The 98,096-nt window shown below is 71.7% G+C and carries 82 protein-coding genes and 1 riboswitch (1 of these 83 running past the window's edge); of the genes, 56 read left to right on the top strand and 26 right to left on the bottom strand.

The genetic code is table 11. The features are described 5' to 3' along the window. Positions 1-96: 96 nt before the first annotated feature. On the bottom strand, positions 97-510 hold the full coding sequence (locus ACWEOZ_RS22620) for a response regulator (RefSeq protein WP_451912652.1): 414 nt from the start codon (positions 508-510) through the stop codon (positions 97-99). Continuing rightward, positions 507-3,254, bottom strand: a complete 2,748-nt coding sequence (locus ACWEOZ_RS22615) for a response regulator (protein ID WP_451912651.1) — start codon at positions 3,252-3,254, stop codon at positions 507-509. The genes ACWEOZ_RS22620 and ACWEOZ_RS22615 overlap by 4 nt, the downstream gene beginning before the upstream one ends. An 80-nt stretch (positions 3,255-3,334) precedes the next feature. Between ACWEOZ_RS22615 and ACWEOZ_RS22610 the strand changes: the two genes are divergently transcribed. The 6 genes from ACWEOZ_RS22610 to dapB all read left to right on the top strand — a co-directional run bounded on the left by ACWEOZ_RS22610 (position 3,335) and on the right by dapB (position 10,316). Next, complete coding sequence (locus ACWEOZ_RS22610) at positions 3,335-4,279, top strand: bifunctional riboflavin kinase/FAD synthetase (protein WP_451912650.1); 945 nt, start codon at positions 3,335-3,337, stop codon at positions 4,277-4,279. Between the two features lie 134 nt (positions 4,280-4,413). Further along, on the top strand, positions 4,414-4,683 hold the full coding sequence (gene rpsO, locus ACWEOZ_RS22605) for a 30S ribosomal protein S15 (protein WP_023561775.1): 270 nt from the start codon (positions 4,414-4,416) through the stop codon (positions 4,681-4,683). A 194-nt stretch (positions 4,684-4,877) separates the two neighbouring features. Next, on the top strand, positions 4,878-7,214 hold the full coding sequence (locus ACWEOZ_RS22600) for a polyribonucleotide nucleotidyltransferase (RefSeq protein ID WP_451912649.1): 2,337 nt from the start codon (positions 4,878-4,880) through the stop codon (positions 7,212-7,214). A gap of 7 nt (positions 7,215-7,221) precedes the next feature. Then, positions 7,222-8,559 (top strand): M16 family metallopeptidase, encoded by a 1,338-nt coding sequence (locus tag ACWEOZ_RS22595; RefSeq protein WP_451912648.1) that lies wholly within the window; start codon positions 7,222-7,224, stop codon positions 8,557-8,559. A gap of 83 nt (positions 8,560-8,642) precedes the next feature. After that, entirely contained in the window at positions 8,643-9,527 is an 885-nt protein-coding gene (locus tag ACWEOZ_RS22590) for a phosphatase PAP2 family protein (RefSeq protein ID WP_451912662.1), read from the top strand. 30 nt (positions 9,528-9,557) lie between these two features. Next, the gene (gene dapB, locus ACWEOZ_RS22585) at positions 9,558-10,316 is read left to right on the top strand and encodes a 4-hydroxy-tetrahydrodipicolinate reductase (RefSeq protein WP_451912647.1); all 759 of its coding nucleotides are present in this window, start codon (positions 9,558-9,560) and stop codon (positions 10,314-10,316) included. Positions 10,317-10,401: 85 nt separating this feature from the next. Here dapB and ACWEOZ_RS22580 read toward each other — a convergent pair whose 3' ends face one another. After that, complete coding sequence (locus tag ACWEOZ_RS22580) at positions 10,402-12,393, bottom strand: amylo-alpha-1,6-glucosidase (RefSeq protein WP_451912646.1); 1,992 nt, start codon at positions 12,391-12,393, stop codon at positions 10,402-10,404. Positions 12,394-12,402: 9 nt separating this feature from the next. After that, a complete protein-coding gene (locus tag ACWEOZ_RS22575; RefSeq protein WP_451912645.1) occupies positions 12,403-12,981 on the bottom strand; it encodes an N-acetyltransferase family protein in 579 nt (192 codons plus the stop codon). A gap of 53 nt (positions 12,982-13,034) precedes the next feature. On the opposite strand from ACWEOZ_RS22575, the gene ACWEOZ_RS22570 reads away from it, so the two are divergent. The 6 genes from ACWEOZ_RS22570 to ACWEOZ_RS22545 all read left to right on the top strand — a co-directional run bounded on the left by ACWEOZ_RS22570 (position 13,035) and on the right by ACWEOZ_RS22545 (position 19,381). Beyond that, positions 13,035-14,267 (top strand): winged helix-turn-helix domain-containing protein, encoded by a 1,233-nt coding sequence (locus tag ACWEOZ_RS22570; RefSeq protein WP_451912644.1) that lies wholly within the window; start codon positions 13,035-13,037, stop codon positions 14,265-14,267. A 5-nt stretch (positions 14,268-14,272) separates the two neighbouring features. After that, a complete protein-coding gene (locus tag ACWEOZ_RS22565; protein ID WP_451912643.1) occupies positions 14,273-14,830 on the top strand; it encodes a DUF2752 domain-containing protein in 558 nt (185 codons plus the stop codon). A gap of 61 nt (positions 14,831-14,891) precedes the next feature. After that, positions 14,892-15,797, top strand: a complete 906-nt coding sequence (dapA, locus tag ACWEOZ_RS22560) for a 4-hydroxy-tetrahydrodipicolinate synthase (RefSeq protein ID WP_451912642.1) — start codon at positions 14,892-14,894, stop codon at positions 15,795-15,797. Positions 15,798-15,810: 13 nt separating this feature from the next. Beyond that, positions 15,811-17,499 (top strand): ribonuclease J, encoded by a 1,689-nt coding sequence (locus ACWEOZ_RS22555; protein ID WP_451912641.1) that lies wholly within the window; start codon positions 15,811-15,813, stop codon positions 17,497-17,499. A 113-nt stretch (positions 17,500-17,612) separates the two neighbouring features. Beyond that, positions 17,613-18,929, top strand: coding sequence for a S1 family peptidase (locus tag ACWEOZ_RS22550; protein WP_451912640.1), 1,317 nt, complete (start codon positions 17,613-17,615; stop codon positions 18,927-18,929). A gap of 86 nt (positions 18,930-19,015) precedes the next feature. Further along, positions 19,016-19,381 carry a DUF2784 domain-containing protein gene (locus ACWEOZ_RS22545; RefSeq protein ID WP_451912639.1) on the top strand — a complete coding sequence of 122 codons (366 nt, stop codon included), beginning with the start codon at positions 19,016-19,018 and terminating at the stop codon, positions 19,379-19,381. Here the strand turns inward: ACWEOZ_RS22545 and ACWEOZ_RS22540 are convergent. Beyond that, on the bottom strand, positions 19,355-19,765 hold the full coding sequence (locus ACWEOZ_RS22540; RefSeq protein WP_451912638.1) for a YbjN domain-containing protein: 411 nt from the start codon (positions 19,763-19,765) through the stop codon (positions 19,355-19,357). The two genes, ACWEOZ_RS22545 and ACWEOZ_RS22540, sit on opposite strands and share 27 nt — an antisense overlap. A gap of 87 nt (positions 19,766-19,852) precedes the next feature. Between ACWEOZ_RS22540 and ACWEOZ_RS22535 the strand changes: the two genes are divergently transcribed. The 7 genes from ACWEOZ_RS22535 (at position 19,853) to pspM (ending at position 27,743) form a co-directional block, all read left to right on the top strand. Next, the gene (locus tag ACWEOZ_RS22535) at positions 19,853-22,393 is read left to right on the top strand and encodes a DNA translocase FtsK 4TM domain-containing protein (protein ID WP_451912637.1); all 2,541 of its coding nucleotides are present in this window, start codon (positions 19,853-19,855) and stop codon (positions 22,391-22,393) included. A gap of 206 nt (positions 22,394-22,599) precedes the next feature. Beyond that, the gene (rimO, locus tag ACWEOZ_RS22530) at positions 22,600-24,057 is read left to right on the top strand and encodes a 30S ribosomal protein S12 methylthiotransferase RimO (protein ID WP_451912636.1); all 1,458 of its coding nucleotides are present in this window, start codon (positions 22,600-22,602) and stop codon (positions 24,055-24,057) included. Next, positions 24,054-24,647 (top strand): CDP-diacylglycerol--glycerol-3-phosphate 3-phosphatidyltransferase, encoded by a 594-nt coding sequence (gene pgsA, locus ACWEOZ_RS22525; protein ID WP_451912635.1) that lies wholly within the window; start codon positions 24,054-24,056, stop codon positions 24,645-24,647. Before rimO ends, pgsA begins: the two co-directional genes overlap by 4 nt. 35 nt (positions 24,648-24,682) lie before the next feature. Next, entirely contained in the window at positions 24,683-25,198 is a 516-nt protein-coding gene (locus ACWEOZ_RS22520; RefSeq protein WP_451912634.1) for a CinA family protein, read from the top strand. A gap of 191 nt (positions 25,199-25,389) precedes the next feature. Then, complete coding sequence (locus ACWEOZ_RS22515) at positions 25,390-25,869, top strand: helix-turn-helix domain-containing protein (RefSeq protein ID WP_451912633.1); 480 nt, start codon at positions 25,390-25,392, stop codon at positions 25,867-25,869. 219 nt (positions 25,870-26,088) lie between these two features. Next, on the top strand, positions 26,089-26,955 hold the full coding sequence (locus ACWEOZ_RS22510; protein ID WP_451912632.1) for a PspA/IM30 family protein: 867 nt from the start codon (positions 26,089-26,091) through the stop codon (positions 26,953-26,955). A gap of 26 nt (positions 26,956-26,981) precedes the next feature. Beyond that, complete coding sequence (gene pspM / locus ACWEOZ_RS22505) at positions 26,982-27,743, top strand: phage shock envelope stress response protein PspM (protein ID WP_451912631.1); 762 nt, start codon at positions 26,982-26,984, stop codon at positions 27,741-27,743. On the opposite strand, the gene ACWEOZ_RS22500 is transcribed toward pspM, so the two are convergent. Both ACWEOZ_RS22500 and ACWEOZ_RS22495 read right to left on the bottom strand, forming a co-directional pair. Next, positions 27,740-28,531, bottom strand: a complete 792-nt coding sequence (locus ACWEOZ_RS22500) for a DNA-formamidopyrimidine glycosylase family protein (protein ID WP_451912630.1) — start codon at positions 28,529-28,531, stop codon at positions 27,740-27,742. The two genes, pspM and ACWEOZ_RS22500, sit on opposite strands and share 4 nt — an antisense overlap. Continuing rightward, the gene (locus tag ACWEOZ_RS22495) at positions 28,518-31,316 is read right to left on the bottom strand and encodes a BTAD domain-containing putative transcriptional regulator (protein WP_451912629.1); all 2,799 of its coding nucleotides are present in this window, start codon (positions 31,314-31,316) and stop codon (positions 28,518-28,520) included. The genes ACWEOZ_RS22500 and ACWEOZ_RS22495 overlap by 14 nt, the downstream gene beginning before the upstream one ends. A 102-nt stretch (positions 31,317-31,418) precedes the next feature. Between ACWEOZ_RS22495 and ACWEOZ_RS22490 the strand changes: the two genes are divergently transcribed. Beyond that, positions 31,419-32,081 (top strand): hemerythrin domain-containing protein, encoded by a 663-nt coding sequence (locus tag ACWEOZ_RS22490; RefSeq protein ID WP_451912628.1) that lies wholly within the window; start codon positions 31,419-31,421, stop codon positions 32,079-32,081. 12 nt (positions 32,082-32,093) lie between these two features. Further along, positions 32,094-32,831 carry an N-acetyltransferase gene (locus ACWEOZ_RS22485; RefSeq protein WP_451912627.1) on the top strand — a complete coding sequence of 246 codons (738 nt, stop codon included), beginning with the start codon at positions 32,094-32,096 and terminating at the stop codon, positions 32,829-32,831. 29 nt (positions 32,832-32,860) lie between these two features. On the opposite strand, the gene ACWEOZ_RS22480 is transcribed toward ACWEOZ_RS22485, so the two are convergent. After that, complete coding sequence (locus ACWEOZ_RS22480) at positions 32,861-33,646, bottom strand: SAM hydrolase/SAM-dependent halogenase family protein (RefSeq protein ID WP_451912626.1); 786 nt, start codon at positions 33,644-33,646, stop codon at positions 32,861-32,863. An 82-nt stretch (positions 33,647-33,728) separates the two neighbouring features. Here ACWEOZ_RS22480 and ACWEOZ_RS22475 point away from each other — a divergent pair, with 82 nt between their 5' ends. Both ACWEOZ_RS22475 and ACWEOZ_RS22470 read left to right on the top strand, forming a co-directional pair. Next, positions 33,729-34,658 (top strand): LLM class F420-dependent oxidoreductase, encoded by a 930-nt coding sequence (locus ACWEOZ_RS22475; protein ID WP_451912625.1) that lies wholly within the window; start codon positions 33,729-33,731, stop codon positions 34,656-34,658. Between the two features lie 128 nt (positions 34,659-34,786). Next, entirely contained in the window at positions 34,787-35,320 is a 534-nt protein-coding gene (locus tag ACWEOZ_RS22470) for a GNAT family N-acetyltransferase (RefSeq protein WP_451912624.1), read from the top strand. A gap of 88 nt (positions 35,321-35,408) precedes the next feature. On the opposite strand, the gene ACWEOZ_RS22465 is transcribed toward ACWEOZ_RS22470, so the two are convergent. Then, entirely contained in the window at positions 35,409-39,941 is a 4,533-nt protein-coding gene (locus tag ACWEOZ_RS22465) for an ATP-dependent helicase (RefSeq protein ID WP_451912623.1), read from the bottom strand. Between the two features lie 270 nt (positions 39,942-40,211). Here ACWEOZ_RS22465 and ACWEOZ_RS22460 point away from each other — a divergent pair, with 270 nt between their 5' ends. From ACWEOZ_RS22460 to ACWEOZ_RS22430, 7 genes are all read left to right on the top strand, one after another. Further along, the gene (locus tag ACWEOZ_RS22460) at positions 40,212-41,066 is read left to right on the top strand and encodes a DUF4397 domain-containing protein (RefSeq protein WP_451912622.1); all 855 of its coding nucleotides are present in this window, start codon (positions 40,212-40,214) and stop codon (positions 41,064-41,066) included. Positions 41,067-41,077: 11 nt separating this feature from the next. After that, on the top strand, positions 41,078-41,806 hold the full coding sequence (locus ACWEOZ_RS22455) for a class F sortase (RefSeq protein ID WP_451912621.1): 729 nt from the start codon (positions 41,078-41,080) through the stop codon (positions 41,804-41,806). A gap of 63 nt (positions 41,807-41,869) precedes the next feature. Next, complete coding sequence (locus ACWEOZ_RS22450) at positions 41,870-43,681, top strand: serine/threonine-protein kinase (RefSeq protein ID WP_451912620.1); 1,812 nt, start codon at positions 41,870-41,872, stop codon at positions 43,679-43,681. Positions 43,682-43,809: 128 nt separating this feature from the next. Then, positions 43,810-45,321 carry a M28 family peptidase gene (locus tag ACWEOZ_RS22445; protein WP_451912661.1) on the top strand — a complete coding sequence of 504 codons (1,512 nt, stop codon included), beginning with the start codon at positions 43,810-43,812 and terminating at the stop codon, positions 45,319-45,321. 147 nt (positions 45,322-45,468) lie between these two features. Continuing rightward, the gene (locus ACWEOZ_RS22440; RefSeq protein WP_451912619.1) at positions 45,469-46,830 is read left to right on the top strand and encodes a hemolysin family protein; all 1,362 of its coding nucleotides are present in this window, start codon (positions 45,469-45,471) and stop codon (positions 46,828-46,830) included. Beyond that, the gene (locus ACWEOZ_RS22435; protein ID WP_451912618.1) at positions 46,827-47,885 is read left to right on the top strand and encodes a hemolysin family protein; all 1,059 of its coding nucleotides are present in this window, start codon (positions 46,827-46,829) and stop codon (positions 47,883-47,885) included. Before ACWEOZ_RS22440 ends, ACWEOZ_RS22435 begins: the two co-directional genes overlap by 4 nt. Before the next feature lie 12 nt (positions 47,886-47,897). Continuing rightward, positions 47,898-48,674 (top strand): sporulation protein, encoded by a 777-nt coding sequence (locus ACWEOZ_RS22430; RefSeq protein ID WP_451912617.1) that lies wholly within the window; start codon positions 47,898-47,900, stop codon positions 48,672-48,674. 21 nt (positions 48,675-48,695) lie between these two features. Here the strand turns inward: ACWEOZ_RS22430 and leuE are convergent, their stop codons facing one another. The 3 genes from leuE to ACWEOZ_RS22415 all read right to left on the bottom strand — a co-directional run bounded on the left by leuE (position 48,696) and on the right by ACWEOZ_RS22415 (position 51,142). Next, a complete protein-coding gene (leuE, locus tag ACWEOZ_RS22425; protein WP_451912616.1) occupies positions 48,696-49,418 on the bottom strand; it encodes a leucine efflux protein LeuE in 723 nt (240 codons plus the stop codon). A gap of 71 nt (positions 49,419-49,489) precedes the next feature. After that, positions 49,490-49,873, bottom strand: coding sequence for a VOC family protein (locus ACWEOZ_RS22420; protein ID WP_451912615.1), 384 nt, complete (start codon positions 49,871-49,873; stop codon positions 49,490-49,492). 9 nt (positions 49,874-49,882) lie between these two features. Beyond that, complete coding sequence (locus ACWEOZ_RS22415; protein WP_451912614.1) at positions 49,883-51,142, bottom strand: bifunctional pyridoxamine 5'-phosphate oxidase family protein/GNAT family N-acetyltransferase; 1,260 nt, start codon at positions 51,140-51,142, stop codon at positions 49,883-49,885. Between the two features lie 47 nt (positions 51,143-51,189). Here ACWEOZ_RS22415 and ACWEOZ_RS22410 point away from each other — a divergent pair, with 47 nt between their 5' ends. Further along, positions 51,190-52,533: an aminotransferase class I/II-fold pyridoxal phosphate-dependent enzyme gene (locus ACWEOZ_RS22410; protein WP_451912613.1), complete on the top strand. Its 1,344-nt coding sequence runs from the start codon at positions 51,190-51,192 to the stop codon at positions 52,531-52,533. A gap of 83 nt (positions 52,534-52,616) precedes the next feature. Here the strand turns inward: ACWEOZ_RS22410 and ACWEOZ_RS22405 are convergent, their stop codons facing one another. Then, a complete protein-coding gene (locus tag ACWEOZ_RS22405) occupies positions 52,617-53,612 on the bottom strand; it encodes a ribonucleotide-diphosphate reductase subunit beta (RefSeq protein WP_451912612.1) in 996 nt (331 codons plus the stop codon). After that, a complete protein-coding gene (locus ACWEOZ_RS22400) occupies positions 53,613-55,997 on the bottom strand; it encodes a ribonucleoside-diphosphate reductase subunit alpha (protein ID WP_451912611.1) in 2,385 nt (794 codons plus the stop codon). It lies immediately after the preceding gene. 132 nt (positions 55,998-56,129) lie between these two features. After that, positions 56,130-56,341, bottom strand: a riboswitch (cobalamin riboswitch). Between the two features lie 113 nt (positions 56,342-56,454). On the opposite strand from ACWEOZ_RS22400, the gene ACWEOZ_RS22395 reads away from it, so the two are divergent. From ACWEOZ_RS22395 to rny, 7 genes are all read left to right on the top strand, one after another. Further along, on the top strand, positions 56,455-57,117 hold the full coding sequence (locus ACWEOZ_RS22395) for a UdgX family uracil-DNA binding protein (protein WP_360549717.1): 663 nt from the start codon (positions 56,455-56,457) through the stop codon (positions 57,115-57,117). A 145-nt stretch (positions 57,118-57,262) separates the two neighbouring features. Beyond that, entirely contained in the window at positions 57,263-57,463 is a 201-nt protein-coding gene (locus ACWEOZ_RS22390; protein WP_451912610.1) for a DUF3046 domain-containing protein, read from the top strand. Between the two features lie 198 nt (positions 57,464-57,661). Next, the gene (recA, locus tag ACWEOZ_RS22385) at positions 57,662-58,708 is read left to right on the top strand and encodes a recombinase RecA (protein ID WP_360549711.1); all 1,047 of its coding nucleotides are present in this window, start codon (positions 57,662-57,664) and stop codon (positions 58,706-58,708) included. A 734-nt stretch (positions 58,709-59,442) separates the two neighbouring features. Beyond that, complete coding sequence (locus tag ACWEOZ_RS22380; protein WP_451912609.1) at positions 59,443-60,273, top strand: regulatory protein RecX; 831 nt, start codon at positions 59,443-59,445, stop codon at positions 60,271-60,273. Positions 60,274-60,831: 558 nt separating this feature from the next. Further along, positions 60,832-61,524 (top strand): hypothetical protein, encoded by a 693-nt coding sequence (locus ACWEOZ_RS22375; RefSeq protein ID WP_451912608.1) that lies wholly within the window; start codon positions 60,832-60,834, stop codon positions 61,522-61,524. A gap of 1,291 nt (positions 61,525-62,815) precedes the next feature. Beyond that, positions 62,816-63,412, top strand: a complete 597-nt coding sequence (locus ACWEOZ_RS22370) for a hypothetical protein (protein ID WP_451912607.1) — start codon at positions 62,816-62,818, stop codon at positions 63,410-63,412. Between the two features lie 375 nt (positions 63,413-63,787). Beyond that, complete coding sequence (gene rny / locus ACWEOZ_RS22365; RefSeq protein WP_451912606.1) at positions 63,788-65,512, top strand: ribonuclease Y; 1,725 nt, start codon at positions 63,788-63,790, stop codon at positions 65,510-65,512. A gap of 94 nt (positions 65,513-65,606) precedes the next feature. On the opposite strand, the gene ACWEOZ_RS22360 is transcribed toward rny, so the two are convergent. Beyond that, complete coding sequence (locus ACWEOZ_RS22360; RefSeq protein ID WP_451912605.1) at positions 65,607-66,467, bottom strand: helix-turn-helix transcriptional regulator; 861 nt, start codon at positions 66,465-66,467, stop codon at positions 65,607-65,609. A 130-nt stretch (positions 66,468-66,597) separates the two neighbouring features. Between ACWEOZ_RS22360 and ACWEOZ_RS22355 the strand changes: the two genes are divergently transcribed. Beyond that, positions 66,598-66,807, top strand: a complete 210-nt coding sequence (locus ACWEOZ_RS22355) for a tautomerase family protein (protein ID WP_451912604.1) — start codon at positions 66,598-66,600, stop codon at positions 66,805-66,807. 44 nt (positions 66,808-66,851) lie between these two features. On the opposite strand, the gene ACWEOZ_RS22350 is transcribed toward ACWEOZ_RS22355, so the two are convergent. From ACWEOZ_RS22350 to ACWEOZ_RS22335, 4 genes are all read right to left on the bottom strand, one after another. Next, positions 66,852-67,733 carry an amino acid ABC transporter permease gene (locus ACWEOZ_RS22350; RefSeq protein ID WP_451912603.1) on the bottom strand — a complete coding sequence of 294 codons (882 nt, stop codon included), beginning with the start codon at positions 67,731-67,733 and terminating at the stop codon, positions 66,852-66,854. Continuing rightward, positions 67,730-68,404: an amino acid ABC transporter permease gene (locus tag ACWEOZ_RS22345; protein ID WP_451912602.1), complete on the bottom strand. Its 675-nt coding sequence runs from the start codon at positions 68,402-68,404 to the stop codon at positions 67,730-67,732. The genes ACWEOZ_RS22350 and ACWEOZ_RS22345 overlap by 4 nt, the downstream gene beginning before the upstream one ends. Before the next feature lie 78 nt (positions 68,405-68,482). Next, positions 68,483-69,340 carry a glutamate ABC transporter substrate-binding protein gene (locus ACWEOZ_RS22340; protein ID WP_451912601.1) on the bottom strand — a complete coding sequence of 286 codons (858 nt, stop codon included), beginning with the start codon at positions 69,338-69,340 and terminating at the stop codon, positions 68,483-68,485. A gap of 98 nt (positions 69,341-69,438) precedes the next feature. After that, positions 69,439-70,185: an amino acid ABC transporter ATP-binding protein gene (locus ACWEOZ_RS22335; protein ID WP_451912600.1), complete on the bottom strand. Its 747-nt coding sequence runs from the start codon at positions 70,183-70,185 to the stop codon at positions 69,439-69,441. 140 nt (positions 70,186-70,325) lie between these two features. Here ACWEOZ_RS22335 and ACWEOZ_RS22330 point away from each other — a divergent pair, with 140 nt between their 5' ends. The 3 genes from ACWEOZ_RS22330 to ACWEOZ_RS22320 are packed head-to-tail and all read left to right on the top strand — an operon-like array spanning position 70,326 to position 73,811. Then, the gene (locus ACWEOZ_RS22330) at positions 70,326-70,811 is read left to right on the top strand and encodes a hypothetical protein (protein ID WP_451912599.1); all 486 of its coding nucleotides are present in this window, start codon (positions 70,326-70,328) and stop codon (positions 70,809-70,811) included. Positions 70,812-70,832: 21 nt separating this feature from the next. Further along, a complete protein-coding gene (miaB, locus tag ACWEOZ_RS22325; protein WP_451912598.1) occupies positions 70,833-72,326 on the top strand; it encodes a tRNA (N6-isopentenyl adenosine(37)-C2)-methylthiotransferase MiaB in 1,494 nt (497 codons plus the stop codon). Positions 72,327-72,365: 39 nt separating this feature from the next. After that, positions 72,366-73,811, top strand: coding sequence for a diguanylate cyclase domain-containing protein (locus ACWEOZ_RS22320; protein ID WP_451912597.1), 1,446 nt, complete (start codon positions 72,366-72,368; stop codon positions 73,809-73,811). On the opposite strand, the gene ACWEOZ_RS22315 is transcribed toward ACWEOZ_RS22320, so the two are convergent. Then, positions 73,812-74,546 (bottom strand): SDR family oxidoreductase, encoded by a 735-nt coding sequence (locus ACWEOZ_RS22315; RefSeq protein WP_451912596.1) that lies wholly within the window; start codon positions 74,544-74,546, stop codon positions 73,812-73,814. 79 nt (positions 74,547-74,625) lie between these two features. Between ACWEOZ_RS22315 and ACWEOZ_RS22310 the strand changes: the two genes are divergently transcribed. Further along, on the top strand, positions 74,626-75,519 hold the full coding sequence (locus ACWEOZ_RS22310; protein WP_451912660.1) for a LysR family transcriptional regulator: 894 nt from the start codon (positions 74,626-74,628) through the stop codon (positions 75,517-75,519). Here ACWEOZ_RS22310 and ACWEOZ_RS22305 read toward each other — a convergent pair. After that, a complete protein-coding gene (locus tag ACWEOZ_RS22305; protein ID WP_451912595.1) occupies positions 75,462-75,797 on the bottom strand; it encodes a winged helix-turn-helix transcriptional regulator in 336 nt (111 codons plus the stop codon). The two genes, ACWEOZ_RS22310 and ACWEOZ_RS22305, sit on opposite strands and share 58 nt — an antisense overlap. Before the next feature lie 55 nt (positions 75,798-75,852). Here ACWEOZ_RS22305 and ACWEOZ_RS22300 point away from each other — a divergent pair, with 55 nt between their 5' ends. Together ACWEOZ_RS22300 and ACWEOZ_RS22295 are read left to right on the top strand one after the other, a co-directional pair. Further along, a complete protein-coding gene (locus ACWEOZ_RS22300) occupies positions 75,853-76,317 on the top strand; it encodes a group II truncated hemoglobin (RefSeq protein ID WP_451912594.1) in 465 nt (154 codons plus the stop codon). A 17-nt stretch (positions 76,318-76,334) separates the two neighbouring features. Further along, positions 76,335-77,279 carry a threonine ammonia-lyase gene (locus tag ACWEOZ_RS22295; protein ID WP_451912593.1) on the top strand — a complete coding sequence of 315 codons (945 nt, stop codon included), beginning with the start codon at positions 76,335-76,337 and terminating at the stop codon, positions 77,277-77,279. Positions 77,280-77,372: 93 nt separating this feature from the next. On the opposite strand, the gene ACWEOZ_RS22290 is transcribed toward ACWEOZ_RS22295, so the two are convergent. Continuing rightward, a complete protein-coding gene (locus tag ACWEOZ_RS22290; RefSeq protein WP_451912592.1) occupies positions 77,373-78,581 on the bottom strand; it encodes a DUF349 domain-containing protein in 1,209 nt (402 codons plus the stop codon). A gap of 178 nt (positions 78,582-78,759) precedes the next feature. Between ACWEOZ_RS22290 and miaA the strand changes: the two genes are divergently transcribed. Genes miaA through ACWEOZ_RS22275 form a run of 3 tightly spaced genes read left to right on the top strand, consistent with a single transcriptional unit; the run spans position 78,760 to position 81,292 of the window. Next, on the top strand, positions 78,760-79,671 hold the full coding sequence (gene miaA / locus ACWEOZ_RS22285; protein ID WP_451912659.1) for a tRNA (adenosine(37)-N6)-dimethylallyltransferase MiaA: 912 nt from the start codon (positions 78,760-78,762) through the stop codon (positions 79,669-79,671). An 8-nt stretch (positions 79,672-79,679) separates the two neighbouring features. Next, positions 79,680-80,522, top strand: coding sequence for a diaminopimelate epimerase (dapF, locus tag ACWEOZ_RS22280; RefSeq protein ID WP_451912591.1), 843 nt, complete (start codon positions 79,680-79,682; stop codon positions 80,520-80,522). Next, complete coding sequence (locus tag ACWEOZ_RS22275; protein ID WP_451912590.1) at positions 80,522-81,292, top strand: glycerophosphodiester phosphodiesterase; 771 nt, start codon at positions 80,522-80,524, stop codon at positions 81,290-81,292. Before dapF ends, ACWEOZ_RS22275 begins: the two co-directional genes overlap by 1 nt. Positions 81,293-81,340: 48 nt before the next feature. On the opposite strand, the gene ACWEOZ_RS22270 is transcribed toward ACWEOZ_RS22275, so the two are convergent. Further along, positions 81,341-82,801: a malic enzyme-like NAD(P)-binding protein gene (locus ACWEOZ_RS22270; protein WP_451912589.1), complete on the bottom strand. Its 1,461-nt coding sequence runs from the start codon at positions 82,799-82,801 to the stop codon at positions 81,341-81,343. A gap of 172 nt (positions 82,802-82,973) precedes the next feature. Between ACWEOZ_RS22270 and hflX the strand changes: the two genes are divergently transcribed. Both hflX and ACWEOZ_RS22260 read left to right on the top strand, forming a co-directional pair. Next, the gene (hflX, locus tag ACWEOZ_RS22265) at positions 82,974-84,371 is read left to right on the top strand and encodes a GTPase HflX (RefSeq protein ID WP_451912588.1); all 1,398 of its coding nucleotides are present in this window, start codon (positions 82,974-82,976) and stop codon (positions 84,369-84,371) included. Positions 84,372-84,454: 83 nt separating this feature from the next. Beyond that, a complete protein-coding gene (locus ACWEOZ_RS22260; protein ID WP_451912587.1) occupies positions 84,455-86,491 on the top strand; it encodes a hypothetical protein in 2,037 nt (678 codons plus the stop codon). Between the two features lie 832 nt (positions 86,492-87,323). Here ACWEOZ_RS22260 and lexA read toward each other — a convergent pair. Then, positions 87,324-88,151, bottom strand: a complete 828-nt coding sequence (gene lexA / locus ACWEOZ_RS22255; protein WP_451912586.1) for a transcriptional repressor LexA — start codon at positions 88,149-88,151, stop codon at positions 87,324-87,326. Between the two features lie 240 nt (positions 88,152-88,391). Between lexA and ACWEOZ_RS22250 the strand changes: the two genes are divergently transcribed. The 3 genes from ACWEOZ_RS22250 to ACWEOZ_RS22240 all read left to right on the top strand — a co-directional run bounded on the left by ACWEOZ_RS22250 (position 88,392) and on the right by ACWEOZ_RS22240 (position 92,560). Then, entirely contained in the window at positions 88,392-88,727 is a 336-nt protein-coding gene (locus ACWEOZ_RS22250) for a LysM peptidoglycan-binding domain-containing protein (RefSeq protein WP_451912585.1), read from the top strand. Between the two features lie 324 nt (positions 88,728-89,051). Further along, positions 89,052-89,570, top strand: coding sequence for a transcriptional regulator NrdR (gene nrdR / locus ACWEOZ_RS22245; RefSeq protein WP_451912584.1), 519 nt, complete (start codon positions 89,052-89,054; stop codon positions 89,568-89,570). Positions 89,571-89,662: 92 nt separating this feature from the next. Continuing rightward, complete coding sequence (locus tag ACWEOZ_RS22240) at positions 89,663-92,560, top strand: vitamin B12-dependent ribonucleotide reductase (RefSeq protein WP_451912583.1); 2,898 nt, start codon at positions 89,663-89,665, stop codon at positions 92,558-92,560. Between the two features lie 542 nt (positions 92,561-93,102). Here the strand turns inward: ACWEOZ_RS22240 and ACWEOZ_RS22235 are convergent. After that, complete coding sequence (locus ACWEOZ_RS22235; RefSeq protein WP_451912582.1) at positions 93,103-93,654, bottom strand: TIGR03086 family metal-binding protein; 552 nt, start codon at positions 93,652-93,654, stop codon at positions 93,103-93,105. A gap of 64 nt (positions 93,655-93,718) precedes the next feature. Here ACWEOZ_RS22235 and ACWEOZ_RS22230 point away from each other — a divergent pair, with 64 nt between their 5' ends. From ACWEOZ_RS22230 to ACWEOZ_RS22220, 3 genes are read left to right on the top strand one after another with little or no spacing between them, the layout of a single operon-like run. After that, positions 93,719-94,537 carry a DUF6597 domain-containing transcriptional factor gene (locus tag ACWEOZ_RS22230; RefSeq protein WP_451912581.1) on the top strand — a complete coding sequence of 273 codons (819 nt, stop codon included), beginning with the start codon at positions 93,719-93,721 and terminating at the stop codon, positions 94,535-94,537. A gap of 31 nt (positions 94,538-94,568) precedes the next feature. Further along, positions 94,569-96,104: a peptide-N4-asparagine amidase gene (locus ACWEOZ_RS22225; RefSeq protein WP_451912580.1), complete on the top strand. Its 1,536-nt coding sequence runs from the start codon at positions 94,569-94,571 to the stop codon at positions 96,102-96,104. 17 nt (positions 96,105-96,121) lie between these two features. Further along, entirely contained in the window at positions 96,122-97,336 is a 1,215-nt protein-coding gene (locus ACWEOZ_RS22220; RefSeq protein WP_451912579.1) for an MFS transporter, read from the top strand. Positions 97,337-97,347: 11 nt separating this feature from the next. On the opposite strand, the gene ACWEOZ_RS22215 is transcribed toward ACWEOZ_RS22220, so the two are convergent. Continuing rightward, positions 97,348-98,096 carry the 3' portion of an alpha/beta fold hydrolase gene (locus ACWEOZ_RS22215; RefSeq protein WP_451912578.1) on the bottom strand. The gene runs 166 nt beyond the window's last position, so only the last 749 of its 915 coding nucleotides appear in the window; the start codon falls outside the window, past its right edge; the stop codon is at positions 97,348-97,350.

Below are 98,096 nucleotides of genomic sequence, written 5' to 3'. Positions count from 1 at the left end.
CGTCTGGCTACACACCTACAACCACCACCGCGCCCACACCGCACTCGGAGGCCAACCACCCATCACCCGCGTCAACAACGGTCTTGGTCCCTACACCTAGCCGCTGCGCCGGGAGAGGTGCTCGGCCACCGTCGCGACCAGGTCCGCTGCCGCGTACGGCTTGTCCAGGAAGCCGTCGCAGCCCGCCTTCAGCGCCGCCTCCCGGTCCTGCGGGAGCACGCTCGCGGTCACCGCGACGACGGTCGGCCGGGGGCGGCCCGCGGCGACCGTGCCCGCCGCCAGCTCGCTCGCCAGGGTGAGGCCGCTGCCGTCCGGCAGGTTCATGTCGAGCAGGATCAGGTCGATGTCCTCGGCGCCGAGTCGGGTCCGCGCGGTCGCCAGCGTCGACGCGTCCAGCACCTCGGCGTCGCGGACGGCGGCGATCTGGGCCCGGGCCAGCACCGCCTTGACCAGGGTGCGGTTCAGCTCTTCGTCCTCGACCAGCAGGATCCGGGGTTTCTCGGCCGTCACGGAGTCTCCTTCGTATCCTGCGCGGTGGTTCCGGATCCGTCCTCGGCGGCGGTTCTGGATCCGTCCTCGGCGGCGGTTGCGGACCCGTCCTTCGCGGTGGTCGCGGGCTCGTCCTTCGTGGCGGTGCCGGAGCCGCCGAGCAGCGGGGCCAGGGCTTCCCAGCCGTCGCCACCGGCCATCGCGGTCGCCACCACGCCGCCGGCCATGGCCGTGGCCACCAGCGGGGCGGCGTCGCCGGGCGTCCGTGACAGGCCCGCCGCGGCGGTGAGCCCCAACACCGGGGTGTGCCGGGTGGCCGGGTCCTGCTCGATGGCGGCCAGCATGCTGAACCCGTCCACCTCCGGCGACTGCATGTCGCAGACGATCAGGTCGAAGTGGCTCTCCCGGCTCAGCGCCAGGCCGTCGCGCCCGTCGGCGCAGGCCACCACGTCGGCGCCGCCCGCGCGCAGGCCGTCCTCGATCGCCTGGCGCACGTCGTCGTCGTGGTCCACGACCAGCACCCGCGGCACCGGCCGGTGCGCGATCTTGCGGGCCAGCGCGCCGAGCAGGGCCGCCTGGTCGACCGGCTTGACGAAGTAGTCGTCGGCGCCCAGCGCCAGCCCGGCCTGCCGTTCGTCGATGATGGTGACGAAGAAGACCGGGATCCCGGCGAGCCGCGGGTCGGCCTTGAGCCGGCGGATGACCTCGAAGCCGTCGATGCCGGGCAGGGCGACATCGAGCACGATCGCGTCGGGCGGGTGGGCGCCGGCCGCGGTCAGGCCCGCTTCGCCGGTGCCGGCCACCTCGACGTGGTAGCCCGCGCCGACGAGCTGGGTGCTGAGCAGTTCCGCGGACTGCGGGTCGTCCTCGATCAGGAGCACCCGGGCGCCGGCCTCCGGGCCGTGGTCGAGCTGCAGGACCGGCGCGGCCGGCAGCCGTACGGTGAACGCACTGCCCTGTCCCGGCGTGGAGATCACGCTGATCTCGCCGTCGTGCGCCTCGACCAGCCGCTTGGTCAGCGCGAGTCCCAGACCGGTGCCCGCCCGTTGCCGGTCCGGATCGCCGACCTGCTGGAACTCCTCGAAGACCCGTTCCAGGTCCTCCTCGGCGATGCCCACTCCGGTGTCCGCGACCGTCACCTCGACGACATCGCCGGACTGGGCCACCGTGACGGAGATCGCACCGTCGTCCTGGGTGAACTTGATCGCGTTGGACAGCAGGTTCTCCACGATCTGCCGGAACCGGACCCGGTCCGCCAGGGCGGTGGCCTCCGCCGGCGTGGTGGTCACGGTGAGGTTCTTGGCCGACAGCAGCGGGGCCAGGCTGGTCAGCAGCTCACTGACCGCGGTGTCGACCCGCAGCGGGGCCAGTCGCAGATCCAGCCGGCCCGCCTCCACCTTGGCCAGGTCCAGGATGTCGTTGATCAGGCCGAGCAGGTGCCGTCCGCTGGTGTGGATGTGGTCCACCCAGTCGGCGGGCACCAGGCGCCGGTCGCCGTCGGGCTCCTCGAGCCGCATCAGGTCGCTGAAGCCGATGATCGCGTTCAGCGGGGTCCGCAGCTCGTGGCTCATGTTGGCCAGGAACGAGCTCTTCGCCTGGCTGGCCCGGGTCAGCGCCTCGACCGAGGTGCTGAGCTCGGCGGCCAGCCGCCGGTGGGCCGCGGTGACCGCCTGGCGTTCGGCCAGCACGCCCGCCTGGCCGCCGAGCGCCGCGAGCAGCCGCAGGTCGTCGTCGCTGAACAGGCTGCGGTGGCGGTTGAACAGCAGCACCGCCCCCTCGGCGTCCGGGGGCACCGGCATGCTCAGCACGGTCACGAAGTCGTCGCCGAGGTCGTCACCGAAGTGGGCGACCAGGGCCGCGTCGCTGTCCCGCAGCCGGGCCGGCTGGCCGGCCCGGATCAGCGCGGTGACGTCGGCGAAGCCCAGGCCTTCCGGCGCGGCCGTCGGAGGCCCGGCGTACGCGGCCGGGGCCAGCATGCCGTCGGCTCGCGGCATGAGGACAGCCACCGCGTCGGCGCCGGTCTGCGCCCGCATGATGTCGGCGTAGGTCTGCCAGACCTGCTCGGCGGACTCAGCGGGCGCCCGCAGCAGCCGCTCGGTGACCGACTGGGCGGCCGTGGCGGAGAAGGCCCGGCGCAGCCAGTGCGGCGGCACGAAGGCGACCAGGTAGCCGAACCCGCAGACCAGGGCCAGGACCCGGTTGGCGGTGTCGAACACCGGGCTGGTGCCGGGCACCGCGGCGATGCCGATCAGCACGATCATCAGCCCGAAGGCGGCGGTCGCGCCGGCCGCGATCATCAGCCGGGCCCGGTTCGCGCCGGTCCGGGTCCGGGCCTTGCCGAACAGCAGGGCTGCCGCGATGAGCTCGGCCACCAGGAACGACGTGACCGCGGCGAACAGCTCGGCCGGGCGCAACGGGCGCGGCGCGAACGCCAGCCAGGCGGCGACCACGGCCTGCACGATCAGAATGGTTCGCTGGAGCCAGACCGGCACCGACCGCAGCCGGGCGGCGAGCCGCACGGTGAGGTACGGCTGGGCCAGCAGCGCGGTCAGCGAGACGGCGTTGACCCACAGCGGCAGGGCCTCGCCGTTGATCCGGCGGGCGATGTCGACGCAGAACAGCACCGTGCAGGGCGCGAAGACCAGCGTGACGTCGCGCTGCAACGGGTCGCGTCCGTGCAGGTAGCCGACCAGGGCGCGCAGGAAGAGCACAGCGAAGGTGAACTCCGCAGCGAGCAGGACGAGGGGACTCCAGTCAACGCGCATATCGGGACTAACTGTAGCGTTTCAGGCAGTCGCGGAGACCGATACGCTTACCCCCGGACACTCCAGGAAGGTAAGTGGGCATGCAGCGGTGGCGCGGGTACGAGGCCGTACCGGGCGGGTTCGGCCGATCGGTGGTGACCATCGGCGTCTTCGACGGGGTGCACCGCGGCCATCAGGCGATCATCGGGCACACCGTGAAGCGCGCCCGCGACCTCGGTCTGCAATCGGTCGTCGTGACGTTCGACCCGCACCCCGCCGAGGTGGTCCGTCCCGGCTCGCACCCGGCCGTGCTCACCGAGCCGGTGCGCAAGGCCGAGCTGATCGAGCAGCTCGGCGTCGACGCCCTCTGCGTGGTGCCCTTCACCCCGGGGTTCTCCCAGCTCAGCGCCGAGGCGTTCGTGCACGACGTGCTGGTCGACGCGCTGCACGCCGCGGTCGTCGTGGAGGGGGACAACTTCCGCTTCGGCCACAAGGCCGCCGGCGATCTGGCCATGCTGACCCGGCTCGGGCGCACCTTCGGCTTCACGGTCGAGGAGGCGCCGCTGGTCGCGGAGCAGGATCTGGTCTTCTCGTCGACGTACATCCGCAGTTGTGTCGACGCCGGGGACGTCTCGGCCGCCGCCGCCGCGCTCGGCCGCCCGCACCGCCTGGCCGGCGTGGTCGTCCGCGGCGACCAGCGCGGCCGGGAGCTGGGCTTCCCGACCGCCAACCTCATGTGTCACCGCTATGCGGCCATCCCGGCCGACGGGGTCTACGCCGCCTGGCTCATCCGCGGCGGCAAGCACGGCGGCCCGCAGCCGGCTTCGGTCTCGGTCGGCACCAACCCCACCTTCTCCGGCCGCGAGCGCCGGGTCGAGGCCTACGTGCTGGACTTCGCCGGCGACCTGTACGGCGAGCGGGTCAGCCTCGACTTCGTCGCCCACCTGCGCGAACAGCGGGTCTACACCGGCATCGAGCCGCTGGTCGCGCAGATCCGCGAGGACGTCGAGGAGACCCGGCGGCTGCTCGCCCGGCCGCAGATCTGAGCGGCTGATAAGCTTTCCGTGACGTCGGCTATTCCGACGACCGGACTCGCCTGCCTGCCCGACGCCGCGGGCCGCGAGCCCGCCCCGCAGGGGCGGGACACCGTATGAATCGGCAACACAGAATCACGGAGAACATGGCGCTCGACCAAGAGACCAAGACCAAGATCATGACCGAGTACGCGACCCTCGAGGGCGACACCGGGTCGCCCGAGGTGCAGGTCGCGATGCTCACCAAGCGGATCGCCGACCTGACCGAGCACCTCAAGGTGCACAAGCACGACCACCACAGCCGTCGTGGTCTGCTGCTGCTGGTCGGCCGTCGCCGCCGCCTGCTGAACTACGTCCAGAAGAAGGACATCGCGCGCTACCGGACGCTGATCGAGCGTCTCGGCCTGCGCCGCTGATTCGACGGGGGGAGTGGCCGCCTGGCTGCTTCCCCCGAGCTCTACCCACGGACCCGCGCGGCACCAGGCCACCGGCCCCGGTCCTCGGTAGTGGTTCCCGAGCACGTCAATCTCGGGCACTTCGATCGAAGACCGGCCAGCCTCTTCCGCGCTGTGTGAACCGCCGGGTCCTCGACGAAGGAGTACCGCACCACATGACAGAGCAAAAGGCTCTCGGCACCGAGACTCGCACCGCCGTCATCGACAACGGGTCGTTCGGCACCCGCGAGATCACTTTCTCCACCGGCCGGCTGGCCCGCCAGGCCGCCGGTTCGGTCATCGTCCAGCTGGGCGAGACCACCGTGCTCTCCGCGACCACGGCCGGCAAGCAGCCGAAGGAGCACTTCGACTTCTTCCCGCTGACGGTCGACGTCGAGGAGCGCATGTACGCCGTGGGCCGCATCCCCGGCTCGTTCTTCCGGCGCGAGGGCCGTCCCAGCGAGGACGCCATCCTCACCTGCCGCCTGATCGACCGGCCGCTGCGCCCGTCGTTCACCAAGGGCCTGCGCAACGAGGTCCAGGTCGTCGAGACCGTCCTCGCGCTCGACCCGCAGCACCCGTACGACGTCGTCGCCATGAACGGCGCCTCGATGTCGACCAAGCTCTCCGGCCTGCCCTTCAGCGGCCCGGTCGGCTCGACCCGGGTCGCGCACATCGACGGCCAGTGGGTCAACTTCCCCACGCTGGAGGAGCTGGCCCGGGCCACCTTCGACATGATCGTCGCCGGCCGGACGCTGCCGGACGGTGAGGTCGCGATCATGATGGTCGAGGCCGAGGCCACCCCGCAGGCGCTGAGCCTGATCGCCGCCGGCGCGCCGAAGCCGACCGAGGAGGTCGTGGCCAGCGGTCTCGAGGCCGCCAAGCCGGCCATCCGCGAGCTGTGCCGCGCGCAGAGCGAGCTGGCCGAGGTCGCCGCCAAGCCCGTGCTGGAATACCCGGTCTTCCTGGACTACCAGGACGACGTGTACGCCGCCGTCTCGGACGCCGCCAAGGGTGAGCTCGCCGAGGCGCTGAAGATCGCCGGCAAGGCCGACCGCGAGGAAGCCCTCGACCGGGTCAAGGCCAAGACGGTCGAGCTCGTCGGCCCGCAGTTCGAGGGTCGCGAGAAGGAGATCAGCGCGGCGTTCCGCTCGGTCACCAAGTCCGAGGTGCGCAACCGCGTGCTCCGCGAGCAGGTCCGCATGGACGGCCGCGGCCCGCGTGACATCCGCCCGCTGTCCGCCGAGGTCGGCGTGCTGCCGCGCGTGCACGGCTCGGCGCTGTTCGAGCGGGGCGAGACCCAGATCCTGGGCGTCACCACGCTGAACATGCTGCGGCTGGAGCAGTCCCTGGACACGCTGTCCCCGGACAAGTCCAAGCGCTACATGCACAACTACAACTTCCCGCCGTACTCGACCGGTGAGACCGGCCGGGTCGGCTCGCCGAAGCGGCGCGAGATCGGCCACGGTGCGCTCGCCGAGCGGGCCCTGGTGCCGGTGCTGCCGACGCGCGAGGAGTTCCCGTACGCGATCCGCCAGGTCTCCGAGGCCCTGGGCTCGAACGGCTCCACCTCGATGGGTTCGGTCTGCGCCTCGACGCTGGCCCTGCTCAGCGCCGGTGTGCCGCTGAAGGCGCCGGTCGCCGGCATCGCCATGGGCCTCATCTCCGACGAGGTCGACGGCAAGACGGAATACGTCACGCTGACCGACATCCTGGGCGCCGAGGACGCGTTCGGCGACATGGACTTCAAGGTCGCCGGCACCCCGGACTTCGTCACCGCGCTGCAGCTCGACACCAAGCTCGACGGCATCCCGTCGGACGTGCTGGCCGCCGCCCTGCAGCAGGCCCACGACGCCCGCACCACGATTCTCGGCGTCATGGACCAGGCCATCAACAGCCCGGCCGAGATGAGCGAGTACGCCCCGCGGGTCACCAGCGTCAAGATCCCGGTCGACAAGATCGGCATGGTCATCGGCCCGAAGGGCCAGACCATCAACGCGATCCAGGACGAGACCGGCGCGGACATCTCGATCGAGGACGACGGCACGATCTACGTCGGCGCGACCAACGGCCCGGCGGCCGAGGCCGCGGTGGAGCGGATCAACGCCATCGCCAACCCGACGATGCCGAAGGCGGGGGACAAGTTCCTCGGCACGGTGGTGAAGACGGCCGCGTTCGGCGCGTTCATCTCGTTGCTGCCCGGCCGCGACGGCCTGCTGCACATCTCCAAGGTGGGCGACGGCAAGCGGGTCGACAAGGTCGAGGACTTCCTCAACGTCGGCGACAAGGTCGAGGTCTCGATCGCGGACATCGACAACCGCGGCAAGATCTACCTGGACAAGGTCCGCCCCGAGGGTGCCGAGGCGCCTGCGGACGCGCCCGCCGCCGCCGGTGGCGAGGGCTCCGAGGGTGGCGGCCGCCCGCCGCGCGAGCGCGAGGACCGCGGTCCCCGTGGTGAGGGTGGCGGCGAGCCCCGTCGCCGTCGTCAGCGTCCCAGCGGCGACCGTAACTGATCCACGCATGACAGACAGCAACCGCGGGCCGGCCGAAAGGCCGGCCCGCGTTGTCACCCGGACCCTGCAGGACGGCGTGAAGCGCACCGTCCTGCCCTCTGGTCTGCGCATCATCACCGAGGCGATCCCCACCACCCGCAGCGCCGCTCTCGGCGTCTGGGTCGGGGTCGGCTCCCGGGACGAGACCCCGGCGATGTCCGGTGCCTCGCACTTCCTCGAGCACCTGCTGTTCAAGGGCACCGAGAAGCGCACCGCGCTGGAGATCTCGGCGGAGATCGAGGCCGTCGGCGGCGAGACCAACGCCTTCACCACGAAGGAGTACACCTGCTACTACGCGCGGGTGCTGGACGCCGATCTGCCGCTGGCCGTGGACGTGCTCTGTGACGCGGTCGCGGGCTCGATCCTCGACCCGGCGGATGTCGAGACCGAGCGCGGCGTGATCCTCGAAGAGATCGCCATGCACGACGACGAGCCCGGCGACGAGGTGCACGACGTCTTCACCGAGGCGATCTTCGGCGCCGACACGCCGCTGGGCCGGCTGATCTCGGGCTCCGAGCAGACCATCTCGCCGATGACCCGCACCCAGATCAACCGCTTCTACCGGGCCCGCTACAAGGCGCCGCAGATCGTGATCACGGCGGCGGGCAACCTCGACCACGCCAAGGTGGTCAAGCTGGTCCGGGCCGCTTTGGCCGGCAGCCCGCTGGACGGCGACCTCGCCGAGCCCGCGCCCAAGCGTGGCTCGTCCGGTGCCGTCCGCGCGCGCAAGCCGGTCACCCTGGTCCGGCACCGCGACACCGAGCAGGCGCACATCGTGCTCGGCTGCGCCGGCATCAACCGGGCCGACGAGCGCCGGTTCGCGCTCGGCGTGCTCAACAACGTGCTCGGCGGCGGCATGTCCAGCCGGCTCTTCCAGGAGATCCGGGAGAAGCGCGGGCTGGCCTACTCGGTCTACTCGTACGGCAGCCAGTACGCCGACGCCGGCCTGTTCGCGGTCTACGCCGGCTGCGCCCCGGGCAAGGCCGAGGAGGTGCTCGCGCTGATCCGCGCCGAGCTCGCCACGGTCGCGGCCGACGGCATCAGCGCCGGTGAGCTGGCCCGCGGCAAGGGCATGGTCAAGGGCTCGTACGTGCTCGGCCTGGAGGACACCGGCTCGCGGATGAGCCGGCTGGCCAAGTCGGAGCTGCTGCACGGCGACCTGATGGCCGTCGACGAGCTGCTGGCCCGGGTCGACGAGGTCACCCTCGACGAGGTCAACGAGCTGGCCGCCGAGCTGCTGTCGAAGCCGATGTCGCTGGCCGTCGTCGGGCCCTTCGACGAGAACGCGTTTTCGAACGCCCGCTAACCTGGGACGCCGTGACCATCCTCAGCCCTCCGCCCGTACACGAAGAAGCGACGCCGGACCGGCGCCGGCGCCGGATCATCGGCATGCTGATCTGGGCGGTCCTGTTCGCGGTCGGCACGTACTTCATCGGCGTGCCGACCAGCGACCCGCTGATCGCCTTCGGCTGGCTGTGGCTGGCCACCATCGCGTGGCGCAGCGACCTGCCGTGGCGGCAGCACCTGCTGTTCCTGCGGGACTGGCTGCCCATCGCGCTGCTGCTGGTCGTCTACAACATCTCCCGCGGGTACGCCGACGACCTGTTCCGCCCGCACGTCACCGAGCTGATCCATGCGGACGAGGCGATGTTCGGCTGGCTCACCGGCGGCCAGGTCCCCACCACCTGGCTGCAGCAGCACCTCTACCAGCCCGGAGTGGTGCAGTGGTGGGAGGTCGTGGTCACCCTGATCTACGTCTCGCATTTCCTGACCGTGCCGACGGTCGCGGTGATCCTCTGGGTGCGGTCCCGCGCGCAGTGGGCCCGCTTCGTCCGGCGCTGGTTCACCCTCTGCGTCTTCGGGCTGATCACCTACTTCGTCTATCCGGCGGCGCCGCCCTGGTGGGCCTACCAGGAGGGCTACCTGAGCGAGCACGTCGAGCGGATCTCCACGAACGGGTGGGATGCGATCGGCCTGCACGGCGCCGGCAACACCCTGAACGCGCTGCAGGTGGAGGCGTCCAACCCGGTGGCCGCGATGCCGTCGCTGCACACCGCCTGGGCCATGATGGCGGTTGCCTTCTTCCTGCCGGTGGTGCGCCGGCGCTGGTGGCCGCTGCTGCTCGCGTACCCGCTGGCGATGACGTTCACCCTGGTCTACACCGGGGAGCATTACGTGATCGACGTGCTGGTCGGCTGGGCCTACGTCGCCGGCGTGTTCCTGGTCGTGGGGCTGGCCGAGCGCTGGTGGCGCAACCGGCACCCGGCTGGATGACAAGCCGGCGACCGGTGTTGAATTGACCGGGTGACAGACGAGCAGCAACCGATCCGCGTCGGCGTTCTCGGTGCCCGGGGCCGCATGGGCCTCGAAGTGTGCAAGGCGGTCGACGCCGCCGACGACCTCGAGCTGGTGGCGATGGTCGACCAGGGCGACTGGCTGTTCAACGCCGCGGACGCCGGCGCCCAGGTGCTCGTCGACTTCACCACCCCTGACGTGGTCATGGACAACCTGCACTGGGCCGTGGACCAGGGCATCAGCATGGTCGTCGGCACGACCGGCTTCAGCGAGCAGCGCCTGGAGCGGGTGCGTTCCTGGCTGGCGCACAAGCCCGAGGTCGGCGTGCTGATCGCGCCCAACTTCGGCATCGGCGCGGTGTTGATGATGCAGTTCGCGGCCCGCGCGGCCCGCTACTTCGAGTCCGCCGAGATCATCGAGCAGCACCACCCGCGCAAGCTGGACGCCCCGAGCGGCACGGCCACCCACACGGCCAAGCTGATCGCGGCGGCCCGGGCCGAGGCCGGCCTGGGCGCGATGCCGGACGCGACCAAGGAGGAGCTGTCCGGCGCCCGCGGGGCGGACATCGACGGCGTGCGGGTGCACGCGGTGCGGGCGGCGGGCCTGGTCGCCCACCAGGAGGTCCTCTTCGGTACGCACGGCGAGACGCTGACGATCCGGCACGACAGCCTGGACCGCGCCTCCTTCATGCCGGGTGTGCTGCTGGGCATCCGCTCGATCGTGAACCGCCCCGGCCTGACGATCGGCCTCGACGCGCTCCTCGACTGACTGCCGTCTCGCCGGGGCCGACCTCGCGCCGGCCCGGGTCAGTCGAGCGTGAGCCCGGCGGCGGGCCGCCTCGCGCCGGCCCGGGTCAGTCGAGCGTCAGGCCGGCGGGCAGGCCGGTGACGGTTGCCGAGCCGGTGGCGTCGACCCGGACGTCGACCGGCGTGCCGGCGATGCTGAGGCCGCGCACCTCGACCGGGCCGAAGGGTGCGCCGGCCAGCGGCCGGAGGCGGACCCGGCCGCCGGGCACGTCCGGCTCCAGCCCGATCACGGCCTGCGTCATCAGCACCGCGGCGGCCGCCGACCACGCCTGGGGCCGGCAAGCCGCCGGGTACGGCATCGGCCGGCTCAGCGCCGCCCGGGCGTCCCCGGCATGCAGCTCGGGCAGCCGGTGGCCGAACGCCTCCGCCGCCGTCAGCAACCCGTCGATCAGCACGGCCGCCTCGGCGCCGAACCCGGCCCGGGCCAGCCCGGCAGCCACGATCGCGGTGTCGTGCGCCCACACCGAGCCGCAGTGGTACGACAGCGGCGCGTACCCGCCGTCGAGGGCCGACATCGTGCGCAGCCCGTACGCGCCGGACATCGCCTCGCCGCCCAGGGCCGTCGCCACCGCCCGTTCCTCGGCCGCGTCGAGCAGGCCGGTGCCCAGCAGGTGGCCGATGTTGCTGGTCAGTGAGTCGACCGGGCGCCCATCGCGGTCCAGCGCCAAGGCCGGGTAGCCGACGTCGAGCCAGAACGCCGCCCGGAAGCGGTCGGCCAGCCCGGCTGCGTACTGCCGCCACCGGTCGCCGCCGGGCCGGCCGAACGCGTCCAGCAGCGCCGCGCCGTCCAGCGCGGCCCGGTGGGCGTAACCCTGCACCTCGGCCAGGGCGATGGGCGGCTCGGCCGGCCGCCCGTCGTGGAAGCGCACCGCGTCCCCGGAGTCCTTCCAGCCCTGGTTGGCCAGTCCGTGCCCGGTCGTGTCGCGGTACGCCAGGAAGTCGTCGCCGTGCCCGGCCAGCCAGCCCAGCGCCGCCTCCAGGTGCGGCAGCAGCTCGCCGACCTGCGCCTCCGGCAGTCCCCAGCGCCAGGCGTCGTGCAGCAGGCTGATCCACAGCGGCGTGGCGTCGATGGTCCCGTAATAGGCGGGGGGCAGCCGCAGGCCGTCCGCCAGGACGAACTCCTGCCGCCGCAGCTCGTGCAGGATCTTGCCCGGCGCCTCGGCCGCGGCCGCGTCGATCCGGGTGCCCTGCCGGCGGGCCAGCACGCGGAGTGTCCCGGCGGCGGGGCCGGTGCCCACCGGGAGCAGCATCCGGGCCGCCCAGATGCTGTCCCGGCCGAACAGTGTCAGGAACCACGGCACCCCGGCGGCGAGGTAGACGTCGTCACCGTCGGCCAGCCGCAGGCCGTGCAGGTCGTCCAGGGAGCGGGCCACCAGCCGGCCCAGGCGCTGGTCGCCGGAGCGGACCCGGGCCGGGTTCCAGTCGTGGGAGCGGGTGGGGGCGTGCACCGCCGCGGAGGGGTCGTCCACCCGTACGGTGAAGGTCAGGGTCGTGTCCGTGCCCGGCGCGAGCGTGACCGCCCAGCGCAGCCGCCCGCGGTCGTCGATCTCGGCCCGGTCCGCGCCGACCGTGACGGTGACACCATCCCGGGCCCAGGTCAGCCCGCCTCCGGCGGACCGGCCGGCGGTGGCCGGGGTGGTCGGGCCGCCGGACCTGACGGCCTCGATCGGCGCGAGGTCGGCTGCCAGCTCGACGGTGACCACCGTGCTGACCGGCTCCGGGGCGGCCGAGCTCAACCGGATCTGCTCGTCGACCCGCCCGGGGGTGACCGTGCGGGTGCGGTCGATGCGCAGCCGCGGGTCGAGCCGGCGTGTCAGCGCGACGAAGTGGACCGTGCCGCCTCCCGCTTCGGCGTGGCCGATCGGCTCAGGCTCGTGGTCGTCGAGCAGCAGCACCGCCGCGGAGAGCACGCGGACGTCCGCGTGGAACACGCCCTGCACCCCGGCCGCGCGGATCTGCCCGTCCGGCCCGGCCAGCGCCATGGTCGGCGCCGCCACGGTGGTGACGAGCTCGTGCAGGAGCGGCTGGAGACGCGGCATGCTGCCCGCTCAGGAAGCCTCGGGCGGCTGCGGGTCGACGGCGACGTGCAGCCGCAGCTGGGGGACCAGCATGTCGTCCACGTCCAGCGCCCGGCCGGCGCCGTCGGGCTCCCAGCCGGTGGAGACGAGGAACTTCTTCATCGCCTCATCCGCGTCGTACGCCCAGGCCACGGCCGCCTTGAACGCGTCCTCGCGCCACAGGTCGACGGTGGCCGCGAGCAACCGGCTGCCGTGCCCGCGGCGGCCCCAGCGCGGCTCGACCAGCAGGTCGGTGATCGCCGCGACGTCGTCGGGCAGCGGCGGCTCCTCGGGGACGAGCGCCTGCTCGTCGGCCGGTCCGGAGGCCGCGAAGCCCACCACGTGCGACGCCGCCTCGCCCTGCTCGACCGCGATCAGCACCCGGTGCCGGGGTGAGGGCGGGGACTCGATCGCCTCGGCCCAGCCCCGGGCCAGGTAGGCCTCGTCCAGGTTGGCCAGGACGTGCGCCGGGAACATCCGCCGGTATGCGGTCCGCCAGGTCGTCAGCTGGATGCGGGCGATCTCGCCGGCATCGGAGGGACGGGCGGGACGGACGAAGCCGAGTGCCATGCCCGGCAGCCTACAGACGGGTTTGTCGTACCCCTCGGCTAGCGTCCTGGTCTGTGGCCGTACCCGAATCTCTCTCCGTCGCCCAGGCCCGGCGCATCACGCTCGCCGCGCAGGGTTTCGCCGACCCCCGGCCGGGTGGCGCCACCGACATGCGGCACCTGCGCCGGGTGCTGCGCCGCCTGCATCTGATCCAGATGGACTCGGTCAACGTCCTGCAGCGGGCCCACTTCATGCCGCTCTACAGCCGCCTCGGGCCCTACCCGACGGCGCTGCTCGACCGGGCCGCCTACCGCAGTCCCCGGCTGCTGTTCGAGTTCTGGGGGCACGAGGCGTCGCTGATCGACGTCGAGCTCCAGCCGCTGTTCCGCTGGCGCATGGCCCGCGCCCAGGACTACGCCTGGGGCAACATGCGGCGCATCGTGGCCGAGCAGCCCGAGCTGGTCGCCTGGGTGCTCGACGAGGTCCGGCAGCGCGGCCCGCTGACCGCCGCCGAGATCGAGCACGACGCCCCGCGCAGCAAGGACCACTGGGGCTGGAACTGGTCGGTCGTCAAACAGGCCCTGGAGTGGCTGTTCTACAGCGGCGAGGTGACCGCCGCCCAGCGCACGACCTCCTTCGCCCGGCGTTACGACCTGCCCGAGCGGGTCCTGCCCCGGCACGTGCTGGAGGCGCCGACCCCGTCGCCGGAGGATTCGTTCCGGGCCCTGGTCGCGCTGGCCGCCCGCACGCTGGGAGTGGCCGCCGAGCCGGAGCTGCGCGACTACTTCCGGCTGCCGGTGGCCGGCTTCAAGCAGGCCCTGGCCGAGCTCATCGAGGACAAGGTGCTGCTCCCGGTCACCGTGCGCGGCTGGAAGGGCCCGGCCTACCTGCACCACGAGGCCCGGCTGCCGCGCCGGGTGCGGGCGGCGACGCTGGTCAGCCCGTTCGACCCGCTGATCTGGGAGCGCGGGCGCACCGAGCGGCTCTTCGACCTCAACTACCGCATCGAGATCTACGTTCCCGCCGCCCAGCGGCTGTACGGCTACTACGTGCTGCCGTTCCTGCTCGGCGAGGAGTTCGCCGCCCGCCTCGACCTCAAGGCTGACCGCAAGAGCGGTGTGCTGCAGATCCCGGCCGCCTGGATCGAGCCCGCCGCCGACCAGGAGGAGACCGCCGCCGCGCTGGTGCCCGAGCTGCACCGGCTGGCCGGCTGGCTGGGCCTGCACACGGTCGCGGCACCGCAGCGGGGCGACCTGGCCGGCCCGCTCACGGCCGCGCTGAAGCTTGCCTCCGCGGGTGTACCGTGACGCCCATGAGCAGTGCGACCGACCCCGTCGCGGTCCACCCGCAGGTCGACGGGCCGGTGCACGGCCCGCACCTGCCGCCGCCGCACTTCGAGCCGGCCCAGTTCGAGCCGGCCCAGCCTGACCGGGTCACGCGGTTCGTGCAGCGCAAGTGGCGCGAGTCGCCGATCTGGGTCGCCCCGGCCGCGATGCTGGTCTGCATGGCCGGCGCGGTGGGCTACACCCTGGCCACCCACCCCACCGAGGCGAACGCCGGTGCGGCCCCGAGCTGCCTGCTCAAATACACGACCGGCTTCATCTGCCCGGGCTGCGGCGGCACCCGCGCAGCGTGGTATCTCCTGCACGGCGACATCCCGGCGGCGGCCCGGCACCACGCGCTGTTCGTCTTCGTCGTCCCGTTCCTGCTCTACATGTACGTCGCCTGGGCCGGCCGCCGGCTGTTCGGCTGGCGGCTCCCGCAGCTGGACCTCAGCCCGGGCGTGATCGGTGGCTTCATCGCCGTCTGGGGTGTCTGGAGTGTCCTGCGCAACTTGCCGTGGGCGCCGTTCACCGCCTTCTACGTCTGAGCCCGCGGCCCGGGGCACCGGCGACGGGGAAACCACTCCGGCCGTCCGATAAGTTGTCGGTATGACGCACGACCATCCGCGGCCCTTCGGCCGGCTGCTCTCGGCCATGGTGACCCCGTTCACGGCGGACGGCTCGCTCGACGTCGACGGCGCGGCCAGGCTGGCCACGTGGCTGGTGGACGAGCAGGGTCACGACGCCCTGGTGATCAGCGGCACCGGCGGTGAGTCGCCCACGACCACCGACGCCGAGAAGGAGACGCTGCTGCGCGTCGTCGTCGAGGCGGTGGGCGACCGGGCCCGGATCGTCGCGGGCGTCGGCACCAACAACACGGCCCACACGGTCGAGCTGGCCCGGGCGGCGGAGAAGGCGGGCGCGCACGGCCTGCTGGTCGTCACGCCGTATTACAACAAGCCCCCGCAGGCCGGTCTGATCAGGCATTTCACCACCGTCGCGGACGCCGTCGGCCTGCCGGTGATGCTCTACGACATCCCGCACCGCGCCGGCGTGCCGATCGCCACCGAGACGCTGGTCCGGCTGGCCGAGCACCCCGGCGTCGTGGCCGTCAAGGACGCCAAGGGCGACCTGGCCGGCAGCGCCGACGTGCTGCGCCGTACGGACCTCGCCTACTACTCCGGCGAGGACGCCGCCATCCTGCCGCTGCTGTCGATCGGCGCGGTCGGCGTGGTCGGCACCTCCACGCACTTCATCGGCCCCCAGACCAAGGCCATGATCGAGGCGTACGAGCGCGGCGACACCGCCGGGGCGCTCGCGCTGCACCGGCAGCTGCTGCCGCTGTTCACCGGCATCTTCCGGACCCAGGGCACCATCCTCGTCAAGGCCGGCCTGCGCGCCCTCGGGCTGCCCGCCGGACCCGTGCGCTCACCGCTGGTCGACGCCACCGAGGCCGAAACGAACCAACTGCTCGAGGACGCCGCCGCGGCGGGACTGCACCTCGGCACCAATTAGAGAGGCCTCGCACTTGAGCCAGGCACACGTCGAGCTGGAACCACCACCGCCGCTGCCGGAGGGCGCCCTGCGCGTCATCCCGCTGGGCGGTCTCGGGGCCATCGGCCGCAACATGACGGTCTACGAGTACGACGGCAAGCTGCTGGTCGTCGACTGCGGAGTACTCTTCCCGGACGTCGAGCAACCCGGCGTCGACCTGATCCTGCCCGACTTCGACCCGATCCGGGAACGGCTGGAGGACGTCCAGGCGATCGTGCTGACCCACGGGCACGAGGACCACATCGGCGCGGTGCCGTACCTGCTGGCCCTCAAGCCGGACATCCCGCTGGTCGGTTCCGAGTTCACCCTGGCGCTGGTCGAGGCGAAGCTGGCCGAGCGGCGGCTGGACCCGTACACGCTGACCGTGCGCGAGGGGCAGACCGAGCGGCTGGGCCCGTTCGAGTGTGAGTTCTTCGCGGTCAACCACTCGATCCCGGACGCGCTGGCGGTGGCCGTACGCACGCCGGCCGGTCTGGTGCTGCACACCGGCGACTTCAAGATGGACCAGGTCCCGCTGGACGGGCGGATCACCGACCTGGCCGGGTTCGCCCGGCTCGGCGCCGAGGGTGTCGACCTGCTGCTGTCCGACTCGACCAACGCCGAGGTCCCCGGCTTCGTCACCCCGGAGCGCGACATCGGCCCGGTGCTCGGCGCGCTCTTCGCCAAGGCCCGGGGCCGGATCATCGTGGCGAGCTTCGCCTCCCACGTGCACCGCGTCCAGCAGGTGATGGACGCCGCCTACGAGTACGAGCGCAAGGTCGCCCTGATCGGCCGCTCGATGGTCCGCAACATGGGCATCGCCCGGGACCTGGGCCTGCTGCGCATCCCGGACGGCCTGCTGGTCAGCCTGGACGAGGCGGCGCAGATGCCGCACGACGAGATCGTGTTCATGTCCACCGGTTCGCAGGGCGAGCCGATGAGCGCGCTGGGCCGGATGTCCACCGGCGACCACCGGCACATCACCATCGAGTCCGGCGACACCGTCGTGCTGGCCAGCTCGCTGGTGCCGGGCAACGAGACCTCGGTCTACCGGGTGATCAACCAGCTGGCCCGGGCCGGCGCCACGGTCGTGCACAAGGACACCGCCAAGGTGCACGTCTCCGGGCACGCCCCGGCCGGCGAGCTGCTCTACCTGCTCAACGTCGTACGCCCGAGCAACCTGATGCCCGTGCACGGCGAGTGGCGGCACCTGCGCGCCCACGCCCAGCTCGGCATCGAGTCCGGGGTCGCCCCGGACCGGGTCGTGCTCTGCGAGGACGGCGACGTGGTCGACCTGGTCGAGGGGCACGCCCGGCACGTGGGCCGGGTCAAGAACCGCTACGTGTACGTCGACGGCCTAGCCGTGGGCGACGTCAGCGAGTCGCTGCTGACCGAGCGGCGCATCCTCGGCGACGGCGGCTTCATCTCGGCCACCGTGGTGATCGACTCGGTGACCGGCAAGGTGGTCGGCGAGCCGAGCATCTCGGCCAAGGGCTTCTCCGAGGACCCGCAGGCCTTCAACCCGGTCATCCCGCTGCTGACCGCCGCCCTGCACCGTTCGGCGGAGGACGGCATCACCGACACCCACCAGCTCCAGCAGGTGGTCCGGCGCACCGTCGGGCGCTGGGTGAACGACGCGTACCGGCGCCGGCCGATGATCGTGCCGACCGTCGTGGAAGTGTGATCGGCAGCCATAGTTTTCTGTGAATACCGGATTTTTTGATCCGGCCGCGACCTCCTTGCGTATCTGAGGGCACGGTGCCGCCCCCACGGCACTCGATGCGAGGGGAGTTACGGATGCAGCGGAGAACGGTCGTCGCGCTTGCGGCGACGGTGACGGCAGCGGGAGCGGCGGTGGCGTTCACGCTGCCGTCCATGGCGGGCACGAACGCCGGCCGCGGCCCTGCGTCGCAGTCGAGCGGCGGAGTGGCCCCCCAGCTGCTCGCCGCGATGCAACGGGACCTCGGGATCAGCGCCGACCAGGCCACCGCCCGGGTGAAGCGGGCCGCGTGGGCCAGCGGGGTGGCGGCGCAGCTGCGCAGTGCTTCCGGTGACTCGTACGCGGGCTCCTGGCTCGGCAAGGACGGCACCACGCTGAACATCGCGATCACCGACGCCGGCCTGGCCGGCAAGGTGCGCGCGGCCGGGGCCACACCGAAGCTCGTCGAACGCAGCGTGGCCCAGCTGGACCGGGCCAAGAAGGCGCTGGACGCCGAGGCCACCAAGGCCGACCGCGACCTGCCCGGCTGGTACGTCGACGTCGCGGCGAACCAGGTCGTCATCCAGGCGCTGCCCGGTGACACCGAGCACGCCGAGGAGCTGGCCGAGGACGCCGGCCTCCCCGACGAGGCGGTGAAGGTGGTCGTCACCAAGGCCGCCCCCAAGCCGCTGGCCGACGTCATCGGGGCCGAGCCGTACTTCGTCAACCTCGGCGGCGGCCAGGCCCGCTGCTCGATCGGTTTCGCGGTCGAGGGCGGCTTCGTCACCGCCGGGCACTGCGGCGCGGAGGGCACCCAGACCACCGACCGGGAGAACCAGGACCAGGGCGTCGTCGTGGCGTCGGTCTTCCCCGGCACCGCGGACATGGGCGTGGTGCAGACCAACGCCGACGTGACGCTGCAGCCGTTCGTCAACGACTTCGACGGCAACGCGCTGCCGGTCGGCGGGAGCACCGAGGCGCCGGTCGGCGCCGCGGTCTGCCGGTCCGGTTCCACCACCGGCACGTTCTGCGGCACCATCCTGGCCAAGAACCAGACGGTGAACTACCCGGAGGGCGCGGTCACCGGCCTGACCCGGACGGACGTCTGCGCCGAGGGCGGTGACTCCGGCGGCCCGTGGCTCTCGGGTGACCAGGCCCAGGGCGTGACCTCCGGCGGCTCGGGCGACTGCACGGCCGGCGGCGAGACGTTCTTCCAGCCGATCACCGAGATCCTCGAGGAGAACAACCTCACCCTGCTCACCACCGGCGGCGCCGGTGGCGGCGTGAACGCGGGCACCCCGCCCGCCGAGGCGACCACGGCCCCGCCGGTCGAGTCGGCCGAGGCGCCGGCCGGCAACAACGGGAACGGCAATGGCAACGGCAACGGTCACCACCGCCGGGGTCACCGCAACTGACCTGACGCACCACCCGTAGACGTGCTGCCCGCGCAGGCCATCCTCCGTCCTGCGCGGGCAGCGCTGCGTCGCCTACCGTTGGCGGCGTGGGCTACCGGATACTGATCGGCGCCGCCGTGGGCGCGCACTTCGCGTTCCTGGCCTTCGGCATCTTCGGCGGCTTTCTGGCCTGGCGCTGGCGCCGGCTCATCTGGCTGCAGGTCGTCAGCGCCGCCTGGCTCCTGATCATCGTGGTCGCCCGGCTGTCCTGCCCGCTGACCTGGCTGGAGGACCGCGGCCGGGCCGGCGCGGGCCTGCCGCTGCGCGAGGGCGGATTCCTCGACAACCACGTGGCGGGCGTCTTCTACCCGCACGGCTACGAGTGGGCGGCGCGGATCACGGTCGCCGCGCTGATCCTCACCTCGTGGATCGGCCTCGCCGTGCGCTCAAAGCTCCGCGACCGCGTCGGCTAGCTCACAGCCGGTCGCGATCCCGCAGATCATCACCTGGTCGAGCTGCTCCGGGGTGACGCCGCGCTCCCAGTCGCCGACGACCTCACCGACCACCCGCACCGCGCCGTCGTCGGCCGTGTGCACGTACGCCTTGGGCCAGAGCCGGTCGTGGTTCCAGGCGTTGCAGAAGGCGTACAGGCGGGGGACGTCGTCGGTGCTGAAGACCGTCCGGGTCAGCGTGCGGACCTGGAGGACCTCCTCGTCCTTGCCGAGCCGGAAGAAGTAGATCAGGCAGCCCTGCCAGTTGCCGCCGATGTCACCGTCGTCGTCGACGAAGTGGGCGAACCGGCGGGCGTTCAGCGCGTCGATGATCATGTCGTGGCTGAGCGGTTGCGGCGCGGACATGCTGTTGATCCTAAACGGGGGAAAAAGCGAAACCCGGTCACGGTGCGGCGCGCGTACTCGCGAGAGTGATCCCGTTACGGTAGGGCCATGGCGGGCCGTACTCCTCCGGCGAGCCGGGGCCGCGCCGCGTCCACCACGCGCGGTGCCGCGACGTCGCGCGCCCGGCAACCAGCAGCCCGCAAGACGCCCGCCCGCAAGGCCCCGGCGAAAAAGGCAGTGCCGCGCGCCCGGGCCAGGAGCGCCACCCGGGCCCGGCCCGGAGTCGGATCGGTGCTCGCGACCGGGATCGGCCGTGGCGTCGGTGCCCTCTGGATGGGCGTCGCGCACAGCGTCGGCTGGGCCGCCCGCGGCGTCGGCCGGCAGGCCGCGACCGCCAAGGAGATCGATCCCGAGCACCGCCGCGACGGCGCCGGGCTGCTCATGCTCGGTCTGGCCATCCTGGTCGGGGTGGCGGTCTGGGCGGGTTCCGCCGGCCCGGTCGGCGCCCGGCTCAACGACGCCATGCGGCTGTTCTTCGGCAGCCTGGCAGTGCTCCTGCCCTTGCTGCTGCTCTACGGCGCGGTCCGCTTCATGCGCAAGCCCGCCGACCCCGAGCACCGCGGCCGGTCCGTCGTCGGCTGGAGCGCGCTGGTCGTCTCCACCGCCAGCCTGCTGCACGTGTCCCAGCGCCCGGCCGACGACATGGAGATGACCAGCTCCGGCGGGCTCATCGGCTACGGCGTCGGCTCCCTGCTCGAGAACGCGGTGACGGCCTGGGTGGCCGTACCCCTGCTCGTGCTGCTGTTGATCTTCGGTCTGCTGGTCATCACCGCGACCCCGATCAACAAGATCCCCGAGCGGCTGATGCTGCTCACCGACGTGCTGCTGGGCCGCTCGTCGGCCCGGGCCCCGCTGCCCGATCCGGACCTGCCCGACCTCGACGAGCCCGGCGACGAGGAGCCCCAACGGCGCGCCCCGGCCCGCCGCCGGCAGGGCTCGCTGGCCGACATCGGGCTCGCCCCGGACCCCGACGACCTCGACGTGGACGACGACCCGATCGTGCACGACACCGTGCTCGTGCCCCGGGGCAAGAAGGTGCCGGCCAGCCGCAAGGCGCCCGAGCCGCCGGAGCACTCGCCGCTGCCCACCCGCGCCGAGCAGCTCGACATCTCGGCGGTCGAGGGCGACTACCGGCTGCCCCCGCCGAGCCTGCTGGGCAAGGGCGCGGCGCCGAAGTCCCGCAGCAAGGCCAACGACGAGATCATGACCGCGCTGACCGGGGTCTTCGACCAGTTCAACCTGGACGCGCAGGTCACCGGCTTCACCCGGGGCCCGACGGTCACCCGCTACGAGGTCGAGGTCGGCCCCGGCGTCAAGGTCGAGCGGATCACCCAGCTCTCCCGCAACATCGCCTACGCGGTCAAGTCGCCCGACGTGCGCATCCTGAGCCCGATCCCGGGCAAGAGCGCGGTCGGCGTGGAGATCCCGAACACCGACCCGGAGAACGTCTCGCTCGGTGACGTGCTGCGCTCGCACGCGGCCACCGCCGACCACCACCCGATGCTGGTGGCGCTGGGCAAGGACATCGAGGGCCGCTTCGTGGTGGCCAACCTGGCCAAGATGCCGCACATCCTGATCGCGGGCGCGACCGGCGCGGGCAAGAGCTCCTGCCTCAACTCGCTGCTGGTCTCCATCCTGACCCGGGCCACCCCGGACGAGGTGCGGCTGCTGCTGGTCGACCCGAAACGGGTCGAGATGACCGCCTACGAGGGCATCCCGCACCTGGTCACGCCGATCGTGACCAACGCCAAGAAGGCCGCCGACGCCCTGGAATGGGTCGTCCGCGAGATGGACATGCGCTACGACGACCTCGCCGCCAACGGGGTACGCCACATCGACGACTTCAACCGCAAGGTCCGCAGCGGCGAGATCACGGCCCCGCCGGGCGTCGACCGGGTGATGAAGCCGTACCCGTACCTGCTGGTGATCGTCGACGAGCTGGCCGACCTGATGATGGTCGCCCCGCGCGACGTCGAGGACTCGGTGGTCCGGATCACCCAGCTGGCCCGCGCGGCCGGCATCCACCTGGTGCTGGCCACCCAGCGTCCCTCGGTCGACGTGGTCACCGGCCTGATCAAGGCCAACGTCCCGTCCCGGCTGGCCTTCGCCACCAGCTCGCTGGCCGACTCCCGGGTCATCCTCGACCAGCCCGGCGCGGAGAAGCTGCTGGGCCGCGGCGACGGCCTGTTCCTGCCGATGGGCGCGTCCAAGCCGGCCCGGTTCCAGGGCGCCTGGGTCGACGAGAAGGAAATCGCCGACGTCGTCAAGTTCTGCAAGGACCAGCGCGAGCCGGAGTTCCGCCCGGACGTGACGGCGCCGCCGGAGAGCAAGAAGAAGCAGATCGACGAGGAGGTCGGCGACGACCTCGAGGTGCTGATCCAGGCGATCGAGCTGGTGGTCACCTCGCAGTTCGGCTCGACCTCGATGCTGCAGCGCAAGCTGCGGGTCGGCTTCGCCAAGGCGGGCCGGCTGATGGACCTGATGGAGACCCGCGGCATCGTGGGCCCGTCCGAGGGCTCCAAGGCCCGCGAGGTGCTGATCAAGCCCGATGAGCTGGAAGAGACCCTCGCCACGCTCAGGGTCGACTGAGGGCCTGTCCTGCCGACCAGGACGGCCTGCGCCGGGCCCAGCTTCCGCCTCGCGGCGCGGTCGGAACGGCCGAATACAACCCCGGTATTCGACCGCCCGGCCCACTTGCGACGCGAAACCTGGACCTCGGCTCGGCGCCGCCCTGGTCGGCAGGACAGGCCCTACGGGCGAAGGCACGGCAACGCGCGCCCGGTAGCCTTGTCGGAGTGTCGGTAACCCCTGCCCCCCGCCGTGTCGCCCTGCTCACCCTGGGCTGTGCCCGTAACGAGGTCGACTCCGAGGAGTTGGCCGCCCGTCTCGACGCCGGTGGCTGGCAGGTCAGCACGGATGCCGACGGCGCCGACGTGGTCCTCGTCAACACCTGCGGCTTCGTCGAGAAGGCCAAGCAGGACTCCATCGAGACCCTGCTCGCGGCGGCCGACACCGGTGCGAAGGTGGTCGCCGCCGGCTGCATGGCCGAGCGGTACGGCAAGGAGCTCGCCGAGAGCCTCCCCGAGGCCCAGGCCGTGCTCGGCTTCGACGACTACACCGACATCGCCGCGCGGCTCGACGGCGTGCTCGCCGGTGAACGGTTCGACGCGCACACCCCGCGCGACCGCCGGGAGCTGCTGCCGCTGACCCCGGTCGCCCGGCAGGCGGCCAAGGTCGTCGTCCCCGGGCACGCCACCGTCGACGAGCACACCCCCGCGCACCTGCGTCAGGTGCTGCGCCGCCGCCTCGACAGCGGCCCGGTCGCCAGCCTCAAGCTCGCCAGTGGCTGCGACCGGCGGTGCTCGTTCTGCGCCATCCCGGCCTTCCGGGGCGCGTTCGTCTCCCGTGATCCGCAGGAGCTGCTGGCCGAGGCCGAATGGCTGGCCGGCACCGGCGTCCGCGAGCTGGTCCTCGTGAGTGAGAACAGCACCTCGTACGGCAAGGACCTCGGCGACCCGCGCGCCCTGGAGAAGCTGCTGCCGCAGCTCGCCGCGGTGCCGGGCATCGTCCGGGTCCGGGCCAGCTATCTGCAGCCCGCCGAGACCCGTCCCGGCCTGGTCGAGACCATCGCCACCACGCCGGGCGTCGCGGCGTACTACGACCTGTCGTTCCAGCACTCCAGCGAGCCGGTGCTGCGCCGGATGCGCCGGTTCGGCTCCACCGACCGGTTCCTGGAGCTGCTCGCCTCGGCCCGCGCGCTGGCCCCCGAGGCGGGCGCGCGCAGCAACTTCATCGTCGGCTTCCCCGGCGAGACCCGGGAGGACGTGGACGAACTGGTCCGGTTCCTGACCGAGGCCCGGCTGGACGCCATCGGCGTCTTCGACTACAGCGACGAGGACGGCACCGAGGCCGTCGGCCTGTCCGGCAAGGTGGACGAGGACGAGATCAAGCTCCGGTACGCCGAGATCAGCGAACTGGCCGACGAACTGTGCGCCCAGCGGGCCGAGGACCGGCTCGGCTCGGTCGTCGAGGTGCTGGTCGACACGATCACCGACGGCGAGGTCGAGGGCCGCGCCGAGCACCAGGCGCCCGAGGTCGACGGTTCCACCCTGCTGGTCGCCGGCGAGCAGGGGGTCGACCTGGCCGCGCTGCGCCCCGGCGACTTCGTCCGGGCCCGGGTCACCGGCACCGAGGGCGTCGACCTGGTGGCCGTACCCGTCGAAATGATCTCCGCGGCAGCGGCAGCGTCGTGACCGACGAGCCGGTGCCGGTGGCCGCCCCGCGGCCGGTTTCGCTCTACAACCCGGCCAACGTGCTGACGGCCGCCCGCATCGTGCTCGTTCCCGTGTTCGTCGCCTTCGTCATCGTGTCCGAGATGACGGAGTCCGGCTGGCGGATCCTGGCCTGCCTGACCTTCTGTGTGGCGTCCGCCACTGATTTCGCGGACGGCTGGATCGCCCGGCGCTACGAGCTGGTGACGTCGTTCGGCAAGGTGGCGGACCCGATCGCGGACAAGGCGCTGACCGGCAGTGCGCTGGTGCTGCTGTCGGCGTACGACCGGTTGTCGTGGTGGGTGACGGGCCTGATCCTGGTCCGCGAGTGGGGCGTGACGGCGCTGCGTTTCTGGGTGATCCGGTACGGCGTCATCCCGGCCAGCCGCGGCGGCAAGCTCAAGACGGCGCTGCAGATCGCCGCGATCGCGTGGTTCCTGTGGCCCGTCCCCGAGCCGTTCGACCTGGTCGGCACGGTGCTGATGGTGGCGGCGCTGATCGTGACCGTGGTGACGGGTGTGGATTACGTGTTGCAGGCGCTGCGCCTGCGCCGGCGGGCTGAGCGGGTCTGAGGACGCGCCCCGCCCGCACTTGGCAGAATCGGGACATGAGCGAAGGCAGGATCGATGATCTCGGGGTGGCCGCCTCCGCGGTGGTGCACGCCCTGGCCGAGCGGCACCAGACCCTGGCGGTCGCGGAGTCGCTGACCGGTGGCCTGCTCGCCGCCACGATCGTCGAGATCGCCGGGGTCAGCGCGGTGTTCAAGGGTGGCGTGGTGGTCTACGCCACCGAGATGAAGCACACCCTGGCCGGCGTGCCCCGGCAGCTGCTGGACGAGCGCGGCCCGGTCGATCCGGACGTCGCCCTGGCCCTCGCCGAGGGGGTGCGGGAGCGCTGCGGCTCGGACTGGGGCCTGGCCACGACCGGGGTCGCCGGGCCCGAGCCGCAGGACGGCAAGCCGGTCGGGATGGTCTTCGTCGCGGTGGCCGGGCCGGGCGGAGCCACCGTCCAGGAGCTGAGCCTGCCGGGTTCCCGGCAGGACGTCCGCACCGCGAGTGTGACGTCCGCCCTGTCGCTGCTCGTCGCCCAGCTGCGCGGATCGACCGCGGGAATCGCCGGTTGAGCTGGCGCGTTGTCTCGATCGGGTGAGTGGGTCGAAGCGGCCCGCCGCCCGTCTCAGCAGCCCCGCGGGCATTCGCGCGTTCCCGCCCGTCCCGCATTTCGGCGGGGCGGGATGTCGGTGTAGCCCGCAGCGGGTACGGTTGCGGGAAGCCTCCGGCGGTTGCCGGTGGCCCCGCCGCAGGAGGAGGTGCCATGGTCCTGCTACGCCGGGTTATCGGTGACGCACTTCGGGCGCGCAGGCAGGGTCAGCATCGCACGCTGCGTGAGGTGTCGACCGCCGCCAACGTCAGCCTGGGATATCTCTCCGAGATCGAACGTGGCCAGAAGGAAGCGTCCAGCGAGCTGCTCGCCGCGATCTGCGAGGCCCTGGGCGCGCGCCTGTCCGAGGTCCTGGGTGAAGTGAGCGGCACGCTCGCGCTCGCCGAGGGCATGGACGGTGTTCTCGCCCCGCTCGAGCCCACTCCCGTCGAGACCAGTGGTGCGGGCGCCAACCCCGTTCCGCTCACCGGCTCCCCGATCAAGGCGGCCCCGGTCAAGAAGGGCGAGGCCCCGGCCGTGCGCCAGGTGACCTCCGACGGGACGGTCTCCGTCTCCGTCCGCCAGGAGTCTCCGCTCAAGGCGACTCTGCACGCGACCCGCAAGCGCGGGCGCGACATCGTCTACGCAGCCTGATCCTCAGCACTGCCCCTACGCGTTCCGGCGTCGCCGGAACGCGTATCGGCGCGTAGCCTCGATGTCGGGGGAACCCTCGTCAGACCCTGAGATCCCCCGTAGGTCACGTGACGCCGGTGGCGTGGAGCTGACACGATGGACTTCGCGCCATCGTGAAGACCCCTCGGTCCCGCGTCGGTGGCGCGTCCGACTGAGCGACATTGAGGGGATACCGCGGATATGGCGAACCCGTTCGTCAAGGGCTGGCGCTACATGATGGCGCTCTTCGGCGCCAAGATCGATGAGTACGCCGACCCCAAGGTGCAGATCCAGCAGGCCATCGAGGACGCACAGCGTCAGCACCAGGCGCTCGTCCAGCAGGCCGCCGCCGTGATCGGCAACCAGCGGCAGCTGGAGATGAAGCTGTCCCGGCAGATGTCCGAGGTCGAGAAGCTGCAGGGCATGGCCCGCCAGGCCCTGGTGCTGGCCGACCGGGCCCGGGCCGGCGGTGACGAGGCCGAGGCGCAGAAGTACGAGTCGACCGCGCAGACGCTCGCCACCCAGCTGGTCTCCGGCGAGCAGTCGATGGAAGACCTGAAGACGCTGCACGACCAGGCGCTGTCGGCGGCCGGCCAGGCCCGCAAGGCGGTGGAGAACAACGCGATGGTGCTCCAGCAGCGCATCGCCGAGCGCTCGCGCCTGCTCAGCCAGCTGGAGCAGGCCAAGATGCAGGAGACGGTGGCCAAGTCGCTGGAGTCGATGTCGTCGCTCTCCGCGCCGGGCAACACCCCGTCCCTGGACGAGGTCCGCGACAAGATCGAGCAGCGGTACGCGAACGCGATGGGCCGCGCCGAACTGGCGTCGAACTCCGTCGAGGGCCGCATGCTCGAGGTGCAGAAGTCGAGCCTCGACATGGCCGGCACCTCGCGGCTGGAGCAGATCCGGGCCAGCATGGCCGGTGAGCAGCTCGGCGGCACCGCGGCCAAGCCGGCTGTGGAGGCGGGCAACAACGCCGCCCCCGCCGCCGACCCGGCCAGCGTGGCCCGTCTCGACGAGATCAGGGCAAGCATGAACGCCAAGCGTGGGGACACCTCGGCCACGGGCTGAGCACCCCACCCGGGGAGGAGTGAACGGTGGACGAGCGGAGCAGATACTTCCGGCAGCTCAGGAAGCTGCGGGGGTCCGCGCGGCGCTGGAGCGTCGTCGGCGGAGGGCTGACCGCTGCCGCTGCCGTGCTCACCCCGTACGCGGGCATCGGGCTCGCCGACGCGGCCTGGGCCGCGTCGGCGGGTGCGTCCGTGGCGCTGGCCTGGTGGCGCTGGAGTGACCACCGGGCGCTGGCGGCGATCCCGGCACCGCCGCCCGCCCCGCCGGCCATCCCCGGCCAGCGGCTGGTGGCGGCCGTCGAGCGCTTCCCCGCGGGCCGGCAGGTGCTGCAGGAGGTGCGGCGGCACAAGGAGCGTTACGCGCTGCGCGGTTCCGCCGTCGCCCAGGCCTGGGACAGGCTGGACCGGGCAGCCATGACGCTGACCGGGCTGGCCGGCCGGCTGACCGGGCCCGGCGAGGCCGCGATGCTGGAGGCCGCGGTGGCCGAGCAGTGGCTGCGGGACCTCGGCCAGCGGGTGGCCAGCGTCGAACGGGCGATCCCGCTCAGCCCGCCGGATCAGCGCCCCGGGATCGAGCAGGCCCACGAGAGCCTGGCCAAGCAGTTCACCGAGGGCGTGACCGCGTACGAACGGCTGGTCGCGGCCGCGGCGAGCTATGTCGCCGAGGAGGGCCACCCGGCCTCCACCCAGCACCCGGCGCTCGGTGGCCTGATCGAGGCGACCGACCGCCTGCGCGGCATCGCCGAGGGGCTGTCCGAGCTGCGGCGCCCCGCCACCCCAGCGGCCTAGGCCGAGCCTTTCGGCTGGCAGCGCGGGCACCAGTAGGTGATCCGCTCCTCCTGGTCCTCTTTCTGGATCGCCGAGCCGCAGCGCCGGCAGGGCTGGGCCCGCCGCCCGTAGACGTAGCTGGTCTGTCCCCGGCGCAGGGAGCCGGTGGTGGTCTGCGTCCAGCGTCCGCGGTTGGAGGCCACCAGCTTCTGCGCCAGCTTCACCGTGCCGGCCAGGTCCGCCACCGCGGAGACCGGCGTCCACGGCCACAGCCCCCGCAGGAAGAGCGTCTCGGCCTTGTAGAGGTTGCCGACCCCGGCGAGGTTGCGCTGGTCCAGCAGCGCCTCACCGATCGGGACGTCCGGCTTCTCGATGATCCGGCGGACCGCCTCGTCGGGGTCCCAGTCGGCGCCGAGCAGGTCCGGTCCCAGGTGGCCGAGCAGCTTCTCCTCCTCGGCCGTGGGCAGCAGCGCCACCTCGTGCAGGTGGTAGCCGACCGCGACCGAGCGTTTCGTCCGCAGCACCACCCGGATCAGGTGCGCCGGGCGGCCGGTCCAGCGCTCACCCGGCGCGTACGCCCGCCACGCGCCGTCCATCCGCAGGTGCGAGTGCAGGGTCATGGCCCGTTCGCCGCTGGTCAGCCGCAGCAGCAGGTGCTTGCCCCGGCTCGCCGACTCGGCCACCGTCCAGCCGGTCAGGTCGGTCGTCGCGAGCTGCGGCACCCGGAAGTCCGAGCCGGTGAGCACGTCGCCCTGCAGCGCGCGTTCGAGGACGCGGGCGGTGTTCCATACGGTGTCACCTTCGGGCATGGCTCTGCTCCTGCCCAGCCGACAGCATCGCAATCATCGCGGCCGGTTCCAGCGTGGCGCCACCGGCGTCGGCGGCGGCCCGGGTCACCGGATCGAGGGCCCGGTCGAGGGCTTCGTTCAGGGCGGCGGAGGTCGTGGGGTCGGTGGCCTCGGGCCGTAGTCCCCGGCGGGCGCCCTGGTGGCGTACGGCGGCCAGCAGCGTCGCACCCAGCTCGGGCCGGCCGCTCAGCGTGAGGGCGTACGCGCCGGTGTGCAGGCAGGAGAGCACGTTGCCGACGTCGTCCTCCTCCCGGAACCGGCCCAGGGCGGCACCGAGCTCGCGCAGCGCCGCGGCCGGATCCGGGTCGGCCGGGACCAGCCAGGCCCGGGCCAGCAGCAGCTCGCTCATCGCGGCGATCCAGTTCTGCCGCAGCTCGCCGGCGTGCGCGGCCGCGGCCTCGAGCACCCGGCGGCTCTCCAGCAGCTCACCGAGCCCGGTCAGGGCCCCGCCGAGGGCCATCTCACCGGCCGGCGTGGCCCACCGCTCGCCGATCCGCACACTGACCGCGATCGACTCCCGGGCCCGGACCGCGGCGGTCTCGTAGTCGCCGCGCGCCGACCACATCAGCGACTCGTAGTAGCGCAGCTGGCTGACCAGGCGCCACCCGTCCTGGCTGTCCGGCTCCGCGATCAGGGTCTTCGCCTGCCACAGGCACTCGGCCGCGCCTTCGACGTCCCCACCGATGAACCGCAGGGTGCCGGCGCTGGCCAGCGCGAGCGCCCGGTCGACCGCGGGAGCGTCCGGCGCCCCGGCCAGGGCCTTGGTCAGCAGCCGCAGGCCCTCGGCCACGTGCCCGCCCCGGAACCAGAACCACTCCAGCAGGCCCGCCGTCCGCAGCGCCGCTTCCGGGTCCGCGACGAGGTCGTGGGCCAGCGCGGCACGCAGGTTGGGCACCTCGCGGTTGAGCACCCGGATGGCGTGCGCCGAGCGTTCCCCGCGCAGCTCGGGCGCGGTCCGTTCGACCAGCGCGCGGACCCAGGCGGCCTGCGCGGCCCGGCTCGCCGCCGGTTCGGGGTCGTGCTCCCGGCAGTACGCCCGGATGATGCCCAGCAGCCGGTAGCGGGTCGGCGTCACAGTCGTGTCGGCGGCCACGACCGAGCGCGTGACCAGCGACGACAGCGCTTCCAGATCGGAGCCGACCGCCGCGGCGGCCTCCACCGTGAAGCCGCCCGCGAACGGCCACAGCCGCAGCAGCAGCGCCCGGTCGGCGGCCGGCAGCAGGTCGACACTCCAGGCCACGGCCGCCTCCAGCGTGGCGTGCGGGGCCAGCGCACCGCGCGGCACTCGGCCCAAAGCGGGGAACCGCTCACCGAGCAACGACACCAGCTCGCCCAGACCCAGCACCCGGGCCCGGGCGGCGGCCAGCTCCAGCGCCAGCGGGATCCCGTCCAGCACCTCCGCCAACCGTCGCAGCTGGGCCTCGTCGTCGGTGTCCGCACGCCAGCCCGGCCGTACCGCCCCGATCCGGTCGACCAGCAGCGCCACCGCGTCACCCGAGGGCAGGGGCGCGACCGGCAACAGCCGTTCGCCGTCGACACCGAGCGGCTCGCGGCTCGTCGCCAGGATCCGCAGCCGCGGGCAGCGGGCCAGCAGCTCGACGACCAGATCGGCGACGGCGGCGACGAGATGCTCGCAGTTGTCGAGGATGAGCAGCGCTTCCCGGTCGCTCAGGGCGGCGCTCAGGCCGGCCGGGCCCGGCTCGGCGGGCTGGTGCACGCCGGCGGCCGCGGCGATCGTGGAGACCAGCAGGTCCGGGTCCGTGACGTCGGCCAGCCGGGCCAGCCACGGGCCGTCGCCGTCCGGGCGGGTGGCGGCGTACTCCACCGCCAGCCGGGTCTTGCCCGCGCCGCCCGGACCGACGAGGGAGAGCAGCCGGGTGGCCGGCATGGTGGCTTCGAGCACGGCCAGCTCCGCCTCCCGGCCGACGAAGGCGGACAGCGGCCGGGTCACCGCCGGGGCCGTGGCGACCGGGCGTGGTGCCGCGCCCGGCCGGGCCGGCAACAGCAGGCCGGGATCCTGGGCCAGCAGGCGCCGCTCCAGGGACTGCAGGGCGGGACCGGGATCCACGCCGAGGTCGTCGGCCAGCAGGGCGCGGACCCTGCGCAGGGCCGACAGCGCCTCGGCCTGGCGGGCACTGCGGTAGAGACCGAGGATGAGCAGTTCCCAGCGGCGTTCCCGGTAGGGCTCTGCGCGTACGGCTGGGGTCAGCTCGGCCACCGCGCCGGGTGCGTCGCCCACGGCCAGGCGGGCCGCCAGCCTTTCCTCGACCGCGACCAGGCGCAGCTCGCCCAGCCGGGCCCGGGCGGCCTCGACCTCGGCGGCCCCGTCCAGATCGGCGAACGCCTCGCCCCGCCACAGCCGCAGCGCCGCGTCGAAGGCGCGGACGGCCTCGGCCGGTCGCTGCTCGTCCAGCAGCTCCCGCCCGCGGGCGACGCCCGCCTCGAACGCCGCCACATCCGTCTCCGCGCCGGTCAGCCGGTATCCGTCGCCGACCCGTTGCAGCGCCTCACGATGGTCGGACCCCAGCGCCCGCCGCAACCGCGACACGTACGCCTGCAGCGACACCTCCGGGCTGGCCGGCGGATCGTCACCCCACACCGCCGCCGTCAAGGCGTCCCCGCCGACGGGCCGGCCGCCGGCCGCGATGAGCGCGGTGACGAGCCGGCGCGGCAGCGGACCGCCCAGATCGAGGACGACGCGGCCCGCACCGAGCTCGGTCGGCCCGAGAACGCGGCAGCTCAGCACGGGTGGAGCATACAAACGCAGGCCGCTTGCAGGCAGTCTGCAAGCCGACCCGAGCACTCTGTGCCCATGACGACCACCGAGCCCGCCCGCGGCGGAAAACCCATGCCAGCTCGTACCAACGCTCGCGTCGACACCTGGGAGATGGTGCTCGTGCACCGGGTGTTCCGGCGCGAATTCCGCATCCTGCCCGCCCTGATCCGGGCGGTGCCGCCCGGCGACACCGCCCGCGCCGAGACCATCGGCTCGCACCTGGCCAACGTGGCCGGGGCACTGCACCACCACCACGAGTCCGAGGACGAACTGCTCTGGCCCATCATGCTCGACCGGGTGGGGTTGCGCGCCGACCTCGTGCACCGGATGGAGGCGCAGCACGAACGCCTGGCCGGCCTGCTCACCCGCATCGACGACCTGACCGCCCGCTGGCGCGCCCACGCCGGTGCCGAGGTCCGCGACGAGCTCGCCGACGTGCTGGCCCAGGCGTCCGGCGCCCTCGACGAACACCTGGGCGACGAGGAACGCGAACTGCTGCCGCTGGTGTCCGAGCACGTCACCCCGGCCGAGTGGAACGCGCTCAACGAGCGGGGCCGCGAGGCGATCCCCAAGAACAAACTGGCGCTCGTCTTCGTCGGCGCGATCCTCGAGGAGGCGAGCCCGCAGGAACGGAAGATGTTCCTGGCCCAGCTGCCCGGCCCGGCCCGGCTGCTGTGGCGAATCGTCGGACCGCGCACCTACGCGAAATCACGGGACAGCATCCGCCGCGGCTGACATGGTCGTCGGGTGCAGCTCGACATCACTTCAGCGGCCGAACGCCCGGACCGGCGCCCCCTCTGGTCCGAGCTCGCGGGACTGTGGCCGCGTTTCATGACCCAGGACGAGAGCGGCGAGTTCTTCTACGGCTACGAGTTCGACCACTACCCGGAGTTCCAGCTCCTGGCCGTGGACACCGACACCGGCGAAGCGGTGGCGAAGGCCCACTCGGTGCCGCTGAGCTTCTCCGGCACGATCGCTGACGGGCTGCCGGGACACGGCTGGGACTGGGTGGTCCGGCAGGCCGCCCACGACCGTCTCCGTGGCACCGCACCGGCGATCGTCTCGGCCCTGGAGATCATGGTGCGGCCGGACCTGCGCGGCCACGGGCTGTCCGCCCGCATGCTGGCGGCCCTGCGGGCCAACGCGGCGGCCCGCGGCTTCAAGGACCTGATCGCGCCGGTCCGGCCCACTGGCGCCCAGGGCAGAAGCATCGACACGTACGCGTACGAGCAGCGTCCGGACGGCCTCCCGGTCGACCCGTGGTTACGCGTGCACGTCCGCGCGGGCGGGCAGATCGTGAACGTGGCGCACACGAGCATGGTGATGGTGGGCACGCTCGAGGACTGGCGCCGGTGGACGGACCTGCCGTTCGACACCCCGGGGGCGGTGACGGTGCCGCATGCGCTCGGGCCGGTGTACTGCGACGTGGCCGGGAACCGGGCGGTCTACGTGGAGCCCAACGTCTGGGTGCACCACCAGCTGTGAGCCCTCGGCCGGGTCGGCGTTCGGCCCGGTCAGCGTTCGGCGACGCGGACTATGTCGCCGGGGCGGACCGAGAGCAGGACGACCGCGCGGCCGCCGTTCACCGCTATCGCCACGCGGCCGGCCGAGTCCTCGTACACGATCATCTCGCCCTGCTGGGCATCGGCGAAGGTCTGGGCGCGCCGGGCCTTGACCCCGCCGATCACCAGGTCCGGGCTCAGCCCGGACAGCGTCGCGCCGCCGGCGGCGAGCTGCACGTTGCCGAAGCGGTCGACGGTGAGGACCTCGGCCTCGAGCCAGCCGTCGCCGACCGCGACGACCGGATCGGGCAGCCGCACCAGGGTCTCCGGGGCGACGGCCGGCCCGGCGTCGCTCAGCGGCGCGCCGAGCGCGAGCCGCGCCGCGGCGGGGGAGAACACGTCCCGGCCGTGGAACGTGCGCGAGACGTCACCGAGCAGCCAGTCCTTGTTGGTGAGCTCGAACACGCTGTCGATGCCCCCCAGCGCCTCGGCCGCCCAGATCAGCAGCCCGTTGTCGGGGCCGACCAGGACGCCGCCGGGGGTGCCGATCGTGATGCCGCGCCGCTCCGAGCCGACCCCGGGGTCGACCACGGCGACGTGCACCGACGGCGGCAGGTGCGGCGCCGTCTGCGCCAGCACCGCAGCGCCGCGCGGCACGTCAGCAGGCGGCACGTGGTGGGTGATGTCGTTGACTCGCACATCGGGAGCGATGCGCGCGATCACCCCGCGGCACGCGGCGGCGAAACCGTCGAACGTGCCGTAGTCGGTGGTGAGGCTGATCCATCCATAGCCGCCCATGGTGGTTCACGTTACTGCCCCGGCACGGTGAGTGCGGGACGGCGGGCCGGGCGCGTCGCGGCACTTCTGGCACTGTTGATCTATGCGTCTTGTCATCTTCACCGAACCCCAGCAGGGTGCCTCGCACGACGACCTGCGTCGGGTGGCCCAGCACGCCGAGCAGACCGGCTACGACGGCTTCTTCCGCTCCGACCACTATGTCGCGATGGGCGGGGACGGCCTGCCCGGCCCGACCGACGCCTGGCTGACCCTGGCCGCCCTGGCGGTGCAGACCTCCCGGATCCGGCTCGGCACGCTGGTCACCTCGGCGACGTTCCGCCTGCCGGGCGCGCTGGCGATCGGCGTGGCCCAGGTCGACGCGATGAGCGGCGGCCGGGTGGAGCTCGGCCTGGGTGGCGGCTGGTTCGAGGAGGAACACACCGCGTACGGCATCCCGTTCCCGCCGCTGGGTGAGCGGTTCGACCGCCTCGAGGAGCAGCTCGAGATCGTCGAGGGCCTGTGGACGACCCCGGTGGGCGAGCAGTACACCTTCGAGGGAAAGCACTACCGGGTGACGAACTCGCCGGCCCTGCCGAAACCGGTCCAGGCACCCCGGCCGCCGATCATCGTGGGCGGCGCGGGCAAGAAGCGCACCCCGGCCCTGGCGGCCCGGTACGCCGACGAGTTCAACGCCCCGTTCGCGAAGGTCGCGGACCTGCCGGCGATGTTCGACCGGGTCCGGGCGGCCAGTGACCAGATCGGCCGGGCCCAGCCGCCGGCCCTGTCGGCGGCGGCGGTGCTGTGCGTGGGCCGCGACGAGGCGGAGGTCAAGCGCCGGGCGGCGGCCATCGGCCGCGACGTGGAGGAGATGCGCGGGAACGGCGGCGTGGTGGGCACGCCGGACCAGGCGGTGGAGATCCTCGGCCGGTACGCGGAGACGGGCGCGTCCCGGATGTACCTGCAGACGCTGGACCTGACCGACCTCGACCACATCGAACTGGTCGCATCAGCGGTGGCGCCGCAGCTGTCCTGACCCCGCGCGGGCCGGCCGGTGGCCGGGATGGGCGACTGCGGGGTCGTTGCGGTGGTTTGGCCCTGGTGGGGACGGTCTTGGTGGTGGCGGGGAGGAGGTGTCCGGGCTCGGGGCCTAAAGTCTGTTGCGTGGAGATTGTCACCGCGCGACTGGCTTTGCGTCGGCCCGGGCCCGCCGACCTCGAAACGATCTTCGCGATCCACCGCGATCCCGAGGCCTGCCGGCACAACCCTTCGGACCTGCTCGCCACGCGGGCCGAGGCCGAACACCTCTACAGCCGATGGGACGACCATTGGCGCCGGCACAGCTTCGGCTACTGGGTCGTCGAAGAACGCGAGTCCCGCAAGATCCTCGGCTTCGCGGGCCTCAAGGTGGTCCGCTTCCGCGAGATCGAAGTCCTGAACCTCTTCTACCGCCTCGACCCGGCCGCCTGGGGCAACGGCGTGGCGACGGAAGCGGCGACGGCCGTGGTGTCGTGGGCCGGCCGCCACCTTCCGGAGTGGCCGATCCTCGCCCGGGTCCGCCCGGACAACGTGGCGTCGCAGAAGGTGGCCCAACGGGCGGGCCTCACCCGGGCCGAACATCTGGACGACCTGGGGGAGGACGGCCTGGACTGGCTCTTCATCACCCGCTGGCCGGCGGAGGAGCAGCGCCGGCCTTGAACCGGCCCGCGGGGGCGCTTCATCCGCCGTCGCCCCTACGACGAGGCGGCCCGCCGCCGGTGGCGGGGACGCTTCCGCAAAAGGCTGGTCAGCCGCGCAGCCGCAGCCCGCGAGGCGTGGCGCGGAACCCTGCACCCGTCAACGCGTCCCGCAACGGCGACGAATGCACCGACTCCCCGTCCGCGCGTTCGACCGACATCGGGCCCAGCGCCCCCGACCGCACCGATCCCGCCAGTGCCTGCCCCGCCGCCGTCAACGCCTCCGCGTCGTCCAGATAGGACAGCAGGGTCCGGCCGCCGCGTTCGACGTACAGGATCAGGTCGCCGCCGACCAGGACCACCAGGGCTCCCGCCTTGCGGCCCGCCCGGTGGCCCGTCGCCGGCGTCGTCTCGCCGTTGCCGCTGTCCACCACGCGTTCCGGCCACGGCAGCGCCGCCCCGTACGGGTTGGCCGGATCGGTCGCCGCCAGCACCACCGCCGTGGCGCCCGTGCGTTTGGCCAGCTCGGCCGGCTCGGCCAGGGCACGCAGCCGGTCCACCGCGCCCGGCACCGCGAACTGCGCCGCTCCCAGGCCTTCCACGAAGTAACCGCGGCGGGCCGCGCCTCGCTCCTCCAGCGCGGCCAGCACCGGATACACCGCCGCGAAGCCGCCCGTCACGCCCTCGGCCATCACCGCGCCGCGGGTCACCACGCCGTGCCGTTCGAGCAGGAGGTCGGCCAGGGCGGCCGCGCGGCGGGTCGGGTCGAGGTCGCGTTCCGGCAGGCGGGACCAGCGGCCCACCATCATCAGCGGCCCGGATCGGGCCGGCATCGTCGGGCGGCCGGGGCGGCGGTACCGGGTGCGGGCGGGCGCCGCCTTCGCTCGGTGCGCGCCGCTGCTGCCGAGCAGAGCGCGCACCGGCGCCAGTGTGTCGTTGGTCAGGTGGCCGGCCCAGACCAGGTCCCAGACCGTTGCGGCCAGGGCGGTGTCGTCGGTGGCGCCGATCTTGTCGGACAGGTTGCGGAAGAACAGCGCCTGGCCGTCCGCCAGGGCGTCCAGCACCGACTGGTGCTGCGGGGTCATCGCGAACTCGTCGTCCGGGGGCGGCAGCAGCAGCGGGGCACTGTCGGCGTACGCGAGGGTCACCCAGCCGTCGCCGCCCGGGATGGAGCCCGAGCCGGCCCACAGCACCTCGCCGCTGGCGCACAGCTCGTCGAGCTGGGGCGGGGCGTAGTCGGCGACCCGGGCCGGCAGGATCAGGCGTTCCCAGGCCGAGGCCGGTGCGGCCACGCCCTGCAGCTGCTCGATGGTGGCCGCCAGGGCGTCGACGCCGCGGGAGTTGCCGCCGATCTGGTGCCAGCGGGGCAGGAACGCGGCCAGCACCCGCGGTGGCACCGGCTCGATCTCGCGGCGCAGCGCGGCCAGGGAGCGGCGTCGCAGCAGGCGCAGCACCTCCGCGTCGCACCACTCGGTGCCGGCCCCGCCAGGGGAGAACTCGCCGGAGACGACCCGGCCGGTGGCGCTGAGCCGCTTCAGGGCCTGCTCGACGACGAAGACGCCGAGGCCGAACCGGGCCGCGCAGGTGGCTGCCGCGAAGGGGCCGTGGGTGCGGGCGTACCGGGCGACGAGGTCGCCGAGCGGGTCGGCCACCGGCTCGAGGTAGGCCTCCGCGACACCGACGGGCAGGGCCACGCCGAGCGCGTCCCGGTAGCGGCCGGCGTCCTCGACGCCGATCCAGCGTTCCTCGCCCGCGATCCGGACCTGGATCGCGCGCCGGCTCGCCTGCAGGGTCGTCAGCCAGTCGAGCTCGACACCGCGGGCGGTGAGATCCGCCGCGGACAGGTCGCCGAGCAGGCGCAGGAGCTCGGCCGCGTCCTCGGCGTCGCGGGGGCTGCGGGCGGCCGTCAGCCATTGCAGCTGGGCCTCGCTCTCGGTCACCACCGTCGGGTCGAGCAGCTCCCGCAGGTCGACGCGGCCGAGCAGCTCACCCAGCAGCGTGGAGTCGAGAGCCAGGGCCGCGGCGCGACGCTCGGCCAGCGGTGCGTCGCCCTCGTAGAGGAACGCGCCCACGTACCCGAAGAGCAGGGAGCGGGCGAACGGTGACGGCCGCGGGGTCTCGGCCTCGACCAGCCGGACCTTGCGTCCCGCGATCTCGCGCATCAGGCCGACCAGCCCGGGCACGTCGAAGACGTCCTGCAGGCACTCGCGGGCCGCTTCCAGGGTGACCGGGAAGTCGGCGAACTCGCGGGCCACGTCGAGCAGCTGGGCCGAGCGCTGGCGCTGCTGCCAGAGCGGCTGGCGGCGGCGCGGGTCGCGGCGCGGCAGCAACAGCGACCGGGCGGCGCACTCGCGGAACCGGGAGGCGAACAGCGCCGACGTGCCGACCGACTCCTCGACCAGCTGGGAGATCTCCTCCGGGTCGAAGGCGACCAGGTCGGCGCCGGGCGGCTCCTCGGCGGTGTCCGGCAGGCGGATGACGATGCCGTCGTCGGAGGGCATGACCTGGCCGTCGACGCCGTACCGCTCGGAGAGCCGGCGGGCGATGGCCAGCGCCCACGGTGCGTTGACCCGCGCGCCCAGGACACAGTGCACGGTCATGCGCCAGTCGCCCAGCTCGTCGCGGAAGCGCTCGACCACGATGGTCCGGTCGTCGGGCAGGTTGCGGGTGGACTCGCGCTGCTCGCGCAGGTAGGCCATCAGGTTGCCGGCCGCCCACTCGTCGAGCCCGGAGTCGCGCAGCGAGGCGGTCGCTTTGGTGTCCTCCGCGCGGGTCAGGGTGCGCAGCCGGGCGCCGATGGCCCGGCCCAGCTCGATCGGGCGGCCGAGCGCGTCGCCCTTCCAGAACGGCATCCGGGCCGGTGCGCCCGGCGCGGGGGAGACCAGCACCCGGTCGGGGGTGATGTCCTCGATGCGCCAGGAGGTCGAGCCGAGCAGGAAGACGTCGCCCACCCGGGACTCGTAGACCATCTCCTCGTCGAGCTCGCCCACCCGCGAGGCCTTCTCCGAGCCGGCCAGGAAGACGCCGAACATGCCGCGGTCGGGGATCGTGCCGCCGCTGGTGACGGCGAGCCGCTGGGCGCCGGGCCGCCCGGTGAGCTCGTCGGTGGTGCGGTCCCAGACCAGGCGGGGCCGCAGCTCGGCGAACGCCGTCGACGGATAGCGCCCGGACAGCATGTCGAGCACGGCGTGCAGGGCGGAGTCGGGCAGCTCCGCGTACGGCGCGGCCCGGCGCACCAGCGCGGCCAGCTCGTCCACCTGCCACGCGTCCAGCGCGACCATCGCCACGATCTGCTGGGCCAGCACGTCCAGCGGGTTACGGGGATAGCGCAGCTCCTCGATCGCGCCCTCGCCCATCCGCTCGGCGACCACCGCGCAGCTGAGCAGGTCACCGCGATGCTTGGGGAAGACGACACCGCGCGAGACGGCACCGACCTGGTGCCCGGCCCGGCCGATGCGCTGGAGCCCGGCGGCGACCGACGGCGGGGCCTCGATCTGCACCACCAGGTCGACCGCGCCCATGTCGATGCCCAGCTCCAGGCTGGAGGTGGCGACCACGGCCGGGAGCTGGCCGGACTTGAGCGCCTCCTCGATCTGTTTGCGCTCCTCGCGGGAGACGCTGCCGTGGTGGGCGCGGGCGACGACCGGTGACGCTCCCGCGGCGATCGGGGACTGGGCCATCAGCGCGGCGGGCGCCCGGTCCGCCGGCTCGACCACGGCCTCGGCGGCCAGTTCGTTGATCCGGGCGCACAGGCGCTCGGCGCCGCGCCGCGAATTGGTGAACACGATCGTGGAGCGGTGCTGCTGGATCAGCTCCAGCACGCGTTCCTCGACGGCGGGCCAGATGGACGGCGTGCGCCGGGCCGCGCCGGGGTCGTCCGCGTCGACCTCGGGCACCTCGTCGAGGCGGGTCATGTCCTCCACCGGGACCTGCACCGACACCTCGATGGTCTTGCTGCTGCGCGGCTGGACGATCTCGACGGCACCGGCTCCGCCCAGGAACCGCGCCGTCTCGTCGATCGGGCGCACGGTCGCGGACAGCCCGACCCGCTGCGCCGGACGGCCCAGCATCGCGTCGAGGCGTTCGAGTGAGAGGGCCAGGTGCGCGCCGCGCTTGGTGGCCGCGACCGCGTGCACCTCGTCGATGATCACCGTCTCGACGCCCTTGAGTGACTCCCGGGCGGCCGAGGTGAGCAGCAGGAAGAGCGACTCCGGGGTGGTGATCAGGATGTCCGGCGGCGTACGCGTGAAGGCCCGCCGCTCGTCAGCCGGCGTGTCCCCGGTGCGCATGCCGACCGTGATGTCCGGTGGCGGCAGCCCGAGCCGCCCCGACGCCTGCCGGATGCCGGTCAGCGGCGCCCGCAGGTTGCGCTCGACGTCGACGGCCAGCGCCTTGAGCGGGCTGACGTAGAGGACCCGGCACCGGTGCTTGGGCTCGGCCGGGACGGGCTCGTGGGCCAGCCGGTCGAGCGACCAGAGGAAGGCGGCCAGCGTCTTGCCCGAGCCGGTCGGCGCGACCACCAGCGCGTTGCGACCGGCGCCGATGGATCGCCACGCGCCGGCCTGGGCGGCCGTGGGCGCGGCGAAGGCGGCCCGGAACCACTCCCGGGTGGCGAGGCCGAACTGTTCGAGGACGTCTGACACATGTCCATGGTGCCCCCGGGGTCTGACAGAAATCGGGGACCGCCGAAAACATCCATCCGGGTGACGGCTCCGAACCACGGGTGCAGGTCCACGACCTCATGGGTATCAATCAGACGTTGGAGCACAGGATGGGCACTCGACCAGCGCTCGCGCGCAACCGGAAGGACCATGGTGCGTACCGGTGACGTGCGGCACATTGATGAACGCAGAGCGTATGCATCGATGGCCGCCACCGACGATGCCGCAGAGGCTTCACGAACAGGAGGCACCGTGACCCATCGCGTTTCCGCCTTACGGCGCCTCGGTAGCGCGGCGGCTGCTGTTGCCGCGCTGGCGACCATCACCCTTTCCGCGAGCCCGGCCCGGGCGGCCAGTGACGGCTATGTCCGGCTTGCCCACCTCTCGCCCGACACCCCGGCCGTGGACGTCTATCTGAAGTCCGACTCGGGAACGGTCAAGGACCAGAAGTTCGACGGCGTCGCGTACGGCGCCATGTCCGACTACCTGCGCCTGCCCACCGGCACGTATTCGGTGGCGATGCGCAAGGCCGGTGCTGCCGCGAGCACCCCGCCGGTGCTGACCACGCAGGTCACGGTGGACGACGGCGCGGCGTACACGGTCGCTGGGGTGGGCCGTTACGCCGACCTCGGCCTGCGCGTGCTCAAGGACGACCTCAAGCTGCCGGGGGCGGGGGAGTCCAAGATCCGGATCATCCAGGCCTCGGTGCGCGCGCCGGTGCTCGACGTCGGCGGGGCCAACGGCAAGACCATCGCCGACGGTGTCCAGTTCGCCACCACGACCGCCTATCGCCAGGTCAACCCGGGTAAGTGGACGGTCCGGGTGAAGCCCACCGGCGGCGGCGCGACCAGCGACCTGCCCTGCACGCTGGGTGCCGGCAACGTGTACTCGCTGCTGGTGCTCGACGACAAGAAGGGCGGCCTCAAGCCGGAGCTGCACATCGACGCGGCGCGGCAGGGCGGCGTGCCCCAGGGTGGGGTGGCCACGGGCGAGGGCGGCACGCAGCCCCAGTCCCCGATGCCGATGGCTCTGCTGCTGGCCGGGGTCGCCGCGATGGCGACCGGTGGTCTGCTCGTCGGGCTCAGGCGCCGCGCCCGCTCTGCTTGAAGGCGTACCGGATGAGAGTCGTGACGCCGGAGCCCGAGGCCGGTCCCGCAGCCGGGGCCGGCCGGGCCGCGGCCCCGGACAAGCCGGCGGTACGCCGTCAAGCACGCATCCTGCTGCCCGTGGCGGTGTCAGTGCTGGTGGCGTTCGTGGTGGCCACCGGCTACCTGATGCTCCGCGAGCCCGCGGGCTCCGACAAGCTCGGCCGCTGGGCCGGCACCCCGAGCGCCGCCGCGGTGCCCCTGCAGCCGTCCGAGGACATGGAGGGTGCGCCGAACCCGTTCCGTACCGTGCCCTCGGATCTCAGTGGCCCGCCGACCCGCCTGCGGGTCAAGGTCATCGGGGTGGACACGTCGCTGGAGACGCTGAAGCTGGGCGCGGACGGTGAGTTGCAGCCGCCGAAGACCAACGAGCACGCCGGCTGGTACGCGGACGGCACCGCCCCGGGCGACGTGGGCCCGGCCGTCCTGGCCGGTCACGTCGACTCGAAGCAGGGTCCGGCGGTCTTCTACCGGCTGCGCGAGATCACGGCGGGCGACAAGATCGAAGTGACCCGCGGCGACCGTACGGTCACGTTCACGGTGACCGCCACGGCCTGGTACCCGAAGAAGGCGTTCCCGACCGAAGAGGTCTACGGGCCGACCCCGGACCGGCAGCTGCGCTTGATCACCTGTGGTGGCGTGTTCGACCGGACCTTGCGGTCGTACACGGACAACCTGGTGATCTACGCGGTGGCCGGGTGATCAGGATTCCGCAGGTCAGCTGCCGGTGACTATCCTGGTCGAAGAAGCTACGGATGGGGGCTGATGGCGGTCAGGCGCATGCTCATCGCCGGTCGGTACCGGCTCCTGGAGCCGGTCGGCTCCGGCGGCATGGGCCGGGTCTGGCTGGCCCGTGACGAGATGCTCGACCGGGACGTCGCCGTCAAGGAGTTCGTCCCGCCGGAATGGATGACCGACGAGGAGCAGGCCCGGCTGCGCACCCGCACGCTGCGCGAGGCCCGCAGCGCCGCCCGGCTCAACCATCCGCACGTGGTGCGCATCTACGACGTCGTGCACGCCGACAACCTGCCCTGGATCGTGATGGAGTACGTCCCGTCCCGCTCCCTGCACCAGGTCATCGGCGAGGACGGCCCGTTCGCGCCGGCCGAGGCGGCCCGGATCGGCCTGGACGTGCTCGAGGCGATCACCGCCGCGCACCGGGCCGGCGTGCTGCACCGCGACGTCAAGCCGCACAACGTGCTGATCGGCCACGACGGCCGGGTCGTGCTCACCGACTTCGGCCTGGCCACCTTCGTCGACGACGGCTCGGTCACCGGTCCCGGCATGGTGGTCGGCTCCCCGCAGTACGTCTCCCCGGAACGCGCCCGCGACGGGGCGTCCACCGTGGAGTCGGATCTCTGGTCCTTCGGCGCGACCCTGTACGCGGCCGTCGAGGGGCGGTCCCCGTTCGCCCGCGACAGTGCCATGGCGACGCTGATGGCGCTGGCCACGGACGAGGCCGATCCGCCGGTGAAGGCCGGGCCGCTGGCTCCCGTGCTCACCGGACTGCTGCGCCGCGAGCCGGTGGAACGGCTCACCGGTGCGGAGGTGGCCGAACGGTTGCGCCTGATCGTGGCCGAGGCCGGTCTGCTCCCTCCGCCTCCGAGGACGTCCGGGACGACGTTCGGCCGTGCGGTCGTACCCGGGCCCAGGAAGGCCCCCGACGATCAGCCCGGCCCGGACTCCCGCCCGCAGCCTCAGCCGGAGCCCGTCGAGGCGAGAGCCGAGCCGGCCGGTGGCGGTCTCGGCGCCGCCCTGGCCGAAGCCCTGCCCGGGGTCGTCTATCCGCCCGGGCCGGCCGCCGAGCGGGTGGAGCACCCCAGTGAGCCGCTCGTCCCGGCTCAGCGCCGGGCCCCGGACCCGGTCGAGCCGCCGGGGTCGCGCCGGCGGCTCCTGGTCGGCGGGCTGGTCCTGGCCGTGCTCGCCGGTGGTGGCGTGGCCGCCGGCCTGGCCCTGCGCGGTGACGACGACCGTGCACAGCCCACGGCCATCGGGTCCACGCCCAGCGTCGTCACGTCCTCGGGCAGCGGCGGCAGCTCCGGTGGCTTCAGCCCGGTGAACTGCGCCAGCCCGGCGCCGCCCGGACTGCCCCGCACTCCGGTCGCGGGGGCGGAGAAGCTGCGCGACGGCTGGGCGTTGTTCCCGGGGTGGTCGTATTTCAGCGACGCCGGCTTCCACATCGCGGTCCCGGACGGCTGGACCTATCAGACGATCGGCACCACGATCTGTTTCCGCGACCCCGGCAACCTCCGGATCCTCAGCATCGACCCCGACCGCAGCCCGCAGGGTGACCCCGTGCAGGCGTGCCGCAAGGAAGTGACCCGGCTGCGGGCCGCCGGTGACCTGCGCAACTACACCCAGCTGCGGATCGACCGGGTGCCCGGCCTGGCCCGGGCGGCGGACTGGGAATACACGTACGACGGGCGCAACGGTGACCGGATGCACGCGATGACCCGGTGGCGCGCGGCCAACGACGGCCGGGCGTACGCGATCGGCCTGATGACCCTGGATCTGGACTGGCCCGGCAATTTCGAGAAATGGGGCATGATCCAGAGCACCTTCTTCACGGACAGCTGAGATATGGCTCATTCGATATGAGTGCATAGAACTGCGTCTCTGCGATGCTCGGCGTGGCCGCCGCCACACCCTGGGCGACGGCGCCCCCCGAGCCCCGCGGAGGACACCCCGTGAGAGCAGTCCCATTGATCGGCGCGTCGGCCTTGCTCGCCGCCCTCTTCGCCGCCCCCGTCCAGGCCGCTCCCGTCCGGGCGGCCGCTGTGGCCCCGCCGGACATTCCGGTCGCGAACGTCAAGGCGCACCTCACCCAGCTCCAGTCGATCGCCACGGCGAACGGTGGCAACCGCGCCCACGGCCGGCCCGGCTACCTGGCCTCGGTCACGTACGTGAAGGGTCTGCTCGACGCGGCCGGCTTCACCACCCAGCAGCAGTCGTTCACCTACAACGGCGCGACCGGCTACAACCTGATCGCGGACTGGCCCGGCGGCGACACCTCCGACACCCTCATGGTCGGCGCGCACCTGGACAGCGTCACGGCCGGCCCCGGCATCAACGACAACGGCTCCGGCTCGGCCGCCAACCTCGAGGTCGCGCTGGCCGTGGCCCGGACCGGCTTCCAGCCCGCCCGGCACCTGCGCTTCGGCTGGTGGGGCGCCGAGGAGCTGGGCCTGCGCGGCTCCACCGCGTACGTGAACTCGCTGAGCTCGGCGCAGAAGGCGGCCATCGGCGGTTACCTCAACTTCGACATGGTGGCGTCGCCGAACCCCGGCTACTTCCTCTACGACGGCGACAACTCCGACGGCACCGGCTCGGGCCCCGGCCCGGCCGGCTCCGCTGAGATCGAGGACACGCTGGAGGCGTACTTCACCTCGATCGGTGTGCCGACCCGCGGCACCGACTTCGACGGGCGCAGCGACTACGGCCCGTTCATCGCGGCGGGCATCCCCGCCGGCGGCATCTTCACCGGGGCGGAGGGCCGCAAGACCGCGGCCCAGGTGACCCTCTGGGGCGGTACGACCGGCGCCTTCGACCCCTGCTACCACGCTGCCTGTGACACCAGCGCGAACATCAACGACACGGCGCTGAACCGCAACTCCGACGCGATCGCGGCCACCGTGTGGGCCCTGGCCGACGGTGGCGGCACCGAGCCCCCGCCCACCGGCGAGACCGTCTACTCGGACACGTTCGAGACCGCGACCGGCTGGACCACCAACGCCGGGGCCACCGACACCGCGACCCTCGGTGCCTTCGAACGCGGTGACCCGGCCGCCACCACCTCGGGCGTGGCCACCCAGCTCGGCACCACGGTCAGCGGCACCAACGACCTGGTCACCGGCGCGGCCGCCGGAGCCAGCGCGGGCGCCAACGACGTGGACGGCGGCACCACGACGATCCGGTCCCCGGCGATCACGCTGCCCACCGGCCCGCTGAGCCTGTCGTTCTCCTGGTACCTCGCGCACCTGAACAACGCGACCAGCGGCGACTACTTCCGGGTCCGGGTCATCTCCGGCAGCACCACGACCACGGTCTTCACCCAGGCCGGGGCGGCGAGCAACCGCGCCGCCGCGTGGCAGACCGCGACCGTCAACCTCTCCGCGTACGCCGGGCAGTCCATCCGGCTGCAGGTGGAGGCGGCCGACACCGGCACGGCGAGCCTGGTGGAGGCGGCTGTGGACAACGTCACCATCACCCGCGCCTGACGGACGGGGGCGTGCGGGGGTGCGGCTGCGGCCGTACCCCCGCTCGGGTTTCTCACAGCGGACTCGCAGCCGCCGCTGCTATCTTTTCCGGATGATCGGCAGTATGCAGCCGGGCTCGGCCCGGCTTCTCGTCTTTCCGGCCCGGCCATGGTGATCCTGGTCGGATTTCTGCTAGTCATCCTGGTGACGGCCGTAACGGGCTACTTCGTCGCCCAGGAGTTCGGGTATGTCGCGGTCGACCGCAGCCGCCTGCGCCAGGAGGCCGAGCAGGGCGACAAGGCCGCGGAACGCGCCCTCAAGGTCACCGAACGGCTCTCCTTCGTGCTGTCCGGCGCACAGCTCGGCATCACCGTCACCGCGCTGATCGTCGGCTACGTCGCTGAGCCGTTCCTCGGTGAGGGCTTCGCCGACCTGCTCGGCGTGGCCGGGGTGCCCACCGCGGTGAGCCTGCCCATCTCGATCGTGCTGGCCCTGCTCATCGCCACCGTCGTGCAGATGGTCCTGGGAGAGCTCGCTCCCAAGAACTTCGCGATCGCCCGCGCCGAGAAGCTGGCCAAGGCCCTCAGCCGCTCGACGCTGATCTACCTGGCCGTCTTCGGGCCGATCATCAAGCTCTTCGACAAGGCCGCGGCCCGGCTGCTGCGCCGGGTCGGCATCGAGCCGATCGAGGAGCTGCCCGAGGGCGCCACCGAGGAGGACCTCGAGCACATCATCGCCGAGTCCCGCGCCGAGGGTCACCTCGATCCGGAGCTCTCGGCGCTGCTCGACCGCGGCCTCGACTTCCGCCGCCGGGTCGCGTCCGAGGTGATGATCCCCCGCGTGGACGTGCACACGGTCCGCGCCGACGACCCGGCGTCCCAGGTCGTGAAGCTGCTCGACACCGGCCGGTCCCGTTTCCCGGTCCGCGCCGGCACCGGCGTCGACGAGATCATCGGAGTGGTCGGCATCTCGGACGTCCTGACCGTGCCCGCGGCCGACCGCGCCACAGTCCCGGTCGAGTCCCTGGCCGTGCCCCCGCTCTTCGTGCCGGCCTCGTTGCGCCTGCCCGCGGTGCTGGACCGGCTGCGCGGCGACCACCGCCAGCTCGCCTGCGTGGTCGACGAGTACGGCGGCTTCGCCGGCATCATCACCCTCGAGGACATCGCCGAGGAGCTGGTCGGCCCGATCCGCGACGAGGACGACCTGCCCGAGCCGGCCCCGGCCCGCCAGCAGGACGGCTCGTGGATCGTCCCGGCCCGCTGGCGCATCGACGAGGTCATCGACGCGACCGGCGTCGACCTGCCGGAGAGCGACGAATACGACACGGTGTCCGGCCTGGTGATGTCCGAGCTCGGCCGGGTGCCGCAGGTCGGTGACGCCGTGTCGCTCGCCTCCGGCACAGCGCTGGCGGTGCTTTCGGTGGACCGGCACGTGCCTGATGCCGTACGGCTGTCGGCCCCGCCCGGGCCCGCAGCCGTCTCCGCCACTGTTCTCGCCGCCGCTCCCGTCGCCGAGGAGGAGTCCCGATGAGCACGACCTGGGCTGTGATCTGCTCGGTGCTCCTGCTCGCCGGGAACGCGTTCTTCGTCGCCGCCGAGTTCGCGCTGGTGGCCAGCAAGCGTTACCGCCTGGAACACGCCGCCGCGGGGGGCAGCCGGGCCGCCCGGGCCGCCCTGGACGGCAGCCGTGAGCTGTCCCTGATGCTCGCCGCCGCCCAGCTCGGCATCACGCTGTGCTCGCTGGGCCTGGGCGCGCTGGCCGAGCCGGCCATCGAGCACCTGGTCCACCCGCTGCTGCACGGCATCGGCCTGCCGGACATGCCGAGCGGCATCATCGCGTTCCTGCTGGCCCTGATCGTCGTCACCTTCCTGCACCTGGTGGTCGGCGAGATGATGCCGAAGTCGTGGGCGATCACCGACCCGGAACGCTCGGCGACCCTGCTGGCCCTGCCGTTCCGCGGCTTCGTCCGGATGGTCCGCCCGGCCCTGGTCGCGCTGAACGCCCTGGCCAACGTGGCGCTGCGCCCGTTCGGGGTGCACCCGCAGGACCAGCTGGCCCAGGCGCACGGCCCGCAGGAGATGCACATCCTGCTGGAACGCTCCCGCGCGGAAGGCCTGATCGGCGCGGAGCAGACCGAGCTGCTGACCAGCATGCTGAAGCTGCAGGACACCAAGGTCGCCGACGTGATGACCCCGGACGCCCAGCTGGTGACGGTTCCGCCGGACGCCTCGGCCCTGGACATCGAAGCGGCGTCGCTGCGCTGCGGCCGGTCCCGGCTGGTGGTGGTCTCCACGACGGGCGAGGCGCTGGGCGTGGTGCACGTCCGCGACGCGATCCGGGTCACCACCCCGGGCGGGACGGCGACGGCGGCCGAGCTGATGGATCCGCCGTTCACGCTGGAAGCGGCGGTCACGGTGACGGACGCGGTGACCCGGATGCGGGCGGCCCGGGCCCAGTTCGCGCTGGTGACCCGCCGAGGCCAGGGCCGGGTCGGCTTCGTCGCCCTGGAGGACCTGCTGGAGCAGGTGATCGGCGAATTCGACGACGAGACGGACCCGGTGCCGGTCGGCCGGCGCATGCGCTGAGAGGATGGCCGGATGGTCTTCGCGAGAATGCTGCGGGCGTTCGGGGTGGGCGGACCGAGCGTCGACACGGTCCTGACCGACCCGGCCACCCGCCCCGGCGGCACCCTGCGCGGCGAGGTCAGAGTGGCCGGCGGCGAATACGACGTCCTGATCGACAACATCGTGCTGGCCCTGGTGACCCGGGCGGAAGCCGAAGACGGCGAGGCCCTGCTGGAGTTCCACCGCGCCTCGGTGGCCGGGAACTTCACGCTGCGGGCGGGGGTGCGCGAAGACATCCCGTTCACGCTGACGGTGCCGTGGGAGACGCCGGTGACGCACCTGGCGGGCAAGCCGCTGGCCGGGATGACGATGGGCGTGCGCACGGAACTTTCAGTGGCGAAATCGGTGGACCAGGGAGACCTGGACGGGGTGGAGATCCACCCGCTGCCGGCCCAGGACGAGATCCTGGCGGCCTTCGACCGCCTGGGCTTCCGGCTGCGGCACGCGGACGTGGAAAGAGGCGGGATCTACGGGGTACGGCAGGAGCTGCCGTTCTACCAGGAAATCGAGTACGCGGCGCCGGCGGAGTATGCGAAGTCCATGGACGAGGTGGAAGTGACCTTCGTGGCGGACCCGGCCGGGATCGAGGTGATCCTGGAGTTCGACAAGCGCGGGGGTCTGCTGCGGGAGGGGCGGGACACCTACGCCAGGTATCGCGTTTCGCACGACGAGGTGTCCGGGGTGGACTGGGTGCCGGTGGTGGAGGGCTGGGTGCACGAGGTGGTCGGTAAGGGGTCCTCGCCGGGGTGAGCGGGCGTTGCCGTCCGCCGGTCAGCCGGTGGTGGCGGTGGCCAGTTTGATCCCGAAGCCGACGAACACAGCGCCGATCCCGGTCGCCACGGCCGCGGACAGCCGCTGACGACGCCGGAACTGGCCGGCCAGGAACCGTCCGCCGAAGATCAGCCCGGTGAGATAGAGCGCGCTGAACACCTGCAGAACCGCCCCGAGGATCAGGAACGACAGCGCCGGGTGGGCGTACCCCGGCTCGACGAACTGGATGAAGAACGACACCACGAACAGGATCGCCTTCGGATTGAGCAGGCTGACCACCAGCGCCCGCCGGAACGGCCGCTGCATCCCCGCACTGAGCCCGGTCGGCCTCACCTGATCCGCGGCGCCCGCGGCGTTCCCGGCCGTCCCCGCATCGGCGCTCTGCTGAGCGACCGCCGCCGAATCGCCGCGGCCACGCCACTTCTGCCAGGCCCCACGGATGATGCCGAAACCCACCCAGGCCAGGTAGGCCGCACCCGCGTACTTGATCACCATGAACGCCGGCGGGTACGTCCGCAGCAGCGAAGCAACGCCGGCAGCAGCCAGCGCCATGAGCACTGCGTCGCCGACGAACACCCCGGCGGCGGCCCGATATCCCGCTCGCACCCCGCGCTGCGCGCCCACCGTCAGCACGAAGATGGAGTTCGGCCCAGGCAGCAACACGATCGCCGCCGTGCCCAGCACGTACGTCCAGAAGTCAGTGATCCCCAGCACGACTCTCATCCTCAGCGCCCCAGCGAAGCGCCGGCAGTAGCCGGAGAGCCAGATCCTTGTGTCCTTCCCCACGCCGCGCCTTACGCCGGGTCCACCCGCCGTCGCAGCAGGCAGAACTCGTTGCCCTCGGGGTCGGCGAGCACATGCCAGCTCTCGTCCCCCGTCTGGCCCACGTCGGCCGGCCGGGCACCGATCGCGAGCAGACGCTGCAGTTCCGCGTCCTGGTCGCGATCGGTCGCATTGACGTCGATGTGCAGACGCAGCTGACCCGTCTTCGGCTGCGTGGTGCGGTTGAAGACGATGGTCGGTTGGGGCCCACCGAAGCCACCGTCGGCCGGCCCGATCTCGATGTCGCCGTTGGCGTCACGCTCCAGCTCGACGTAGCCGAGCACCTCACACCAGAAGCGGGCGAGCAGGTCCGGATCGAGCGCGTCCAGCACGAGCTCCGTTATGCGGCATGCCATCCCCCCACCCTAATGAAGGTCAGCCGGTGCAGCGCCGGTCTCCAGGCGCGCCCGGAGGCGCTTCGCGGCCGCGGGCCATTCCTCCACCGTCATCGCGAACAACACCGTGTCCCGCCACGTCCCGTCCGGACGCAACCGGTGCCGTCGGATCATCCCGTCCCGCGTCGCGCCCAGCCGGGCGATCGCCTGCTGTGATCTCTCGTTGCGAATGTCGGTGTACCAGAACACCCGCTCCGCGCCGAGCACCTCGAAGGCCCGTTCCATCAGCAGGAGCTTCGCCTCCGTGTTCACCCCGGTGCGCCACCACCGACGGCCGAGGACGGTGTGGCCGATGCCGACCGCCTGCCGTTCCGGGTCGATGTCGTGATAGCTCGTCATGCCCATCACCTCGCCGGTCCGGGGATCGACCTGCGCCCACGAAACCCTCTTGCCGTCCCATTGCTCGCGGGCAGCGACAGCGATGAGCTCGGCCATCTCCGCGCTGCTCCGCGGCCGCCGGCCCGGCAGGTGCTGCCACACCTCGTCATCGTTGATCGCCGCCAGCAGGCCGTCCGCGTGACCGGGGGCCAGCGGCTCCAACGCGACATGCCGACCGTGCATCGGCGCCGCGATGTGCCACGCCGAGGTCGGTCCCGGCAGGTAGGCGGGCGGGGGACCGCTGACTCCCGCGTCCGGCTCCGGCGGACCGGCGACCCGGCGAAGCGGCAGCACGCCGGCCCAGTGCGGCAGCGACAGATCCTCCGGGTCGTCCACGACGCCGCCGGTGCGGGCTCGCACCGACACCTCGACGAGAGGCAGCGCCAGCACCGTGGTCGTCGCCAGCTCACGTGCCGTCGGCGGTCTGCTCGCCGCGCTGCGGCCGTGGCCTATCCGCTCCACCAGCGCGTCCATCGCCGCCCGCTTTTCCGACATGTCGGTGACCGGCCGGGCGTTCCCGTGCACCACCACCGATCGGTAGTTCGCGCTGTGGTGGAACTGGGAGCGCGCGTAGACGATGCCGTCGAGCAGCGTCACCGACACGGCAACCGGCACGCCGTCGCCTCTGGCCTGCAATCCCAGCCGGCCTCCGGTGGAAGCGTGCAGATACAACGTGTCCTCGACGCGGACGTGCAGCGTGGGCAGCACCCGTGGCTCACCGTCGACCACGAAGGCGACGGAACAGTCGTACGCCTCGTCCAGGATGGCGTGTGCCTTCTCGCGTTCGTAGTGCATCCGGTCGCGATTGCGGGTGGCCGTGGTCCGAGCGGTGGGCTGATAGAGGTCGGTCACGGAAACCCTCCTTGCCAACGGGGCTGTACTAGTACACAATCTCTCTTGTGTCAGCACAGTATCAGGTCACCGGATCCAGCGCCGCCTCGATTTCCGCGAGCATCGAGGCGGGGGTCCGCCTCGGCGACTGGGCCTGGGGCGATCGCCTGCCGCCCATCCGGGTTCTCGCCGACAGCCTGCACGTCAGCCCGGCCACCGTGTCCAAGGCCTACCAGGAGCTGCGGCAGCGCGGCATCGTCGAGTCCGTGGGCCGCCAGGGCACCCGGATCCGGGCCCGGCCGGCCGTGGCCAGCCCGCGTTCCGCGTTGCGGCTGCCGGTGCCGGCGGGCGCGCTCGACCTGTCGGCCGGCGACCCCGACACCCGGCTGCTGCCGTCCCTGGGCCGGCACCTTCGCCCAGTGTCCGATGAGGTCGGTCCGCCCATGGGCTATGCGGCCGCCGGCGTCATGCCCCAGCTCATCGATGCCGCCCGGCCCCGCCTCGCCGCTGACGGGGTGCCCGTCGATGCCGCCATCACTGTCACCAACGGCGCCCTCGATGCCATCGAGCGACTGCTGACAACACACCTGCGCCCGGGTGATCCGGTCGCCGTCGAGGATCCCGGTTGGGCCAATCTGCTCGACCTGCTGGGCGCCTTGGGCCTGACCGCCGTGCCGGTCGCGGTCGACGACGAAGGCCCGCTGCCCGACCGGCTCGCCGCCGCTCTGGCTTCCGGGGCGCGCGCCGTGGTGATCACGGCTCGCGCGCAGAATCCCACGGGGGCCGCGGTCACCGCCGGTCGTGCGGCAGAGCTGCGCGCGGTCCTGAGCCGCAATCCCGAAGCGCTCCTCATCGAGGACGACCACGCCGCCGAGCTGGCCGGCGTGCCGTTGCACTGCCTCAGTGGCGCGACGCAGTCATGGGCGTTCGTCCGATCCGCCTCGAAGCCGTACGGCCCCGACCTGCGTATCGCTGTCCTGGCCGGGGACGAGGCGACCATCGCGCGGGTGGTCGGCCGCATGCGTATCGGAGCCGGCTGGGTGTCCACAGTGCTGCAGCGTCTGCTGCTGAGGCTGTGGCGCGACGAGGACACCGAGGTCCGGATCGCCGCGGCAGGTGCGGACTACGACCGTCGCCGCCGTTCGCTGCGCGAGGCGCTGGCGGTGCGCGGAGTACGGGCGCGGGGTGCCACCGGCATCAACATCTGGGTCAACGTCGAGGACGAGACCCGCATGGTGGCAACCCTGCGCGATGCGGGCTATGCGGTCGCCCCGGGGTCCCTGTTCCGGATGGAGGCACCGCCCGGCGTCCGGATGACGGTCAGCCCCATCGACGACGACGGCATCGAAGCCCTGGCCGACCAGGTCGCCGCCGCAGCCCACCCCGCCGCCGTGCCCGCACCCTCACGATGACTGCCGGCTCCGGGCCCAGCCGGCGGGAACGCGCCGGCACTGCCGTCCGCGACGCGGCGGACGGCAGTGCCCGGCGCAGGCGGTCAGAAGTCGTCGTCGAAGCTCACGGACCCGCTGATGCCGACCTGATAAGCCGACACCCGGCGCTCGAAGAAGTTCGACAACTCCTGCACGTCCTGCAGTTCCATGAAGGCGAACGGGTTCTGCGAGCCGTAGACCGCGTCGATGCCGAGCTGCGCCAGCCGGCGGTCCGCCACATGCTGCAGATATTCGCGCATGTCGCCCGGCGACATGCCGGAGACACCCTGTTCCAGCAGATCCACCGCGAACTGCACCTCACACTCGACGGCCTCCGCCAGCATGTCGCGAACCTGCTGCTCCATCTCCTCGTCGAAGAGATCCGGCTCCTCCGCGCGCACCTGCTCGACCACGTCGAAGGCGAAAGCCATGTGCATCGACTCGTCGCGGAACACCCAGTTCGTTCCCGACGCGAGACCGTGCAGCAGTCCACGCGACCGCAGGAAGTAGACGTAGGCGAAAGCGCCGTAGAAGAACAGGCCCTCGATGCACGCGGCGAAGCAGATGACGTTGAGCAGGAACGCCCGCCGGTCGTCCTTGCACCGCAGCTCCCGCAGCTCGAAGACCGAGTCGATCCACCGGAAGCAGAAGGCGGCCTTCCGCGCGATCGACGGGATCTGCTCCACCGCGTCGAAGGCCGCGGCCCGCTCCGCGTCGTCGGGCACATAGGTGTCCAGCAGGTTCAGATAGAACTGGACGTGCACGGCCTCCTCGAAGAGCTGCCGCGACAGATAGAGCCGTCCTTCCGGCGAGTTGACGTGCTGATAGAGGTTCAGCACCAGGTTGTTCGCGACGATCGTGTCGCCGGTGGCGAAGAAGGCGACCAGGCGGCTGACCAGGTGCTGCTCCGCGGGCGACAGCCTGGCCAGGTCGGCCAGGTCGGAGTGCAGGTCGACCTCCTCGACGGTCCAGGTGTTCTTGATCGCGTCCTTGAACCGATCGAAGAAGTGCGGGTACTTCATCGGTCGCAGGGTCAGGTCCATTCCGGGATCCAGCAACATCTACTGACACGCCTCACACGACTCGGGGTTCTCCAGGGAGCAGGCCACAGCTTCGTCGTCGCCGACCGGCGCCGGCACGGTCGGCGCGACGGCCACGGTCGCCTGCTGGATGCGCGTTGCAGGGCGCGAACGCAGGTAGTACGTGGTCTTCAAGCCGGCCTTCCACGCGTAGAGGTACATCGACGACACCTTGCCGATGGTCGGCGCGCTCATGAAGAGGTTCAGCGACTGCGACTGGTCCACATAGGGAGCCCGGGTAGCGGCCACATCGATGAGCGCCTTCTGCGGCAGCTCCCACGCCGTGCGGAAGAGCTCGCGGACGTCGGCAGGCAGGGCGGCGATGCCCTGCACCGAGCCCTCGGCGCGCTTGATCTGCTCGCGGACGGCTGCGGTCCAGAGGTTGCGCGCCTTCAGTTCCCGTACCAGATAGGTGTTGATCTGAAGGAACTCACCACTCAGCGTCTCGCGCTTGAAGAGGTTGCTGACCTGCGGCTCGATGCACTCGTAGCAGCCGGCGATGGAGGCGATCGTCGCCGTCGGCGCGATCGCGATCAGCAGCGAGTTCCGCAGCCCGGTGGCCGCGATCCGCTGCCGCACCGCCGCCCACCGGGCGGTCTGCGTCGGCGTCACACCCCAGAGATCCGGCTGCAGGTCGCCGTTGGCCGCTCTGGTCTGCGGGTACGCCGGGTGTGCGCCCCACTGTTCGGCAAGGTCGGCCGAGCTCTCCAGTGCCGTCAGGTAGATCTCCTCGGCGACCCGCGTGCTCAGCTCCCGCGCCGCAGCGGAGTCGAAGGGCAGCCGAAGCGCGAAGAAGGCATCCTGCAAGCCCATCAGCCCGAGCCCGACCGGACGCCACCGTGGGTTGCCGGCCGCGGCCTCGGCGCTCGGGTAATAGTTGATGTCGATGACGCGGTCCAGGAAGACGACCGCCGTCCGCACCGTCGCCCGCAGCTTCTCCCAGTCCACGCCGTCGCCGCTCAGATGCCCGGCGAGGTTGATCGAGCCCAGATTGCAGACGGCTGTCTCGTCGTCCGAGCTCACTTCCAGGATCTCCGTGCACAGATTCGACAGGTGAATCGTGTTGCCCGGCACGCCGGTCTGATTGCTCAGCCGGTTCGACGGATCCTTGAAGGTCATCCAGCCGTTGCCGGTCTGCGCCAGGGTGCGCATCATCCGGCCGTACAGGTCACGGGCCTTGACGATTCTGACCGCCTTCTTCTCGGCGGCGCGGTAGGCCTCGTCGAAGTCGGCCCCGAACAGGTCCGGCAGCTCGGGTGCGTCCGTCGGGTCGATCAGCGACCACATCTCGTCGGCCTCGACCCGGCGCATGAACTCGTCGGGGATCCAGTTGGCCAGGTTCAGGTTGTGCGTCCGGCGGGCGTCCTCGCCGGTGTTGTCCCGCAGCTCGAGGAATTCCTCGATGTCCGGGTGCCAGGGCTCGAGGTAGACACAGGCCGCGCCCTTGCGACGGCCGCCCTGGTTGACGGCGGCCACGCTGGCGTCGAGCGTGCGCAGGAACGGCACGATGCCGTTGGACTGACCGTTCGTGCCGCGGATCAGGGCGCCGCGCCCGCGGACCCGCGACCAGGAGATGCCGATGCCGCCGGCGAACTTCGACAGCCGCGCCACCTGCTGGTACCGCTCATAGATCGAGTCCAGCTCGTCCTTCGGCGAATCCACCAGGAAGCACGACGACATCTGGGTGTGCCGGGTGCCGGAGTTGAAGAGTGTCGGCGAGCTCGGCAGGTAGGCCAGCGACGACATCAGCCGGTAGAACGCGATCGCCTCACCGGCGTTGGCCGACAGCCCGCAGGCGACCCGCAGCAGCCAGTACTGCGGCGTCTCCACGACCAGCCGGGACTGCGGATGCCGCAGCAGGTAGCGGTCGGCGACGGTCCGCAACCCGAAGTACTCGAAGCGCAGATCGCCGGCCGGGTCCACGGCATCGTCGAGCTTGCGGGCGTTCTCGGCCACGAAGGCAGCCGTCGCGTCGCCGATCAGCCCTTCCGCGTGGCCGCGGGCGATGGCCTGGCTGAAGCTGGCGATGCCCTGCCCGCGCACCTCCTTGTCGATGAAGGCCGCCAGCAGCCGGGCCGCCAGACGCGAGTATTGCGGCTCCTCACCGATCAGCTCCGCGGCCGTCTGGATCGACAGCTTGTCCAGCTCCGCGGTGGTCGCACCGTCGTAGAGCCCGCTGATGGTCCTGGTCGCCACCCGCAGCGGATCCACTTCGTCCAGGTCGGCGACCCAGCGCTCGACCGCCCGCACGATCTTGTTGACGTCGACCGACTCGGTCTCACCATTGCGCTTGCGCACCTGCATCGCGTGCCGGCGTTGCTCCGGCACGGCCGGATCGTACGCAGTCTTGTCCTGCATGACCGTCATGAACTCTCTCTCCTCGCGAGCCCGTCGGCGGAACGGTCTTCGGGCGCGCAGGAGGACGCCGGTGGACGCGGCTGTGCGCGTACACCTGAAGTGGCGTCGGCCGTCCCACGCGGCCTCGGACCGCCGCACGCGAAAGCGTGCGGCGCGCTGGCAGGTCTTCGGACTCGCGGGCCTGACCGTTGCCGGTCGCCTACTGGCCGTCGCTTCCCGGGCCCGGGCCCAGTGCTTGATGACGGCGGTCGTTCCCGCTCACCGCTGCGGGGGCAGTCCCGGTCTCCCACCGGGTTCCCTCTTGCCTCGCGCCGTCCTGGAGGGACGGGCGAACCAGCTGCGAGCAACACCATATCTAGGTGCGACAGCCGTTGTACAACACCACATGTCGTGTCGGCGTGTCGGATCATGCCCGATCGGCTGAGCCTGCGCGCGTGGACCGGACGCGACGGGGTAGAACGGGTGCATGGCCACGACGCAAGCCCCGCCCGGTGCCCAGGAATTCATCCCGGCCGACGCGAAGAGCCTCGACGAGCTCAAAGCGGCGGCTCCCGGCTGCCGCGGTTGCGAGCTCTACGAGGACGCCACCCAGGTGGTCTTCGGCCGCGGCGCCGAACATGCCCGGCTGGTGCTGGTGGGGGAGCAGCCCGGCGACATCGAGGACCAACAGGGCCTGCCCTTTGTGGGCCCGGCCGGCCGGCTGCTCCGCGACGCGGTGGGCGACGCGGGCATCGACCCGTCGATCATCTACCTGACCAACACCGTGAAGCATTTCCGCTTCGAGCTGCGGGGCAAGCGGCGCATCCACCAGACGCCGGGCCCGGCCCACATCACGGCCTGCCGGCCGTGGCTGGTCGCCGAATTCTCCCAGCTGAAGCCGGACCTGGTGGTGGCGCTCGGGGCCACCGCGGCCAAGGCCCTGTTCGGACCTTCGTTCCGGGTCACCAGGTCCCGCGGCGAGCTGCTGCCCTGGCCGGCGTCGGCGCAGCGCCCGCAGGACTTCCCGGTCGCCGAGTCGCGGGCCCTGGCCACCATCCACCCGTCCGCGGTGCTGCGAGCCGACGACCGGGACGCCGCCTACAACGGCCTGGTCGACGACCTCAAGGTCGCGGCGACAGTCCTGGGCTGACCGCACAGGTGGTTCGCGGCAGTGTTGGTTGCCATGGTGTGCCGGTCTGCCGGTCGAGAACGTCCACTGTCACCAGCACATAGTGATGTGCGTCTCAGCGTGCCGTCGACCGGGGCCGGTGAGAGGCCGCGGGTAGGCTTTTCCCGTGCGGTTGACAGACTTCTGGGGGCGCCTCGAACAGGCCTTCGGCCCCGGATATGCGCGGAGTCTCGCCGCGGATCAGAGTTTTGCGGCGCTCGACGGGCGCACCATTAACGAATCCATAGCTCAGGGTGTGGAGACGGTTACTATCTGGCGTGCGGTGGTTTCTTCGTACCCCGATCGGGTGCCTGCCAGGCTGCACTGACCCCTTTTTTCGTACGCTTGTTCTGGCGTGTCGCTCGTAGTCGTACACCTGTTCGGCTATTGTCCTCAGCGGCGTGGTCATCCACAGGGCACGGCCGGGCACCGGTTTTTGTCAGACCCTAGGTCTAGCGTGGCTCGCGTGGTGAACAGAAGCTCTTCGGCGAAGACGCCCGGAAAGTCGAATACAGGGGTGGCGGACATGGTGGCAGGACCTGATCGGGACAAGGCGCTAGATCTTGCTCTCGCGCAGATCGACAAGCAGTTCGGCAAGGGTTCGGTGATGCGCCTCGGGGAACGACCCGTCATCCAGATGGCCGTCATCCCCACCGGCTCCATCGCCCTCGACATCGCGCTCGGCGTCGGCGGCCTGCCGCGCGGCCGCGTCATCGAGGTCTACGGACCGGAGTCCAGCGGTAAGACGACGGTGGCCCTGCACGCGGTGGCCAACGCCCAGCGCAACGGCGGCATCGCGGCGTTCATCGACGCGGAGCACGCCCTCGACCCGGAATACGCCCGCGCCCTCGGCGTCGACACCGACGCGCTGCTGGTGTCCCAGCCCGACACCGGTGAGCAGGCGCTCGAGATCGCGGACATGCTGATCCGCTCCGGCGCGCTCGACATCATCGTCATCGACTCGGTGGCCGCGCTCGTGCCGCGCGCCGAGATCGAGGGCGAGATGGGCGACAGCCACGTGGGTCTGCAGGCCCGCCTCATGAGCCAGGCGCTCCGCAAGATCACCGGTATCCTCAACAACTCCGGCACGACGGCGATCTTCATCAACCAGCTCCGCGAGAAGATCGGCGTCATGTTCGGTTCGCCCGAGACCACGACCGGTGGCCGGGCCCTGAAGTTCTACTCGTCGGTGCGCCTCGACGTGCGCCGCATCGAGAGCCTCAAGGACGGCACCGACGTGGTGGGCAACCGCACCCGCGTCAAGGTCGTGAAGAACAAGGTCGCCGCGCCGTTCAAGCAGGCCGAGTTCGACATCATGTACGGCAAGGGCATCTCCCGCGAGGGCTCGCTGATCGACGTCGGCGTTGAGCAGAGCATCGTGCGCAAGTCCGGCGCCTGGTACACGTACGACGGTGACCAGCTGGGCCAGGGCAAGGAAAAGGCGCGCGAGTTCCTCAAGGAGAACCCGGACGTCGCGGCCGAGATCGAAAAGAAGATCCTGGAGAAGCTCGGCGTCGGCCAGACCACCGGCGACGCCGCCGGCGGCCCGGAGCTGCCCCCGGTCGACTTCTGACCGATGCGAACGCCGCCGCCACGGTTCGCCGAACCCGGCCCGCGAGGGCCGGGTTCACCCCTCCCCCCGAACGCCGGCGCGGCCGGTCAGTCGGGTGCGGGTGCCAGCGGTCGGCCGGGAGGTTGATGGATACCGGCACTTGACGCCGGCCGGCCCGGCGCGCGTGTGGGCCGTCGGTTCCGCCCAGGCGGATCTGACGCCGGTGCGGGCTGTGGGGTTGAGGCAGGCGGATCTGACCCGGAAGCGGGCCGTCGACTCCATGCAGGCGGATCTGACGCCGGTGTGCGGTGTCGGGTTGAGGCAGGCGGACCCGGTGTCGGTGTAGGTGGGCGTCTTAACGCAGGCGGACCTTTCGCCGGTGCGGGTTGTCGGATTGATGCACCCGGACCCGGCGCGGGTGGGGGTGGCCGACTTGATGCTGGGCGAACTGATGCCGGACATGGTCAACCGCGGCGAGTTGCTCAGGAGCAGTAGGTCTCGGGCAGGTCGAGGTGCGGCGGCCGACCCGGCGGACAGGCCGGATGATCAGCGATGATGACCTTGCCGCAGATGGATGCTGACGTTGCTTTCGGCGTTCACCCTGCTTCGTCAGTCAATGGCTGGCGAGTGACGGGTCGACGTCCATGACGATGTCCTCACCGCTGGTGCATCCCATGTCAGGGCGAGTTCCTGGGCGCGCATCGTCGTCTGTGCGCGAGCCGGATACCGATTTTGTCATGGAGCGGAGCTGAGGCATGGCCGGTCGACGTGGTGCGAGGTCCGGGCGTGGTTGGGACGCGATCCCCCCGCGGCCCGCGCAGGACGATTCGCCCGGCGGTGAGCTCGGGTTTGATGACCCGGAACGTGGCACAGCCGGGAGCCGACGCCGCCGCGGCTCGCCGGGTGGTTCTTCGTCCGGCGCTTTCGGCTCCTCCGGGAGCCGCGCGTTCGGCAGCGGCAATCGCTCCGGGGCCGGGGGTGGTCGTGCCGGAAGTGGCGGCGGTGGGCGTGCCGGGAAGGACGCTTCCGAGCGTCCGCCGGAGCCTCCGCGGAGTGAGGCCGAGATCGCCCGCGACATCTGCCTGCGGCAGCTGGCCGTGCGGCCGCGCACGCGGGCCGAGCTGGCGAAGACGCTGGCCCGCAAGGAGATCTCCGAAGAGGTGATCGCCGAGGTCCTCGACCGTTACGACGAGGTCGGGATCATCGACGACGCCGCGTTCGCGCGGATGTGGGTGTCGACCCGGCACCAGGGCCGTGGACTGGCCCGGCGGGCGCTGGCCAACGAGCTGCGCCAGCACGGCGTCGAGTCCGAAGTGGCCACGGAAGCCCTCGAAACGCTGGACGACGAGGCCGAGGCGACCACGGCGCGCGCCCTGGTCAATCGCAAGCTCCGTTCGGCCAGGGGCACGCCTGATCAGGTGTTCCGCCGGCTCGTGGGCATGCTGGCCCGCAAAGGTTATCCCGCCGGCGTAGCCATCCAGGCGGTCAAGGAAGCGCTTGCCGCACGTGACGAGGAAGCCGCGGAATTCGCCGACCAGATCGACGCGGACGCGCTCGCCGACGAGGCCACCGACACTCTCGCCTGAGCCCGGGCGAGCCCTTACCGCAGGCTCGCTCAATTGTTATCACGATGAGACCCGCAAGGGTTTCTCGACAGGGCGGGAGCGTCGGGGCTAAACGCAGTAATAGTGCTGTGGCTGCCTCGCGTACAAGAAAGTAATCGCGTCGTCACCCGACGTTGTACTTTGCCGGAGTCGCCGAATTGATGTACCTGTCAGGCTTCGGTGGCGACGCGGGCTGGGTGCCGGGGGAGTCGAGTGCAGCGGGATTTCGGCTCGTCAAGTACGTGATCAGCATCGACGTATCTGTTCACCCGGACGGGCGAGCGACGTCCGTTCGGTGATCGGTCACATTAGCTGCACTTGCGCGGTGCGGCCGGGTGTCCGACTTCTGCCATATTGTCAACCGTGGATAGAAGTCGGGCGTGAATGCCGGTAAGTTGCAGCCCGGACTACGGGGATCTCTGTCCTTTGCGGATGGCGGTCCTCCACAGTACGGGGAGGAAAATGAAGACGAATCGACTCGCACGCCATCGCGGTGTGCGTGCTGCGGCTCGACTGGGCGTCATCATCGGCGCCGTTGGTGTGGCTGCCCTCGCGGGCGCCAACGCTGCCAATGCCTCGACCGTCACGGACTCCATGCGGGGTGTCGTCGTGCTCACCGAGCCGGCCGCCGCGGGAGACGATGACCACGCCACCAAGGCGGACGAGGACCCGCCGGGTGGCGGCGGTGGCGGCGAGGAGCCGGGCGGCCCCGGTGGCGAGGACCCGGGTGGCGAGCCCGGCGGTGAGGACCCGGGTGGTGAAGATCCGGGTGGCGAGGACCCGGGTGGTGAAGATCCGGGTGGCGAGGACCCGGGTGGCGAGGACCCGGGTGGCGAGAACCCGGGTGGCGAGAACCCGGGCGGCGAAGATCCCGGTGGCGAAGAGCCGGGTGGCGAGCAGCCGGGTGGCGGTGGCAACGGTCCTACCGACCCGACCACTCCGCCTGGCTCCGGCAGTGGTGGCGGCTCTGGCTCCGGCGGCAACGACAATTCCGGCGGTGGCTCGGGCAACGGTGGCTCCGGCAATGGCGGCTCCGGCAACGGTGGTGGCTCCGGCAACGGTGGCAACAACACCGCGGGTGGCGGAGGCGGCTCCAACTCCGGTGGCGGTGGTCTCCCGGTGACCGGTATCAACGTCATCGGAATCGCGGGCCTCGGCGCCGCGATCGCCGCGGGTGGGGTCGGCCTCGTCCTCGTGACGCGGCGCCGGCGCCCCGAAGGCGCGGACGCCTGATCAAGGCGGCAGCCGAGTGCCCGGTCCTGACCGGCCGGGCCCTCGCGGCGTCGTCGTAAGGGCGTCGCGCTGATCGCCGAAGCGTGACGGTCGGACGGACTCGCCGATAGCTGCACAACGATGGACCCGCAGCCCCGCCAGGCTGCGGGTCCATCGTCGTAGATGGATCTTCCGGGGCGTCGGCGATGGCCGCGGACTGGTAATCTGCTGCGTCGTGACAGACGACTCCCACCCTGCTCGGCGCGGTGGCGGCCCGCTTCCCGGGGACGCCGACGCGACGGCTCAGGTCGTCCGGCACGCCGGCCCCGCCGACTCCGCGAAGCCACTCGTTCCCGGGTTGCCTGCCGACCTGCAAACCCCTGCTCAGCCCGCCGGTCCGGCCCACCAGCACAGTCCGGCGCAGGGTCACCGGCCCGTTCCGCCGCCGACCTATCCACAGGGCGACCACCCCGGCGGAGACCAGCCTCCGATCACTCACCCGGCGGCTCCCAGCGTCTCCGGTGGAGCCGCGATCCCCACGTCTGCAAATGGGGTCACAAGCGGCGCATCGCCCATTCAAGGTGCTGCGGCCGGTGGCTATGGCCCATTTCACGGCGGCGCAGGCTCGCCGGCCTACGGCGCGGCGTCTGTCTCAGGGCCGGACCCAACCTTCGGCCCCGGCCAAAGCTACGGCGCGATGCCGCCGTCGACCCCAACCCATGGCGAAGATCAAGGCGAGACCTACGGCACCGCGCCGACGTCAGGCGCAGTCCCAGGTCAGACCTACGGCGCCGCAGCGATCTCAGGAGCCGGCCCGATCTCAGCCACCGACCCTGCCTACGGCAGCGCCCCAACCTCAGGCGCAGCCCCAGGTCAGACCTACGGCGCCGCAGCGATCTCAGGAGCCGGCCCGATCTCAGTCACCGACCCCGCCTACGGCAGCGCCCCAACCTCAGGCGCAGCCCCAGGCCAGACCTACGGCGCCACGCCGACCTCAGGCGCAGGCCCAACCCCGCCCTACGGCCTGCCCCCAACCTCCGGAGCAACAGGCCCAACTCCCGGAGGAACAGACCCGATCTCCGGAGCAACAGGCCCATCCTTCGGAGGGCCAGACCCGACCTTCGGCGGGACTGGCCCAACCTCCAGCCCCCCGAGCTGGTCAGCCACCGACCCGACCTCCGGCCCCACCCCGGACCCGTACGGCTTCTCCGTATCCCCCTCCTACAACCCCGGCCCCCGCATCGAACCCACCCCCAAGCAGCCCAAGAGCCGCTTCCTTCTCCCAGCCCTGGCCGGCCTCCTGACCGGCCTGGTGATCTTCGGCACCGGCGGCTGGTTCCTCGGCCGGTCCACCGCCGACCCCGCCACCCCGGCCCCCACCCAGTCCACTTCAGCGCCGACCGGACCCGCGGCGGCTCTGCCGCCGTACGAGCAGAACCAGGTGACGATCAACCAGCCGAAGTTCGCCGGCCCGCTCGCCCCCGTCGCTCAGGGCTGGCTTCCTCACCTTTCCGGTTGCCAGACCAACGGTGAGAAGGGCGGCCCGGTGCTCAACAAGGGGGAGAAGGCCCGGGTTCGCTGCGAGATGGACGCCATGAGTGTGATCTTCGTGGAGTACGCCACCATCGCCGACCGGGACAAGGCTCGGGTCAAGACCCTCGGGCAGAACGTCGACGCGCGGACGCTCACGCCCGGCGCCGCCGGGGCGGCTGTTGAGCGGGCCACTCCGTCCGGCCGGAGCAACGGCAACTACGTGGAGTATGCGTACCAGGCCTCGGGCAAGACCGTCGCCGGCATCTGGTGGGACGACTCCGCCACTCCGGTGGCCGCCTACCTGCTTGCTTACTGGAAGGAAGGGACCGGCGAGAAGTGGGAGCCGATGCGCGACGTCTGGGCCCGCTACGCCTGAATTGCCCCCCAACGTACGTGAGCAGGGCGTGAGCGGGTCTGTGCCGTACGTCCCATCCGCTGCCGAATCATGAGTCCTTGACCGAAGCGGCACTTGCGACCTAGCCTCGCGTTACACAAGGTTTGCTCGACCATCGCAGGCTAAGCGCACAACATAGATCGCATTACATTACGGCATCACTTGAGGCGCAGGGCGCCGTCGATGCCTCCGCCGCCCGCAGACCGCGCGGGCGGGGGCCAGTCATACCCGCGGTCGGTCCTCGACGCCAACGCGTGGCGCCGTCGGCTGGCCACGCCTGCGGTCAGTCGCCTTGGTCGGGCATTCCCTCAGGCAGCCGACGCAGTGATGCGGCGCGGCGAAGGGAGACTCGGCGAGATGACCGCCCTGGAGTGGGTACTCGTAGTGGCGATCGTCGTTCTCGCCGCCTTCGTGGTGGTCGGCCTGGTTCTGGGCGCCCGGGCGCTGCGTCAGCTGCAGGAGAGCAAGACCGCCGACCGGGAGACCCGCGAGCAGACTCTCGACGCCGCCAAAGCCAAGGTCGACGACGCGAACGCCAAAGCCGCGTCCGTACGAGCGGAAGCCGCCGCCGCCAAAGCCGAAGCCACCTCCGCGCGGGCCGAGGCCCGCCGGGTCCTCGAGGCCGCCCACGAGGAAGCCGACACGATCCTCGAGCACGCGCACCGCCAGGCCGAGTCCGACGCGGAGCAGGTCCGCACGGCGGCCCGGCGCAGCGGCGAACGCGAGGTCGCCCTGCTCAACGCGACCGCCAAGGAGCACGCCGCCGAGGTCGAGCGCCGCGCGGCCCGGATCGACGAGCGCGAGCGGCTGCACGCCGACGAGGTCGAACGCCTGGTCGAGCGGGAGCGCCGGCTCGTCGCGATGGATGCCGACCTGGCGGCCCGCGAGGCCGCGTTGTCGGCCCGCGAGGCCGAGCTGACCATCGCCGAGGAGAGCCGGCGCAAGGAGCTCGAGCGGGTCGCGGGCCTGACCGCCGACGCCGCCCGCGCCGAACTGATCGACATCCTGGAGAGCCAGGCCAAGCGCGAGGCCGCGATCCTGATCCGGGACATCGAGAGCGAGGCCAAGCACACCGCCGACACCCGGGCCCGGCACATCGTGGTCGACGCGATCCAGCGGATCGCCAGCGAGCAGACCTCGGAGAGCGTGGTCAGCGTCCTGCACCTGCCCAGCGACGAGATGAAGGGCCGGATCATCGGCCGCGAGGGCCGCAACATCCGGGCCTTCGAGTCGACGACCGGCGTCAACCTGATCATCGACGACACCCCGGAGGCGGTGCTGCTCTCCTGCTTCGACCCGGTGCGCCGCGAGGTGGGCCGGCTCACCCTGGAGAAGCTGGTTCTCGACGGGCGGATCCATCCGCACCGCATCGAGGAGGTCTTCGACAGCGCCAAGAACGAGGTCGACCGGCTGTGCGAGCGCGCGGCCGAGGAAGCCCTGGTCGACGTCGGCATCACCGACCTGCACCCCGAGCTCGCGACGCTGCTGGGCCGCTTGCGCTACCGCACCAGCTACGGCCAGAACGTGCTCAAGCACCTGGTCGAGACCGCGCACATCGCCGGCATCATGGCTGCCGAGCTGGGCCTCGACGTCCCGACGATCAAGCGTTCGGCGTTCCTGCACGACATCGGCAAGGCCCTGACCCACGAGGTCGAGGGCAGCCACGCGCTGATCGGTGCGGACCTGGCCCGCAAGTACGGCGAGTCCGAGGACGTCGTGCACGCCATCGAGGCGCACCACAACGAGGTGCAGCCCCAGACCATCGAGGCCGTGCTGACCCAGGCCGCGGACGCCTGCTCCGGCGGCCGGCCGGGCGCGCGCCGGGAGAGCCTCGAGGCCTACGTGAAGCGGCTGGAGCGGATCGAGGAGATCGCGGCCGGCAAGGTCGGCGTCGACAAGGTCTTCGCGATGCAGGCGGGCCGCGAGATCCGCGTCATGGTCCGGCCCGAGGACGTGGACGACATCGGCGCGGCGGTCCTGGCCCGCGACGTCGCCAAGCAGATCGAGGAAGAGCTCACCTATCCGGGACAGATCCGGGTGACGGTCGTCCGCGAATCACGGGTGACGGAGCTGGCCAGGTAAAACGCATCAAATCAAGGCCATGTCGTGCCTGGTTGCATGGTGCTGACCGTCGCTCCCGCCGAGACCGGGCGAGGGCGGCCAATCGCCTGGCGGCTCATGAGCGGCCACCCTCACCCTGCCAGCTGATTGCAAGGCTGGAACCCAGAGCCTGCGTGCCGATGACTGCGAGCAGCCGCAACTGGTCCACGGCCGGGCTGCCCGGTGGGGCGGTGAAGAACTGGAGCCGTTGCCGCCCGTCCTCGCTGAACAGGTTCTGGCAGTTGATGTCCAGTACGCCGAGCTCCGCGTGGTGGAGGCGTTTGCGGTCGCCCCGCCGTACCGCGACATCGCCGGTCTCCCAGAGCGCGACGAACTCGGGGCCGGTCCGGTGCAGGCGGGCGACCAGGTCCCGGGCCTCGGGGTCGGTGCCGCGCCGGGCAACCGCCGCTCGCAGGTCGCTGACCAGCACCTTCGAGTGGTGCGGGTGATCTTCCCGCGGATAGATGTCCCGGGTGGCCGGTTCGGCGAACCAGCGGTACAGGTAGTCGCGCACCGGCGGGCCCAGCAGGGCCTCGGCCGGCCTGTTCTGCACCACCGTCTCGTGCAGGTCGGTCATGATCCGGGCGGGCGTGCTGCCGAGCTGGTCCAGCAGGGTCAGCATCGCCGGTGGCACGTGCGCGGCCGGGCCGTGGGCCACCGGCACCGCACGCCCGGCGAGCAGGAACAGGTGGTCGCGTTCGTCGGTATCCAGGCGCAGCGCCCGGGCCAGAGCCGCCAGCATCTGCGCCGACGGCTGCGCGCCGCGGCCGCGTTCCAGCTCGGTGTAGTACTCCACCGAGGCGCCGGCCAGGTGGGCGACCTCGTCGCGGCGCAGCCCCGGCACCCGGCGGCGCGGGCCGGACGGCAGGCCCGCCTCCGCGGGGGTGATCCGGGCCCGCCGGGATCGCAGGAAGACGCCCAGCTCAGAGAGGTTCACCCGGCCAGTGTCGCCGGTGCGGGCCGGCACATCCAGGGGTTGACGTCCCCTGGATGACCGCCCGGCCGGGCGCCACGCTGGTGCCGGACCGGCGGACGCCGGCCGATCATCACCACGATGCGGAGACGACATGCCGTTCGCGAATCTGAAGGTGCCCGCCGGGCTGCTCTCGAACGAGCAGAAGGAGGTCCTCGTGCACCGGGTCACCGACCTGTACGCCGAGACGTTCGGTGACGCCGTACGGGACAACACCATGGTGCTCGTCGATGAGGTCGCCGACGGCGGCTGGGGTATCCGGGGTGAAGTCCTCACCCTGGCCAAGCTGCAGCAGGACGGCTGAACGGTGGTCGGCGCCCGGGGTTGCCTGGGCGCCGGCCACCGCACTCAGCCTCCGCCCGCGTCGCCGGCCTGCACCGCCGCGGCCGGCACCGGCCCGACGGTCACCTTCGGGGCCTTGCCCTGGCGCCGGGTCCGGCGTTCCAGCCAGCCCGCGAGGGCGGTCAGGGACGCGTTCACCGTGATGTAGATGATCGCCGCGACGATCGCCGCCGCCACGATGTTGCCGAAGTTGGCCGCCAGCGTGTTCACGCCGTCCTGCAGCAGCTCCGAGTAGCCGATGATGTAGCCCAGCGCCGTGTCCTTGACCAGCACCACCAGCTGGCTGACGATCACCGGGAGCATCGCCCGGGCCGCCTGCGGCACCAGGATCTCGCGCATCACCTGGCTCTTGCGCATGCCGATCGCGTAGCCGGCCTCGCTCTGCCCGCGGGGCACCGACTTGATGCCCGCGCGGAAAGCCTCCGCCAGCACCGAGCCGTTGTAGAGCGTCAGGCCGATGACCACGGCCCAGAACGGGTCCATCGGCGCCTCGGTGATGAACGGGACGCCGTAGAAGATGAAGAACATCAGCAGCAGCAGCGGTACGGCGCGGAAGAACTCCACGATCACGCCGGACGGCACGCTGAGCCACCAGTGGTCGGAGAGCCGCCCGACCGAGAAGACGATGCCGAAGAGCAGGGAGAGCACCATCGCCACGGCGGCCGCGCTCAGGGTCGCCCACAGTCCCGGCAGGATGTAGTCCGTCCAGGTCGACGACTCGGTGAACGGCTCCCACAGCGCCGCCGCCCACTGGCCCTTCTCGTCGAACTTGCGGTAGATCCAGTACAGCAGGCCCAGCCCGGCGAGTCCGAAGATCCCGGTCAGGACGGCGTTACGGACCTTGGCCCGGGGCCCCGGGTGGTCGTAGAGAACAGCGTCGGCACTCATCGCTTCACCGCCAGCCGGTTGGCCAGCCAGCCGAAGGCGTAGCCGGTGGGGATCAGCACCAGGGCGAAGGTGCCGGCGAAGACCAGGAAGATCGCGATGACCGCGTCGCCGTTGGCGTTGATCAGTTCCTTCATCGCGTTCGAGGACTCGGCCAGGCCGATCGTGCCGACGATGGTCGCGTTCTTGGCCAGGGCGATGAAGATGCTGCCCAGCGGGGCGATCACCGCGCGGCCGGCCTGCGGCAGGATCACCATGGTCAGGGTCTGGAAGAACGACATGCCGATCGCCCGGGCGGCCTCGGCCTGCCCGGCGGGGACCGTGTTGATGCCGGAGCGGATCGCTTCGCAGACGAACGCGGCGGTGTAGACCGACAGCCCGATCACGCCGAGCCAGTAGTTGTTGAGGTCGATGTCGTCGGCCAGGGACAGGCCCAGGGTCGAGAACAGACCGAAGTAGCAGAAGAACACGATCAGCGTCAGCGGCGTGTTGCGGAACGTGTTGACCCACAGGGTGCCGAAGCCGCGCAGGACCGGCACCGGCGAGACGCGCATGGCGGCGAGCACCACGCCGAGCACGAGCGCGCCCACGGTGCCGGCCGCGGTCAGTTTCAGGATCCAGAGGAAACCCGTGACGTACACGTCGAAGTTGCTCGGATCGGAGAAGACGTCCATCGTCCTCACTTCCTCACGCCGCGGCAGGGAACAACCGGGCGGGGCCGGCGCTGCCGGCCCCGCCCGTCCGTCAGAAGATCAGCTGCAGTTGGTCAGCTTGGCGACGTCGAGAGTCGGGGCCGCCTGGCCGCTCTTGCCCAGCGTGTTGTCCCACGCCGCCTTGTACGAGCCGTCAGCCGCGGCCGCCTTGAGGATGTCGTTGATCTTGTTGCAGCCCGCGGTGTCGTCCTTCTTGAGGCCGACGCCGTACGGCTCCTCGCTGAACTTCTTGCCGACGACCTTGAACTTGCCGGCGTACTGGTCCTGGGAGGCGTAGCCCGCCAGGATGATGTCGTCGGTGGTGACCGCGTCGACCTGACCGCCGGCCAGCGCCGTCACGCACTTGGAGTACGCGTCGAACTGCTGGAGCTTGGCGTCCTTGTACTCGGTCTGGATCCGCTTGGCCGGCGTGGAGCCGGAGACGGAGCAGACCTTCTTGCCGGCCAGCGACTCCGGGCCGGTGATCGTCGACGCGGTCGGCACGAGCAGGTCCTGACCGGCGATGTAGTACGGGCCGCCGAAGTTGACGACCTTCTTGCGCTCGTCGTTGATCGTGTACGTCGCCACGACCAGGTCGACCTGACCCTGCTGGATGAACGGCTCACGGTTGGACGACACCGTGGTCTTGTATTCGATGCCGGTGTCCGGCACGCCGAGGCCCTTCGCGATGATCTTCGCGATCTCGACGTCGAAGCCGGTGTACGTGCCGCCGGTCTGCAGGCCCAGGCCGGGCTGGTCGGCCTTGACGCCGACGACCAGCTTGCCGCCGGCCGCCTTGCCGATGATGCCGCTGGCCTTGGAGTCGGAACCCGACCCGCTGTCGTCGCCGCCACATGCCGCGGCGGTCATCGCCAGGGCGAACGCCCCGACCGCTGCCGTCATTCGGGTGATGCGCATCGTCCCGCTCCTCTGACTTGAAACTGCGAATTGCTGGAAACTGGAGAACCTTGTCGAACCTGTACGCACAACGCAGAGGGGGTATCCGCTGTGGACATTCAGTGGGTGAGGATCTTCGAGAGGAAGTCCCGGGCGCGCTCGCTCTTCGGGTTGTCGAAGAACTCGGCCGGGGGCGCCGACTCGACGAGCTGACCGTCGGCCATGAAGACCACCCGGTTGGCGGCGTGCCGGGCGAAGCCCATCTCGTGGGTGACCACGACCATCGTCATGCCCTCCCGGGCGAGCGAGGTCATCACGTCGAGCACCTCGCCGACCATCTCGGGGTCGAGCGCGCTGGTCGGCTCGTCGAAGAGCAGGGCCTTGGGCTGCATGGCCAGCGCCCGCGCGATGGCGACGCGCTGCTGCTGACCGCCGGAGAGCTGGGCCGGGTACTTCTCCGCCTGGCTGGCGATGCCGACCCGGTCGAGCAGCGCCATGGCGCGCTCGCGTACGGCGGCGGGCTTCTCGCCGCGGACCTTGACCGGGCCCAGCATGACGTTCTGCAGGATGGTCTTGTGCGCGAAGAGGTTGAACGACTGGAAGACCATGCCGACCTCGCTGCGCAGCCGGGCCAGCGCCTTGCCCTCGGCCGGCAGCGTCTGCCCGTCGAAGGTGATCGTGCCGGAGTTGATCGGTTCGAGCCGGTTGATCGCCCGGCACAGCGTCGACTTACCGGACCCGGACGGTCCGATCACGACGACCACCTCGCCACGGTCGACCGACAGGCTGACATCCTGCAGGACGTGCAAGGGGCCGAAGTACTTGTTGACGCCGTCGAGAACGATGAGAGGCTCGCTTGTCGGCACCGTCGGACCACCGTCCCGTCGTTGGGCTTCACTCGGATGGGGTCACTCTATGGGCGCGGTTGTATCGGTTCACGCCGAGATTGGTCACGGAGCGGTAACTGTGCAGGTGTACGGCCGAAGGGATGTCCACGATGAGCGGTATGGCTGACGCCGATCCGACAGACGGGCTGTGGAGCTGGTGTGTCGCCGAACGCCTGGATGCGGCATTGGTCCGGGACGCTCTGTCCGGGGCGCTGCAACGGCCGGTGACGACCCTGGACGTTCCGGTCGACGACGCGGTGCTGTGCGACGTCTGGCACGTCGGCGGTGACTTCCCGACGGCGATCGAGTGCTTCCTGGCCCCGGGCGAGCTCACCGAGGCGACCATCGCCAGCGCCGTCGCGGTCCGGCTCGGCGCCGACCTGCTGCTGCCCGACGACACCCTCAACCCCACGAGGTACGTGCTGGCCGAGCCGGACGGCACGCTGCGGGCCGTGCACGTCGACGAGGTCGAGACCGACGACGGTACGGAGCGCCGCCACGTCCGCCCCTGCACGGGCTCCGATCCGGCCTGCGCCCGCGGCCCCGGTTGCAACCGTTCGCGGTACAAGCCCGCCCCGACGCCCGAGCGACCCGCCGCGGCCTAGGGACTACCCTGGTCAATTGCCATGACTACCGAGACCTCTCCCGCCGCCGCCCGCACCTATGACGTGCGCACCTACGGCTGCCAGATGAACGTGCACGACAGCGAGCGCATCTCCGGTCTGCTGGAGGGCGCCGGCTACGTGCGGGCCGCCGACGCCGACGCGGCGGACGTGGTCGTCTTCAACACCTGCGCGGTACGGGAGAACGCCGACAACCGCCTCTACGGCAACCTCGGTCACCTGCGCCCGACCAAGCTGAAGAACCCGGACATGCAGATCGCGGTCGGCGGCTGCCTGGCCCAGAAGGACCGCGGCGACATCGTCAAGCGCGCGCCCTGGGTGGACGTGGTCTTCGGCACGCACAACATCGGCTCGCTGCCGGTGCTGCTGGAACGCGCCCGGCACAACCAGGAGGCCGAGGTCGAGATCCTCGAGTCGCTCGAGGTCTTCCCGTCGACGCTGCCGACGCGCCGCGAGTCGACCTACGCCGGCTGGGTGTCGATCTCGGTGGGCTGCAACAACACCTGCACTTTCTGCATCGTGCCGTCGCTGCGCGGCAAGGAGAAGGACCGCCGCCCCGGCGACGTGCTGGCCGAGGTCGAGGCGCTGGTGGCCGAGGGCGTGCTCGAGGTCACCCTGCTGGGCCAGAACGTGAACTCGTACGGGGTGGAGTTCGGTGACCGGCTCGCGTTCGGCAAGCTGCTGCGCGCCTGCGGCGGGGTCGAGGGGCTGGAGCGGGTCCGCTTCACCAGCCCGCACCCGAAGGACTTCACCGACGACGTGATCGCCGCGATGGCCGAGACGCCGAACGTCTGCCACTCGCTGCACATGCCGCTGCAGTCCGGCTCCGACGACGTGCTCAAGGCGATGCGCCGCAGCTACCGCTCGGAGAAGTACCTCGGCATCATCGACAAGGTCCGCGCCGCGATGCCGGACGCCGCGATCACCACGGACATCATCGTCGGCTTCCCCGGCGAGACCGAGGACGACTTCGAGCGCACCCTCGACGTGGTCCGCCAGGCCCGCTTCTCCAGCGCCTTCACCTTCCAGTATTCGAAGCGCCCGGGCACCCCGGCCGCGACGATGGCCGAGCAGCTGCCCAAGCAGGTCGTCCAGCAGCGTTACGAGCGCCTGATCGCCACGCTGGAGGAGATCACCTGGGCGGAGAACAAGAAGCAGGTCGGGCGCGAGGTCGAGGTCCTGGTCGCGACCGGCGAGGGGCGCAAGGACGAGCGCACCGGCCGGATGAGCGGCCGGGCCCGGGACGGCCGGCTGGTGCACTTCGCCACCGGTGAGCTGACCGGCATCCGGCCCGGCGACATCGTCACCACCGAGATCACGTACGCGGCCCCGCACCACCTGAACGCCGACGGCGCGCCGCTGAGCCACCGCCGCACCCGTGCCGGCGACGCGCACGAGGCCGGCCGGGCCCCCCGCACCGCCGGGGTGACGCTGGGCCTGCCGACCGTGGGCATCCCGGCGCCGCTGCCCGCGACCACCGGCGGCTGCGCGCTCTGAAGTCCTCAAGAAGCACGGTTCCCGGCCGATCCGGGAGCCGTGCTTCTGCGCTGGTACGCCGTGATCTCCTTCGCCCTGGTGGCGGGGTATCCGGTGCTGTCGTACGACGCCCGCACGGTTCCGTTTTTGCTGGTCACCCTGGGGGCGGTCCCGGCGGTGCTGATCGGGGTCCGGCGCAGCCCGCGTACCGCCCGGCTGCCCTGGTGGCTGCTGCTGGCCGGCCTGGTGGTGTTCAACCTCGGCAACTTCGTGTGGCTGTGGATGATCTACGCGGAGGGCCGGGTGTCCGGCGACGGCTCGCTCGCCGAGCCGCTGTTCAACCTGGCCAATCTGTTGATGCTCAGCGGCGCGGTGGTCGTGGTGCTGCGGCGGGGCCGGCGCGACGTCGGTGGCATCATCGACTCGGCGATCACCGCGCTGGCGCTCGGTGGCCTGCTCTGGGATGCCCTCCTGTTACCGCAGCTGCACGCCACCGGCACGCCGATGCCGAGTCAGGCCGCGCTCTTCGTCGACGTGCTGATCATGGCCGGCTCCGTGGGCGCGCTGCTGCGGATCTCGCTGGTGGCCGGCGGGCGGTTGCCGGCCGTGTGGCTGCTCGCCGGCGGCATGGCCGCGGGCCTGCTGGGCAACGTGGCCGCCGCGATGATCATCGATCCGGCGACCGGCGTCGGCGCCGACTGGACCACCATGTTCTACATGGCCGGCTATGCGATGCTCGGCTGCGCGGCCCTGCACCCCTCGTCGGCGCTGATCACCGGAGCAGGCCCGGCACCCGCCGACGACCTGTCCACGGCCCGGCTGACCTTCCTCGGCGTCATGACCGCGCTGATCCCGGTGGTCGGCGGGGGCCGGGCCGCGCTCGGCCTGCCCACCGACGGACTGCTGGTCGCCGTCGGCTCGGCGCTGGTGATCCCGCTGGTCATGGTCCGCGTCGCGCGGCTGGCCGGGCAGCGCCGCCGCGCGGAGCAGGCGCTGCGCCGGATGGCCACTCATGACGCCCTGACCGGCCTGCCGAACCGGGCGGCCTGCCTGGAACGGCTCGAGACCGACCTGGCCGGCCCGCGCGCCGGGCACCCGGCCGGCCTGGCCGTGCTCTTCACCGACCTCGACGGCTTCAAGCCGGTCAACGACCGGCTCGGCCATGCGGCCGGTGACGAGCTGCTGATCGCGGTGGCCGCCCGGCTGCGCGGCTGCGTCCGCGAGGACGACCTGGTCAGCCGGTTCGGCGGGGACGAGTTCGTGGTGGTGTGCCGCGACGCCGACCCCCGGGCCGCCGTCGACGCGATCTGCGCCCGGATCCGCGAGATGGTCGAGCAGCCGCTGACCGTGGGCGGCGAGACCGTCCGGATCGGCCTCAGCGTCGGCGTGGCCTTCGCCGGCCCGGCCGCCACCACCGACGACCTGATCGGCCGGGCCGACCTGGCCATGTACGCCGCCAAGCAGACCAAGTCGATCGGCACCCTCAGCCTCGCCCTGGCCTCCTGATCACCAGGGCACCGGCCCCTCGTCGTTGAAGAAGCCGCCGGTCGGCCCATCCGGGCCCAGCGTCGCGAGCCGGACGGCGATCGCCGCGCCCTGCTGCGGGGTACGGGGCGCCCGGTGGTCGGTGAAGTCGGTGGCGACCCAGCCGGGATCGGCCGCGTTCACCAGCACCCCGTCCTTGCCCAGCTCCTTCGCGTACTGCACGGTCAGCGAGTTGAGGGCGGTCTTGGACGGCACGTACGCGGCACTCGGCGGCATCTGCGCCAGCGGCCCGTCCGGGTCGCTCATCGCGGCCAGCGAGCCGACGCCGCTGGACACGTTGACGATGCGGGGAGCGCCGGACCGGCGCAGCAGCGGCAGCATCGCGTTGGTCACGGTCAGCACGCCGATGACGTTGACGTCGAAAACCGCGCGGAACACCGCCGGGTCGACGCTGCTCGGCGCCTGGTCCAGGCCGCCGCTGATCCCCGCGTTGTTCACCAGCACGTCGAGCCGGCCGAAACGTTCCTCGACCGTCGCGGCCGCGGCCCGGGCCGTCGCCGGGTCGGTCACGTCGAGGGCGAGCGGGTGCACGTCCTGGTGGCCCGCTTCCCGCAATGCCGCGACGGCCCGTTCCCGGCGCTGCTCGTCGCGGGCGCCCAGGAACACCGTCATGCCGCGCTGCGCGAGCTGCGCGGCGATCTCGTGGCCGATGCCTTTGTTTGCCCCGGTCACCAGGGCGATGGTCTGTTCCGTCATGCCTTCAGCGCACCATCGCGGCCCGGTCCGCGGGAATGACCGATGGGGTCTCGGGCGATACCGTGGCGGTATGGAGCGGCTGGAGACGCGCGAGCTGTCGTACTTCGTCGCGGTGGCCGAGGAGCTGCACTTCGGCCGGGCGGCGCAGCGCCTGGGCATCGCCCAGCCGCCGCTGTCCCGGGCGATCAAGCAGCTCGAGCGCCGGCTGGGCGTGGTGCTGTTCGAGCGCGACAGCCGGCAGGTGACGCTCACCGACGCCGGCGCGGTGTTCCTGCACGAGGGCCGCAAGGCGCTGGACGCGGTCGCGGCCTCGGTGCGGCGCACCCAGCGGGCCGGTCAGCCGGTCCGCAAGCTGGTGCTGGTGATGAAGCCGAACACCGACGGAGGTCTGCTGGGCGACATCCTGGCCGCCTACGCGTCCGAGCCGGAGGCGGTCGGCGTCGAGGTGCTGATGTGCGGGATCGGTGAGCAGGCGCGGCTGCTGCGCGAGGGACAGGCCGACGCCGCGCTGCTGCATCACCCGTTCGACGACACCAGCGGCTTCGACGTCGAGGAGCTGCGGGTCGAGGGTCAGGTGGCGGTCGTGCCGCGCGGGCACCGGCTGGCCGGGCGCGGCACCGTCCGGCTCGCCGACCTGGCCGGGGAGGTGCTGCCCCGCTGGCCCGGCATGCCCGCCGGCGCCGCGACCGGCCCGGTGGTGCACGAGGCCGCCCAGCTGCTCCAGCTCATCGCCCTCGGGCAGACGATCGCCGTGCTGCCCGAGTCGGCCGGTGACGAGCTGCGCAGCGAGCTCGTCTGCGTGCCGGTCAGCGACGCCGTCCCGATCGTGTCGATGCTGGCCTGGCCCGAGCGCAGCACCTCACGGTCGCTGGCCGCGTTCGTCCGGGTGGCGGCCGACATCGCCGCCAAGCACCGTCAGAGCGAGTCGACTTTCGCGCCGGTGCGTTCGGCCCGGGCCACACCCCAGTCGTAGAGCGCCTGCAGCACCGGCGCGAGAGTGCGTCCCTCGTCGGTCAGGTCGTACTCCACGTGCGGCGGCACGGTGCCCAGATCACGGCGGGAGATCAGACCGTCGGCCTCCAGCTCGCGCAGGCGCTGGCTGAGCATCTTCTCGCTGATGCCCGGCGTGCGGCGGCGCAGTTCACCGTAGCGGTGCACGCCCTCCTTGAGATGGGCGAGCAGCACCGTGCGCCAGCGGCCGCCGATCACGTCGACGGTCAGCTCGACCGGGCAGGAGTAGCGCTTGGGCACGCACCATTATGTGCGTTCTTGTGGCCGGTGGCGGGCGCGTGATGGGCTGGGCGCCATGGCTGAGACACCGACGCTCTACGAGTGGGCCGGGGGCACCGACGCGTTCGTCCGGCTGACCTCGGCTTTCTACGCCCGGGTGACCGACGACGAGCTGCTCGGGCCGCTCTTCGCCCGGATGGACCCCGAGCATTTCCGGTACGTCGCCCTGTGGCTGGCCGAGGTCTTCGGCGGGCCGGCGGTCTACACCGAGGAGCACGGCGGCTACTCGCACATGGTGGGTCAGCACCTCGGCATGGCGATCACCGAACCGCAGCGGCGCCGCTGGATCGAGCTGATCCAGGACGCCGCCGACGAGGTGGGACTGCCCGACGACCCGGAGTTCCGGGCGGCGTTCCTGGGCTACCTGGAGTGGGGGACCCGGCTGGCCAAGCAGAATTCCCAGCCCGGGGCCGACGTCGTGCGGCAGGCGCCGGTGCCGCGCTGGGGCTGGGGAGTGGCGCCGCCGTACCTGCCGGGCTGAGCGGCGATGATGGTCAGGTGTTCAGCTTCGCCGATGTCATCAGAGCCCGCTCCGTGGTCCACCAGCACCTGCCGCCCACGCCCGTACGCTCCTACCCGGCGCTCGACGCGGCGGCGGGAGCGTCCGTCCTGGTCAAGCACGAGAATCTGCAACCGGTCGGGGCGTTCAAGGTACGCGGCGGGCTGACGCTGCTCGCCGCCATGCCGGAGCAGGACCGGGCCCGCGGCACGGTCAGCTACTCCACCGGCAACCACGCGCGGTCCCTGGCGTACGCCAGCCGGGCCTACGGCGCGCCGTGCACCGTGGTGATGCCGGCGACGGCCGCCCCGGCCAAGGCGAAGGCCATCGAGGAGCTGGACGGGCAGGTCGTCCTGCACGGCGACGACCTGGAGGCGGCCCAGCACCACGCCGAGCAGCTGGCCGGGCAGTCCGGCGCGCGGCTGGTCAGCCCGGGCGACACCCCGGAGTTGCTCGCCGGGGTGGGCACGCTCTACCTGGAGATCTTCGAGGCCCATCCGGACCTGGACGCGATCCTGGTCCCGGTCGGCAGCGGTACGGGCGCGAGCGCCGCCACCGTGGTCGCCCGCGAACTGGCCCCCGCCTGCCGGGTCATCGGCGTGCAGTCAACCGGGTCGCCGGCCGCGCACGACTCGTGGCGCTCCGGTGAGCTGGAGAAGCGCCCGAACCGTACCCGGGTGGCCGGGCTGGCCACGGGTCGCGGCTATGCCCTGCCGCAGAGTGTCATGCGCGCCGGCCTGGCCGACTTCCTCCTGGTCACCGACGACGAGATCGCCGCAGCCCAGCGCCTGCTGGCGACGGCGGCGGACACCGTCACCGAGGGTGCGGGCGCGGCTGCCCTGGCCGGCCTGTTGAGCCGCCCGGAGCTGTTCGCAGGCAACCGCGTGGCGATCGTCTGCACCGGCGGCAACGCCGACGAGGCGGAGCTGGCGATGCTGGGCTGACCGGAACAGGAGCACTCAGCAAGAGTCCCGCCGGTCAGCCCGGATCACAGTGATCTGCTGGCGGCGGGACTCTGTGCGCGTACCGGAAAAGGTTTATCCGGCTTGCTCGGCGAGGGAGAGGAACTGGCGCTTGGACGCCAGGGCCTGCTCGGCCTCCTTGATCCGCTTGGCGTCGCCCGCGGCCTGGGCCCGGGCCAGCCGCTGCTCGGCCTCGGCGACCTGCTCGCGCATCTGCTGGAGCAGCGGGTTGTCCTGCGGCGTGGTCTTGCGCCACGCCGAGTCCATCGCCACCCGGATGCGCTCCTCGGCGGCCCGCCAGCGGCGGTCCAGCGACGCGGTCGACTCGCGGGGCACCCGGCCGGCGTCGTGCCAGGCCGCCTGGGCGTCCCGGAGCTTGTTCTGGGCGCCGCGCGGGTCCGCGTCGACGTCCAGCGCCTCGATCTCGGCCAGGATGGCCTGCTTCTTCTCCAGGTTGCCCTTGTATTCGGCGTCGCGGGCCGAGAAGACCTCGCTGCGCCGGGTGAAGAAGGCGTCCTGGGCCGCCCGGAAGCGTTCCCAGAGGCGCTGCTCGGCCTCCTTGGCGGCCCGGGGCGCGGCCTTCCACTCGTTCATCAGGTCCTTGAGCCGGTTGGCCGTGGTCGACCACTCGGTCGACTCGGCCAGGCTCTCAGCCTCCTTGACCAGCTCTTCCTTGGCGGTCTGGGCCTGCTTGCGCTGACCGTCCAGGGTGGCGAAGTGCGCGCCGCGGCGGCGGGTGAAGCCGTCGCGGGCGGCCGCGAAGCGCTTCCACAGCTCGCCGTCGGTCTTCTTGTCGACGCCGCGGATGGTCTTCCACTCGTCGAGGATCTCCTTGAGCCGGTCGCCCGCGCTCTTCCACCCGGTCGACTCGGCGGCGATCGTCTCCGCCTCCTCGACCAGGGCGGTCTTGCGCGCCAGGGCCTCGCCCCGGGCCACCTCGCGGGCGGCCTTGGCCTCGCCGGCCTTCTCCTCGGCGACCGCGGTCAGCCGGTCGAGGCGGGCGGCGAGCCCGTCGATGTCGCCGACGACGTGTGCCTCGCCGAGGCTCGCCCGGATCCGCTTCACGCTGGTCAGCGAGTGTGCGGCGTCCGCGGCGCCGGACTTGAGCCGGGCCTCGATGAGGTCGACCTCGGTCACCAGGTCCGCGAACCGCCGGGCGAAGTGGGCCAGGCCCTCCTCGGGTGTGCCCGCTTGCCACGAGCCGACCACGCGGTCGCCCTCGGCCGTCTTCACATACACGGTGCCGTCGGCATCCACGCGCCCGAAGGCCGTCCAGTCGTTCATGAGCCCACCCTCGTTCTCCCGGCTGCACGGGCCTCGCTGCCCGCGACCGCCGCCATAGCGCAGTCGAATGCCATCATTCCATCGGCATTCTTTCTCGCGCATTGTCACAGGTCCAACCCGGTTCCGGGGAAGCGCCCGCGAACGACCGTGACCAGCCCGTTACGGTGGCTCCGTGCCATTGCTCCCAGGTTCGCCGGTGATCGCGGTCGTCGGGCCCACCGCGGCCGGGAAATCCACCCTCAGCATCGCGCTCGCCCACGCCCTCGGCGGCGAGGTGGTCAACGCCGACTCCATGCAGCTCTACCGCGGGATGGACATCGGCACCGCCAAACTGACCGTTGACGAGCGGGAAGGCGTCCCGCACCACGTGCTGGACGTCTGGGACGTGCGGGAGCCGGCGAGTGTCGCGGCGTACCAGGAGCTGGCCCGCGCGGCCGTCGACGACATCCTCGCCCGGGGCCGGGTGCCGCTGCTCGTGGGCGGCTCCGGGCTGTATGTCCGGGCCGTTCTGGAAGAGTTCGAATTTCCCGGCACGGATCCCGCCATTCGGGAGCGGCTGGAGCGGGAGCTCGCCGCGGTGGGACCGGCGCCGCTGCACGAGCGGCTGCGCACGCTGGACGAGCCGGCCGCCACCAAGATCCTTCCGTCCAACGGGCGGCGCATCGTCCGGGCCCTCGAGGTGATCGAGCTGACCGGGGCGCCGTTCACCGCCTCGCTCCCGGCGCCGACGCCGCACTACCCGTCGCTGCAGCTCGGTGTCGACCGCGAGGCTGAGGCCCTCGACCAGCGGATCGCCGACCGGGTCGACCTGATGTGGGCGGCCGGCCTGCTCGACGAGGTACGCGGGCTCGACGGGCTGCGCGAGGGCCGCACGGCGAGCCGGGCCCTGGGTTACCAGCAGGCGCTGGCCCAGCTCGACGACGAGTTCACCCAGGAGCAGGCGGTCGAGGAGACCGTCCGGGCCACCCGGCGCTTCGTGCGGCGCCAGCGCTCGTGGTTCCGCCGCGACCCGCGGATCACCTGGCTCGACGGCGCGTCACCGACCCTGACGGAGGACGCGTTGGCGGCCTGCGCGGCGGCTGCGCGATGATGGACCGCGTGTTGTTCACCAAGGGCCATGGCACCGGCAACGACTTCGTCATCCTCGGCGACCCGGACGGGGCGCTGGAGCTGACCCCTGCGCTGGTCGCGGCGCTCTGCGACCGGCGCCGCGGCATCGGCGCCGACGGCGTGCTGCGGGTCGTGCGCAGCGCCAAGCACCCGGACGGCGCGGGTTTCGCCGCCGACGCCGAGTGGTTCATGGACTACTGGAACGCCGACGGGTCCCTCGCCGAGATGTGCGGCAACGGCGTCCGCGTCTTCTCCCGCTACCTGGTGGCCAACGGCCTGGCCACGCCCGGCCCCGAGGGCCTGCCGGTGGCCACGCGGGCCGGCGTCGTGCGCGCGGCGGTCGAGGCGGACATCATCTCCGTCCACATGGGCCCCCCCCAGGTGTACGCGGCCAGCACGGCCACCGTCGGCCCGCTGACCTTCCCCGGTGTCGCCGTGAACTGCGGCAACCCGCACCTGGTCTGCGGCCTGCACGACAGCCTGCCGCTCTCCTCCCTGGACCTGCACGTCCCGCCCGGCTTCGACCCGGCACTGTTCCCCTCCGGGGTGAACGTGGAGTTCACCACCCCCGGCACGCCGGTGGAGGGCGCCGACCTGCACGTGCACATGCGGGTCTACGAACGCGGCTCGGCCGAGACCCTGTCCTGCGGTTCCGGGGCTCTCGCGGTCGGTGCGGTGGCGCTGCGCGACGCCAAGCTGAGCGAAGGCGTGGTCGCGGTGGACCTGCCGGGTGGCCGGCTGACCGTCACCCGCCGCGGTGACTCCTGGTGGCTGGCGGGCCCGGCCGTGCTGGTCGCCACGGGCGAGGTGGACCCGGCGGCCCTCGTCTGATGGCGGGGCTGCACCGGGTGGCGCACCGGGGCTATTCGGCCGTCGCGCCCGAGAACACCCTGCCCGCCCTGGCCGCCGGGGTCCGGGCCGGCGCGACGCTCATCGAGTTCGACGTGCGGACCACGGCCGACGGCGTGCCCGTGGTGATCCACGACCGTACGGTCGACCGCACCACGGGCGGCACCGGCCACGTCTGGGAGCTGACCCTGGACGAGATCTCCGCGCTGGACGCCGGCTCCTGGTTCTCCCCGGCGTACGAGGGGACCCGGATCCCGCTGCTGCGTGAGGTCATCGACCTGCTGCGCCCGTACGCGGTGGGTGGCACCCCGGACGCCGCGCCGCCGATCGAGCTGCTGCTGGAGATCAAGCCGCCGGCCACCCCGGAGCAGGTGAAGGTCATCCTGGGCCAGGTCACGGAGGCCGGCCTGCTGGACCGCACGGTGGTGCAGAGCTTCGACCCGGAGGTCGTCCGGCTGGCCGGCGAGGTCGCCGCGGACGTCCGCCTCGGGCTGCTGCGGCACGGCTTCGACGACGAGCAGCTGCGGGTCGCCCAGGAGTTGCGCCTGAGCTATGTGAATCCGAGTCTGCGCGCGGTGCTGGCCGACCCGCCGACGGTCGCGGCGCTGGCCGGGGCGGGCGTGGGCGTCATGCCCTGGACGCCGAACGACATGTCGCTCTGGCCCGCCCTCGTCGAGGCCGGGGTCGCCGGCCTGATCAACGACCGCACCGGCGAGCTCACCGGCTGGATGATCGCCCGCGGCCTGGCCTGACCGGGCGGCCCGGATTATCCACCGGGCCGCGCCTGTCCGCCCGTGCTCTCAGAAGGTCTCTTCGGGGGCCTGCTCCAGCTCGACCTCGGGCACCGCCGCCGGGTTGACCGGGGCGGGGGAGCCCTTGACCACCGCGCGGATCGCCGCCGCCACCGCCGGGGTCACCCGCGCGTCGAAGACGCTCGGCACGATCACCGTCGGGTTGAGCTTGTCCTCGCCGACCACGTTGGCGATGGCCATCGCCGCGGCCAGCGCCATCTCCTCGGTGAACTCCTCGGCACTGACGTCGAGCATGCCGCGGAACACGCCGGGGAAGGCCAGCACGTTGTTGATCTGGTTGGGCTGGTCCGAGCGGCCGGTGGCGACCACCGCGGCGTGCTGGCGGGCCTCGCGCGGGTCCACCTCGGGATCCGGGTTGGCCAGTGCGAAGACGATCGACTTGTCGGCCATCTTGGCGATGTCGGCCCCGGTCAGCAGGTTCGGCGCGCTGACCCCGATGAAGACGTCCGCGCCGACGATCGCGCCCTTCAGGTCCCCGCTGTAGTTGTCCTTGTTGGTGTGCTCGGTGAGCCACTGCCAGGTCGGGTTGAGGTCGTCCATGCCGCGGTGCAGGGCGCCCCGGCGGTCGTACGCGATGATGTCGCCCACGCCCTGGCGCAGCAGCAGCTTCATGATCGCCGTGCCCGCGGCCCCGGCCCCGGAGACGACGACCTTGACGTCGGCCAGGTTCTTGCCGACCACCCGCAGCGCGTTGGTGAGCGCGGCCAGCACGCAGATCGCGGTGCCGTGCTGATCGTCGTGGAAGACCGGGATGTCCAGCAGCTCACGCAGCCGCATCTCGATCTCGAAGCACCGCGGCGCCGCGATGTCCTCCAGGTTGATCCCGCCGTACGCCGGGGCGATCGCCTTGACGATGGCCACGATCTCGTCGGTGTCCTGGGTGTCGAGCACGACCGGCCACGCGTCCACGCCGCCGAACCGCTTGAACAGCGCGGCCTTGCCCTCCATCACCGGCATCGCGGCGGCCGGGCCGATGTTGCCCAGGCCCAGCACCGCCGAGCCGTCGCTGACCACGGCGACCGTGTTGCGCTTGATGGTGAGCCGGCGCGCGTCAGCCGGGTTCTCCGCGATGGCCATGCACACCCGCGCCACACCCGGCGTGTACGCCCGCGACAGCTCGTCCCGGTTGCGCAGCGCGACCTTCGAGCTGACCTCGATCTTGCCGCCGAGGTGCAGCAGGAAGGTGCGGTCGGAGACCTTGCGGACGTCGACGCCGTCCTGCTCCTCCAGCGTCTTGACGACCTGGTCGGCGTGGCTGGAGTCGGCGGTGTCGCAGGTGAGGTCGACGAGCACCCGGGTGGGGTCGGAGTCCACCACGTCGAGGGCCGTCACGATCGCGCCGGCCTCGCCGACGCAGGTGGTGAGCCGGCCGATGGACGAGGCGTCGGCGGTCACGGCGATTCGGATCGTGATCGAGAATCCTGCGCTGGGCAGGCGGGTGGTCACCACGGTGTTCCCTCCGTCGTTGGCGGGTGCGTACCCGCATTCTTGCGCTTCGGGAATACCGGCCACCAATCCGGTGGTTACTGAAGAGTCAGACACTCCTGCGACAACGCTCTGCCGGGTTATGTGGATGCGCGGACCTCTCCGCCGTGCCACCATCGGCGGAGGAGGTCACCTTTTGCGTACTGAGGTATTCGAACCCGACGTCACCACCGGTGAGCTGGAGCTCGAGGAGCGCCGTTCGCTGCGCCGGGTCGCCGGTCTCTCCACCGAACTCACCGACATCACCGAGGTCGAGTACCGCCAGCTGCGGCTCGAACGGGTCGTCCTGGTCGGCGTCTGGACCGGCGGCAGCAGCGACGACGCGGAGAACTCGCTCATCGAGCTCGCCGCGCTGGCCGAGACGGCCGGTTCCGAGGTGCTCGAGGGGCTGATCCAGCGCCGCAGCCAGCCGGACGCGGCCACCTTCATCGGCCGGGGCAAGGTCGACGAGCTGCGCGACGTGGTCATCGCCACCGGCGCCGACACGGTCATCTGCGACGGCGAGCTCTCGCCCTCGCAGCTGCGCAAGCTCGAGGAGCAGGTCAAGGTCAAGGTCGTCGACCGCACCATGCTGATCCTGGACATCTTCGCCCAGCACGCGAAGAGCAAGGAAGGCAAGGCGCAGGTCGAGCTGGCCCAGCTGCAGTACCTACTGCCGAGGCTGCGCGGCTGGGGTGAGTCGCTGTCCCGGCAGGGCGGCGGCGCGGGCGGTTCCGGCGGCGGTGGCGTCGGCACCCGTGGTCCCGGTGAAACCAAGATCGAGACGGACCGGCGGCGGATCAACACCCGCATCTCGAAGCTCAAGCGCGAGATCAAGGCCCTGCGGACGGTACGCCAGACGAAGCGCGCCAAGCGCACCAACAGCGGCGTGCCGTCGGTGGCCATCGCCGGCTACACCAACGCCGGCAAGTCCAGCCTGCTGAACAGCCTCACGTCGGCGGGCGTGCTGGTGGAGGACGCGCTGTTCGCGACCCTCGACCCGACGACCCGCCGGACGGCGGCCGAGGACGGGCGCGTGTTCACGCTCTCCGACACGGTCGGCTTCGTCCGGCACCTGCCGCACCACATCGTCGAGGCGTTCCGCTCGACGCTGGAGGAAGTGGCGTACTCGGACCTGATCGTGCACGTGGTGGACGGGGCCCACCCGGACCCCGAGGGTCAGGTGTCGGCGGTCCGCGAGGTCCTCGGCGAGGTCGGTGCGGACCGCATCCCCGAGCTGCTGGTCGTCAACAAGATGGACGCGGCCGACGAGGAGACGATCCTGCGGCTCAAGCGGGCCTGGCCGGACGCCGTGTTCGTGTCGGCGCGCTCGGGGCTGGGCATAGACCAGCTGCACGCGGCGATCGCCCAGCGGCTGCCGCGGCCGGCGGTGGACATGCGGGTGCTGCTGCCGTACGACCGGGGTGACCTGGTCGCCCGGATCCACCGTGGCGGGCAGGTGCTGGCCACGCGGCACACCGAGCAGGGCACAGAGCTGAAGGTGCGGGTCGGCCAGCAGCTCGCCGCCGAGCTGGAGAACTTCGTCGCACCTTAGCCCCGGCTTAAGCGGCACCCACGCTGAGCAGGGTTGATCCACGCGTAACACCGGCACGAGACGCCGCATGCGACACTGATCGGATGCGGCGTCTCGTGTTCCCGGCCATCCTCGCCTGCGGGCTGGTGATGGTGGGGGCCGTGCCCGCCTCGGCCGAGCCCGCCCCGACGGTGACCTCGGCCAAGGCAGCGGCCGGCAAGAAGATCTGTAAGATCACCGATCCCGCGCTGTCGGAGCTCTCGGGGATCGTGGCCACCAAGAACGGCTTCGTCGTGGTGAACGACGGCGTCGACGAGGCGGCCAAGCGCCGGGTCTTCTTCCTGAACGACGAGTGCGACATCACCAAGAGGGTCGAGTTCCCGTCGCGCCCGCTCGACACCGAGGACCTGATCCTGTCCCCGGACGGCGACACGCTGTGGATCGCGGACACCGGCGACAACAACGCCCGCGACAAGAAGGGCGAGCCGCGCCGCACGATCGGCCTCTGGTCGATGCCGGCGAGTGGCGCCAAAGAGCCGAAGATCCACCGCCTGGCCTACCCGAACGGCGACAAGCACGACGCCGAGGCCCTGCTGTTCAACGGTGACGGCACGCCGATCATCGTGACCAAGGAAGTCTCCGGCAAGACGCAGCTCTACACGCCGACGGCCGCACTGAAGGCGAACAACGAAGAGGGCGTGCCGCTGAAGCGGGCGGGCGAGATCGAGCTGCCGAGCAGCGACACCCCCGGCATCCCGATCGCCCGGCTGGCCCAGACCACGGTCACCGGCGGAGCGATGGCACCGGGCGGCGGCAAGGTCACCCTGCGGACATACCTGGACGCGTACGAGTGGGACGTCGCCGACGGCGACGTGCTCGGATCGCTGAAGAACAAGCCCCGGAAGACGCCGCTGCCGAACGAGCCGTTCGGCGAGGCGATCACGTACAGCGCCGACGGCAAAACGTTCTACACGGTGTCGGACATGGGCTCGGGCGCCGACCCGGAAGCGGCCAACTACATCCTGCGCTACACACCCGCGACAAAAATCGTGGAAGCGAAAACCGACGCGGCAGCGGCCGAAAAGGACGACGGCGCATCCTGGTTCGCCGACCTGAGCCTGACCGACATCACCTACCTGATCGGCGGCGTAGGCGTCCTCGGCGCGCTGCTGGTGGGCGCGGGCGTCATCGGCATCATGCAATCCCGCAAGAAGCGCAAGCTCGAACCGGCTATCAAAGACCCGGACCCGAACGCCGACCCCGATCCCCTGGACGCGAAAACAGAACTGCTGTCGGTCGGCGGACCGGCCCAACGCCCAGGCGTGTACGGCGGAAATCGCCCACCGGCCGGAGCGCCGTCTGGTCCTGGCGTGTACGGCGCCAAGCCTCCTGCGGCCGCCCCCGCGAAGAGCAACGGCGTTTACGGCGGTGGCCGGCCGCCGCAGGGTGGTCAGCCGGCCGGTCGTCCCGGTCAGGGTGGTCAGCCCGGGGGTCGTCCTGCCGCCGGTCGTCCCGGTGTGCCGCCGGCCGGTCCGGGGCAGCCCGGCCGTCCGGATCAGCCTGGTGCTCGTCCCGCTCAGCCCGGTGGTCGGCCTGCTCAGCCCGGCGCTCGTCCCGCTCAGCCTGGTGCTCGTCCTGCGCAGCCCGGTGGTCGGCCCGCGCAGCCTGGTGCCCGTCCGGCGCAGCCCGGCGGTCGCCCGGCGCAACCCGGTGGCCGTCCCGTGCCGCCTGGTGGTCGTCCGGCGCAGCCCGGTGCCCGTCCTGCTCAGCCCGCGCCTCGCCCGGGGCAGGGTGGCCAGCCGGCGGTGCGTCCCGGTCAGCCGCCCGCCCGCCCGGCCCAGCAGCCCGGCGGTCGCCCGGGCCAGGGAGGCGGCAGGCCAGGTGGCGGGGTCTACGGCGCGCCGCCGCCACCCCCGCCTCCGCCGTCGACCGGCGGCCGGCCTCAGGGCGGAGGACCGCAACGACCGTCGGGACCCCAAGGACAGGGCGGCAACCCGCAGGGCGGCCGCCGCCCGGGCCGGCCGGACGACGGTCGACAGGCCAACGGAATGAACAACTACGCGAACCTGAACGGGTCCTCGCGGCGGCCGGAAGGCCGGTTCGACAACCCCGGCTACGGCCGCAGCCCTCGGGGCTACTGACGTCGCTCTGTTCGTCTCAGCTCTGCCAGGCCGATGTTGCCCCCTTTAGGTGGGCGACATCGGCCTGTCGGTTTCCGCGTTGAATGACTTGGCGGCAGCTCGCCTTCCTTGCGCGCCGGGTTGACCGGGGAGGCGGCTGGGGCTTCGGTTCGGCTTGCCATGCCCAGGCCGCCACGGTGGGGCCGCCATGCGGGCTGGGCGTCGCGGGCTCGTGCTGGACGCGCCTTGCCGACCTGGCGGTGGGACGCCCATGCTGGGCTGCCATGCCGGTTTGCCGTGCCGGGCCGGGCCGGGCGGGTAGTAGGCCCGTGCGGCCATGCCGTGCCGGCGCCTTCCGGTGGCGGGCTGACGCGGGGGCCGCCAGGCCCTGTCATGCCGGCCTGCCGGTAGCAGGCCGACGCTCGGCTGTCATGCCGGGCTGCCGGTAGCAGGCCGACGCTCGGCTGTCATGCCGGCCTGCCGGTAGTGCGCCGCCCATGCTGGCCGCCACGCCCTGCCAGGCCGGTCTGCCGGTAGCAGGTCAAGGCTCGGCTGCCATGCCATGCCGGGCCATCCGTAGTAGGCCCATGCTGGGCCGCCGTGCCGGCTTGCCTCGCCCGCCGGTGTTGCTCGGCCGGTCGATGCTCATGCGTCCGGCCTGGCTTTGCCAGCCGGAGCCCGTGGCGCGATGTGCCCGGCTTACCGACCTCGGCGGGCTCCGCTGAGCCCCACCAGCCGCTCTGCCCCCGGCTCACCTGGCTTCGGCCCCACGCTCACCCCGGCCCCGGCTGACCCCGGCCCCAGCTCGACCCAGCCCCGGCCGGGTGCCCCCGGCGCCCGCTCGGCGGAACCGTCAGACTCGGCGCAGAACAGCGACCACGCGACCCATCACCGTGGCGTCATCCCCCGGAATCGGGTCGAACGCCGGATTGGCCGGCATCAGCCACACATGCCCGTCCCGCTGCCGGTAGCTCTTCACCGTCGCCTCGCCGTCGATCATCGCCGCCACGATGTCGCCCACGTTCGCTGTCGGCTGTTGGCGGACCACCACCCAGTCGCCGTTGCAGATGGCTGCGTCGATCATCGAGTCGCCCTTGACCTCGAGCATGAAGACGTCGCCTTCGCCGACCAGTTCGCGGGGGAGCGGGAAGAACTCCTCCACCGCCTGCTCGGCCAGGATCGGTCCACCGGCGGCGATCCGGCCCACCAGCGGCACGTACGCCGGGGTCGGCCGCGCGGACCGCATCGCCTCGTCGTCGACCATGTCGCTGGGCGCGCGCACGTCCACGGCGCGGGGCCTGTTCGGGTCGCGGCGCAGGAAGCCCTTCTTCTCCAGCTCCTTGAGCTGGTAGGCCACGCTCGACGGCGACACCAGACCCACAGCCTCGCCGATCTCGCGGACGCTCGGCGGGTAGCCGTAGCGTTCCACCCAGTCGCGGATGAATTCGAGGATCCGGCGCTGGCGTGCGGTCAGGTCCGCGGTGACCAGATCGGGGAACTGGCTGACCACCGGCGTCACGCTGCGCAGCTGCGGCGCGTCACCGCTGCGGGCCCGGGTCGGCGTGCGCCGGCGCATCGCCGCCTTGGTATTGGCGGCCTCTGGCTTCGAGTCATTCTGGTGTTGCCGGCTCGTCCGGTCGTCGGTCGACACGTTGGCCCTCCCTGTCGGCCAGTGCCTCATCGGCACGTGGTGCGCTCGCGGAGCCGGACATTCGCCCGTGGGGATGGACTTGTGCCCGGCTGACCCCTCTTGACCGAGAACCGTAACTGCGGGGTACGACATATTCAAACATCTGTACGACTTTCTCGCGGCGTGTCGCTCGGAAGTGCTCGACTTCCGTACGCCTGTTCTGATAGACCGTCGTACGGGCGTTCGATCGAACGCTTGTCCGAGGGACGTATGCGGAGAAAGGAATATGCCGTGGTGGTCACTGGTATGCGGCGGGTCGATGAGCCGGCCCCGTTGCGGTTGACCCGGCGGGGTCGCGTCGTCGTGCTGGCCTTCTTCATTCTTCTCGCGTCCTTGGCGAGCGCCGTGTTGTGGACCACTGCTTCCCGGGCCGAGAATCCCCCCTCCGGCCCGGCGCCCACCGTCGTGGTCCAGCCCGACGACACGCTGTGGGGCATCGCCGCCCGCACCGATCCGGGTCGTAGCCCGCATGCCGTGGTGGCCGAGATCCGCCGGCTCAACGGTCTCGGTGACGAGGAGATCGCCATCCATGCCGGTGACACTCTGGTCGTTCCCCGGACACGGTGATCCACTGCGTTGATCATGTTGTTCCAGCGCTGGCCGTGACCGGTGCGGCACCCCTCGTGTTGAGGTAGAAAAAGCGGCGCGCCGACGCGCCGGTGAACTTGCATCGACGTCCGCAGCGGCATAACGTCAACCCCAACATCTAGTAGTTACAAGGGTGTAAGTCATCCACAGGTTGGGGTCGGGCAGCCCCGTCATCCACAGGTTCGTCCACAGCCACGAGGCGGGTCTCACCGCTTCCGCGGCTGTCATTCGGCGTGCCTGGACGACGGTTTCGCGACGGCTCCGGCGACCTGGGTGGCAGCGCCCGGCGACAGGGGGATCTCGGTGCGGTGTCCGTATTGCCGGCACGCCGACTCACGTGTGGTCGACTCGCGTGAGGCCGACGACGGTCAGCTGATTCGTCGTCGCCGGTCGTGCCCGGAGTGCGGCAAGCGCTTCACCACGGTCGAGGAGGCCGTCCTCGCGATCGTGAAGCGCAACGGCGTCACCGAGCCCTTCAGCCGGACCAAGATCATGAGCGGTGTCCGCAAGGCCTGTCAGGGCCGGCCCGTCGACGAGGACTCGATCGCGCTGCTCGCGCAGAAGGTCGAGGAGACCGTCCGGGCCAAGGGTGCGGCCGAGGTGCCCAGCCACGACGTGGGCCTGGCCATCCTGTCGCCGCTGCGGGAGCTCGACCAGGTCGCCTATCTGCGCTTCGCGAGCGTCTACAAGTCCTTCGACTCGCTCGAGGACTTCGAACGCGAGCTCGCCGATCTGCGCGAGGCGGCGGCGGTAGCCCGGCACACGGTGCCCGCCCGGCCCAGCGGTGGACGTCCGGCCAAGTTGTCGGACCGTACCAAATAAGCCTTTCATCCAAGGCATGGCGACAGCCGTGCCCGATTGTCGGTAAGCGGATCGCGGTGGGGAAGCTGCGATCTATCGAGGGGGAGCACGAAATGGCCGGTGACGGTATGACAGCAGGCAGGCAGCGCAGTCGCGCGAGCAACGGGGGCGCCGCGGTCGGGGGGCTGCGGATCGAGCGCGTCTGGACGACCGAGGGCGTCCACCCGTACGACGAGGTGGAGTGGGAGCGCCGCGACGTCGTCATGACGAACTGGCGGGACGGCTCGATCAACTTCGAGCAGCGCGGGGTCGAGTACCCCACCACCTGGAGCGTCAACGCGGCCAACATCGTCACCACCAAGTACTTCCGGGGTGCGGTCGGCACGGACACCCGCGAGTGGTCGCTCAAGCAGCTGATCGACCGGGTCGTCAAGACCTACCGCAAGGCGGGCGAGGACTACGGCTACTTCGCCAACCCGGGCGACGCGGAGATCTTCGAGCACGAGCTGACCTGGATGCTGCTGCACCAGGTGTTCAGCTTCAACTCGCCGGTCTGGTTCAACGTCGGCACCGCCTCGCCGCAGCAGGTCAGCGCCTGCTTCATCCTGTCCGTGGACGACTCGATGGACTCGATCCTGGACTGGTACAAGGAGGAGGGGCTGATCTTCAAGGGCGGCTCCGGTTCCGGTGTCAACCTCTCCCGCATCCGCTCCTCCAAGGAGCTGCTCTCCTCCGGCGGCACGGCCAGCGGCCCGGTCAGCTTCATGCGCGGCGCCGACGCCAGCGCCGGCACGATCAAGTCCGGTGGTGCCACCCGCCGCGCGGCCAAGATGGTGATCCTGGACGTCGACCACCCCGACATCGAGGAGTTCGTCACCACCAAGGCCCGCGAGGAGGACAAGATCCGGGCCCTGCGCGACGCCGGGTTCGACATGGACCTCGGCGGCAGCGACATCGTCTCGGTGCAGTACCAGAACGCCAACAACTCGGTCCGGGTCAGCGACGAGTTCATGCGCGCGGTCGAGGAGGGCACGACCTTCGATCTGCGCGGCCGGCTGCACGGCGAGACGATCGAGAGCATCGACGCCAGGAAGCTGTTCACCGAGATCGCCAAGGCCGCCTGGGAGTGCGCCGACCCCGGCCTGCAGTACGACGACACGATCAACGACTGGCACACCAACCCGGAGACCGGCCGCATCACCGCGTCCAACCCGTGTTCGGAGTACATGTCGCTGGACGACTCGTCCTGCAACCTGGCCTCGCTCAACCTGATGAAGTTCCTCAAGGCCGACGGTGGCTTCGAGATCGAGAAGTTCGTCAAGAGCGTCGAGTTCGTCATCACCGCGATGGACATCTCGATCTGCTTCGCCGACTTCCCGACCCAGAAGATCGGCGAGACCACGCGGGCCTACCGCCAGCTCGGCATCGGGTACGCGAACCTGGGCGCCCTGCTGATGGCGACCGGCCACCCGTACGACTCGGAGTCGGGCCGCAGTGTCGCCGCCGCCATCACCTCGCTGATGACCGGCACGGCGTACCGCCGCTCGGCCGAGATCGCCGGCGTCGTCGGCGCGTACGACGGCTACGCCCGCAACGCCGACGCCCACAAGCGCGTCATGCGCAAGCACGCCGCGGCCAACGACGAGATCCGCCCGTCGGGCACCGTCGCCACCGCGATCGTCCGGGAGGCCACCAAGCAGTGGCAGAACGGCAACAAGATCGGTGACAAGAACGGCTGGCGCAACGCCCAGGCCTCCGTGCTCGCCCCGACCGGCACCATCGGCCTGATGATGGACTGCGACACCACCGGCGTCGAGCCCGACCTGGCCCTGGTCAAGTTCAAGAAGCTCGTCGGCGGCGGCTCGATGCAGATCGTCAACCAGACGGTCCCGCGCGCGCTGCGCAGCCTCGGCTACCCCGAGGAGCAGGTCGAGGCGATCGTCGAGCACATCGCCGACCACGGCATCGTGGTCGACGCCCCCGGCCTCAAGCCGGAGCACTACGCGGTCTTCGACTGCGCGATGGGCGAGCGGTCCATCGCCCCGATGGGCCACGTGCGGATGATGGCCGCGGTGCAGCCGTTCATCTCCGGCGCGATCTCCAAGACGATCAACATGCCGGAGTCGGCGACTGTCGAGGACATCGAGAACGTCCACTACCAGGGCTGGAAGCTCGGCCTCAAGGCGCTGGCGATCTACCGCGACAACTGCAAGGTCGGCCAGCCGCTGTCGGCGGCCAAGCCGAAGAGCGCCGTGGCCGACGTGGCCGAGATGGCCGCCGCGACGACTGCGGAGCCGGTCGTGGAGAAGGTCATCGAGTACCGCCCGGTCCGCAAGCGCCTGCCGAAGAAGCGCCCGTCGGAGACGGTCTCCTTCTCGGTCGGCGGCGCCGAGGGCTACCTCACCGCGTCGTCCTACCCGGACGACGGCCTCGGCGAGGTCTTCCTGAAGATGTCGAAGCAGGGCTCCACCCTGGCCGGCGTCATGGACGCCTTCTCGGTGGCGATCTCGATAGGGCTGCAGTACGGCGTCCCGCTCGAGACGTTCGTCAGCAAGTTCACGAACATGCGCTTCGAGCCGGCCGGCATGACCGACGACCCGGACGTGCGGATGGCCGCCTCGGTGATGGACTACATCTTCCGTCGCCTGGCCCTGGACTTCCTGTCCTACGACGCCCGCGCCGAGCTGGGCATCTTCACCGCCAAGGAGCGCGCGGCGCAGATCCAGGCGGAAGCGGCGGCCGAGGCCTCGGGCGTCGACCTGGCCGGCATGGCGGCCTCCGCGCCGGTCTCCGCCCCGGTCGGTGCCGCGTCGTCCCCGACGGCGACGATCCCCGCGGTCGACGCCGAGAAGAGCGCGCCGTCCCCGGTGGGCTCCTCGACGGAGCTGCTCGAGGTGGTCCTGGGCACGTCGGCCGACGCACCGCTGTGCTTCACCTGCGGCACGAAGATGCGCCCGGCCGGCAGCTGCTACGTCTGCGAAGGCTGCGGCTCGACCTCGGGTTGCAGCTGAACGATCAGCACCGACTTGCTGCAACGTCGAGTTGCTGCGGTGACGTCCCGAAGCCGACATCCTGTGCCTGAGTGGCGCGGGGTGTCGGCCGAGGGCTGATATACAGCGACCGCCCGGTCCTGTAGGGGAGCGGGCGGTCGTTGCGGCACGGACGTGGTGTCCGATGCACGGTGTGAGAACCAGCATGACACCACATTCCGGGCCGCAGATCAAACTGCGGAGGAGGTGTTGATCATGTCTAGTAACAACCGGCAGACCGGATCGAAGGCGGCCACGGCGGCAAGCAAGGTACTTGCTAACCCGAAGTCGTCTAAGGCCGACAAGACGGCTGCGGCGAGTGCTCTGTCGCAGACTCCGTCGAAGGGCAAGCGGAAGTAGCCTGATCTGCCCAGGGCCTACACCCTGGGCAGATCGCATCCGACCCTCAACAAGCTGTGGGCGACTCCGGCGCGCCGTCGGGCCGGGCATTGCCACGACGCTTAGCTATTGGGTTAAAGGCCATCGCGGTGTATCTATGCCGGATCCGTTCCAGTGGGACGCGGCTATCGTTCCGGCGTCCAGTGCGGGTCGCGGCCCGTCAGCCCCAGCATCCGGTCCAGCGCCGGCGCCGTTCGCGGCACCGGCACCTCCGCCCCGTACGCCTGCATCTCGCGCCCCAGCTCCGCCGTCTTCGCCACCTCGTCGTACAGGAAGTCCAGCAGCGTCCCGTCCCAGCTGACCGGCTGGCCGGTGGCCCGGGCCAGGTCCCAGCCGTGCACGACGACCTCGCCGATCGCCATCGCGCCGATCATCCGGGCCGGCAGTTCGTGCGGGCCGCCCATCGTCGTCATGCCCTGCCACGCGTCCGGCACCGACCAGGCCGCCACGAGCATCTCCAGCTGCCGTTCCAGCGGGTCGCCGCCCGGTCGCGGCTCGCCGTCGGAGTGCCGGCTGGCCCGGGCCAGGCTCGGCCCCCAGTGCACCATGTGGTCGATCAGGCCCTGCACGTCGTACTCCGCGCAGGGGGTCGGGGCGGTCAGCTGGTCGGGCCGGATGGCCCGCACGACGGCCACCGTCGGGGGAGCCGCCAGGGCGATGAGTTCGTGTTCCCGCATGAGCGACGACGATAGGCGGCGCGCGCGCCGCCGTCTTGAAAAAACGCGACGCTAGGCTGCGGTCATGGTCCGGGATGCGCGCGAGCTGGGCGGCGCGTGGACCACCTTCCAACGCCACTGGTACGGCGTCCCGGCCGCGGACCTGTCCCCGTTCGTCGCCCGCTTCTGGGCCGCCGAGTGGGACCTGCGCGGGCAGCCGCCGTATCAGCAGAAGATCGTCCCGTACTCGAACGTGCAGTTGACGTTCCGCGACGGTGACGCGGTCGTCCGTGGCCCGGAGCGCGGGCATGTCGTCCGGGTCCTCGAGGGCCGCGGCCGGGTCTTCGGGGTGACGTTCCGCCCGGGCTGCTTCCGCCCGTTCCTGGGTGCGAGCGTCGCCACGATCACCGGCCGCACCCTCCCGGCCACAGCCGTGTTCGGCCCCGGCCTGCCGCCAGGCGGCCAGAAGGAGGCCGGTCTGCCGCCGGGCGGCCAGAAGGAGGCCGGCCTGCCGCAGGATCAGCAGCAAGAGGTCGAGGAGTTCCTGCGCGCGCGGCTGCCGGCCCCTGATCCGCTCGCCGAGGAGGCCGCCGCCATCGTGGCCCTGGTGCAGGCCGAGCCCCACCTCACCCGGGTCGACGCGCTCGCCGCCCGGTCCGGCATGGGGGTGCGCCGGCTGCAGCGGCTGTTCGCCGAGTACGTCGGCCTCGGCCCGAAGTGGGTGATCCGTCGGTACCGGCTGCACGAGGTGGGGGAGCGGCTGGCGGCCGGGGCGGACATCGACTGGGTGCGGCTCGCCGGTGAGCTGGGCTACGCCGACCAGGCGCACTTCGTCCGGGACTTCACCGCCATGGTCGGTGAGCCGCCCACCCGTTACGCCGGGCGCTACCCGGGCAGGCGTTGACAGTCACCGATGTCTCCGGTCGGATGGGGTGGTGAAGATCCTCGCGGCTGCGGTAGCGGTGCTGACCATCATGACCGGCTCCCCGGCCGTCGCGGCGGAGCCCGTCCCGCCCGCCGAGTTCGGTGCCGACTGGGACGATCCGCGGACCGCCGCGCCGCCGGTGGCGGTGCCGGCCAGTGCCGCTTGCGCCATGACCATTGTGGACACCGAGTTCCGGGACTTCACGCCGTACACGTCGACCTATGCGCCGGTCTGCCGCGGACCCTGGCAGAAGGTCGTGCTGCGCCTGGAAGGCGCGGTCGCGGGCCGGCAGTTCGACCGGCTCGGCCACCTCCGGATCGGCGGGGTGACGGTTTTCAAGACCTCGACGCCGGAGCCGTCGCCGGCCGGCATCCGCTGGTCGGTGGAGAAGGACCTCACCGAGTACGCGGCCCTGCTCACCCGCCCGCAGCCGGTCGAGATGCTGATCGGCAACGTGGTGGACGACACCTACACAGGCGTCCTGGACGTGACCGTCAAACTGACGTTCTACCGCGGACGGGCCGCCCCGCAACCGGACGTTCTGCCGGTCGACCAGGCCTTGCCGCGTAACACCGAGCGGCTCTTCGCGGACGTGTACGCCACCGGCTCCGGCGGCGGCTGCGAGGAGTTCTGGTATCTGACCACGCCCACCGGTGTCCCGTACTCCTGCCCGGCCGACGACGGGCCGTACCGGGAGGTGCAGGTCCGCATCGACGGCGCCCTGGCCGGAGTCGCGGCGCCCTACCCGCACATCTACACCGGCGGCTGGTCCAACCCCTATCTCTGGTACGTCCTGCCGGCGCCGCGTGCTTTCGACATCCAGCCGATCCGGTACGACCTGACCCCGTTCGCCGGCCTGCTCACCGACGGCAAGGCGCACGCCATCACGGTGAACGTGCTGGGCGTGCCGGCCGGCCAGAGCGGCTGGGACGTTCCGACGACGCTGCTGGCCTGGCGCGACCACGGCAGCCGGCAGGTCACCGGGCGAGTCGTGACGACCCACGAGCAGCCGCTGGTCAACAACTCCGTGTACACGGATCCCACCCTCAAGACCACGGGCGGTCACGGACTCACGGTCACCGGCTACGTCGACACCTCGCACGGCCGCGTCACCACGACCGTCGCCCGCACCGTGACCACCACCTCCACGCACACGTGGAACGCCGACGAGACCAACGACGCGCTGCGCGCCGTCTGGGCCGACCAGGCGCGGGTCACGGTCCGCGGCGGCCGGTCCCGGCCGTCCACCACGACCACCAGCCGCCGGTACGGCCTGACGGGCGCGATCACGATCGACGATCACGACCGTCTCACCACCACCATGAAGCTGCAGGACGCGGCCGCCACGCCGGGTCGCACCTTGCTCGACACGTGGACGGGCCAGGCGTCGTGGACCCTGAACGTGCCCCGCGATCAGCGCCACGCCACCGGTACCTCGACCGAGCACTACCGCCTGCGCCGGCCCGGCCCGGACTACGACCGCACGATCAGCACCGTCAACGGGACCGTCATCACTGATCAACTGGCTTACGGTTCGCCACTTTAACGGTTAAGTTCGAGGGCGTGACCACAGCCGCCCCCGACCGTCCCCGCCTCGAGTCCGCGAAGGTCGCAGTCGGCGTCACCTTCGGCACCAACGGCCTGGCCTTCGCCGGCTGGCTGGCCCGCGCCCCCGCCGTACGGGAAGACCTGGGCCTGAGCTCCGCCGGGCTGGGCCTGCTGCTGCTCTGCCTCTCCGGGGCGGCCATCGCCGCGATCCCGCTGGCCGGCCCGCTGGTGCAGCGGTTCGGCCCGGCCCGGTCGGTGCTGCTCGGCAGCATGGCCGTGATGCTGGGCCTGCTCGGCATGGCCGCGGGCACCTACCTCGGCTCGGTGCCCCTGGCCGGCGTCGGCCTCGTCCTGCTCGGCGGCGGCAACAGCACCTGGGACGTGGCCATGAACGTCGAGGGCGCGGACGTCGAACGCCGCCTCGGCCGCACCCTGATGCCCCGCTTCCACGCCGGCTTCAGCCTGGGCACCGTGGGCGGCGCCGGGCTCAGCGCGGCCGCGGCGGCAGCCGGCGTCAGCGTCACCACGCAACTGCTCTGCACCGCGCTCGTCGGCACGGTCGTGATGATCATGACCGTGCGCCGCTTCCTGCCGCCCATCGCGACCACGGCGGAGCAACGCTCGGCCGGCCGCGTCCGGGATGCCTGGCGGGAGCCCCGCACCCTGCTGATCGGCCTGATCATGCTGGGCTTCGGCTTCACCGAGGGCGCGGCCAACGACTGGCTGGCGATCAGCCTGGTCGACGGCTATCACGCGACGGAGACGGTGGGCGCGATCGGCTTCGGCTTCTTCGTCTCGGCGATGACCCTGGCCCGCCTCTTCGGCGGCAACGCGATCGAACGCTGGGGCCGCGTGCGGGTCCTGCGCGGCACTGCCCTGTTGGCCCTGATCGGCCTGCTGCTGGTGGTGTCCGGGGTGGGCGTGCCGCTGGTCCTGCTCGGAGCCCTGCTGTGGGGTGCGGGGGCGTCACTGGGCTTCCCGATCGGCATGAGCGCGGCGGCCGACGATCCGCTGCGGGCGGCGATCCGGGTGTCGGTGGCGGGCTCGATCGGGTACGGCTCGTTCCTGGCCGGACCGCCCCTCATCGGTTTCCTGGCCGAACACTTCGGGGTGCTCCGCGCCCTGCTGGTGGTCGTGGCGGCCATCTGCCTGGGCCTGGCGGCCTCCGGCGCGGCCCGCCCCATTCAGCCGGCCGATGCCCCGGAAGCCGAAACCGCCCCCCGCCCCTGATCCGCCGAACCTCAGTGGCCACCGCTGAGGAAGTCGCCGATCAGCGAAGCCAGCACCTCCGGCTGCTCGATGACCATCGCGTGCGAGGAGTCCTCGAGCTGCAGGTACCGCATGCGCGGATTGGCCCGGGCACCCGCCGCCGCCTGCTCCACGAGATACCGCCGGTGCGCCGCGTACAGGTCAGCGAACGGCTCCTGCTCCGGCAGGTCACGCGTGGCCAGGACGGCCAGCGTCGGGGCCGGCGTGGTCGCGTACACCGGGCCGAGGTCCAGGTTGTTCATCAGCTCCCGCAGTTCCGCGGACGTCGCGGCGGACGGCCGCATGGTCGTCTCGCCGTCCTTGTGGACCAGGTTGCGCCGGAAGCCCTCGATCCACACCTTCTCGTTGGCGCCCATGTCCCGGGCCGCCATCTGCTGGCGTTCCACCAGGTCCGGCAGTTCCTCCGACGGGATCGTCCGCCCCATCCCGGCGTGCATCGTGTCGAAGACGGTGGTGAGCCGGGCCAGCTCTGCCGCCGCCTTCTCCGGGTCGAGGCCGGGCAGCTGGTCGGGCCGGGTGGGCGGCGGGTTGCCGTCCAGGCTCACCACGCCGGGCGTCTCCGGGTGCCGCTGGCCCCAGAGCGCGGCCAGCATCCCGCCGAGCGAGTGCCCGACCACCGCGGGCCGGTTCAGCTCGAGCTGCACGGTCACCGCGGCGATGTCGCCGAGCGCCGCGTCCCACGACCACGGGCCGTCGCCCGAGCGCCCGTGCCCGCGCAGGT

The sequence above is a fragment of the Actinoplanes sp. NPDC004185 genome, assembly GCF_053603475.1.
The sequence above is the reverse complement of the archived record's forward strand: the minus strand, read 5'-3'. Positions and strand labels throughout refer to the sequence as shown.

Coding starts and splice junctions, on each gene's coding strand:
- ACWEOZ_RS22420 (WP_451912615.1), bottom strand. CDS start 49,873: ATGGCATGCCGCATAACGGAGCTCGTGCTGGACGCGCTCGATCCGGAC.
- ACWEOZ_RS22435 (WP_451912618.1), top strand. CDS start 46,827: ATGAGCACGACCTGGGCTGTGATCTGCTCGGTGCTCCTGCTCGCCGGG.
- ACWEOZ_RS22535 (WP_451912637.1), top strand. CDS start 19,853: ATGGCGGGCCGTACTCCTCCGGCGAGCCGGGGCCGCGCCGCGTCCACC.
- ACWEOZ_RS22260 (WP_451912587.1), top strand. CDS start 84,455: ATGCGGCGTCTCGTGTTCCCGGCCATCCTCGCCTGCGGGCTGGTGATG.
- ACWEOZ_RS22455 (WP_451912621.1), top strand. CDS start 41,078: ATGAGAGTCGTGACGCCGGAGCCCGAGGCCGGTCCCGCAGCCGGGGCC.
- ACWEOZ_RS22400 (WP_451912611.1), bottom strand. CDS start 55,997: ATGACGGTCATGCAGGACAAGACTGCGTACGATCCGGCCGTGCCGGAG.
- ACWEOZ_RS22345 (WP_451912602.1), bottom strand. CDS start 68,404: ATGGACGTCTTCTCCGATCCGAGCAACTTCGACGTGTACGTCACGGGT.
- ACWEOZ_RS22380 (WP_451912609.1), top strand. CDS start 59,443: ATGGCCGGTCGACGTGGTGCGAGGTCCGGGCGTGGTTGGGACGCGATC.
- ACWEOZ_RS22330 (WP_451912599.1), top strand. CDS start 70,326: ATGGCTGACGCCGATCCGACAGACGGGCTGTGGAGCTGGTGTGTCGCC.
- ACWEOZ_RS22300 (WP_451912594.1), top strand. CDS start 75,853: ATGGCTGAGACACCGACGCTCTACGAGTGGGCCGGGGGCACCGACGCG.
- ACWEOZ_RS22230 (WP_451912581.1), top strand. CDS start 93,719: ATGGTCCGGGATGCGCGCGAGCTGGGCGGCGCGTGGACCACCTTCCAA.
- rpsO (WP_023561775.1), top strand. CDS start 4,414: ATGGCGCTCGACCAAGAGACCAAGACCAAGATCATGACCGAGTACGCG.
- ACWEOZ_RS22355 (WP_451912604.1), top strand. CDS start 66,598: ATGCCGTTCGCGAATCTGAAGGTGCCCGCCGGGCTGCTCTCGAACGAG.
- ACWEOZ_RS22615 (WP_451912651.1), bottom strand. CDS start 3,254: ATGCGCGTTGACTGGAGTCCCCTCGTCCTGCTCGCTGCGGAGTTCACC.
- ACWEOZ_RS22405 (WP_451912612.1), bottom strand. CDS start 53,612: ATGTTGCTGGATCCCGGAATGGACCTGACCCTGCGACCGATGAAGTAC.
- ACWEOZ_RS22565 (WP_451912643.1), top strand. CDS start 14,273: ATGAGCAGTGCGACCGACCCCGTCGCGGTCCACCCGCAGGTCGACGGG.
- rny (WP_451912606.1), top strand. CDS start 63,788: ATGACCGCCCTGGAGTGGGTACTCGTAGTGGCGATCGTCGTTCTCGCC.
- ACWEOZ_RS22510 (WP_451912632.1), top strand. CDS start 26,089: ATGGCGAACCCGTTCGTCAAGGGCTGGCGCTACATGATGGCGCTCTTC.
- lexA (WP_451912586.1), bottom strand. CDS start 88,151: ATGAGGCACTGGCCGACAGGGAGGGCCAACGTGTCGACCGACGACCGG.
- ACWEOZ_RS22520 (WP_451912634.1), top strand. CDS start 24,683: ATGAGCGAAGGCAGGATCGATGATCTCGGGGTGGCCGCCTCCGCGGTG.
- ACWEOZ_RS22550 (WP_451912640.1), top strand. CDS start 17,613: ATGCAGCGGAGAACGGTCGTCGCGCTTGCGGCGACGGTGACGGCAGCG.
- ACWEOZ_RS22580 (WP_451912646.1), bottom strand. CDS start 12,393: ATGCCGCGTCTCCAGCCGCTCCTGCACGAGCTCGTCACCACCGTGGCG.
- ACWEOZ_RS22600 (WP_451912649.1), top strand. CDS start 4,878: ATGACAGAGCAAAAGGCTCTCGGCACCGAGACTCGCACCGCCGTCATC.
- ACWEOZ_RS22610 (WP_451912650.1), top strand. CDS start 3,335: ATGCAGCGGTGGCGCGGGTACGAGGCCGTACCGGGCGGGTTCGGCCGA.
- recA (WP_360549711.1), top strand. CDS start 57,662: ATGGTGGCAGGACCTGATCGGGACAAGGCGCTAGATCTTGCTCTCGCG.
- ACWEOZ_RS22480 (WP_451912626.1), bottom strand. CDS start 33,646: ATGGGCGGCTATGGATGGATCAGCCTCACCACCGACTACGGCACGTTC.
- ACWEOZ_RS22235 (WP_451912582.1), bottom strand. CDS start 93,654: ATGCGGGAACACGAACTCATCGCCCTGGCGGCTCCCCCGACGGTGGCC.
- ACWEOZ_RS22575 (WP_451912645.1), bottom strand. CDS start 12,981: ATGGCACTCGGCTTCGTCCGTCCCGCCCGTCCCTCCGATGCCGGCGAG.
- ACWEOZ_RS22440 (WP_451912619.1), top strand. CDS start 45,469: ATGGTGATCCTGGTCGGATTTCTGCTAGTCATCCTGGTGACGGCCGTA.
- ACWEOZ_RS22490 (WP_451912628.1), top strand. CDS start 31,419: ATGCCAGCTCGTACCAACGCTCGCGTCGACACCTGGGAGATGGTGCTC.
- ACWEOZ_RS22450 (WP_451912620.1), top strand. CDS start 41,870: ATGGCGGTCAGGCGCATGCTCATCGCCGGTCGGTACCGGCTCCTGGAG.
- ACWEOZ_RS22540 (WP_451912638.1), bottom strand. CDS start 19,765: ATGTCCGCGCCGCAACCGCTCAGCCACGACATGATCATCGACGCGCTG.
- ACWEOZ_RS22350 (WP_451912603.1), bottom strand. CDS start 67,733: ATGAGTGCCGACGCTGTTCTCTACGACCACCCGGGGCCCCGGGCCAAG.
- ACWEOZ_RS22475 (WP_451912625.1), top strand. CDS start 33,729: ATGCGTCTTGTCATCTTCACCGAACCCCAGCAGGGTGCCTCGCACGAC.
- ACWEOZ_RS22340 (WP_451912601.1), bottom strand. CDS start 69,340: ATGCGCATCACCCGAATGACGGCAGCGGTCGGGGCGTTCGCCCTGGCG.
- ACWEOZ_RS22515 (WP_451912633.1), top strand. CDS start 25,390: ATGGTCCTGCTACGCCGGGTTATCGGTGACGCACTTCGGGCGCGCAGG.
- ACWEOZ_RS22395 (WP_360549717.1), top strand. CDS start 56,455: ATGGCCACGACGCAAGCCCCGCCCGGTGCCCAGGAATTCATCCCGGCC.
- ACWEOZ_RS22275 (WP_451912590.1), top strand. CDS start 80,522: ATGGCGGGGCTGCACCGGGTGGCGCACCGGGGCTATTCGGCCGTCGCG.
- miaB (WP_451912598.1), top strand. CDS start 70,833: ATGACTACCGAGACCTCTCCCGCCGCCGCCCGCACCTATGACGTGCGC.
- ACWEOZ_RS22500 (WP_451912630.1), bottom strand. CDS start 28,531: ATGCCCGAAGGTGACACCGTATGGAACACCGCCCGCGTCCTCGAACGC.
- ACWEOZ_RS22590 (WP_451912662.1), top strand. CDS start 8,643: ATGCTGATCTGGGCGGTCCTGTTCGCGGTCGGCACGTACTTCATCGGC.
- leuE (WP_451912616.1), bottom strand. CDS start 49,418: ATGAGAGTCGTGCTGGGGATCACTGACTTCTGGACGTACGTGCTGGGC.
- ACWEOZ_RS22315 (WP_451912596.1), bottom strand. CDS start 74,546: ATGACGGAACAGACCATCGCCCTGGTGACCGGGGCAAACAAAGGCATC.
- ACWEOZ_RS22290 (WP_451912592.1), bottom strand. CDS start 78,581: ATGAACGACTGGACGGCCTTCGGGCGCGTGGATGCCGACGGCACCGTG.
- ACWEOZ_RS22240 (WP_451912583.1), top strand. CDS start 89,663: ATGGCCGGTGACGGTATGACAGCAGGCAGGCAGCGCAGTCGCGCGAGC.
- ACWEOZ_RS22595 (WP_451912648.1), top strand. CDS start 7,222: ATGACAGACAGCAACCGCGGGCCGGCCGAAAGGCCGGCCCGCGTTGTC.
- dapA (WP_451912642.1), top strand. CDS start 14,892: ATGACGCACGACCATCCGCGGCCCTTCGGCCGGCTGCTCTCGGCCATG.
- ACWEOZ_RS22430 (WP_451912617.1), top strand. CDS start 47,898: ATGGTCTTCGCGAGAATGCTGCGGGCGTTCGGGGTGGGCGGACCGAGC.